The following is a 115,343-nucleotide window of genomic DNA, read 5'->3' on the forward strand; positions in this document are numbered from 1 at the left end:
GCCTGTCACCAACGTCATGACCGAGTACAGCTAGCTGCCGTTCTCTCGCAGCAGCGCCTCGACCTTGCAGTCCATGAAGACGGTGACGGCCTGCTGGCCGTAGCCGAACAGGAACGCGAGCAGGATGAGTGACGCGATCGATGTGTACGTTCCGACCACCACACCGCTGCCGACGGCGATGACGCCGATCACCGCGGTCCACAGGCCACTCGCGATCTTCATGACCGTCAGGGACGGGCGCGGGTCGAACCAGAACGTGTTGGTGAACGTCTTGTTCGTGACGTAGAGGGAGATGAGGGCGCTGAAGCTTCCGCCGAGCATGCCGAACAGCATGACGAGGCACAGGACGGCCCATCCGGCCGCGGCCGTCGGCTGCGCCGGCTGCGGGATGAGCCGCTCATCAGGAAAGGCCAGTGCCTGGATGAGCACGGTCGCGATTCCAGCGAGGACGAGACCCGCGGCGATCTCGAGGATGCCGCGCTCCTGCTGGCGCTCCCCTTCATGCTTGGCCTCCGCGACGGCGTGAGCCGTCCGGATCGTCCTCAGCCCGACCTTCTTCCGCGCCTCCGCGTCAGGGTCCTTCTGGAGATCGATGAGGAACTGCTTCCACTCGTCCGTGCCGAACTCCGCCTTGGCATGCCTCTTGGCGTCGTCCACGACCTCCTTCGGCTGCTTGAGGCCCTCGAGCGCAAGCTCGAGGCGGTGCAGGTCGTCCCACGTCAGGTTTATCTCGGCGCCTCCCAGCCGCTCCGACATGCGCCGGCCCACGGGGAGTCGCTCATCCAGGTGATGCTGCTCTCGGAGCTTCGCGGCCTGCGTCTTCAGCTCGGGCGGAATGGCGACACCAGCGTGCTCGAGCGTCGCCATGTCGTCCTCCAGCAGTGCGGCGCGGTTGCGCGCCAGTACCTTCCATCCGGCCATCACGGACACCCCTTTTCGCCGACATGTTCACGATGTCGCCGTCGTGGTGGCCGAACCAAGGGCGAAGGGCCCCCTTCTTCCGCGCGAGAGACGTCCGCGGCGGGGCTCAGGCCTCGAGGGCCTCTTCACTGTCCGGGGCCTGTTCTAGCTCGGCGATGAGGGACTCGAGCTCCTCGCGGGTCTGCTCGATCGTGCCGCGGGTGTTGCTGATGATGAAGTGCCGACGCCGGTTGTTGGCGACCGAGAGCCCGACACCGAGCCGCGAACGGGCGTGCTTGCGGTTCCACAGCCGCTCGAGCTGGGGGCCGCCCTCCCAGTCGACAGGGGCGCTCAGCCAGCCCATGATGTCGACGATCGGCCCCTCGGGGCTCGACCGGCGGTTCTTCGGCTCCTCGAAACCATCCACGGTGATGCGCTCGTCCATACCTCTGACGGTACGACCGCCGGAGGTCTCCCGGAAGCCTTTTCGCCCCCGTGCGAGGATGTTCGGCGTGTCCGACTCGACCCGCACCGCCGTAGCCACCGCCGCACTCGTCTCCGTCCCGGTCACCACGATGTGGATCGCGCCCGACAGTCCGCGCACGGTCGACGCGCCCATCACGGCAGACTCGCCCGACGCGGAGCGATGGCTCGCCGGGCTCGACGCGCGTCCCGAGGACGACGAGTCCGGTGACGGGCGGCTCGGCCTCCACGGACGTATCGAGTCGCAGCTCGTCGCGGGTGAGCCCGTCCGCGTCGTCGGCGCCGACGAGTCCGGGCGCTGGTCGCGTGTGGTGGCGCCGTGGCAGCTCTCGCCGAAGGACGACGCCGGCTACCCCGGCTGGGTCCCCACCGCCCACCTCTCCCCAGTCGCCGCGGGCGAGTCGCCGGCGACCGAGTCGGTCGCGGGTGCCCCCGTCGCGACGGTCGATGCGGCGACCCTCGACGCCGAGCACCCGGCGCTCGCCCTCGCCCGCGAGCACCTCGGCCTGCTCTACCTGTGGGGCGGGCTCACCCCGCTCGGCCTCGACTGCTCCGGGCTCGTCCACCACACCTGGCGCCGGTTCGGGATCGTCGTTCCTCGGGACGCCTACGCCCAGGCGGAGTTCGCCGAACCCGTCGCACTGGACGCTGTCGCCCCGGGTGACCTCTACTTCTTCGCACGCCCCGGCCGTCGGATCCATCACGTCGGCATCGTCGTCCGGCCCGGGCGGATGGTCCACGCCTCGGAGACGGGGGGCGTCCTCGTCGAGGAGGACCTCACCGCCGACCGCATCGACACGCTCGTGGTCGCCGGACGTCTCCCCCGGCCGTGAGGGTCGACCGTCGCACCGCGCCCCTTCTCGTCCTCGGCGGAGTCGTCTCGGTCCAGTTCGGCGGCGCGCTCGCGGCAACCCTCGTCCCGAAGATCGGCGCCGCCGGCTCGGTCACGCTGCGCCTGCTCTTCGCGACCCTGGTGCTGTATGCCGTCGCCCGCCCGTCGTGGCGCGGCCGCTCCCGCTCGGCCTGGGTCACCGTCCTCCTCTTCGGCTTGGCGCTCGCGGCGATGAACACGGCGTTCTACGCCTCGCTCGCACACCTGCCCATCGGCGTCGCCGTCACCATCGAGTTCCTCGGGCCGCTCACCCTCGCCGCCGTCCTCAGCCGCCGCCCGACGGACTTCGCCGCGGTCGCCGCGGCCGCCCTCGGGGTCGCGCTCGTCTCGGGGGCGTTCGACGCGTCGTGGGACCGGTACGACCCGATCGGGATCGTCTTCGCCGCGATCGCCGGGGCGATGTGGGCCGCCTACATCGTCCTCAGCCAGCGCACCGGTCGGGCCTTTGCGGGCCTCGACGGACTCGCCCTCGCCCTCATCGTCTCGACCGTCGCCGTGGCCCCCTTCGGGCTGGCCACGGTCTCGGAGTGGACGCCGGCCATCATCGGGCTCGGCCTCGGCATCGCCATGCTCTCGTCGGTGCTGCCCTACTCCCTCGAGCTCATGGCACTGCGGCACCTCAGTCCGCGGGTCTTCGGGGTCCTGCTCAGCCTCGAGCCGGCCGTGGCCGCGCTGGCGGGGTTTCTCGTGCTCGGCCAGGTGCTCGACCTCCCGCAGGTGGCCGGTATGGCGCTCGTGGTCGCGGCCAGCGCCATCGTCCTGGGCTCGCCCGGACGGCGGATCACGCCGCCGGACCCGACGGTCGCGCCGGGATGAGTGCCGAATGCGGCTTGACCTCAAGCACACATGAACTCCTACCGTCGCCGTATGACGACTTCCACGGCCCCCGCTGTGCAGCCTGAGACCGACCAGACCGGCGGCCTGCTCTCCACCGCCCACCGGGCCACGACGATCGGGATCTTCGCCCTCGTCTCGCTCCACGCGTTCGAGTCGCTCGCCCTGACCACGGTCATGCCGACGATCGCCAAGGACCTCGACGGTGCGTCGCTCTACGCGATGGCCTTCACGGCCACCCTCGCCGCGGGCATCGTCAGCGTCGTCTGGTCCGGCAACCTCGCCGACCGCCGCGGCCCCCGGCTCCCCCTCCTCATCGGGCTGCTCCTCTTCGCGCTCGGCCTCGTCGGCGCCGGGCTCGCACCGACGATGCCCGTCCTCGTGGCCACCCGCGTCGTGCAGGGCCTCGGGGCCGGCATGACGAGCACCGCGCTCTACGTGCTTGTGACCCGCGTCTACCCGGCCCGCCTGCACACGGCGGTCTTCGCCGGGTTCGCCGCTGCGTGGGTCGTCCCCTCCGTCGTCGGCCCGTTCGTTGCCGGGCTCATCACCCAGTCACTCGGGTGGCGCTGGGTGTTCGGCCTGTCCCTTCTCGTCCTCGTCGTGGCGGCCGGCCTGCTGGGACGGATCCTGCCCGCCCTGCGACAGCCTCTCGCCGCCGTGCCGTGGCGCCGCCGGGCCATCGTGGCCTCCGTGACACTCGCCGTCGCCGTCCTCGTCCTCAACGCCGCCGCCGGCGAGGCCGGTACCGGTGCCATCCTGTCCGCCGCCGCCGCGACCGTCGTGCTCGTGGCCTCCCTCCGTCCCCTGCTCCCGCGTGGGACGCTGACGGCTCGTCGCGGGCTGCCCACGGACGTCACGGTGCGCGGGCTCTCCTTCGCGGCCTTCGCCGGGGCGGAGATCTACCTGCCGAGGCTCCTCACCGAACGTGACGGGTTCCCGCCCGCCCTCGCCGGGCTATCTCTCACGGCAACGGGGGTCACCTGGTTCGTCGGATCGAGCATCCAGGGCCGCTGGAGCAGCCGGTTCGAGATCGGTCGGACCGTCCGGTTCGGCCTCGCGGTCGAGGCCGTGGCCCTCGCGGCGCTCGCCATCGGCGTCGCCCTCGACGCGCCGGCTTGGGTGCTCATCGCCCTCTTCCCGCTCGTCGGGTTCGGGATCGGCACCCTCGCGCCGCGCGTCACGACGCAGGCCCTGGGGCGCGCCGACGACGACAACCAGGGTTTCGTCAGCTCGGCACTGCAGATCGGCGACTCCGCCGGGGCGGCGACCGCCCTGTCCACGACGGCGATCCTCTTCGCCGTCGCCGGCTCGGTCGTCCCGGGGGCCTACGTCGTCGTGTTCGCCGCGGCGGCTGTGCCGGCCCTCCTCGGCTGGCTCATCGCCCTGCGGGTGCGTTGAGCCGGCTCTCGGACCTCAGCTCGCCGTCGGGTCGGTGGTCTCGGTGGCCTCGTTCACGCCGGTCCTTCCGGATGACTCCGCGGTTGCCGCCACCGAGGCGGCCTCGCGGCGCCCGTCACGCCGGGTCTTCCAGAGGCTGGCCACGGTCGTGACGCCGAGGATGAGGACGATCATCCCGAGGGAGACCAGGATCGGGATCTCGGGGATGTTGTCGAACGGCTGCCCGTTGTTGATGAACGGCAGGCTGTTCTCGTGGAGGGCGTGCAGGATCAGCTTGACGCCGATGAACCCGAGCAACACCGCCAGGCCGATGCTGAGGTAGACGAGCCGCTTGAGCAGGCCGCCGATGAGGAAGTAGAGCTGGCGCAGGCCCATCAGGGCGAAGATGTTCGCCGTGAGGACGAGGTACGGCTCCTTCGTCAGACCGTAGATCGCGGGGATCGAGTCGAGGGCGAAGAGCAGGTCCGTCGTGCCCAGCGCCAGGATGACGATGAGCATCGGGGTGACCACGCGCTTGCCTCGCTGCACGACCGTCAGGTGCGTCCCGTGCCACTCCTTCGTCGCCGGGAAGCGGCGCTCGATGAAGAGCAGGAAGCGGTTCTCGTGGTACTCGTCGTCGTCGGACTCGCCGCCGCGCGCCAGCTTGATCGCCGTGTAGATGAGGAAGGCGCCGAAGAGGTAGAACACCCACGAGTACGCGTTGATCACCACTGCGCCGAGCGCGATGAAGATACCGCGCAGGACGATCGCGATGATGATGCCGATCAGGAGGGCCGACTGCTGGAGCTTGGCCGGAACCCGGAAGCTGCTCATGATCAGGATGAAGACGAAGAGGTTGTCGACCGAGAGGGAGTACTCGGTCAGCCAGCCCGCGTAGAACTCGCCTGCGTACTGCCCGCCGTACTGCCACCACACGAAGAGGCCGAAGAGCACGGCGAGGCCGACGTAGAAGGCGAGGGCGCGGCCCGCCTCGGCCATCGAGGGGACGTGCGGGCGACGGGCGATGATGAAGACATCGATCGCGAGGGCGATGGCCATCAGGCCGATCGTGAGGTACCAGCCCCAAGCTGGAACGTTCATGCGGGGACAACCTTCCGGTCACGAGAGAAGTAACCGGAGGTCTCTCCCGCCCGGCATACCGCCGGACCGACGGGACCGGGAGTGATGGTGTCTGCTCCGTGATGACGAGCCCGTCGTTTCGGGGATACTCCCCTCCGTGAACGCCTGAGTCTTTCACCACCCGGGGCTGGTCTCAACTCCACCCCCCAAGAGCGCGAACCGGGCCGGTCCGGATGTCGGACCGCGCGACGCTCCGAGAGAGCTCGGCGTGATCAGCTCGGGCCCACCGGACGACGGCTGCGGGGCAGCCCGGACACGACGATCTCGTAGGAGGTCTCGAGCGCCTCCATGAGCTCGTCCTCCTCGATCGCGCCCGTGGTGCGCAGGCTGTTCCAGCCGTGTCGGCCGATGTAGGCCATCACCGAGGCGTCGTCGGGGAAACGGTGCAGCCACTCGTCGGCCTCGGTGCGGCTGCGGGCGCACTTGACCCCGAGCGACTCGGAACCGAGGAAGGCGAAGATCTTGTCCCCGACCTTGGCGACCGTGTCGCCCTCCCACGGCGAGTCCTCCCAAGCGCCGGGCAGCGCCAGCGCAGCCTCGCGGAGCCGACGGGCGAGGTCGGGCCGGGTCGAGCGCCGCGCCGTCATCGCGTGGCAGCGCTCATCTGCCGGAGCTCCTTCTTGAGCTCGCCCAGCTCGTCGCGAAGGCGCGCCGCGAGCTCGAAGTGCAGCTCGGCCGCCGCCTGGTGCATCTGCGTCGTCAGCTCCTGGATGAGGCCTGCGAGGTCGGCGGCAGCCATGTCGGCGGGGCGGCTCGTCACGCCACCGGCCGAGACACCGACGTCGGCCGCCATCGCGCCGCGCCCGGCGCCGCTCTTGCCGCGCGACTGCATCCGGCCGGAGCCGATGAGCTCCTGGGTGTCGGCGTCCTCGCGCTCGAGCAGGTCGGTGATGTCGGCGATCTTCTTGCGCAGCGGCTGCGGGTCGAGCCCGCGCTCCTTGTTGTAGGCGATCTGCTTCTCGCGGCGCCGGTTGGTCTCGTCGAGCGCCTCCTGCATCGAGGGCGTGACCTTGTCGGCGTACATGTGGACCTGGCCGGAGACGTTGCGGGCCGCGCGGCCGATGGTCTGGATGAGGCTGCGCGTCGAGCGGAGGAACCCCTCCTTGTCGGCGTCGAGGATCGACACGAGGGACACCTCGGGCAGGTCGAGACCCTCGCGGAGCAGGTTGATGCCGACGAGCACGTCGAAGACGCCCTGGCGCAGCTCGCGGAGCAGCTCGACCCGGCGCAGCGTGTCGATGTCGCTGTGGAGGTAGCGGACGCGGATGCCCTTGTCGAGGAGGTAGTCGGTGAGGTCCTCGGCCATCTTCTTCGTCAGGGTCGTGACGAGGACGCGCTCGTTGCGCTTGGTCCGTTCCTGGATTTCGTGCATGAGGTCGTCGATCTGGCCCTTGGTCGGCTTGAGGACGACCTCGGGGTCGACGAGCCCCGTCGGGCGGATGATCTGCTCGACCGGCGGACCGGACTTGGCCAGCTCGTACTCGCCGGGCGTCGCCGAGAGGTAGATCGTCTGGCCGATCCGCTCGAGGAACTCCTCCCACTTGAGGGGACGGTTGTCCATCGCGCTCGGCAGCCGGAAGCCGTGCTCGACGAGCATGCGCTTGCGGGACATGTCGCCTTCGTACATCGCCCCGATCTGAGGGACGGTCTGGTGCGACTCGTCGAGGACGAGCAGGAAGTCCTCGGGGAAGTAGTCGAGCAGGCAGTTGGGGGCCGACCCCGCAGTGCGGCCGTCGATGTGGCGGCTGTAGTTCTCGATGCCGTTGCAGAAGCCGACCTGGCGCATCATCTCGATGTCGTAGGTCGTGCGCATCCGCAGGCGCTGGGCCTCGAGGAGCTTGCCCTGCTTCTCGAACGCGGCGAGCTGGTCCTCGAGCTCGAGCTCGATGCCGCGGATGGCCCGCTCCATCCGCTCGGGGCCGGCGACGTAGTGGGAGGCCGGGAAGACATACATCTCCCGCTCCTCGTTGACGACCTCACCGGTGACGGGGTGGAGGGTGTAGATCCGCTCGATCTCGTCGCCGAAGAACTCGATCCGGATCGCGAGCTCCTCGTAGACCGGGATGATCTCGACGGTGTCGCCTCGCACCCGGAACGTCCCGCGGGTGAACGCGAGGTCGTTGCGGGTGTACTGCATCTCGACGAACCGGCGCAGCAGCGTGTCGCGCTCGATCTCCTGGCCGACCTTGAGCCGTGCCATGCGGTCGACGTACTCCTGCGGAGTGCCGAGGCCGTAGATGCATGAGACGGAGGCGACGACGATGACGTCACGGCGTGTCAGGAGGGAGTTGGTCGCGGAGTGCCGCAGCCGCTCGACCTCCTCGTTGACCGAGCTGTCCTTCTCGATGTAGGTGTCGGTCTGCGGGATGTACGCCTCGGGCTGGTAGTAGTCGTAGTACGAGACGAAGTACTCGACGGCGTTGTTGGGCAGCAGCTCGCGGAACTCGTTGGCGAGCTGCGCGGCGAGCGTCTTGTTGGGCGCCATGACGAGCGTGGGCCGCTGGACCTGCTCGATGAGCCAGGCGGTCGTCGCCGACTTGCCCGTGCCGGTGGCGCCGAGCAGGACCGTGTCGGTCTCGCCCGCCTTGACCCGGCGCGCGAGCTCGGCGATCGCGGTCGGCTGGTCACCGCTCGGGGTGTATTCCGAGATGACCTCGAAGGGGGCCACCGTGCGCTGCAGGTCGGTCGTGGGACGCATGGGTCAACCGTACGTCGCCGCACCGACAGTGCCGATCCCGTGTGCCGCCGATCAGGGGACCCGGTGGGTCCACTCCGGAGTCGCGAACTTCGTCTCGACGAGCCGCTGGGCGGCTTCCAGCTCGGCGGCCGAGTAGTCCGCCTCCCGCGTCCGGTAGCGCCGGGCGAACGACTCGGCGAACGAGGAGAGGATCGCCTCGCGCGGCAGCCCGGTCTGCGAACGCATCGGGTCGACGCGCTTGTTGGCGGACTTCGTGCCCTTGTCGGACATCTTCTCGCGGCCGATCCGCAGCACCTCGACCATCTTGTCGGCGTCGATGTCGTAGGACATCGTCACGTGGTGGAGGACGGCCCCGCCGGCGAAGCGCTTCTGCGCCGCGCCCCCGATCTTGCCCTTGTCGGAGGCGATGTCGTTGAGGGGCACGAAGTGCGCGTTGACGCCGACGTCGGCGAGCGCGCCGATGACCCACTCGTCGAGGAAGCTGTACGAGCGCTCGAAGCTGAGGCCCTCGACGAGCGAGCTCGGCACGACGAGCGAGTAGGTGATGCAGTTGCCCGGCTCCATGAACATCGCGCCACCTCCGGAGATCCGGCGCACGACGTCGATGCGGTGGCGCGCCGCGCCATCGGGGTCGACCTCGTTTCGCACGCTCTGGAACGAGCCGATGACCACCAGAGGACTGTCCCAGTCCCAGAAGCGGAGCGTCGGCGGCCGCACCCCTGCCGCCACCTCGCGCCCGATGACCTCGTCGAGGGCGACGTGCATCGCCGGGTGCATGACCTTCGCGGGGATCACGTCGAAGACGTGGTCGTGCCAGCCCGTCGCCTTCCCGAGCGCCCGCCGCACCGCGATCCCGACGGCCTCGGCGGAGAAGCCGATGAGCGAGACCGAGTCGTCGAGGGTCCGCGTCACCGCCGCGGCGAGCTCGTCGACCCCGGCGTCCTCGGGCATCCCGACGAGCGCCGCGTTGATGTCGTCGAGGGCCTCGTCGGGCTCGAGGAAGAAGTCGCCCGAGACGCTGACGCCGGACAGTCGGCCGTCGACGACGTCGAGATCCACGGCGACCAGCTTGCCGCCCACCACCTTGTACTCACCACGCATGACTGCCACAACACCGTCGTATGTCGCTCACTTCCCGCCGGGGGCGCACGCCGTCCCAGCGGGGTCCTTCGGGCGTCCTCAGCGCGGCGACCAGCCCGTCGCTGCGGCCCACGCCTGGGACCGCTCCACCGCGGCGTCGAACCACGGCTCCTTGGCGGCGACGTAGGCACTGGTCCTGTCGTCGAGCGCAAGCAGGCGCCGCTTCTCCTCGGCGTAGTCGTCGCGTGCAGCGTCGTCGGAGCGGAGCCAGTCGCGGAAGAGGAGCGCGAAACGCCAGCCCGCCGAGCCCTGCTCCCGGACGTGGATGTGGGCGATGTTGCCGGGATCCGTCGAGGCGTAGAACCGTTTGCGCCACCCATCCGGGTCGCCGTCGCTCGGGTGGGGCGAGTCCTGCGTGTTGCCCTCGACGAGGAGATAGCCGGCGTCGCGCATCGCCGCGACGAAGTCGGGCTCGTCGGCTCTCTCGAGACGCTCGACGGGAACCTGGACGTCGATGACGTCCTTGGCGATGAGGCCGGGGACCGCGGTCGACCCGATGTGCTCGGTACCGGACACCTCGAGGCCGGTCAGGCTCGCGTCGAGGTGGGCCACGATGCGTCTTCCCCGGGCGGCCCAGTCGTCCCGCGGGTCGACGACTGCGGCCCGGTCGGGCCGACGGGAGCGCTCACCTCGGACGAGGTTGTCGTTCCATGGGGCGATGCGGGTGTCCCACAGGTGGTCGACCGCCGCGACGAGGTCCTCTGGGCTGCCGTTGTTGTCGAGGACGACGTCGGCGGCGGCCCGCCGTTGCTCGTCGGATGCCTGGGCTGCGATGCGGTGGCGGGCGTCCGTCTCGTCGAGCCCGCGCTGCTCGACGAGACGACGGATGCGCGTCTCGACCTCGGCGTCGACGACCACGACGAGGTGCTCGCGCACCCAGAGGCCGCGCTCGACGAGGAGCGGCATGTCGAAGACCGTCACGGAAGCGCGCGGCGCTGAGGAGCGGAGGCCGGCCACCCGCTCGGCGATGGCCGGACCGGTGATCGCCTCCAGCACCCGGAGCTGTGCGGGGTCGGGGAAGACGAGCGCTGCGAGGCCGGGCCGGTCGAGGCTGCCGTCCTCGCGGATCACGGCGTCGCCGAAGTGCTCCCGGATCCGCGCGAGCGCCGGCTGGCCGGGCTCGACGACGTCCCGGGCGACCTGGTCCGCGTCGACGACGACGGCGCCGTGCTCGCGGAGCCGGTGCGAGACGGTTGACTTGCCCGAACCGATTCCGCCGGTCACTCCCACGCGCAGCACGACGGCCAGCCTACGCAGGGCCGGCCCCCCGTCGCCGCAGACGCCCGGCCCTCAGTCCGCCAGGCGTGCAGGGAAGCCGCCGGTCGCGACCGGGCCCCACCGCGTCGGGGTGATCCGCAGGAGGGACTTGCCCTGGTCGACCATGGCCCTTCGGTACTCGTCCCAGTCGGGGTGTTCACCGGAGATCGACCGGAAGTACTCGACGAGGGGCTCGACCGAGTCGGGCAGGTCGAGGACCTCGCAGTCACCGTCGACCTGGACCCACGCGCCGCCGAAGTCGTCGGACAGCACGAGCACGCTCACCTGAGGACGTCGACGGGCGTTGGCCGTCTTGGCCCGCTCGGGGTAGGTCGAGATGACGATCCGGCCCTCCCTGTCGACCCCTCCCGTGACCGGCGACGCCTGGGGGCGGCCATCGGATCGCGCGGTGATGAGGACCATCGCGTGTCGCGGCCGGACGAAGTCGAGCATCGCGTCACGGTCGACGACGGTGTTCGTGGCGATCTGTCGAGGCATCCGCCGATTCTGGCACGCAGGCGGCGCCTGATCGGGCTCGTCGCTCCTCACCGCTTCCGGCCAGACACCTCGCGCGCCGTCGCCGCGGCGAGCGCGTCGCCGAGCCATGCGGCATACGCCTCGTGTGTCCACCCGCAGCGACGGACGAGGCGGTCGTAGACCTCGGCAGCGGTGAGCGTCCAGATCTCGTCGACGAGCTCCTCGCGGTCACGTCCCGGGGCGAGGCCGTGCCTGCGCTCGAGGGTGTCGACGGCATGACCGTTGCCCGTGCGTCGCTCACGGTCGATCGTCGACACGAAGTCGCGCAGGCCCTGGTCTCCTCCAGCACCATCGGCGAGGAGCACACCGAGGAGCGATCCGACGCGCGCGTAGATGGACGCCGACCATGCGGCATACGCCCGGCCGAAGGCGGCCCGGTCGGGGGCCTCGCCCATCGCGAGGAACTCCGGACGCTCGCTCATCGGCGTCGGGTCCTCGTCGCCCGCGAGCATCACGTCGTAGACCGCCTTGACCACCTCCGCCTTGCCGCCGACCGAGTTGTAGACCGTCTGCGGGCTGAGCCCGGCCGTCCGAGCGAGCTGGGCGACCGACATCGCGTGGTACCCCTCCGAGACGAGCAGGTCCCGCGCGGTGGCGATGACGCGCCTGCGCGTCTCCGCTGCAGCCTCGACCCGGCCCGAGTTGTCGTACGAACGAGTCCTTGACATGGCGCCCTTTCAGTTGGAAGGTGATTCCACTGGAATCTGCATCCACTCAAAGGAGTATGCCATGACCAACCCCGCACGGCCTGCGGCGCTGCGTGTCTTCGAGGCCATCAACACCGGCGACCTGTCGTGCATGCCCGAGTGCGTCACCGACGACTTCGTCGACCACGGCTCCCCCTTCCCGCTGCCGCCCGGTCCTGAGGGCTACACCCAGATCCTCACCTTCGTCCACCACGTGCTCCGGATCCGCTACGAGGTGCTCGACGTCATCGAGGCAGAGGACCGCGTCGTCCTGCGTGCGCGCGCCAGCGGCATCGGTGTCGCCGGCTTCCACGGACCCGAAGCCGAGGGGAGGCCCTACACGATGACGACGATCCACATCTACCGGACCGAGGGAGACCGCCTCGCCGAGCACTGGGGTGTGCGGGACGAGCTCGGAGCCATGGTCCAGATGGGTGTCCTGCCGGCGCCGGCCCCGCCCGCTCCGGCGGCCCCGCCCGCTCCGGCGGCCGCGGCCGCAACCTCGGTGGACGCCAGCGCCTGACCAGCACGGACCGCGCCCGCAGCCGCAACCGGGTCAGGTCCGGCCGTGCCGGGTGAGGGCGAGGACCCGGTCCGGGTAGTCGGTCACGAGCCCGTCGGCCCCGGCGTCGACGACGCGCCGGACGTCGGCGGGCTCGTTGACGGTCCAGGGGAGCACGCCGAGCCCGAGCGTGTGCGCCCGGTCCACGAGGGCCGCGTCCACGGAGCGATGATCGGGCGAGACGACGTGCGCCCCGAGACGGGCGACAGCCCCGGCCAGGTCGCCGCCATGGTCCTCCCAGGGCACGCTGCCGAGCCAGGGGCTGCCCGCCGCAAACGTGTCCCCCACGTCGGCCAGCGCCGAGCGGAGGACGTCGGGGGCGAGCTCGTGGGACACCTCGAGAACCGCCCAGTCGAAGGAGTGCACGAAGCACCGCCGCTCGATGCCGGCCGCGTGGATGACGGCGAGCACCGAGTCGACGAAGGACCGCCGCCGGTCGACCTCTCGGGCGTCGAGCGGGTTGCTCTTGAGCTCGATGGTCCACCACACGTCGGCGTCGGCGCAGGCCTCGAGCAGCTCCGACAGGGTGACGATCCGCGCGCCGGGGACGGCCCGCTGGTCCGGCAGGTCCGGCCGGACGAGGCTTCCGATGTCGATCGTCCGCAGCTGCCGGACGGTCAGGTCGTCGACGCGCGCCCCGATGAGGTCCTCTTCGGTGGGGACGCACCGGCCGTCGAGGAGGACCGGGTCGTGCCAGACGACGACCGTCCCGTCACCGGACAGACGGACGTCGAGCTCGAGGCCGGAGACGCCGAGCCGGATGGCCGCCAGGAAGCCCTCGAGGGTGTTCTCCGGGACCAGGCCCATCGCACCACGGTGTCCCTCGATGTCGAGCCGACCGTCCGCCCACGGCCCGGCACGGGTACCGAAGCCCGTCACCGGACGCCTCCCTGAGCCATCCGGACAGGGCTGTCGGCGGTCGGTCGGTGCACCCGGCCAACCTATCGCGCGCCAACCTGTAGTCTCGCGCGCGTGTCAGCGCCCCCAGCCGAGTCGGCAGCCGAGCCGGAAGCCCAGACCGCCCTCGACCCCGCGCCCGTCAGGTCGATCTCACGGATCAGCGCCCTCGACGGGCTGCGCGGGCTCGCGGTGCTCCTCGTCGCCGTCGGCCATGCCGGCGACCAGCTGTGGCCACGCTCCCTCGTCAACGAGGTGCCGGTCCTCCGGGGCTTCTTCGGCGGCGGAGCCGTCGTCATCTTCTTCGTCGTGGGCGGGCTCATCGTCACCCGTGGTCTGCTTCGCGACCATGCCGAGGGGGCGCTCGACCCGGTGCGCTTCTACCTGCGGCGACTGGTGCGGGTCGGGGCCCAGCTCCTGCCCCTCGCGCTCGCGGTCCTCGTCGTCAGTCGCGTCGACGCGACCGACCGGACGCCACCCGCCGTGACGGCACAGTCACTCATGCACGTCCTCACCCAGACGTGGAACACCTACACCCAGGACAACCTCCTCGCGTCCCGGTCCGACCTCGGGCACCTCTGGTACCTCAGCGTCCAGCAGCAGTGCTACCTCCTCCTGCCGCTCCTCGTCGCGGTGCTCGCCGTGCATCGCCGAGTCTTCGCCGGTCTGCTCCTCGCCCTCGTCGTCGCGGTCACCGTGTGGCGCTACCACGTCCTCGACACCGACGGCTGGGTCATCGCCGCGACGGCGACGACCACCCGAGCGGATGGTCTCATCATGGGGGTCCTCCTCGCCGTCGCCCTGCCGTTCCTCACCCGCTTCCGGGACCGCGCCGCCATGGTCATGACCGTGAGCGGCGTGGCCATGGTCGTGCTCATCGGGGTGCTCCAGGAGCTCGCGCCCTTCCAGTTCCTGCGCGAGTGGGGCATCGTCTTCACCCTCGTGACCGCGGCGATGGTCGCCGCGATCTTCATCGCCCAGGGACCGAGTGCGGTGAGCCGTCTCCTGTCGAAACCCGCCCTGACGTACCTCGGCCGGGCGTCCCTGGCGATCTTCGTCTGGCACCTGCCCGTGTTCGCCTTCGTGGCCCGCCACACGACCACGTGGGACTGGATGCCCCGCACGATCCTCGGCGCGAGCCTGCTCGCTGCCGTCGTGTGGACCACGCATCGCTGGTTCGACGAGCCCGCCCGTCGCTGGCTCGCCGTCCATCTCCGACCCCGCCCAGCGGCATACGCCCCGGCGACCTCCCGACCCGAGACGGCGAGCTCCCCGGCATGACCACACCGTCCACCTCCGCCACCCCTGTCGATCACCTCGGCGCCGTCAGCGCGGCCGACTCCGTCAGCGCGACCGACCCCACCAGACCCGGCGGGGTCGTTGCCGAGCCCCGCGCGGCCCGCGTCGGCGTCCTCGACGGCCTGCGCGGCATCGCCATCGTCCTCGTCGTCCTGTCCCACCTCGGCAAGGTGTGGCCCGAGTCGATCCGCGCCGACCTGGGCCCGCTCCAGGGCCTCTTCGACGCCGGGAGCCCTGGAGTGACGATCTTCCTCGTCCTCGGTGGCTTCCTCGTCACGCGGAGCATGCTGTCCGCGCGCGAGCGGGAGGGGCTGCGCGGCCCGGTCGTCTCACTCGGACGCCGCCTCGTGCGGATCAGCCTGCAGGTCTACCTGCTCCTCGCCGTCGTCGCCGTCGTCGCGGAGATCGACGCCACCGACCCCAACACGCCGGCCGCGACCCAGAACTCCCTCATCGCCGTCGCGACGTACTGGTGGAACGAGTACGTCCGCCGCAACGCCCTCGAGGCCCGCTCCGACCTCGGCGCGCTCTACTACCTCAGCATCGAGCTGCAGTTCTACCTCGTCCTGCTCGTGCTCGTCGTGGTCCTCGGCCGGTCCCGGCGCGCGCTCGGGACGATCCTCGCGCTCGCCATTCCCGTGGTCACGGTGTGGCGCTGGCACGTCGTCGACACGCAGGGCTGGTTCGACGCCTCGCTCCTGACGTCGACCCGCACCGACGGCCTGCTCTGGGGCGCCCTGGCGGCGCTCCTCGTCAACCGCGCGCAGGGCCTGCGGTCCCAGGCGAGCGCCGTCGTCGGCGGCAGCCTCCTCGTGGTCGTCGGCGTCGTCGTCAGCTGCGGGTTCTACGACATCGACGCGTACTTCAAGACCCAGGGCATCATCCTGACCGTCGCGTGCGCGCTCTTCGTCCTCGCCTCGGCGTTCCCCCTCGACGAGGAGGCGTATGCCGTCCGCCTCCTCACGGCCGAGCGCCTGCGCTGGCTCGGGGCGGCGTCTCTGACGATCTTCCTCTGGCACCTGCCGGTCTTCGAGGCCGTCATGCGCCACACGCCGGACTGGCATCCGCTTCCCCGAACCCTGCTCGCCCTCGCGGTCCTCGCCGGGATCGTCGTCGTCATCGAACGCCACGTGAGCCGGCCGGTCACCGGCTGGGCGAGCAGGCTCGGTACGCGCTGACACCCGCGTCGGCGGCCGTCTTCCCGGCGGCCCGCTCCCCCGCGGCCCGGTGGGCAGCCGACAAAGGCTGACCGACGCCCGAAAGCGGAAGCACGAGAGCCCCGGACCTTCTCGGTCCGGGGCTCTCGTCGAGCGTTCACGCGTGAGCCGGGCTCACGGCATACGTCTCAGTGGGTCAGTTGCCCGTCAGCTTCTCGCGAAGCGCGGCGAGCGCCTCGTCGGAAGCCAGCGTGCCCTCGGCCGGGGCCGGGGCGTTGCGCTCGCTGACGTCACCGGCGTCACCGGTCGCCGACGAGTAGGACGTGGCGCTGCCCGCGTTGGCCGCAGCCTCGGCGTCCGCCTTGACGGCCGCGTCGACCTGCGCCTTGTGGGCCTCCCAGCGAGCGTGGGCCTCGGCGTACTGACGCTCCCACTTCTCGCGCTGGGCCTCGTAACCCTCGAGCCACTCGTTGGTCTCCGGGTCGAAGCCCTCGGGGTACTTGTAGTTGCCCTGCTCGTCGTACTCCGCGGCCATGCCGTAGAGCGTCGGGTCGAACTCCGAGACCGGGACGGACTCGTCGTTGGCCTGCTTGAGCGAGAGCGAGATGCGACGACGCTCGAGGTCGATGTCGATGACCTTGACGAAGATCTCGTCGCCGACGTTGACGACCTGCTCCGGCAGCTCCACGTGGCGCTCGGCCAGCTCGGAGATGTGGACGAGGCCCTCGATGCCGTCCTCGACGCGGACGAACGCGCCGAACGGGACGAGCTTGGTGACCTTGCCGGGGACGACCTGGCCGATGGCGTGGGTCCGGGCGAAGTGCTGCCACGGGTCCTCCTGCGTCGCCTTCAGCGACAGGGAGACACGCTCACGGTCCATGTCGACGTCGAGAACCTCGACGGTGACCTCGTTGCCGACCTCGACGACCTCGGACGGGTGGTCGATGTGCTTCCACGAGAGCTCGGAGACGTGGACGAGACCGTCGACGCCGCCGAGGTCCACGAACGCACCGAAGTTGACGATCGAGGACACGACGCCCTGGCGGACCTGGCCCTTCTGGAGCTCCTTGAGGAAGGTCGTGCGGACCTCGGACTGCGTCTGCTCGAGCCAGGCGCGGCGCGACAGGACCACGTTGTTGCGGTTCTTGTCGAGCTCGATGATCTTGGCCTCGATCTCCTTGCCGACGTACGGCTGGAGGTCGCGGACCCGGCGCATCTCGACGAGCGACGCGGGGAGGAAGCCGCGCAGGCCGATGTCGAGGATGAGACCACCCTTGACGACCTCGATGACGGTGCCGGTGACGACGCCATCCTCTTCCTTGACCTTCTCGATCGTGCCCCAGGCGCGCTCGTACTGAGCACGCTTCTTGGACAGGATCAGGCGACCTTCCTTGTCCTCCTTCTGGAGGACGAGGGCCTCGACCTCGTCGCCGACCTTGACGATCTCGCCCGGGTCGACGTCGTGCTTGATGGACAGCTCGCGCGAGGGGATGACACCCTCGGTCTTGTAGCCGATGTCGAGCAGGACCTCGTCCCGGTCGACCTTGACGATGCGACCCTCGACGATGTCGCCGTCATTGAAGTCCTTGATGGTCGCGTCGATCGCGGCAAGGATGTCTTCCTGAGAGCCGATGTCGTTGATGGCGACCTCAGGAGCGGTCTTCTCGACCGTGTTGGCAGTCATGTAGTAGGAACTCCGATTGTGGACAGTGAAGTTGGAGACACCGAGGCAGTGAGCGCATGGCTGAACGCCCCGACGTCGTGTGAACAGGTTCTACGGTGAATCAGCGCACACGAATGTGCTCGGCAATCCTATCCGTGCGGTCTGTACCGGGTCAAAGCAGCAGTCGCGCTCGTGCCTGTGCACCCCACCCGCGTCGACCGGGCCTTCACGAGCGGGGGCCGGTCACCGGCTCCCGTATGCCGTGAGCTCCCCTTCCGAGGCCACGCGGCGTCCCGCCGCGGCCAAGGAGACCGCGGCTGCGAACCGCACCTGGTGGGACGGCGAGGCGTCCGACTACTACGTCGAGCACGGCGCGTTCCTCGGGGACACCGACTTCGTCTGGGGCCCCGAGCGGCTCCGCGAGGAGGAGGCCGGCCTGCTGGGAGAGCCGCGCGGCCAGCGGGTCCTCGAGATCGGCGCGGGATCGGGCCAGTGCTCCCGGTGGCTCGCGGCGCGCGGGGCGACCGTCGTCGCGAGCGACCTGTCCTTCGGGATGCTGGCCACCGGCGTGCGGGTGAACGCAGGGCTCGACCCGGTGCTGCGCGTGCCCCTCGTCCAGTGCGACGGGCGCGTCCTGCCCTTCGCCGACAGCGCCTTCGACACGGTCTTCACCGCATACGGGGTCGTGCCGTTCGTCGCCGACTCCGACGTCGTCGTGGCCGAGGCTGCCAGGGTGCTGCGTCCGGGGGGTCGTTTCGTCTTCTCGACGACCCATCCCGTCCGGTGGGCCTTCCCGGACGACCCCGGGCCGGGCGGGCTGACGGCGAACGCGTCGTACTTCGACCGAACCCCCTACGTCGAGCAGGACGACCTTGGCCGGGCCACGTACGTCGAGCACCACCGCACGATCGGTGACCGGGTCCGGGAGATCGCCCGCGCCGGACTGGTGCTCGTCGACCTCGTCGAGCCCGAGTGGCCCGAGGGCCACGATGAGCCCTGGGGTGGGTGGTCTCCCCTCCGGGGACGCCTCATCCCCGGCACGGCGATCTTCGTGTGCCTGAAGCCCGCGTGACCCGAAGGCCACGCCGGCTTCCCGTGCGCGCGGCGGACTGCCCGGGGCGGGCCCCGGTCGTCGCAGCTCAGGCCTGGGCAGCTGCTTTCCGTGGAGCGGCGTCCGCACCTGCCTCGGCAGCGGACTCGGAGCCCTCACGCCGGTAGAGGACGAACCCCGCGAAGAGCGCGATGACACCACCGATCAGCCCGACGAGCGGCACCGTCGTCGTGAGCAGGCCGAGCTTGCTGGCGTTGGCCTTCGCGTCCTCGATGTTGGCAGCGACCGTCTCAGGGGTGAAGCCGAACGTCAGGTCGAGGACGGTCTGACCCGAGTCGGCCATCTTGCGGACCTGGTGCTCGTTCTGCTTGACGATCGATCCGGTCAGCGCGTCGACCCACATCGTCTTCTCGGTGGAGTACGTGCCGGGGTCGGTGCCGATCGTGATCGCACCGTCCTGGACGTTGACGACGAACTTGTACGTCGCCACGCCGTCGAGGTCCTCCTCACCCGCGAAGGTCGCCGGGACTGCCTTGTTCACGAGGCCGTCCCAGAACATGTAGTCGCGCTTCTCGACGTTGAACGGGAACTTGTTGACGAGGCCCTGATGGGGCTTGGCGTCCGCCGGGAGGTACGACGCGTCGTTGACGGCCTCGGCCGTTCGACGGTCCGTCGCGAAGGTGTCGGTGCTGGCGGAGACGAGGCGGTTCTGCGGGTCGTCGGCGGACACGCAGTCGGGAGCCTTGCCGTCGGGGTCCTTGACGAGGCAGGAGGAGTTCTGGAAGACGACGACGTCGCCGTCAGAACGCGCCGAGTCGGAATGGGTGACGCTCGAGGCCCGTACCGGCGTGCTGACGAGGGCCGTGCCGTCGTAGAGCTGCGCCTCCCCCGTCAGGCGCATCACCGAGCTGACGTCGAGGGGGGTCTTCATGACCTGGCCCGGCGCCCAGAACCTGGCCAGCAGCCCGCTGACCAGCAGGAACGCACCGAGGAAGAGCAGGACCATGCTCAGGACTCTGCGCAACAGACGACCCCTTCGTCGAACGGCCGGTGGAGCACGGGCTCGGGCACCATCCGGCGGTGAACCTGGCGCAGAGTACCAGTGAGTAGCCCCCGACGGGGGTCCCTTTCGTCGACGGTCGATGGCGAGGTCCTACGCCGTCCACCGACGGTGCGACAGTCACTACAGTTCGGCCCATGACTGGAGCAGCTCCCCTCGGTGGGCGACGTCGCCTCGCCGCCCTCGACGGCCTTCGCGGCGCCGCCATCGTGCTCGTCGTGCTCTCGCACGGCTGGGCGCTCTGGCCGACCAAGGGGATCGAGGCGAGCCCGGTCGTCGGCCTCTTCCGCGCCGGCAACCTCGCCGTGACGATCTTCTTCGTGGTCGGGGGTTTCCTCCTTACCCGGTCGCTGCTCGGACAGGTCGACCGCAGCGGCACGGTTGCCGCCCGGACCGCGGTCCTGCGCCGCTACGCCCGCATCAGCGCGCACGTCTACCCGCTCGTCGTCGCGATCCTCGTCGTCCACGCGCTCGACGACACCGACATCTACGACCGGTCGAGCCTTCGCCAGTCGGTCGTGCGCATCCTCACCTACACGTGGAACTGGTTCTTGCGCGACAGTCCGCTCCTCGCCCGCCCGGACGTCGGACACCTCTGGTACGTCTGCGTCTACCTCCAGGTCACGGTGCTCCTCGTCATCCTCGTCAAGCTGCTCGGACGGCACCGCGCGATCCTCGTCGCCCTGCTTGCCGTGGCGACGGTCGCCATCGCCCTGTGGCGCGGCTGGGTCGTCGGGCACGAGAGCCTCTACAGCGCCCTGCTCCGAACGACGACGCGCATGGACGGGATGGTGTGGGGCGCCCTCCTCGCAGCCGTCCTTCCCCGGTTCCGCGACCGGGTCGCCCGGGTGGCTCCCGGCCTGATTCCCCTCTCCCTCGTCGGACTCCTCGCCCTCGCCCTGACGACCGGCCACGACGAGTCGTACTTCGGCTGGGCCGGGGTGGCGATGAACGTCGCGGTGGTCTGCTTCGTCGCCGCAGCGGTCACGGCCACGCGGCCGACCGTCGTCCAGCGCGGCCTCGAGGTGCGACCGCTCGTCTGGCTCGGCAACGCCTCGATGGCGATCTTCGTGTGGCACTACCCGATCTTCTGGGCGGTCACCCGGCACACGGCCACCTGGTCGTGGTTCACCCGCACCATCGTGGCCCTTGCCCTGACGGCGGTGTTCGTCCTGCTCGCGCAGCGGTTCGTCGAGCGGCCGCTCCAGGCCTGGCTCGCCCACCCCCGCTGGGACAGCACTTCCCCGGCGGCCGACGACACGCAGGACGCCTCCACCAACCCGGCCCCTGCCGACTCCCGCACCGAGTCCCCTGCGGAGTTCCCTGCCGACTCCCGCACCGAGTCCCCGGCCCAGTCCCGTGCCGAGTCCCTGACAGGGTCTCCCGCCGCTGCGGGCGGGGCGCAGGACCAGGCCGAGCCGGCGGCGGCGGGTCCGCACGACTAGACGGGGCAGAGCCACGAGGGACGTCCCACGCGGGGACGTCCCTCTGGCGTCGGGCGAGACGGGCTCAGTCGCCGCGCCGACGGAGCCGGTCGACCCGGGCGAGCCATCGCTGGACGGTGTCGTCCGAGATGCCGAGGCGTCGCTTGGCGCGGTCGTAGAGGTCGACGGCGTTCTTGTCGGCCCAGATGGCGACCTTCTTGATGCCGTCGTCCGGGCGGGCCCGGTAGTCGGTCGAGCGCCGGACGGCTTCCGACTCCTCCGTGAAGTAGTAGAGCGCCATGGAGCGCCGGGCGACGTCCTCAGGGCAGGTCAGCGGGTCCGGGTGCCCGTGAAAGCTGTCCTGCGACGTCGTGAAGACGAGCATGCGGTTGCCCTTCGGCGTGACACCGCCGCGCACGGCCGTCATGTCCTTGTCCCACAGCTCGAGTCGCCCTCCCCAGTCCTCGCGCCACTCCTCGTTGAGGTAGAGCAGGATGTTGACCCGGCGGGCCCAGTTGTCGTGGGTGTGGTGCGTCGAGAAGTCGGCGTGGATGTTGAGGTGCCCACCGCGCAGGGTCTGGTGCAGACCGCCGCCGTCCATCGACCAGTCTGCGATGAGCCCCGCGATCCCGGTGAGCCTCTCGAGGTAGGCGACGAAGTCCGCGGAGACGAACTCCCTGGCCACGGCCGTGAGGGTCTGCCCCCACGTGTCCGGTTGGGTGTTGGCGTACTTCGTCTCGTTGACGTGCAGGTAGCCCTTCCAGAACGGGTCGCGGATCGCGGGGAACTCCGCTGCCGCCGCGGCGAACACGTCTTCGCGCAGGACGCCGTCGATGACGATGTGCGGGAAGGGATCTGCCGCTGCGTACTGCTCCGCCTTCGCGTCGAGATCGTCGTTGAGCGACGCGAAGTCGATGAGGGACTGCGTGATCATGCGCGGAACTATGACATACATTCCCCGCGGGTAACTTGTGTCGCTACACTCCGGCTCGGTTTTGTTCGTCGGCCGTCTCGACTCGGGGCGCCAAGGGAAGGTCAACGGTGCTCACCCCTTCAGATGCCCCCACCTCGGTCGCGCCCAAGCGCGTCGGTGTGCTCGTCGTCGCCTACAACGCCGCGACCACCCTGGCCCGGGTCCTCGACCGTCTCCCGACGTCGTTCGTGGAGGGTGTAGACCACATCCTCATCGGCGACGACGCGAGCGAGGACGACACCCACGCGGTCGCCACGGCCTACCAGAGCGGATCGAGCCTGCCCCTCACCGTCGTGCGCCACGAGGCGAACCTCGGGTACGGCGGCAACCAGAAGGCGGGCTACCGCTGGGCGATCTCGCACGGGCTCGACATCGTCGTGCTCCTCCACGGCGACGGGCAGTACGCGCCGGAGGTCATCGAGGACGTCATCGCGCCCCTGCTCGCCGGGGAGGCCGACGCCGTCTTCGGCTCGCGCATGATGACGAAGGGCTCGGCCCGCGCCGGCGGAATGCCCGCGTACAAGTACGTCGGCAACCGCATCCTGTCGACGATGCAGAACGCCCTCACCGGGCTCGAGCTGACCGAGTGGCACAGCGGCTACCGCGCCTACCGGGTCGACGCCCTCGGGGACATCGACTTCGGGTCCTACTCAGACGCCTTCGACTTCGACACCGAGATCATTCTCGGCCTCTATGCGGCCGGGAAGCGGATCGTCGAGGTGCCGATCCCCACGTACTACGGTGACGAGATCTGTTACGTCAACGGCATGAAGTACGCGAAGGACGTCACCAAGGACGTCCTTCGCTACCGCGCGTCCCGGATCGGCTTCGGCACGCGCGGTGCGAGCGTCGACACGGGCGTCGACTCGGCGGCATACGAGCTGAAGCCCTCGCCGCACAGCTCCCACGGCAGGCTCCTCGCGTGGCTCGCTGAGCGAGCACCGTCGCGCGTCCTCGACGTCGGCTGCTCCGACGGGCAGTTCGGCGCCCTCGCCCGCGAGCTGGGGCACACCGTCGTCGGTGTCGACCTCGTCAAGCACGACGGCGTCGGCGCCCGCCTCGACGGCTTCGTCGAGGCCGACCTCAACCAGGGACTGCCCGCAACCGGTGACGCACCATTCGACGTCGTCGTGGCCGGTGACGTGCTCGAGCACGTCATCGACCCGGCGCGGCTCCTGCGCGACATGACGGACCGGCTCGCCCCGGGCGGCACGATCCTCGTGTCGATCCCCAACTTCGGGCACTGGTACCCCCGCGGCCGGGTCGCTCTGGGTCGCTTCGACTACGACCAGCGCGGCCCCCTCGACCATGGACACGTCCGGTTCTTCACCCGAGCGAGCTTCGAGCGGCTCGTCGCCTCGTGCGGCCTTCGCGTCGCCGTCCGCGACACCGTGGGGTCGCCCGTCGACGTGCTCGCCCGCGGCCGCGAGGGGCGGGCCCTCGGGAAGGTGGCGAGCTCGGTCGGTGCGGCCGACCGTCTCGCCACACGGACCTGGCCGACGATGTTCGGCTACCAGTTCCTCTATCAGCTGGAGCGCGCTTGAGGTCTGAGGTGCGGCAGCGGCGCGTCCCGCTCGCGACCGCGGCCGGGCTGGTCGTCGGAGGCCTCGCGTACTTCCTGGCGCTCTTCGACTACCGGCTCGACCCGACGCGGACGGCGGTGCGCCTGGGCTATGCGTCGAACTTCTTCGACATCCAGGCCCAGTCGTTCCTCGAGGGACGCATCGACGTGCCGGCCGGCAGCCTCGGCATCGAGGGGTTCATCGTCGACGGGAAGACCTACATGTACTTCCCGCCCTTCCCGGCCCTGCTGCGGGTGCCCATCATGCTCGTCACACGGGCCTTCGACGGGCAGCTGACCCTCGCCTCGATGGCCCTCGCCTGGCTCGTCTTCGCGACGATGACCTCTCTGCTGCTCTGGCAGGTCCGGCGCTGCATCAGCTGGGACCTGCCTGTGTCGAGACTCGAGGCCGCCGCGGCTGCAGTCTTCATCGCCGCCGCGACCGGCGGCAGCGTCGTCACCTTCGACGCGTCCCTGCCGTGGGTCTACCACGAGGTCTACCTGTGGGCCGTCGGCCTCGTCATCGGGACGATCTACTGGCTCATCCGCACGATCCTCGAGCCGACCCGGACCAACGCGATCTGGCTCGGCGGGTTCGCCCTCGCGAGCGCCCTGACGCGCACGACAGGCGGCTGGGCCGTGTGCCTCGTCATCGTCGGCGTGGCCGGGTGGTTCCTGACCGGACGCGCGGGCGCCGAGCGCCGAGCCCGGTGGCGTCTGCTGCTCGTGGCGGGGGGCACGCCCCTGCTCACGGCCATCGTCTACAACGCGGTGAAGTTCAACCACCCGTTCCTCTTCCCGCTCCAGAACCAGGTGTGGACGCAGGTCAACGCGCACCGCCGCGAGGCCCTCGGCGCCAACGGCGGCAGCATCACGGGGCCGCAGTTCCTGCTCACGTCGCTCGTCAACTACTTCCGTCCGGACGGGATCCGCTTCGTCGGCTACTTCCCGTGGATCACGCTCCCGGCCGAGCCGGCACGGGCCTACGGCGGAGCCTTCCTCGACCAGTACTACCGGACCGGCAGCATCACGGCGTTCATGCCGCTCCTCTTCCTCCTGTCGGTCGCGGCCGTGCCGGTGCTGCTCCGTCGCACCTCCCGTGTCGAGCGGCAGGCCCTGCGCCCGGCCGTGCTCGCCGGCGTCCTCGTGAGCGGCGGTGTCATGGCCTACGGCTACGTCGCCTACCGCTACACGAGCGAGTTCGTGCCCGCTCTCGTCGTGGCCGGGTCCGTCGGGCTCTGGGCATCGTGTGCCGTCGTCGAGCGGTGGCGTCGACCGGCCAGGGACCTCGTCCTCGGCCTGGGCGCGGCCCTCGCCCTCTTCGGCGTCGCGGCCAACCTGCTGACGGCCCACGCGATGGCCGCGACGACGTGGCGCGGCGACCAGCTGCGTGAGTTCGTCGCGCTGCAGGAGCGGACGAGCGGCGGGAAGGGGTCGGCCTTCAGCCGAACCGTCAAGCAGTCCGCGACCCTTCCTGCCGACGGCGAGACCGATGAGCTTCACGTCGTCGGCAACTGCGACGCCCTCTACCTCAACACCGGCGACGCCTACGAGCCGTGGGTCCTCGTCGAGCGGCGTCCGGATGTCATCGAGGTCCGCGTCACCGGTCGCCTTCGGGCCGGCAAGACGCTCCTGCTCACCGCCCACGGCTCGACGAAGCGCAGCGCGTGGCTCGAGACGACGAACAACCACTTCGCGCGGGTCCTCATCACGAGCAGCACCGGCACGTATGCCGGCCCGTGGTTCGGGGTGTACGCGAAGAGCACGTTCCGCATCGGCGTCAGCGTCCGGTCGGACCTCGGTTTCGCCGAGGTGACGAGCACCCCGGGCGGGTTCGTCGGGTACCTGCCCTTCATCGAGTGGGACAAGGACTGGAACGCCCGCCCGGGACGCATCGACGTCGCGTTCTCGAGGACCACGGCGGTGCCGCGCCAGGGCATCACGCTGACACGGGCCGCAGGGGTGCCTCCGACCCTCTGTCAGCGACTCCTCGCCGACGCACGCTGAGCCGCCCTCACCATGCGCATCACCTTCCTGACGTGGCGGGACACCGGGCATCCCGACGGTGGCGGCTCCGAGGTGTATGTCGAGGAGGTCGCGGCTCGCCTCGTGGCGCGCGGCCACGACGTGACGATCCGCACGGCGTCGTATACCGGGGCGCCGGCCCACGAGGTCATCCGTGGTGTCGTCCACCGGCGTTCGGGTGGGCGCCTCAGCGTCTATGTCCGGGGGCTCGCGTACCTCGCGACCCCGGCGGGCCGCCGCGAGGACGTCGTGGTCGACGTCATCAACGGACTTCCGTTCGCTGCGCCGCTCGTGCGCCGTCGGGGGGTCGCCGCGCTGGTCCACCACCTCCACCGTGAGCAGTGGTCGATCATCTACCCGAACTGGAAGGGCCGGCTGGGGTGGTTCGTCGAGTCCCGCGTCACGCCGCGGCTGTACCGGCGGGTGCCGCACGTGACCGTCTCAGAGCACAGCGCGCGCGACCTCGAGCGCATCGGCGTGCCTGGCGTCAACATCAGTGTCGTGCGCAACGGCCTCCGGCACGACAGCGAGCGGCTTGACCCAGGCCCGCGGTCGGCGACGCCACGCCTGTGCGTCCTCTCGAGGCTCGTGCCGCACAAGCGGATCGAGCACGCGCTGCAGACGGTGGCCGCGCTCCGCGACGAGCTCCCCGGCCTGCACCTCGACATCGTCGGGGACGGGTGGTGGCGCGACGCCCTCGTGGCCGAGGCTGCCCGGCTACGGGTGACGGAGGCCGTGACCTTCCACGGTCACGTGCCAGACCGTGAGCGCGACCGGATCCTCGCCCGCTCGTGGGTCATGCTGCTCCCCTCGGTGAAAGAGGGGTGGGGCATCGCGGTCACCGAGGCGGCGCAGCAAGGCACGCCGACGATCGGCTACCGCGCCAGCGGGGGGCTCTGCGAGTCGGTCGTCGACGGCGTCACAGGCGTCCTCGTGGACACGCGGGAGGAGCTGGTGGCGGCGACCCGTCGGCTGCTTGCCGACGAGCCCGCGCGTCGCGCGATGTCGAGGGCGGCTGCCCGGGTTGCCGAAACCCTCGACTGGGACGACAGTGCCGAGCGCTTCGAGGGAGCGCTCGGCACGGCCCTGACGGTCAACCCCCGAAGGGTCACCGGTCGCCGTAGGTGAGGATCTCCTTGCTGGCGGGGTTCGTCGCGGGGGCGGCCGTCTGGGACGCCACGAGTCCGAACAGTCCAACACAGGCCAACACGGCACCGGCCACGACGGGGCCGATCACCTTCGCGAGCATCTTCCACTCCCTCTCTGGGTCGCGGGGAGCATAGCAGCGGCACGTCGGCCGTGGCGGCCGGATCGGCGGCGGGTCGCGACGAGCACCGAGGCGCCCCCGAGGAGCATGACGAGCAGGCCGACGAGGACGTCGACCGAGACGACGAGAGCGGTCACCGCGGGGCCCGCCGAGCCGTCCGGGACCGTCACCGGGCCGGGGATCTCGTAGAGCGTCAGGTGGGCGCCGGCATACCGCTGGACGGCACCCTTCGGTGTCTCGACAGGGATGGCAGCCGCCCCGGGAGGGGCGTCGGCCTGGACGAGCACCCAACGGACCCCGAGTCGCCCCAGGTCCGCGGCGCGGGCCGGCGAGCCGCCCTCCACGACCGCCCCGACCTCCTGAGCACGGTCGCTCTCTCCGGTGAGCAGGGTCGTGCCGACGCGGAGGCGGTCGGACATCACGACGTCGACGTCGAACCAGCGGGACGCGGGGTCGTACACCGCGAGCGGGCTCCCCCACGGGTAGACGCGATAGGCCTGCCACGGAAGCGTGACGAGGGTGCCGCTGCTTCCGTCGACGATCGCGGCCACGCGTTCGAAATCGGTGGGGTAACGGACCGGCCGCACGGTCGGCCATGTGACCGTCGTCGCGTCAGGCAGCGCGACGATCGGAAGCCCCACGGCCACGACCGCGGCCGTGACGAGGAGCGCTGGCGCGTGGCGGCCCACTCCGCGGAGCGCCCGGTCGGCTGCCGCCCCGAGGGCGAGTACGGCGAGCAGGGCGAGGGGAAGCAGCCACTTGTGGCTGTCGCGCAGGAGGCCCGCTCCCGGTATGCCCTCGACGACCGCTCGCACGAGGGTCGCTCCTCCGGGCAGTGAGGAGGCGACGGCCGCGATGAGGCCGAGTCCGGCGACGGCGGCGAGACGGCGCGCGGTGACCGGCCCGACGAGCCGGGTCAGGCGCACCCAGCCCGCGACGAGAGCGACGAGGACGAGCACGGTGCCGGCGTGCCCGAAGGCGCCGGACCGGCTCGCCGGGACCGACCCCGCATCCCAGATCCCGCCGAGGCCGAGCAGGCTCCACACCGCGCCACCGGGTCGCTCGGCGCGCGCCGCGAACGCCGCCACGCCGCCGGGATCGCTCGCCAGCCCGGCCGGCCCGAGGAGCGAGGGCAGCAGCCACGGGAGCTGGACGGCCATGGCGAGCGCAAGCAGGGCCGCCGCCGTGCGCCGGGACCAGCCCACGACGACGGCGAGGAAGGCCCCCACGAGCGCCCCGGTCGGCGTGATCGCCGACAGGGCCATGCCGACGAGCAGCGGGCCGTATGCCGCTGGGCCGGGTCGGGCGACCGCGCTCTCGGTCCGCGTCGCGACCTCGCGGGGGGACGTGCCGAGGTCGCGGAGGCGAGAGGCCGACGCCACGATGACGAACCCGGCGGCATACGCAGCGAGGAGCGCCCACTGCCCGAGGGCCAGGCGCTCGACGACGAACGGGTTCCACACGGCGAAGGCGCCCGCCACGGCGCGCGCGGCCGGATGGGCGCCGCGCAGGAGGCGGTGGGCGGCGCAGCCCGCCAGCACGAGGATGCCGAGGATCGCGATCCGCGCGAGGACCGCCCCGCCGACGACCGCGTCGGCGATCGAGACGAGAGCGTCGAGGGGCACGGCCCGGGCCGGCGTGTCGCCGAGGCCCAGCCAGGCGAGCCGGAAGGGCTGGCTCGGCGTGAAGACGAGGTCCCGCGCCAGCGGCAGGCCCGGGGAACGCAGCAGCGGCCAGACGAGCAGGCACGCGAGTCCCAGGACCAACCCGTCGAGGGCGAGGCCACGACGCCACCGGGCCGAGGAGGGATGCAGCACCGGGCTCCTCTCTGCCTGGCCCGGCTCGTCGATCCCGCGCGCCCGGCCAGGGGCGGTGCGTGACTGACACGGGTCTGACACGGCGGTTGGTACCGGCTGCGTCGATCGCAGCCGGCCGCCCTACGCTGATGGGCCGACCCACCCTATGGCACATCGAGGAGAGCCGTGAGCGAGCCGACGCACCCCGAGGGGACCCCTTCCCGCGGCGCCGCTCCCTCGTCCGCGGGCGGCTTCTCCTCTGGAGATGGGCTGACGTTCGAGCAGGCCTGGCAGGCGGCCGGAACGGTCCCGGGCTGGCTCACAGAGGCACAGGCCCGGGTGCTGTGGCACGAGACGCGGCGCGCCGGTCGGCGCGCACACGTGGTCGAGATCGGCTCCCACCGCGGCCGGAGCACGGTGGTCATCGCCTCCGCGCTGACGCAGGGCCACCTCACGGCCATCGACGCCTTCGTCGCCGGCGAGCGCTACGGCGGTCCCGCGACCCGTGCCGTCCTCGAGGACAACCTCGTGCAGGCCGGCGTCCGCGACCGGGTCGAGATCATCGCCGACCGGAGCGGGCACGTCCGGCGCCGCTGGGGCGAGGCGATCGACCTGCTCTGGGTGGACGGCAAGCACGACTACTGGACCTGCAGCGACGACCTGCGCTGGGCCACGTTCCTGCCGAGCGGTGGCCGGGTCCTCGTCCACGACGCCTTCTCGAGCCTCGGGGTGACGCTCGCCCTGCTCGTCCACGTGCTGCCGTCTTCGCAGCTGCGCTACCTCGGACGGACCGGCTCGCTCGCCGTCCTCGAGGTGGGGACGCCGACTCGGCAGGATCGCGCTCGGTTTGCCCGCCAGCTCCCGTGGTGGGTCCGGAATGTCGGGATCAAGGTGCTCCTCCGCCTGCGCCTGCGCGGCCTCGCACGACGGTTCGGTCACACCGACCGCTGCGATCCCTACTGACGGGTCACCTCCGTCTATCCTTGCGGCCGTGACCCACCCCGTGCGACGCAGCCGCGCCCTCCGCGGGGGGATCGTCATCGCCCTCGCCACCGGGGTCATGAACCTCGCGACCTACGCCTTCACCCTCATCAGCGCCCGCAGGCTCGGCCCGGCCGACTACGGTGCCTTCGCCGCGATGCTGGGGCTCGTCATCGTCGTCAATGTCGTGTCGCTCGGACTGCAGGCGACGGGCGCGCGGCGGGTCGCCGAGGAGCCGGGAGACCGGCAGGTCATCGAGGAGCGCGTCATGACCGCTTCCCGGCAGGTCGGCGCCGTCCTCACCATCGCCTGCCTGGCCGCGACGCCGGTCGTCGCCTCGGTGCTCGGGCTCGACTCGCTGCTGACGGCCGGGCTCCTCGCCGTGCCGGCGTGGTGCTTCGCCGTCATGGGCGGCCAGGCGGGCATCCTCCAGGGGGAGGGCCGGTGGGTCCCGCTCGCGCTCGTCTTCGCCTCGCTCGGCCTGGCCCGTGTCGTGCTCGGGACCGTCGCCATCGCTGCATCGCCGACGTCTCTCGCAGCGATGGCGGGCGGCGTGGCCGCGGCCGCCGTGGTGCCCGTGGTCGTCGGTGCCGTGGCCCTGCGGCACACGCGGCGCCGTCCGTCACCGGGGGCGACGAGGGTCGCGAGCGGTCGCACGCACGACGGGGTGCTCCGCGAGGCGCTCGCCAGCTCCCACGCGCTGCTCGCGTTCTTCGTCCTGGCCACGGTCGACATCGTCGTGGCCCGTATCGTCCTCGACGAGCACGATGCCGGCCTGTATGCCGCGGGGCTCATCGTCGTCAAAGCGGTGCAGTTCCTGCCGCAGTTCGTCGTCGTGGTGGCGTTCCCGGCGATGGCGAGACGGCGCGGTGACCGGCGGCTCCACCTCTGGGGTCTCGCGATCATCCTTGCCCTCGGCAGCGTGGTGACCCTCGCGACCGCCGCAGTCTCCGACCGAGTGCTCGCCCTCGTCGGGGGTCCGCAGTACGCCGACGTGCAGGCCCTCCTGTGGGTCTTCGCGGTCGTCGGGACGCTCCTCGCAGCCGTCCAGCTGCTCGTCTACAGCGCCCTCGCTCAGCGACAGCGTGGGGCCGTCACCGCGGTCTGGGCCGCCGTGGGCGTCGTCGTCCTCGGATCACGGGCCGTGGGGACGGGCGCCCAGCTGCTCGAGCTCGTCGTCGCCGCCGACGCCCTCCTGCTCTGCGCGCTCCTCATCCTCACCCGACGCGAGGTCGTCGCCGACGGAGCGGGAGGACCGGACCAGCCCGCCGTCCCCGGGTCGACCTCTCCGGCCACCGCGCCCGCCTGAGGCCATTCCCCGACGGGGCACCCGCGGGCCCTCCGAGCCGGGACGTCCACCCTTCGACGCGTCAGCCCGCGCCCGGGCGCCCCGGCCCTCCCGAGGGTCAGTGGGCGGCGTCGTGCCAGGAGCGGCCCACCCCGACGTTGACGTCGAGCGGGACATCCATGGCAACCGCGCCGCCCATCTGCTCGCGGACGATGCGCTCGACGTCGGCGCGCTCGCCAGGAGCCACCTCGAGGACGAGCTCGTCGTGGACCTGGAGCAGGATCCGGGACTTCGCATCCGCCTCGGTGAGGGCACGGTCGACACCGATCATGGCGACCTTCATGATGTCGGCGGCCGAGCCCTGGATCGGGGCGTTGAGCGCCATCCGCTCGGCCATCTCGCGGCGCTGGCGGTTGTCGGACGTGAGGTCGGGCAGATAGCGGCGGCGGCCGAACATCGTCGCCGTGTAACCGGTGCCGCGGGCCTGGGCCACGACGTCGCGAAGGTAGTCACGGACACCGCCGAAGCGCTCGAAGTAGCCGTCCATGAGGCCGCGCGCCTCCTCGGTGCTGATCGTCAGCTGCTTGGACAGGCCGAACGCCGAGAGGCCGTAGGCGAGGCCGTATGACATCGCCTTCACCTTGGAGCGCATCGCAGCGGTGACGTGGTCGGGCTCGACGCCGAAGACCTTTGAGCCGACGTAGTTGTGCAGGTCCTCCCCACTGCGGAAGGCCTCGATGAGGCCCTCGTCACCCGAGAGGTGGGCCATGACGCGCATCTCGATCTGCGAGTAGTCGGCCGACATGAGCGACTCGTAGCCGTCGCCGACGACGAACAGCTCGCGGATGCGCCGACCCTCCTCGGTCCGGATCGGGACGTTCTGGAGGTTGGGCTCGGTCGAGGACAGCCGACCCGTCGCCGCGATGGTCTGAAGGTAGGTCGTGTGGATCCGGCCGTCGTCGGCGACCGACTTCTGGAGTCCTTCGACCGTGACGCGCAGCCGGGCCGCGTCGCGGTGGCGCAGCAGTGCCTCGAGAAAGGGGTGCTCGGTCTTGGTGTAGAGGTCGGCAAGGGCGTCGGCGTCGGTCGTCCAGCCGGTCTTCGTCTTCTTCGTCTTCGGCATGCCCAGCGTCTCGAAGAGGACGACCTGGAGCTGCTTCGGCGAACCGAGGTTGATGTGCTCTCCGCCGATGGCGTCCCAGGCGTCCTCCTGCGCTTGCGCCACCTTCGCGGCGAAGTCGCCCTCGAGGCGGTCGAGACCCGGCACGTCGACGGCGATGCCGGTGCGCTCCATGCGGGCGAGGACGTCGACGAGGGGCAGCTCGACGTCGGCAAGCAGCTCTGTGCCGCCGGTCGCGGCCACCTGCTCGTCCAGCGCCTCCGCGAGGTCACGGATCGCCGTCGCCCGCAGCATCTCCTTGGCCGCGGCCTTCTCGTCGGCGTCGCCGCCGAAGTCGAGCATGCCCTGACCGGAGTCGTCCTTGCCGGTCGACAGCTCGCGCTTGAGAGTGCGCAGCACGAGGTCGTCGAGGTGGTAGCTGCGCTGGTCGGGCTTGACGAGGTAGGCCGCGAGCGAGGTGTCGCTCGTCAGCCCGCAGACCGTCAGGCCCCGGGCGAAGAGCGCCTCGACGGGCCCCTTGGCGTCGTGCATGGCCTTGGGCCGCTCCACGTCTCCGAGCCAGTCGGCGACCGCCGACTCCCCCTCGGGGGTGAGCGTCGTCAGGTCGATCCAGGCCGCGGCGCCGTCGGCGGCTGCGACCGCGACCGCCGTCGCGTCACCCGTCCCCCGCGCCCAGGTGCCGCTCACGGACAGGCCGGCGCGCCCTTCGCGGGTGAGGTGCTCGGAGACCCAGCCCGCGACGGCGCCCGGCTCGAGGACCGTCCCGTCGACGTCGAAGCCCTCCTCTGCCTCGGGCGCGGCGGCCTCGACGGTCGCGAAAAGCCGGTCGCGCAGGACCCGGAACTCGAGGCCGTCGAACACCTGGTGGACCTCGTCGCGGTTCCACTGGGCCCGGGCGAGGTCGGCCACGGTCAGACCGACCGGGCTGTCGGTGACGAGCTGGTTGAGCCGGCGGTTGCGCAGCACCTGGTCGAGGTGCTCGCGGAGCGCGTCGCCCGCCTTGCCCTTGATCTGGTCGACACCGGCCACGATGCCTTCGAGACCGCCGAACTGGGCGATCCACTTCGCGGCCGTCTTGGGGCCGACCCCGGGCACGCCGGGCAGGTTGTCGGACGACTCCCCCACCATGGCCGCGAGGTCGCTGTAGCGCTGCGGCGTCACGCCGTACTTGGCCTCGACCGCGGCGGGCGTCATGCGGGCGAGCTCGGACACCCCGCGGACGGGATAGAGCACCGTGACCTTGTCGGAGACGAGCTGGAAGGTGTCGCGGTCGCCGGAGCAGATGAGGACCTCGAGCCCCTCCGCCTCGGCCTGGGTCGTGAGCGTCGCGATGATGTCGTCGGCCTCGTATCCCTCGAGCTCGACGTGGACGATGCGCAGCGCGTCGAGGACCTCGTGCAGGAGCGAGACCTGGCCCTTGAACTCGTCGGGCGTCTTGGACCGGCCGGCCTTGTACTCGGAGTACTCCTCGGTCCGGAACGTCTGGCGCGAGAGGTCGAACGCGACGGCGACATGCGTCGGCTCCTCGTCGCGCAGGACGTTGATCAGCATCGAGGTGAAGCCGTAGACGGCATTGGTGTGCTGGCCGGTCGTCGTCGAGAAGTTCTCGACGGGGAGGGCGAAGAACGCGCGGTAGGCCAGCGAGTGTCCGTCGAGGAGGAGAAGTCGGCTCACACGGCAACCCTAGTGTCCGCCACCGACGGCCGAGCCAGCCGGTGACCGCTCGCCGGGCTCGGCGGCATACGATCCCCTCCATGAGTGAACAGCCTCAGGGTCAGGTCCCCGACGTCGTGCGGGCGATGGAGTCGATGATGTCCGGGACGCTCGTCGAGCGCATGGGAATCGAGCTCGTGGACGTGACTCCCGAGCGGCTCGTGGCGACGATGCCGGTCGCCGGCAACACCCAGCCCTACGGCCTGCTCCACGGTGGCGCGAGCGTCGTCCTCGCGGAGACGCTCGGCTCGATCGGGGCGCAGCTGCACGCCGGGCACGGACGCGCGGCCGTCGGCCTCGACATCAACGCGACCCACCACCGGGCGGCCCGCGCCGGCATCGTGACGGGGACGGCCACGCTGCTCAGCGCGGGGCGCACCCTCGTCAGCTACGACGTCGTCGTGACCGACGAGGACGGCAGACGCCTCTGCACCTCGCGGATCACGTGCCTGCTGCGCGACGCGGCCCCGGGCGCCTGAGCACGACGCTGGCCGGCACTATCCGGCGATCTGCGGGGGCTCAGCGCGGGTGAGCCTCGACGGCGCGGCCCGGACGTCACGGCGCCGCTGGAGCAGTGCCTCGAGGTTTCGGCGCTGGCTCGGGCACTCGCCGCCGAGCCGCCGCTTCAGAGCGGCCACCGGGGTCACGCGGCGCACGGTCTCGGCAGCAAACCCGATCCGGGCGAAGAACCGGTTGGCCTCCCGGTCCTGGGCCGGCACGGTGCTCGCGATGTGCTCCGCGCCGCGGCGTTCGGCATAGCGCGCGGCGGCCGCCAACAGCGCCCGCCCGACCCCGTGCCGCCGCACGTCCGCCACCACGTAGAGCATGTCGACCGACACGCACGGCGAGACGACGAGGAGGCTGCGCGTCGAGTCGGCGATGACGATGTAACCGACTGGGCGCTGGTCCATGAAGGCGATGAAGGCGGCAATGTCATTGCGCTGCAGGGCAGTTCGCAGGGTGCCGTCAAGAGCCAGCCGTCGTGCGGCCTCAGGGGTGGTGCCGCCCTCGATCCGGTGCGTGATCCACAGCTCGATGAACTGCGCGTGCAGACCGGGCTCCACAGGGTGCACCGTGACCACTGCTCGACCCATCGTCCCTCCTGTATCCAGCCCCGAGGTCACTCGCCCGACATTACGGCCAATCGCGGGGCGGCGGAAGGGTAATCCCCAGGAGATTCCGCGACACGCCGACAGGAGCCCACACCTCGGCGCGAGGACACGAGAAGGGGCGCCACGGCTGGGTGCCGCGGTGCCCCTTCTCGTTGGTTCGTATGCCGCTCAGCCGGCCCCGCTCAGACGTCGCCTCCGAGGTAGGCCGCCTTCACGGCCGGGTCGGCGGCGAGATCCTTGCCGGTCCCCTCGCGGACGATCTCGCCCGTCTCGAGGATGTAGGCACGGTGCGAGCGCTTGAGCGCCTGGGCGGCGTTCTGCTCGACGAGGAGCACGGTCGTGCCCTGGCTGTTGATCTCGGTGACGATGTCGAAGATCTGCTGGATCAGCTTGGGCGCGAGGCCCATCGACGGTTCGTCGAGGAGGAGCAGCTTTGGCTTGGCCATGAGCGCGCGGCCCATCGCGAGCATCTGCTGCTCGCCGCCCGACATCGAGCCCGCCGCCTGGTTGCTGCGCTCCTTGAGCCGGGGGAAGAGCTCGAAGACGCGCTCGAGGTCCTTCTTGACCGCGGGCGACTTGCGATCGGGACGGGCATAGGTGCCCATCTCGAGGTTCTCCATCACCGTCATGCCGACGAAGCAGCCACGACCCTCCGGCGACTGCGAGATCCCGAGCACCGGCCGCTCGTGCGACGGCATGTGGGTGATGTCCTTGCCGTCGAACATGACCGACCCGGCGCGCACGGGGCGCAGACCGGAGATCGTCTTCATCGTCGTCGTCTTGCCGGCGCCGTTGGCCCCGATGAGGGTGACGATCTCACCCTCCTCGACCGAGAAGGTGATGTCGCGGATCGCCTCGATGCGCCCGTAGTTGACGCACAGTCCGTTGACCTCAAGAAGCATCTTCTTCATCAACTCCCAGGTAGGCGGCGATGACCGCCGGGTTGTCGCGGACCTCCGCGGGCGAGCCCTCGGCGATCTTGCGGCCGAACTCGAGCACGACGATCCGGTCGGTGACGCCCATGACGAGCTTCATGTCGTGCTCGATGAGCAGGACGGTGTAGCCCTGGTCGCGGATCGTGCGGATGAGCTCCATGAGCTTGGCCTTCTCCGCCGGGTTGAAGCCCGCGGCAGGCTCGTCGAGGCAGAGCAGCTGCGGGCTCGTCGCGAGGGCCCGGGCGATCTCGAGACGCCGCTGGTCACCGTAGGGCAGGTTGCGAGCGAGCTCGTTGGCCTTGCCCCGCAGACCCATGAACTCGAGCAGCTCCATGGCGCGGGCCAGGCCCTCGGCCTCCTCCCTCCGGTGCTTCGGCAGCCGGAACATCGCCGAGCCCACCCCGGTCGAGTGATGGGCGTCGACCCCGACCATGACGTTCTCGAGGGCCGTCATGTTGGCGAAGAGGCGGATGTTCTGGAACGTGCGCGCGATGCCCAGCTTGGTGATCTGGAACTTCTTGCGCTTGCCGAGGGGCTTGCCGAGGTAGCGCACCCCGCCGGACGTCGGCTGGTACACGCCGGTCATGACGTTGAAGCACGTCGTCTTGCCGGCGCCGTTGGGGCCGATGAGTCCGAGGATCTCACCCTTGTTGATGTGGAAGCTCACCTCGTTGAGCGCGACGACACCACCGAAGCGGAGCGTGACGTTGTCAACCTCGAGGAGCTTCTCGCCCTCGGCGACGATCGGGCCGCCCACGGGCTCCGGGGCGATGTCGACGTCAGGGTTGATCTCCATGACGGGTTCGTCCTTGAAGGCCTCAGACACGGACCTCTCCTTCCTCGAGGGCTTCGAGCTTCTCATCGGCCTCGATCGCGCGGACGGCGCGCCGTGGCGGCAGGATGCCCTGCGGCCTGAAGATCGCGAGGAGCATCAGCGCGAGACCGAAGACGAGCACGCGGAAGTCGGCGAAGTCGCGGAAGCGCTCGGGGAAGTAGCCGACCACGATCGCGCCGAGGATGACACCCCACCGGTTGCCCGCGCCGCCGACGACGACGGCGGCGATGAAGAGGATCGACAGCAGCAGCACGAAGCTGTCGGGCGAGATGAAGCCTGCCTTCCCTGCGAAGAGCGCGCCGGAGAGGCCGCCGATGCAGGCGCCGAGGGCGAAGGCGAGCAGCTTGAACCTGAAGGTCGGCACGCCCATGAGCTCGGCGGCGTCCTCGTCCTCACGCGTGGCCTCCCACGCGCGACCGACTCGACTGTCCTTGACGAGCTTGTCGAAGAGCAGGACGAGCAGGATCACGGACAAGGCGAGCCAGTAGTAGGGGATCTGGTCGGTGATGCCGAACTTGAGGAACGTCGTCGTGTTGCTGAGGTCGACGACCGGGGCACCGCTGCTCCAGTCGAGACTCGGCACCTCGAACAGCTCGGCGCCCGGGGGTCTCGGGATGTTGGAGATGCCCTGGGCGCCATTGAGCCACTGGCTGTTGACCAGGGTCAGCCGGACGATCTCACCGAAGCCGAGCGTGACGATGGCGAGGTAGTCGCCGCGGACGCGCAGGGTGGGCGCGCCGAGCAGGATGCCGGAGATGAGCGCCGCCCCGATGGCGACCGGGACCGTCCACAGCCACGGCCACGAGCCGTGGAGGGAGCTGAGCACCCCGACGGTGTAGGCGCCGATGGCGTAGAACCCGACGTACCCGAGGTCGAGCAGGCCCGCGTAGCCGACGACGATGTTGAGGCCGAGGGCGACGAGGACATACGTCGAGACGGTGAACAGCACGCCGCCGAAGTCGGAGTCGGGGGTGGTGATGAAGGGAATGTTGAGCAGGGGCAGGGCGAAGAGGAAGACGAGGAAGAGCACCCAGAGGACGATCTTCGCCGGCTTCGGCAGGGCCCGGACCCAGTCCATGCCTCGCTGTGCATAGCTCATGCGCGCGCCTTCCCGAGGGACTCACCGAGCAGGCCGGTGGGTCGGAACAGCAGGATCACGACGAGGAGGAGGAACGCGACGACGTCCTTCCACTCAGTGCCGACGATCGCGGACCCGTAGTTCTCGGCGAGGCCGAGGACGAAACCACCGAGGAGGGCGCCGCGGAGGTTGCCGATGCCGCCGAGGACGGCCGCCGTGAAGGCCTTGACGCCGAGGATGAAGCCGGCGTCGTAGCGGGTGATCCCGATCTTGAGCATGTAGAACGCGGCGGCCGCGCCGGCCATCACGCCGCCGACGAGGAAGGTCACCTGGATGACCCGGTCGCGGTTGACGCCCATGAGAGCCGCCGACTCCGGGTCCTGGGCGACGGCACGAATGCCGCGCCCGAGCCGGGAGCGCTTCACGAACTGGTCGAGCATGATCATGATGGCGATCGCGCCGACGATGACGAAGATGTCGACGTTGGTGACTGCGTAGTCCCCCAGCGTGAAGACCGGCTGGGGGGTGATGATCTCAGGCATGCCCGCGTTGTTGCGCGAGTTGCGGACGTAGGTGGCGAGCGGGGTGTCGAGGCCGAACCACCCGGTGATCTTCTCGCGCAGGCCCATGATCTCGGCGAGCACGAAGGAGGCACCGATCGCCGAGATGAGGGCGATGAGAGGTGGTGCGTTGCGCTTGCGCAACGGTCGGTACGCGAAGCGTTCGAGCAGGACGGCGATGAGGCCGGACATGGCCATGGCCGCGACGAACATCATGGCGATCCAGAAGATCACCTGAGCGATCGAGCCGGTCGCGTTGCCACCGAGGAACGTCACGACCCACAGGGCCGCGAAGGTGCCGTACATGAAGACTTCGGAGTGCGCGAAGTTGATGAGGCGAAGAACGCCGTAGACGAGGGTGTATCCGAGGGCGACGAGGGCGTAGACGGCACCGAGGGTGAGCCCCGTGATCGTCAACGCCCAGAAGTTGTCGAACAGGTATTGCATCCAAGACCTCCTGGGCCGGGTGCGGAGGGCTGATCAGGTGAGAAAGTCCGGTCAACCGACGAGGGGCGGTCGGAGCGAATGCCCCGACCGCCCCTGTCAGAGCGTCGGACGAACTTACTTGATCTCGCCGACGGAGACGATCTTGCCGTTCTCGACCTTGTAGGCATAGACCTTGATGTCAGCGGACTCGCCCTTGGCGTCGAACTTCAGCTGCTTCGTCACGCCCTTCTTGTCGTACGACTTGACGAAGTCGACCATCGTCGCGCGCGTCTTGCCGGCCGCGATGCCGTCGAGGAGGATCGTCGCCGAGTCGTAGCCCTCACCGGAGTAGGTGTTGGGGTCCTGGCCGAACTTCGCCTTGTAGGCGGCCGCGAACTCCGGCGCCACGTCGGCCGGGACGCACGGGCACGTGATGATCGTGCCCTCGGCGGCCGTCTTGGCGTTGTCGATGAACGACTGGTCCTTCACGCCGTCGGCGACGACGAACGTGCCCTTCCAGCCGGCGTCGCGCAGCTGCTTGATGAGCGGCGCGGCCTCCGGGGAGTAGCCACCGTAGAAGAGCGCGTCGGCGCCGGAAGCCTTGACCTTCGTCACCGAGGCGCTGAAGTCGGTCTGCTTCTGCTGGATGGTGTCGTTGCCGACGACGGCCGAGCCGAGGTCCTGACGGACGATGTCGGCGAGGCCCTTGCCGTACTCGGAGGCGTCGTCCATGACGAACGGCTTCGTCGCCTTGAGGGTGTCCTTGATGTACTTCGCGGCCGCGGGACCCTGGGTCGCGTCGTTGCCGAGGGCACGGAAGAAGGTCTTCCAGCCGTTGTCGGCGAGCTTGGGGTTGGTCGCCGACGGGGTGATCGTCACGAGGCCGGCCTCGTTGAAGAGCGGGTCGGCGGCCTTGGACTCACCCGAGAACGCGGGGCCGACGATGCCGACGACCTTCTTGTCGTCGATGGCCTTCTTCGCGAGGCCAGGAGCCTGCGTCGGGTCACCCTGCGAGTCGTAGTTCTCGAGCTTGACCTGGCAGTTGGGGTGCTTCTTGTTGTAGTCGTCCAGAGCCAGGTTGACACCGTTCTGGATGTAGATGCCAAGGTTGGCGTTGGGGCCGGTCAGGGCGCCGAACATGCCGATCTTGAGGTCGCAGGCAGCCTGGGAGCCCCCCGAGGCGCCGGCGGAGCTGGTGTCGCCACCCTTGGTGCCACAGGCGCCGAGGGCGAGTGCTGCGGCCACGATCGGCACAGCGAACTTGAGGGTAGAGCGCACGGGTTGTCCTCCTGATGTGACGGCCCTCGGTCGAGGGTTGTCACGGAGACTAGAGGCTCATCCCTGCGTGGTCACTAACAAGCTCGCATCGGTGATCGTGTCGTGACCTCTCGTCCGCGCCTCAAGACGTGGGGAAACCGTTGATCACGGCCTCCGCGACCTCCTTCATCCCGAGACGGCGGTCCATCGCGGTCTTCTGGATCCAGCGGAACGCGTCGGCCTCGCTGAGCTTGAGCTGGGTCATCAGGACACCCTTGGCACGGTCGACGAGCTTGCGGGTCTCGAGCCGCTCGCCGAGGTCGGCGATCTCGGACTCGAGGGCCTTGAGCTCGGTCCAGCGCGAGCGGGCGATGTCGATGGCCGGGCGCAGGTCGTCGGCCGTGAACGGCTTGACGATGTAGGCCATGACGCCGGCGTCGCGGGCCCGCTCGACGAGCTCGGTCTGCGAGAAGGCCGTGAGCATGATGACGGGGCAGAGCTTGGCCTCGTGGAGCTGCTCGGCGGCGGACAGCCCGTCGAGGACCGGCATCTTGACGTCCATGATGACGAGGTCGGGCAGGAGCTCCCTGGCCAGCTCGACCGCCTGCTCACCGTTGCTGGCCTGGCCGATGACGTCGTAGCCCTGCTCGCCGAGCATCTCGACGAGGTCGAGACGGATCAGGGTCTCGTCCTCGGCGACGAGGATCCGCGTCGCGCCCGCTGCAGGGGCGCTCACGGGGGCTTCGGGGGCGACAGGCTTGGGCGTGGGGCTCTCGTCGGTGCTCACGGCCCAAAGCCTAGCCGGGACGACACGGACGCGACGTCAGGGCACGAGTCGTGGGACGAGGGTGGCACGAACCCATGGCGCCGAGCTCGCGGGGGAATGGTGCCGGGAGCGGGACTCGAACCCGCACGACCTCTCGGTCAGAGCATTTTGAGTGCCCCGTGTCTGCCGTTCCACCACCCCGGCGGGAGTGCGGCGCCAGCATACCCGCGACCCTGCCCGACCGGCGCCGACGTCCCCGAGCGGGAGGCCTCGAGCGGGGACCTCGAGCGGGAGGCCCCTGGACGCACGTATGCCGCTGAGCGCGCTCAGCGGCATACGTGTCCGTCCGGAGGTGGCCGGGGATCGGTGAGCCGGTCGGCTCAGCCGGTGACCTCCTCCGGCCGGTAGGCGGGCGCGGCCCGGTTGATCGCGTCGCCGATGCGGTGGACGCGCAGCGCGTTGGTCGAGCCGGGGATGCCCGGGGGGGAGCCGGCGACGATCACGACGCGCTCACCCTCGGCAACCCGGCCCTCCGGCAGGAGGTTGAGGTCGACCTGCATCGCGAACTGGTCGGTGTGCTGCATCCGGGGGACGAGATAGGTCTCGACGCCCCAGACCAGGGCGAGCTGGGAGCGGGTCTTGGCCTCCGACGTGAACGCGAGCATGGGCAGCCGCGGCCGGAGCCGGGACATCCGCTTCGCCGAGCCACCGGTCTCGGTGAAGGTGATGAGGAACTTGGCGCCGACGATGTCACCGATCTCGGAGGCCGCCTTGGTGACGGCGCCGCCGACGGTCTGGGGCGTCGAGCCGAGGCGGGCGATCTTGTCGTGCCCGCGCTCCTCGGTGTTCTCGATGATGCGCGCCATCGTGCGGACGGCTTCGACCGGCCAGGCGCCCACCGAGGTCTCGCCGGAGAGCATGAGGGCGTCGGCGCCGTCGAGGACGGCGTTGGCCGCGTCGGACGCCTCGGCGCGCGTCGGCCGGGGGTTCTCGATCATCGACTCGAGCACTTGCGTCGCGACGATGACGGGCTTCGCCTCGCGGCGGGCCAGCTCGATCGCGGTCTTCTGGACGAGCGGCACCTCCTCGAGGGGCAGCTCGACGCCGAGGTCGCCGCGGGCCACCATGATCCCGTCGAAGGCGCGGACGATCTCCTTGAGGTTGTCGACCGCCTGCGGCTTCTCGATCTTGGCGATGACCGGGATCCGGTGGCCGAACTCGTCCATGATCTCGTGGACGTCGACGATGTCGTCGGCCGAGCGGACGAACGACAGGGCGATCATGTCGACCCCGAGGCGCATCGCGAAGCGGAGGTCCTCGCGGTCCTTCTCGGACAGGGCGGGGACGCTGACCGCGACGCCGGGCAGGTTGATGCCCTTGTTGTTGGACACGACGCCGCCGATGACGGTCTCGGTGATGACGTCGGTCTCGGTCACCTCCACGGCCCGGAGCATGACCTTGCCGTCGTCGATGAGCAGCAGGTCGCCGGGGCGCACGTCGCCGGGCAGGCCGGCATACGTCGTCCCGACTTCCATGTCGTCGCCCGCCACGTCGCGGGTCGTGATGGTGAAGCGCTGGCCGGGGTCGAGGCTGACGGGGCCGGACGCGAAGCGGCCGGTGCGGATCTTGGGGCCCTGGAGGTCGACGAGGATGCCGACCGCCCGGCCGGAGCCGTCGCTCGCGGCGCGGACGTCGCGGTAGACCTGCTCGTGGATGGAGTGCTCACCGTGGGAGAGGTTGAGCCTCGCTACGTCCATGCCCGCGTCGACGAGGGCTCGGAGCTGTTGGGGGGACGATGTCTTGGGTCCGATGGTGCAGACGATCTTGGCGCGACGCATGGATCAACCTTATGGGTGCTGTGACGTGCGTCACCACGCGGGTTCGCCCAGTGGGACGAACCCGCGCACGCCGGACGTCGTGGGTGTGCGGGTCGTGGTCAGGCCGTCAGCGGTCGGTCCGTCGGGGCGATCGGACGAGGCAGCCGGGTGGAGCCGCTGAGCCACGCGTCGACCCCGGCCGCGGCGGCCCGGCCCTCGGCGATGGCCCAGACGATGAGCGACTGGCCGCGCCCCGCATCGCCGGCGACGAAGACGCCCGGAACCGACGACATGAAGCTCTTGTCGCGGCGGACGTTGGAGCGCTCGTCGAGCTCGACGCCGAGCTGCTCGACGACGCCCGGCCCCTGGGGGCCGAGGAAGCCCATGGCGAAGAGGACGAGCTGCGCGGGGATGACCCGCTCGGTCCCCTCCTTGGGCGTGGGCCGCCCGTCGACGAACTCGACCTCGGTGAGACGAAGCCCCGCCACGTTGCCCTCGTCGTCGCCGACGAACTCCGTCGTACTGACGGAGTAGATCCGCTCGCCGCCCTCCTCGTGCGCGCTGGCGATGCGGTAGAGCATCGGGTAGGTCGGCCACGGCTGGCTCGCGGGCCGCTCCTCCCCCGGCTGGGGCATGATCTCGAGGCTCGTCACCGACCGGGCCCCCTGGCGGTGCGCGGTGCCGATGCAGTCGGCGCCTGTGTCGCCGCCGCCGATGACGACGACGTCCTTGCCGGTCGCCAGGATCTGGTCCTCCACGGTCTCACCGAGCGCCGCGCGGTTGCCCTGCGGGAGGTACTCCATCGCCTGGTGGATCCCCCCGAGCTCGCGTCCGGGCACGGAGAGGTCGCGGGGCACCGTGGCGCCGAGGGCGAGGACGACCGCGTCGTACCGGTCGCGCAGCTGGCGCCCGGTGAGGTCGACACCGACGTTGACGCCGTTGCGGAACCGGGTCCCCTCGGCCCTCATCTGCTCGAGGCGCCGGTCGAGGACGGACTTCTCCATCTTGAACTCGGGGATCCCGTAGCGCAGCAGGCCCCCGGCCCGGTCGGCACGCTCGAAGACCGCGACGGTGTGGCCGGCGCGCGTCAGCTGCTGGGCGGCCGCGAGCCCGGCCGGGCCCGAGCCGACGACGGCGACGGTCTTGCCCGAGAGTCGCTCCGGCGGCAGGGGCCGGACGAGACCCTCGTCGAAGGCGCGCTCGATCGTCGTGACCTCGACCTGCTTGATCGTCACCGCGGGCTGGTTGATGCCGAGGACGCACGCGGTCTCGCACGGCGCCGGGCAGAGCCGACCGGTGAACTCCGGGAAGTTGTTCGTCGCGTGGAGCCGCTCGATGGCATCGCTCCAGTCGCCCCGCCAGGCGAGGGTGTTCCACTCGGGGATGAGGTTGCCGAGGGGGCAGCCTGAGTGGCAGAACGGGATGCCGCAGTCCATGCAGCGGCCCGCCTGGCGCTGGAGCTGGCCGAGCTCCTGCTCCTCGTAGACCTCCTTCCAGTCCCGGATGCGGACCGGCACGGGCCTACGGGTCGGCAGCTCGCGCTCACGCGTCGTGAGAAAGCCTTGCGGGTCAGCCACGGGATGCCTCCATGATCCGGTTCCACACCTCGGCGCCGTCGACGTCGAGGCCCTGCTCCAGCGCTTCGGCGCGGACGTCGAGGACACGCTGGTAGTCGCGCGGCAGCACGAGCGTGAACCGCCCGCGCGCCCGCTCCCAGTCGCCGAGCAGCCGCGCCGCGACGGGCGACTCGGTCCACTCGAGGTGCGCCGTGAGCAGCTCTCGGACGGTCGTCTCGTCGTCGGGCCGCAGCGGGAGCAGGTCGACGAGCTCGGGGTTGACGAGCTCGGGTCGAAGGTCGAGGACGTAGGCCACGCCCCCCGACATGCCGGCCGCGAAGTTGCGGCCGGTCGCTCCGAGGATGACGACGCTCCCGCCGGTCATGTACTCGCAGCCGTGGTCGCCGACACCCTCGACGACGGCCCGCGCGCCGGAGTTGCGGACGCAGAAGCGCTCGCCGACGGTGCCGCGCAGGAAGAGCTCACCCGTCGTCGCGCCGTAGGCGATGACGTTGCCGGCGATGACGTTGTCCTCGGCGACGAGCCCCGACTCGCGGTGCGGACGCACGACGATCCGGCCTCCGGAGAGCCCCTTGCCGACGTAGTCGTTGGCGTCGCCGAAGAGCCTCATCGTCACGCCGGCGGGCAGGAACGCCCCGAACGACTGTCCGCCCGAGCCGTTCATCGTCACCTCGATCGTGTTGTCGGCGAGGCCGTCGGGGTGGGCCTTGGTGACGTGGTGGCCGAGCATCGTGCCGACCGTCCGGTTGACGTTGCGCACGGCGATCTCGGTGCGCACGAGGTCGCCGCCCTCGATGGCCGGCAGCGCGCGCGTGAGCAGCTCGTTGTCGAGCGCCTTGTCGAGGCCGTGGTCCTGCTCGGTCGACTGGTGGAGCGTGCCACCGGTCGGGTTGTCGGCGACGGCGAGGATGGGCGCGAGGTCGAGCCCCGACGCCTTCCAGTGCGCGATCGCCTTGTCGAGGTCGAGGCTCGACACCTGGCCGACTGCCTCCTCGATCGAGCGGAAGCCGAGGGCCGCGAGGTGCTCGCGGACCTCCTCGGCGATGTACTCGAAGAAGGTCTCGACGAACTCGGGCCTGCCGGAGAAGCGGGCCCGCAGCTCGGGGTTCTGGGTCGCGATGCCGACCGGGCAGGTGTCGAGGTGGCAGACCCGCATCATGATGCAGCCGGACACGACGAGCGGGGCGGTTGCGAACCCGAACTCCTCGGCGCCGAGGAGCGCCGCGACGACCACGTCGCGGCCGGTCTTCAGCTGGCCGTCGACCTGGACGACGATGCGGTCGCGCAGGCCGTTGAGCACGAGGGTCTGCTGGGCCTCGGCGAGGCCGAGCTCCCACGGGGCGCCGGCGTGCTTGAGCGAGGTGAGCGGCGAGGCTCCCGTGCCGCCGTCGTGGCCGGAGATGAGCACGACGTCGGCGTGGGCCTTCGAGACGCCCGCCGCGACCGTGCCGACCCCGATCTCGGAGACGAGCTTGACGTGGACCCGCGCCGCCGGGTTGGCGTTCTTGAGGTCGTGGATCAGCTGGGCCAGGTCCTCGATCGAGTAGATGTCGTGGTGCGGAGGCGGCGAGATGAGCCCGACGCCGGGCGTCGAGTGCCGGGTGCGGGCGACCCAGGGGTAGACCTTGTGCCCAGGCAGCTGGCCACCCTCGCCGGGCTTGGCGCCCTGGGCCATCTTGATCTGGAGGTCGTCGGCGTGGGTGAGGTAGAGGCTCGTGACGCCGAACCGTCCCGATGCGACCTGCTTGACGGCGGAGCGTCGCTCCGGGTCGAGGAGCCGGTCGCGGTCCTCACCACCCTCACCGGTGTTGGACCGGCCGCCGAGGCGGTTCATCGCGACGGCCAGCGTCTCGTGCGCCTCCTGCGAGATCGAGCCGTAGCTCATCGCGCCGGTGTTGAAGCGCTTGACGATCTCGCTGACCGGCTCGACCTCGTCGAGCGGGACGGGGAGCCGCCCGGTGACGCCGGCCTGCTTGAACCCCATGAGCCCACGGAGGGTCATCAGGCGCGAGGTCTGGTCGTCGATCCGCGAGGTGTACTGCTTGAAGACGTCGTAGCGCCGCTGGCGGGTCGAGTGCTGGAGCCGGAAGACGGTCTCCGGGTCGAAGAGGTGCGGCTCGCCCTCGCGGCGCCACTGGTACTCGCCCCCGACCTCGAGCGTGCGGTGGGCCTGCTGGACGCCGTCCGGCGGGTAGGCGCGTGCGTGCCGCTCGGCGGCCTCGCGGGCGATGACGTCGAGGCCGACGCCGCCGAGCTGGGAGACCGTGCCGGCGAAGTAGCGGTCGACGAGGTCCTGGGAGAGGCCGATGGCCTCGAAGACCTGCGCGCCGCGGTAGGAGGCCACGGTCGAGATGCCCATCTTGGACATGACCTTGAGGACACCCTTGCCGAGCGCCTTGATGAGGTTCTTGACGGCCTGCTCCGGAGAGACGCCCTCGATCTCGCCCGAGCGGACGAGGTCCTCGACCGTCTCCATCGCGAGGTAGGGGTTGACCGCGGCGGCGCCGTAGCCGATGAGGAGGGCGACGTGGTGGACCTCGCGGACGTCGCCCGCCTCGACGAGGAGGCCGACCTGGGTGCGGGTCTTCTCGCGGATGAGGTGATGGTGGACGGCCGCGGTGAGCAGGAGCGACGGGATCGGGGCGAGATCGCGACCCGAGTCGCGGTCGGACAGGACGACGAAGCGCGCCCCTCGGACGATCGCCTGCGAGACCTCGGCGAAGATATCCTCGAGCCGGTCGCGCATGGCCGCCGCACCACCGGTCACGTCGTAGAGCCCGCGCACGACATGGGTGGCGTAGCCGGGCAGGTCGCCGTCGGCGTTGACGTGGACGATCTTGGCCAGCTCGTCGTTGTCGAGGACCGGGAACTTGAGGACGATCTGGCGGGCGTGCGCCGGGGAGGCCGACAGGGCGTTGCCCTCGGGCCCCATGAAGGTGCCGAGCGAGGTGACGAGCTCCTCGCGGATCGCGTCGAGGGGCGGGTTGGTCACCTGGGCGAAGAGCTGTGTGAAGTAGTCGAAGAGCAGGCGGGGGCGCGACGACAGGACCGCGATCGGGGTGTCGGTGCCCATCGAGCCGAGCGCCTCCGCGCCCGTGCGCGCCATCGGCGTGAGGAGGATGCGCAGCTCCTCGTTGGTGTAGCCGAAGGTCTGCTGGCGGCGCGCGACGGACGACGCGGTGTGGACGATGTGCTCGCGCTCGGGCAGGTCCTCGAGGCGGATGAGGCCGGCGTGCAGCCACTCGCCGTAGGGACGCGCCGAGGCCAGCTGGCTCTTGATCTCCTCGTCGCTGACGATCCGGCCGTGCTCGGTGTCGACGAGGAACATCTTCCCGGGCTGGAGCCGGCCACGCTGGACGATCGTCGCCGGGTCGAGGTCGAGCACGCCCGACTCCGAGGCGAGCACGACGAGCCCGTCGTCGGTCACGGTGTAGCGGCCCGGGCGCAGGCCGTTGCGGTCGAGGACCGCGCCGACGAGCGTCCCGTCGGTGAAGCACACGTTGGCCGGCCCGTCCCACGGCTCCATGAACGTCGAGTGGAACTCGTAGAAGGCACGCCGCGCCGGGTCCATGCTCGCGTGGTTCTCCCAGGCCTCCGGGATCATCATGAGCACGGCATGGGGCAGCGACCGGCCCCCGAGGTGGAGCAGCTCGAGCACCTCGTCGAAGCTCGCCGAGTCGGAGGCGTCGGGGGTACAGATCGGGAAGAGCCGCTCGAGGTCACCGGGGATGATGTCGGACGTGAGCAGGCTCTCGCGCGCCCGCATCCAGTTGCGGTTGCCCTTGACGGTGTTGATCTCGCCGTTGTGGGCGATGAGCCGGTAGGGGTGCGCGAGCGGCCACGACGGGAAGGTGTTGGTGGAGAACCGCGAGTGGACGAGCGCGAGCTCGGTCGCGAAGCGCGGGTCGGACAGGTCCGGGAAGAAGGGCTCGAGCTGACCGGTGGTCAGCATGCCCTTGTAGACGAGGGTGCGCGACGAGAGCGACGCGAAGTAGACGCCCGCCTCGTGCTCGGCCCGCTTGCGCAGGCAGAACGCCAGCCGGTCGAGGCCGATCGAGACCTGCCGGCCGATGGCGCTGCTGACGAAGAGCTGCTCGAAGTGCGGCATGCACGCGCGGGCCGCCTCGCCGACGAGGTCGGCGTCGACCGGCACCTCGCGCCAGCCGTGGACCTTGAGGTTCTCGGCGACGGCGATCGCCTCGACCTGGGCCTTGGCCTGCGCCCGCTCCCCCGGTTCGGTCGGCAGGAAGGCCAGCCCGACGGCATACGCCCCGCTGTTGGGCAGCCGGAACGGCACGACCGCGCGGAAGAACTCGTCGGGAACCTGGGAGAGGATGCCGGCCCCGTCGCCGACGAGCGGGTCGGCACCGGTGGCGCCGCGGTGGTCGAGGTTGCGCAGCGCGGTGAGCGCGTGCTCGACGATGTCGTGCCCCGCTGTCCCCCTCATCGTCGCGATGAGCGCGACGCCGCAGGCGTCGTGCTCGAACTCGCGGCGGTAGAGCCCGGAGTTCTCCGGGTGAGTGCTGAAGCGGGTGTGCGGCGACATCTTCACCGTCCTTCTTGCTTGGACCCCTGACATGACGAAGGGCGTGTGGACGGCATTGGCCACAGGCGTTGGGACGACGATATCGGGTGGGGACAGCGTCCTACCTGCTGATACGGCGGATTTCGCATGGTGAGACACCGTGCCTGTGGCGGACGCAGCACAGCCCCCGGAAGTGGCTTCCGGGGGCTGTGCGAAAGGTTCATCAGCGGTCCGACCGCCTGCGCGAGGATCCGGTGTCAGCCGGTGCGTCGGCGGGCAGATCTTCGGCGGGGCCCTCGGGTCCGAGCTCCGCTGCCTCGGTCGGGGCGGACGCGGCCGCGCCGTCGTCACCGACCGGGGGCGGCGGCGGATCCATCCGCCCGAAGCGGAACCACAGCCACACGCCGAGGAGGAAGACGAGGAGGGAGACCCAGGTGTTGACCCGCTGCCCGAGGATGTGGTTGGCCGAGTCGGTGCGCATGTTCTCGATGACGATGCGACCGATCGGGTAGCCCATCACGTAGGCGGCGAAGGTCTGGCCCGACCGGAGCTCGAAGCGCCGCCCCAGCCAGAGGAGGAAGGCCGCGAGGACGAGGCACCAGAGCGCCTCGTAGAGGAACGTCGGGTGGAAGTAGCCCTTGACGACGGGATTCCCGGCCGCATCGACCACGGCACGGCCCGCGCTCGTGTCCCACTCGTAGATCTTGAGCCGCCACGGCAGGTCGGTCGGCGCCCCGTAGATCTCGTTGTTGAACCAGTTGCCGAAGCGACCCATCGCCTGCGCGATGGCGAGGCCCGGAGCCGCGGCGTCCACGAAGTCGCGGAAGGAGACGCCGTTCTTGCGGCAGCCGATGAGGGCGCCGACGGCCCCGAGCGCCACCGCACCCCAGATGCCGAGCCCGCCCTCGTAGATCTTGAAGGCGTTCCACGGGTTGCCGCCCTCGCCGAAGTACGGCTGGGGCGTCGTGATCAGGTGGTAGAGACGCCCACCGATGATGCCGAAGGGGACCGCCCAGGCGGAGATGTCGATGGCGACGCCGTGGCGGTAGCCGCGCGCCGAGAGGCGCCGCTGGGTGAGCCACACGGCGACGATGATCCCCGCGAGGATGCACATCGCGTAGCCGCGGATGGGGATCGGGCCGAGGTGCCACACGCCGACCGTCGGCGAGGGGATCTCGGCCGGGAGCCCGCTCTGCAGCTGGGTCGTCACGAGCGACGGTATGCCGCTCAGCCGGCTCATGCGCGTGCCCGACGGACGCCGTCGGCGAGCTCGGCGGCAAGCTCGCCGAGCGCCTTGAGCCCGGCCTCGGGAGTGGGTGCCTCGGTGAGGCAGCGCACGAGGGCCGACCCGACGATGACGCCATCGGCGAACCGCCCGACCTCGGCGGCCTGGTCGCCGGTGGAGACGCCGAGACCCACGCAGACGGGCAGGTCGGTCACCGCACGCGTGCGGGAGACGAGCTCGTCGGCCGCCTCACCGACGCTCGCGCGGGCGCCGGTGACCCCCATGACGGCGGTGGCGTAGACGAACCCGCGGCACTGCGCCGTCACTAGGGCGAGCCGCTCGGGGGTCGAGCTCGGCGCGACGAGGAAGACCTTGTCGAGATCGTGCACGTCGGCGGCAGCGATCCACTCGGCGGCCTCGTCGGGGATGAGGTCGGGCGTGATGAGGCCCGCACCACCCGCATCGGCGAGGTCGGCGGCGAACCGCTCGACGCCGTAGTGGAGCACGGGGTTCCAGTACGTCATGACGAGGGCACCGGCTCCATTGCCCGACACCGCACGGGCTGCGGTGAAGATGTCGGAGAGGCGGACCCCGCCGGCGAGCGCGCGGACCGCGGCGTCCTGGATGACGGGGCCGTCCATGACCGGGTCGCTGTAGGGGACGCCGATCTCGACGATGTCGACGCCGTTGTCGACGAGGACCTCCATCGCCTCGACGGAGCCCGCAACCGTCGGGAAGCCGACGGGGAGGTAACCGATGAGCGCGGGCCGGCCGTCGGCCCGGCAGCGCTCGATGATCGGACCGACGCTCACTGGTGCTCCCCCATACCCTTGGCCCCGCTCGTGATGTCGGTCGAGCTGTCGTGGAGGCCGCTCGGACGCGGGCCGGGGCGGTCGTCGCCCTGTGCCGGAGCCCCTGTGCTGTCGATGAGGCCGAACCACTCGGCCGCCGTGTGGACGTCCTTGTCGCCGCGTCCGGAGAGGTTGACGAGCAGGACCGCCTCGGGCCCGAGCTCGCGTCCGACCTGCATGGCCCCGGCGAGCGCGTGCGCGCTCTCGATGGCGGGCAGGATGCCCTCGGTCCGGCAGAGCAGGCGGAAGGCCTCCATCGCCTCGACGTCGGTCACGGGCCGGTACTCGGCCCGGCCGCTCTCGAGGAGGTAGGCGTGCTCCGGCCCCACGCTCGGGTAGTCGAGCCCGGCCGACACGCTGTGCGAGTCGATCGTCTGGCCGTCGTCGTCCTGCATGAGGTAGGTGAAGGCGCCGTGGAGGACACCGGGGACTCCGGTGGAGAACCGCGAGGCGTGCTCGCCCGAGGCGATCCCGGAGCCGCCGCCCTCCAGCCCGATGAGGCGGACCGACGTGTCGTCGAGGAAGCGGTGGAAGATGCCCATCGCGTTGGACCCGCCCCCGACGCAGGCGAGGACGGCGTCGGGCAGGCGCCCGACGAGGTCGAGCATCTGGGCGCGCGCCTCGACCCCGATGACCCGGTGGAAGTCACGCACCATCTCGGGGAAGGGGTGCGGGCCGGTCACCGTGCCGAGGACGTAGTGGGTCGTCGCGACGTTGGCGACCCAGTCCCGGAAGGCCTCGTTGACGGCGTCCTTGAGCGTCTGGCTGCCGTGCTCGACGGCGACGACCTCTGCGCCGAGCAGGCGCATCCGGGCGACGTTGAGCGCCTGGCGTTCGGTGTCCTTCTTGCCCATGTAGACGACGCACTCGAGGCCGAGCAGGGCTGCCGCCGTGGCCGTGGCGACGCCGTGCTGACCCGCCCCGGTCTCGGCGATGACGCGGGTCTTGCCCATGCGCTTGGTCAGCAGGGCCTGGCCGAGGACGTTGTTGATCTTGTGGGAGCCGGTGTGGTTGAGGTCCTCGCGCTTGAGGATGACCCGGGCCCCGCCGCAGTGTTCGGCAAAGCGGGGCACCTCGGTGAGGATGCTCGGGCGCCCGGTGTAGGTCCGGTGGAGCCGCTCGAGCTCGCCGACGAAGGCGGGGTCGATCATGGCCTTCTGCCTGACCTCGTCGAGCTGCTCGAGGGCGGGGATCAGGGCCTCGGGGACGTAGCGTCCGCCGAAGGCGCCGAAGCGCCCGGGTGACTGCGTGCTGGCCGGGACGGTCATGCTCACTCCTGCCCGGTGGTTGATCGGATGTCGGCGGCGGCCGCGATGAACGACCGGACCGCCTCGGTGGGGGCGCCGCCGGTCACGAGGGCCTCGCCGACGAGGACGGCGCCGGCACCCGCCCGGACGTAGTCGACGACGTCGGCGGGACCCGTGACACCGGACTCCGCGACGGCGACGACGCCGGCCGGGACCCTCGGAAGGAGGTCGGTGACGGTGCGCGGATCGACCTCGAGGGTCTTGAGGTTGCGGGCGTTGATGCCCACGAGCGCCGGGTCGAGCGCGAGCGCCCGGTCGAGCTCGTCTGCGTCGTGGACCTCGATGAGGGCGGTCATCCCCAGGTCGCGGGCCTGGTCGTTAAGGTCGCGCATCAGCGCGTCGTCGAGACCGGCGACGATGAGCAGCACGAGGTCGGCCCCGTGGGCCCGCGCCTCGGTGACCTGGTAGGCGTCGACCATGAAGTCCTTGCGCAGGACCGGGATGTCGACCGCTGCACGCACCGCATCGAGGTCGGCGAGGCTCCCGCCGAAACGCCGCTCCTCGGTGAGGACGCTGACGGCGCTCGCCCCACCCGCGGCATACGCCCGCGCAAGACCCGCCGGGTCGGGGATGTCCGCGAGCGCGCCCTTGCTCGGGCTCGACCGCTTGACCTCCGCGATGACCGCGACGCCCGTGGCGGCGCGGAACGCGGGCATGGGGTCGAGGGCGGGCGCGATGGACACGGCCCGGGCCTCGAGCTCACGCACCGGCGTCACGGCGCGCCGACGCGCGAGATCCTCGCGTACGCCGCTGATGATCCCGTCGAGAACGGTCGTCACCGGGCTCAGCTCTTGCCGAAGGTCTGGGTGCCCATCTCGTCGGGGGCGTCGACGACCGGGCCGGTCTGGGTGTGGCCGGGCTTGTTGCCGTAGCCGGCCATGGACAGGACCTTGCCGGCGACGGCGCCGAGGACGATGACGACCGCACCGACGATGCCGAGGGCCATGCTGGGCAGGAGCACGGCGACGGATGCGATGGCCGAGCCGAGCAGGATGATCCCCACCGCCGTCCACGCTGCGACGCTGTGTCCGTGGTCCTCGTGCTGCTCTTCCATGGGGTCCTCTCTCGTCTGCTCGGCCCCGAGTCCTGGGGAGCCGTCTGCCGTCATTCTGTCAGGTCTCGTCGGGAGCGTCGCGCAGGGTCGGGTCGCTTCCCTCGCTCAGCTCGTCCCATGCTGTGCGGACCTCGCCGCGGGGGCCGCTCTCGGGTCGGGTCCCGCGTTCGTAGCGGCCCGACAGCCCTGCCCACGAGCGGCTCGACACGGCCGCGGCCACCGCCCCCACGCAGAGCAGGACCGCATCGACGACCGCAAGCCACGCCCAGACGGTCGTGCTCCCGGTTGCGGCCGGAGCGGTCGTGCGGGCCAGCTCGCGGGCCACTGCGTCGGCGACGGTCTGGACCGGCCGGAGCGCAGGCAGCAGGGTCAGCACCAGCGCCCCGAACGCCGCGATGACGAGGACGGTGCCCGAGACCGCACGGATGACCCGGCCCCCGGTCATGAGGCCGAGGAGCGCGACGATCGTCACCACGGTGAGGCCGACGACTCCGGGTGCGGCCGCGCCGCCGCTCACCTGCGTGGCGCCCATGCTGAGCACGTCCTTGGCCTCGCCGACGGCCCACGGGCGGGTCGACAGCCCGAGGAGGAGCAGGGCCGGGACGAGGACGGCGAGAGCCGCGCGGCGCTTGTCGAGCCTCATCGGACCACCGGCCGCAGGCCCGCCGCCGCCGCGACCGCGCGCAGGGCTGCCGCCGCCTTGTTGACCGTCTCCTCGAACTCGAGGTGCGGGACGGAGTCGGCGACGATGCCGGCGCCGGCCTGGACGTGCGCCAGGCCGTCCTTGACCAGGGCGGTGCGGATCGCGATGGCCATGTCGAGGTCGCCGGCGAAGTCGAGGTAGCCGACGACGCCGCCGTAGAGCCCGCGGCGGAGCCCCTCGTAGTGGTCGATGAGGGCCATGGCCCGCGGCTTCGGCGCGCCGGACAGCGTCCCGGCGGGGAAGGTCGCGACGAGGGCGTCGTAGGCGCTGCGGTCGGGCCGCAGCTCACCGACCACCGTCGACTCGATGTGCATGATGTGGCTGTAGCGGCGGATCGACATGAAGTCGACCGTGTCGACCGTGCCGGCCCGGCAGATCCGCTGGAGGTCGTTGCGGGCGAGGTCGACGAGCATGAGGTGCTCGGCCCGCTCCTTCGTGTCGGCCAGGAGCTCCTCTGCGAGGTGCGCGTCGTGGTCGGGCGTCTTTCCCCGCGGCCGGGAGCCGGCGATCGGATGGGTGATCGCCTGCCGCCCGGTCACCTTGATCAACGCCTCGGGGCTCGACCCGACGATGTCGTAGGACGACCCGTCGGGGTGCGGCAGCCGGAGCAGGTACATGTAGGGGCTCGGGTTGCTCACCCGGAGCGCCCGGTACACGTCGAGCGAGTCGGCCGGGCACGGGACCGTGAAGCGCTGCGAGACGACGATCTGGAATGCCTCGCCCGCCCGGATGGCCTCCTTGGCGTCCTCGACCATCGACTCGAACTGCTCCTGGGTGTGGCTGCTCACGGGCTCGCTCACGGCGGGCTCGATCGTGGCCACCGTGCTCGGTGCGGGCGCCGCGAGCTCCTCGGTCATCCGGTCGAGCCGGGCCACGGCGTCGGCCCACGCGTCCTCGATGCGCTCGTCGGTGGCGTCGTGGTTGACCGCGTTCGCGACGAGCAGGAGGGAGCCGTCGCTGTGGTCGAAGACCGCGAGGTCGGTGGCGAGCATCATGGCGACCTCGGGCACGCCGAGCTCGTCGCGGCCCTCGTCGGGGACCGCCTCCCAACGGCGCACGGCGTCGTAGGTGATGGCGCCGACGAGGCCGCCCGTCAGCGGCGGCAGTCCCGCGATGCGCGGCGTCGCGAGCGCGGCGACCGTGTCGCGGATGGCGGCCGTCGGGTCGCCGGCGAGCGGGAGCCCGACGGGCGGTTCGCCGATCCAGTGGACCTGCCCGTCGCACTCGGTCAGCGTTGCCGCGGAGCGGGCGCCGACGATGGAGTAGCGCGACCAGACCCCACCGTGCTCGGCCGACTCGAGCAGGAACGTCCCCGGCGCGTCCTTGGCGAGCTTGCGGTAGACCCCCACCGGGGTCTCGGCGTCGGCCAGGACGCGACGAACGACCGGGATGACCCGCCGGTGCTCGAGGGCGAGCTCGGTGAAGACCTCGAGGCTCGGCCAGGTCCGCCCCCACGCGAGGTCGGCGTGCGGTGCGAGGCTGGCATCGGGTGAGAGTGTCGGGTCGGGCACGGGGACATTGTCGCCCACGTGCCGGCGGCCCGGACCGGCGGCTCGGGTGGCGGGACGGCCCACGAGGGCGACTCCCGGAGGCCACTCACGTGACGTCTCGTGTGATGGCTCACGTGGTGGCTCACGGGAAGACCCCTGCCGGACCGCGGCGCCGCAGCGGCGGGGACCCCAGGGGCGCTCAGCCCGAGGCGCGTTCGGGCTCCCCTACCGCGGCAGGCAGGACGCGCGCGTCGAAGCACGTCCGGTCGCCGGTGTGGCACGCGGCACCGACCTGGTCGACCGTGACGAGGAGCGCATCACCGTCGCAGTCGAGGCGCACGCCCTTGACCCACTGGACGTGACCGCTCGTGTCCCCCTTGCGCCAGTACTCCTCACGGCTGCGCGACCAGAAGGTCACCCGCCCCTCGGTGAGGGTCCGCCGCAGGGCCTCGTCGTCCATCCACCCGACCATGAGCACCTCACCGGTGTCGTGCTGCTGCACGACGGCGGCCACGAGGCCGCGCGCGTCACGCTTCAGCAGGTCGGAGATCGCCGGGTCCAGCTCGGGGGTCGCTTCGCTCACCCGCACCATTGTGCCGCCCCCACCCCCGCGGTCCGGACGGGCCGTATGCCGTCGAGCCGGCTCAGCCGCAGGCCGCACGGCCGCGGGGGCGCCCGCCAGCGTGTCCCGGGGACGGGCCCCCCGGCATACGGGACGAGAGGTGCGGCGGTCAGACGGCCTGCTGCTGCGCCACCCACGAGTCGTGAAGCTTCGAGTAGACCCCGCCGAGCCGGACGAGCTCGCTGTGGGGGCCACGCTCGACGATGCGCCCGGCGTCGACGACGATCACCTCGTCGGCGGCCTGGGCCGTCGAGAGGCGGTGCGCGATGGCGATCGAGGTGCGCCCGCGGGTCAGCGAGTCGAGCGCGCGCTGGAGCCGCACCTCGGTGCTCGGGTCGACGGCCGAGGTCGCCTCGTCGAGGACGAGGAGGTCGGGGTCCGCGAGGTAGGCCCGGGCGAGGGCGACGAGCTGGCGCTCCCCCGCCGAGAGCGACTCGCCGCGCTGCCCGACCTCGGTCATCAGCCCCAGCGGCATCGTCGCGACCCACGGCGCGAGCCCCAGATCGGCCAGGGTGCGCTCGACATCCTCGGTGCTCGCCTCGGGACGACCGAAGCGCACGTTGTCGAGCAGCGTGCCCTCGAAGAGGAAGCCCTCCTGCGGCACGAGCACGACCCGCTGGCGCAGCGACGAGAAGCGGATCGTGTCGAGGTCGGTGCCGTCGAGGAGGACACGGCCCGAGGTGGGGTCCATGAGCCGCGTCAGCAGCTTGGCGAGCGTCGACTTGCCCGAGCCGGTCTCACCGACGATCGCGACCCGGCTGCGCGGGGCGATCGTGAGGTCGATGTCGTGCAGCACCTGCTCGCCGCCCGGGTAGGAGAAGCCCACGCCGCTGAACTGCACGGTGATCGGACCTCGCGGCAGCTCGACACCGTCGTCGGCTGGGTCGGAGACGTCGGCCGGGGTGTCGATGATGCCGATGACGCGGCGCCAGCCGGCGACGGCGTTCTGCATCTCGTTGAGGATCTCGGTGGCCTGCTGGACCGGCATGGTGAAGAGGTTGACGAGGAAGAGGAAGGCGAGCAGCTCGCCCAGCGTGAGCCGGCCGTTCACCGCCAGCACGGTGCCGACGACGAGCACCACGGCGGTCGTGAGACCCGAGACGAGCTGCCCCGACGTGAAGGCGACGACGGAGCGCGCCTGGGCGCCGATGGCGGCCTTGCGGTGCGCCTCGACGGAGGCGTCGATGCGCGCCGCCGTGCGGTCCTCGACACCGTAGGCGCGGATCGCCTGGGCGCCGACGACCGCCTCGGAGATCGCGCCGAGCATGTCGCCGACCCGCTCGCGCACCTTCGTGTAGGCCTGCCCGACGATGCCCTGGAACCTGCGGATGATGATGAAGAGCGGCACGAAGCACAGCCACACGACGAGGGCGAGCGGTGGGCTGTAGACGACCATGAGCACCGTCGCGAGCGTGATCTGCGCGACGTTGATCATCAGCATCAGGCCGCCGAACTGGACGAACATCGAGATCGTGTCGACGTCGGACGTCACGCGCGAGACGAGCGAGCCGCGGCGCTCGGTGTTCTGAGTCAGCATCGCGAGGTCGTGGATGTGGCGGAACGCCTTGAGCCGCAAGGTCGACAGGCCGTTCTCGGACGCGCGGAAGAGTCGCACGTTGACGAAGTTGGCCGAGACCGCGGTGACGGCGACGCCGACGAGCGCGACCCCGATGTAGACCGCCACCACTCCCGCGTCGGGGCCACCTGCGGCGAGGATGCCCTCATCGGTGATCCGCTGGACGACGAAGGGCACGAGCACCCGTCCGAGGGTCGAGAGCACCGCGAGGCACACGGTGACCCAGATGCCCCTGCTCAGCTCGGGAGACAGCTGCAGCCCACGCTTGAGGGTGTCGCCGGTCGACATCTCCTTGCCCGTCGCGACCCCGTGGTGCTCGACGAGGGCCTGGGACCGCATGCTCATCGCGACACCTCCTCGACCCGGTCACGCCGCGTCTCTCCCTCGGTGTAGTCGTCGTCGAAGTCGGCGCCGATGTCGTCGTCCTCGCTCGCGAGCGCTGCCCGCTCGGCCGCCTCGCGGGCGTATGCCGTCACGAGCCGTTCGTAGCCGGCGCACCGTTCGAGCAGCTCGGCGTGCGTGCCGTGGTCGAGGACGCGGCCGCCCTCGAGGTAGACCACCTCGTCGGCGAGCAGGATCGTCGCCATCCGGTAGGCGACGACGACAACCGTCGTGCCGGAGCTCGCCTCTCGCAGGCGGGAGAGGATGGCCTGCTCGACGCTCGGGTCGACCGCCGACGTGGCGTCGTCGAGGATGAGCAGCTGCGGCTCGCGGATGATGGCCCGGGCGAGGGCGATGCGCTGGCGCTGGCCGCCGGAGAGGCTCGCGCCGCGCTCGCCGACGTGGGTGTCGAGGGCTTCGGGCAGTCGGTCGACGAAGCCGGCGCCCTGTGCGACGTTGAGGGCGCGCCACACGGCCTCGTCGTCGTGCGGGGCACCGAGTGTCACGTTGCCGCGCACGCTGTCGTCGAACATGAACGTCTGCTGGGCCACGAGGGCGGCGACCTCGCTGACGCCGCCCCGGCGCACCTCGCGCAGGTCGATGCCGTCGACGAGCACCGCACCGGTGTCGGGGTCGACGAGGCGCATCATGAGGTTGGCCAGCGTGGACTTGCCGCTGCCGGTGGGCCCGACGACGGCGACCGTGGCGCCGGGGGCCACGTCGAGCGTCACGTCGACGAGGGCCGGGTTGTGGTCGATCTCGCCCGACTCGCTCTCGATCTCGTAGGCGTAGGCGAGCTGCTCGGCCTGCAACCGGCTCGAGCGGCCGTGCGGCAGCGAGCGGTCGCCGTAGGTCATGCTGCCTTCGGCCTCGAGCACCGCCGACACGCGCTTCCAGCCGACGACGGCGCGGGGCAGCTCGGCCAGCACCCACCCGAGTGCGCGCACCGGGAAGGCGAGGATGGAGAAGAGGTAGGCGACCTGGACGACCTGGCCGGCCGTGAGGTAGCCGCTGCTGACTCGAAGGGTGCCGACGAAGAGGACCGCGAGGGTGCCGATGGTCGGGATCGCCTCGATGGCCGGGTCGAAGCGACCGCGGGTGCGGCCGACCTCGATGTTGGCGTCGCGAAGCGCGTGGGTCACCTCGCGGAAGCGCTCGGCCTCGTGGTCCTCGCGCCCGAGCGACTTGACGATGAGCGCGGCCTCGAAGCTCTCGTGGGCCACCTCCGAGACGTCCGCCCGCAGCTGCTGGGCCAGGGTCACCTTCGGCGACATGGCGCGCTGGAAGGCGACGTTGGCGAGGAAGAGCATGGGGAAGACCGTGAGCCCGACGACGGCCAGCCACGGGTCGATGAACATCATCTGCACGATGCCGAACGCGAGCATGACGACGACGCCGAGCGCCATCGGCAGCGGCGCGAAGACGTTCCACGTCGCCTCGACGTCGGCGTTCGCATTGGAGAGGAGCTGGCCCGACGGGTGTCGGTGGTGCCACGACAGCGGCAGCCGGAGGTACTGGCGCGTCACCTTCTGGCGGTACATCGCGCCGAGGTTGAACATCGCAACGCCGCCGGCCAGCCGTCGCCCGATGACGCCGATGACGGTCACGAGGACGACGATGGCCATCACGCCGCCGATGGTCCAGAGCTGCTGGGGCGTGACGGTGCCCGCCGCGATCGCCGGCGAGATCTCGTGCTCGACGACCCACCCGATGGTCCAGGCCGTCATGCCGGTCATGACGCCGTAGATGACGCTGCCGAGGACGGCGAGCGAGAACCACCGCGGCTGGCCCTTGATGCCACGGGCGATGACGGACAGGCCTTCTCGAAGCGTTGAGGTGGCAGGGCTGGTCACGTGTCTGGCTCCCGGGGGTCGACGTGGTGCGCACGGTCTTGTGAACGACCATCAAGACTCTCACGGACCACCGACACCGATCCGACCGGGCGCATCCGACGGTCGCTCAGGCCTCGAAGGCCGAGCCGCCCCCGTGCCCCTGGCGACCGGGGCTCGAGGACGTGCTGACCCAGTAGCGCCGGAACCCGCCGTTGACGTCCTCGAGGACACCACCGGCCCCTTCGATCGTCCGCGCCGAGGCGACGTTGTCCTCCTCGCACGTGACGAGGACGGCCTCGATGCCCCGCCGGGCGGCGAGCGCCAGGGCCAGCCCGAGCGCCGCGCGGGCGACACCCCTGCGTCGGGAACCCGGCTCGACGGCATACCCGATGTGACCACCCGTCGCGCGGAGGAACGCGTTGAGCTCGTGGCGCACGGCGATGGTGCCGACGACCTTCCCGTCCTCGACGATCCAGCGGTTCGAGCTCGGCACCCGACCCTCGGGCAGGTGCGCCCCGGGCCGCTCCAGGTGCCCGAGCCAGTCGACCCAGAGCCCGAAGGCGTCAGCGTCGCGCAGGACCTCGCGGTCGGAGGGTCGGTAGCTCGACCCGTGGATCGTCTCGTCGCCGAAGGCGTCCACCATCGCCCACCACGAGTCGGCGAGATCGACGGTCGGCCGGACGAGCTCGATCATGGTTCGACCCTATGCGTGCCCGGGGCGGCCCTCCACCCCGGACGATCCGCAGCCCTCCTGAGAGGATGCGGTCATGACACGCCACGCGAAGTCCGAACGACTCCTGCTCTGCGACGAGCTCGACCGCATCGGTCCCGACGCGCCGACGCTCTGCGAGGGCTGGGACACCGCCGACCTCGCGGCCCACCTCTACATCCGCGAGCACCGGCCCGACCTCGAGGCCGGCCGGATCGTCCCCTTCCTCAGCGACCGGCGCGATCGCGAGCAGCACCGGATCGCCGACGCCGACTTCCCGGGGCTCGTCGCGCGCGTGCGCGCCGGTGCCCCCGCGTGGAACCCGATGTCCCGCCCCCGCATCGACGAGCTCGCCAACCTCATCGAGTTCTTCGTCCACCACGAGGACGTCCGACGCGCCCAGCCGGGCTGGACAGCCCGCCGGCTTCCCGCCGACCTCGAGCGGGCGCTCTGGACGGCCATGCGTCGCAGCGCCCGGCTCATGTACCGCAAGGCGCCCACGGGGATCGTCCTCATCGCCCCGGGGCTCGGTCGGTATGCCGCGAAGCTGCCCGACGCCCACGGCACCGTCATCGTGCGCGGCGAACCGGGCGAGCTCATCCTCTTCAGCTACGGCAGGACCGACGTGGCGAAGGTGTCGCTCGAAGGCGAGCCTGACGACGTCGCCGCGCTCCGCGGCTCGAAGCTCGGGATCGGCTGACCGACCGGCCAACGCAGCGCGAAGGACCCGGCCGCGCCCTCAGCGGACCGTGACGCCGGCGGCGCGCAGGGCCTCCTTGACCTCGCCGACAGTCAGCTCGCGGAAGTGGAACACGCTCGCGGCCAGGACGGCGTCGGCCCCGGCCTCGACGGCGGGCGCGAAGTGCTCGACCCTGCCCGCCCCGCCGCTCGCGATGATGGGGACGGACACGGCGGCCCGCACCCGGCGGATGAGCTCGAGGTCGTAGCCGTCCTTGGTGCCGTCGGCGTCCATCGAGTTGAGCAGGATCTCGCCGGCCCCGAGCTCGGCGGCCCGGGCGCACCACTCGATCGCGTCGAGGTCGACCGGGGTGCGGCCGCCGTGGGTCGTCATGACGAAGTCGCCGGTCGGTCGGCCGTCGTCGCCCAGGCGTCGGCGGACGTCGGCGGACAGGACGAGGACCTGCGCACCGAACCGCCCCGCGATCTCCGAGATCAGCTCGGGCCGCGCGATGGCCGCGGTGTTGACGCCGACCTTGTCGGCACCCGCGCGCAGGAGCCGGTCGACGTCGTCGACGGAGCGCACTCCCCCGCCGACGGTGAGCGGGATGAAGACCTGCTCGGCGGTGCGGCGCACGACGTCATAGGTCGTCTCCCGGTCGCCGCTGCTCGCCGTGACGTCGAGGAAGGTCAGCTCGTCGACGCCCTGCTCGTCGTAGAGCGTGGCGAGCTCGACCGGGTCACCGGCATCGCGGAGGTTCTCGAAGTTGACGCCCTTGACGACCCGTCCGTTGTCGACGTCGAGGCAGGCGATCACTCTCGTGGCAACGGTCATGGGGTCAATGTATGCCGCGAGTAGGGTCGCGCTCATGTGGGACCAGATCGCGAGCCCCGCCGACCCACGGCACGTGGCCGCCGTCGTCGAGCTGGCCCGCCGGGCCGAGCCCGGTTGCGGTGACACCGTCGTCGTCGCGATAGACGGTCGCAGCGGCGCCGGCAAGACGACGCTCGCCGCGGGGGTGGCGCAGGCCCTCGCCGCGCTCGGCACCGTGGAGGTCGTCCACATGGACCACCTCTACCCGGGCTGGGAAGGTCTCTCGGCGGCACCCGGCCTGCTCGCCACGACGGTCCTCGAGCCGATCGCCCACGGCGACCCTGCGGCATACCCCGTCTGGAGCTGGGTTCGGGGCGACTGGGCGGGCACGCGGACCGTGCGACCGTCGCGCTACCTCGTCGTCGAAGGGTGCGGTTCGAGCGTCGGTCCGGCCGGTCCGTATGCCGCCGTGCGCGTCTGGATGGAGGCCGACCGACCGCTCCGGTTCCGTCGCGGCATCGACCGCGACGGCGAGACCTACGAGCCCATGTGGGAGCTCTGGGCCGCGCAGGAGGAGGCCCTCTTCGAGGACGACCGGACGAAGGCGCGTGCAGACCTCGTCCTCGACACATCTACCCTCTGAGGAATGGATCCCGCAGACGCCGGCCCCCGGGACGCGCTCGACACCTCGGACGGCAGACCATCTCGTGACGCCCGCCCCGCGCTGCGCCCCCTGCCTCCGGTCTGGCTCATGGCCCTCGCCCTCGTGGCGGTCGCGGCGAACCTCCGCGTCGCCATCACGAGCGTGCCGCCCCTCCTCGACACCATCTCGGCCGACCTCGGCCTCAGCCACGCGGCGGCCGGCGCGCTGACGACGCTGCCGGTCCTCTGCATGGGCCTCTTCGCGCCGGTCGCGAGCCGGATCGCGCACCGGTTGGGGGCGGTCGCCGCCGTGCTCGCCGCGGCCGCGGCGATCCTCGCCGGGACAGCGAGCCGGTTCGCCGGGGGCAACGTGGTCGTGCTCTATGCCGGCACCTTCCTCGCGGGCGTCGGCATCGCCCTCGCCGGCACCCTCCTCCCCCGCCTCGTCAAGACCTTCTTCCCGCCGGCACGGGCGGGCCTCGTCACGGGTCTCTACATGTTCGCGATGATGTTCGGGGCGGCGCTCAGCTCGGCCGTGTCGGTGCCGCTGGCCGACCGACTCGGCTCGTGGCAGGCCTCGTTGGGGTCGTGGTCGGTCCTCGCGCTCGTCGGGGTCCTCGCCTGGGCTCCCTTCACGCACCGGGCCAACCCGCACCACACGCGCGGCGAGGAGGGGCCCGGCCGCCTGCCGTGGGGACACCCCACCGCGTGGCTCGTCGCGGGCTATCTCGCCCTCCAGTCGTGGTCGTTCTACTCGGCCGTCACCTGGCTCGCGCCGACGTATGTCGAGCTCGGCTGGACCCGGACGTCGGCCGGGTACCTCGCCGCGGTCTTCAGCGGCTCGCAGATCGTCTCCGGGCTCATGGGTCCCGTTCTCAGCGACCGGGTCGCCGACATGCGCCGGCTGCTCCTGCCGGCGGCCCTGCTCGGCATCGTCGGCACCCTCGGCATCCATCTCGCGCCGCTCGCCTCGCCCTGGCTCTGGGCCCTCGTCACCGGGCTCGGCCAGGGTGCAGCCTTCTCCCTCGCCCTCGTGCTTCTTGTCCGGTATGCACGGACCCCGGAGGCGAGCGGGCGCCTCACGGGGATGGCCTTTCTCGTCTCCTACAGCATCGCGTCGGTCGGGCCCCTCGCGATGGGTCTCGTCCGCGACGTCACCGGCGGCCTCTCCCCGGTCTGGCTCATCCTCGCCGTCATCGGCGCCGTGCAGGCGCTCGTCGTCCTCCGGCTGCGGCCCGACCTCGACCGCGTCGACTGACCCCACCGGACCTGACGAGCAGCCGGCACGCCGCCGGCTCAGCGCGATCGCGTCGAGGCTCAGCCGAGCTTGGCGACGGTCAGGAGCACCGCCGAGTCCTCGATCGCCTCGAGCGCGTGCCGAACCGTGGGGACGACGAGCAGGTCGCCCGGCGACCCCTCCCAGGCGTCGTCGCCGGCGACGAGACGGACCCGTCCGACGAGGACGTGGACCGTCGACTCGCCCGGGCTCTCGTGCTCGTCGAGCGTGTGCCCGGCGGCCAGGGCGATCACCGTCTGGCGGAGCACACGCTCGTGCCCACCGAAGATCGTGTCCGCGCTGCGGCCGCTCGGGGCCTGCTTCGCGAGCTTGAGCTGTTCACGGGCGAGGGCGGTGAGCGATGACTTCTCCATGGGACCACGATCGCACCGGGGACGCGCGAGAGCGCGCCGATCTCAGCCCCAGTAGTCGTCGGGCGGCTCGGGTCCCTCGTCGCGCGCACTGCTGGTGCGACGCTCCGTCACGCTGAAACGCCCCCGGTAGAAGAGCATCGGACGGCCCGGCTCGCCGTCCTCGAGCTCGTTCACCCGGCCGATCACGACGTCGTGGTCGCCGGCCACGTGCACCTGCTCGACCGCGCAGTGGACCCGCATGAGCACCCCCGGCAGGTTGGGGCCACCCCGCGCCGACGGCTCCCAGTCGAGTCCCTGGAACCGGGCACCTGACGACGACCCGAACCGGTCGATGAGGTCACGCTGCGCATGCCCGAGCATGTTGACCGTGAAGCGGCCCTGGTCACGCATCCGCGGCCACGAACGCCCCCGGTGATCGGCGCAGAAGAGGACGAGCGGCGGGTCGAGGGACACCGACGCGAAGGACTGGCAGGCGAAACCCACCGGCTCGCCGGCCGACCCGTATCCCGTCACGATGGTGACCCCAGTCGCGAAGTGGCCGAGGGCGTGGCGCATCTGCGCCGGCGTGGGGGCCGTGGTCACGGAGCGTCCTCACTGCCGGAGTCGCCGCGACGGCCGTTGCCCCGGCCGCCGCCGTCGGGGACCTCGCCGAACACCTGCACGAGCGCCGCGAGCCGGGAGGCCTCGTGGTCGGCCGTCTCGCCGTCGGCCTTCTGGATCGCCATGACCGCCACGGTGTCGCCGTCCGCGAGGTCGAGGGTGACCCAGGGGGCGCCGCCGCCGAACTGGACGCCGACGACCTCGGGCCACTCGAGCACCCGGGTCAGGACGAGGTTGCGCACGACGAGCCCGGCGCGGCTCGGCACCGCCATGATCGTCGCGTAGCGCCAGGCGAGGAGGGCGATCACCACCCCGAGCCCGAAGAACATGAGACGGTCACCGAGACCCCATCGGCCGTCGACCTGGGTCGGGATGATGACGGCGATGCCGCCGAAGACGACGAGGGAGGCGACGACGACGCCGAGCGCCACCACCCTCCCCCGCCGCGGGCGGAAGGGGGCGAAGGCGTCCGGCGTCGGGCTCGGCTCGGTCATGGGTCAGAGCCGGCAGGCCGCGATGTCGGTCACGAGGATCGCGCGGGCGCCGAGGTCGTAGAGCTCGTCCATGAGGCGGTTGCGCCCGACGCGGGGCACCATGGCGCGGACCGCCACCCACGCCTCGTCCTGCAGCGGCGAGACGGTCGGCGACTCGAGCCCTGGGGTCAGCTCGCACGCCTTCTCGACGAGCTCGCGCGGGCAGTCGTAGTCGAGCATGACGTAGGTGCGAGCGGTGATGACGCCGGCGAGCCGGCGCTGGAGGACCTCGACGGCCACGGCCTCCCCTGGGCGGTCGCCGCGGATGAGGACCGCCTCGGAGCGCAGGATCGGCTCGCCGAACACCTCGAGCCCCTGGTTGCGCAGGGTCGTCCCCGTCTCGACGACATCAGCGATGCAGTCGGCCACCCCGAGGGTGATCGCCGTCTCGACCGCCCCGTCGAGGCGGACCACCGCGGCCGAGACCCCCCGGCGCTCGAGGTCGGCGCGGACGAGACCGGCATACGAGGTGGCCACCCGCTTGCCGGCGATGTCCTCGACCGTGGCCACGTGACCCGGCCGCCCGGCATACCGGAAGGTCGACCGGCCGAAGCCGAGCGACATGACCTCGACGGCGTTCGAGCCCGAGTCGAGGAGGAGGTCGCGACCGGTCACACCGGCGTCGACCGTCCCGGACCCGACGTAGACGGCGATGTCGCGCGGGCGCAGGTAGAAGAACTCGACGTCGTTGTCGGCGTCGGTGACGACAAGCTCCTTGGCCTCGCGGCGCGTGCGGTAGCCCGCCTCGCGGAGCATGTCGACGGTGGCATCGGACAGGGAGCCCTTGTTGGGTACGGCAATTCGGAGCATGGGAGTTCCTCGGTCCTCAGAGGTGGGCGTAGACGTCGTCGAGCGTGATGCCCTTGGCGAGCATGAGGACCTGCAGATGGTAGAGCAGCTGGCTGATCTCCTCGGCCGTCTCCGTCGTCGACTGGTACTCGGCGGCCATCCACACCTCGGCCGCCTCCTCGACGATCTTCTTGCCGATGGCGTGGACGCCCGCGTCGAGCTGCGCCACGGTGCCTGACCCCTCGGGGCGGGACTCGGCCTTGTCGGCGAGCTCTGCATACAGCTGCTCAAAACTCTTCACGGGCCCCAAGCCTACGGGCCGCACCGGGTCGCCCTTGCCGGCGTTCACGGGGTGGCGACCGCCCGCAGCGCGACGACGGTCGCGACCGCGGCGGAGGCAGCCTCGTGGCCCTTGTCCTCAGCGGATCCGGGCAACCCGGCCCGGTCGAGCGCCTGGGCCTCGTCGTCGCACGTGAGCACCCCGAACCCGATCGGGGTCGCGGCGCGGACCGACACATCGGTGATGCCCGAGGTCGCGGCCTGGCAGACGTACTCGAAGTGCGGGGTGCCGCCACGGATGACGACGCCCAGCGCGACGAGAGCGTCGTACCGCTCCACGAGCGCCGCGCAGGCGACCGGGAGCTCGAACGTGCCGGGCACCCGGACCACGTCGACGTCGGTGACGCCGGCATCGGCGAGCCCGCGCCGCGCGCCGTCGAGCAGGCCGTCCATGACCCGCTCGTGCCACGAGGCCGCGATGACAGCGACCCTCAGGCCGCGGCCGTCGGTGGTGATGGCGGGGGCGCCTTCCTTCATGCCGTCTCCTGGCTGTGCGATGTGGGGTGGGGGTGGGCGATGGGGCGGGAGAGGGCCCGGGTGCGCCCAAGGGCGGCACCGGAGACCGGGATGTCGTGGCCCAGTCGCTCCCGCTTGGTGGTGAGGTAGCTCTCGTTCTCGGCGACCATCGGCCCGTGGATCCGCTCAACGGCGACGACGTCGATGCCGAAGTGGCGCAGCGCCTTGACCTTCTCGGGGTTGTTCGTGAGCAGGACGACCTGGGACACGCCGAGGTCGTGCAGGATCGCCGCCCCGGCGGCATACTCCCGCGCGTCGACGGGCAGGCCCAGTGCGGTCTGGGCATCGACGGTGTCGGCGCCCTGGTCCTGCTCGGCATAGGCACGCAGCTTGTCGACGAGTCCCACGCCACGGCCCTCGTGGCCCCCGAGGTAGACGACGACCCCGCCCTCGCGCCCGACCCGGAGCATCGAGCCCTGCAGCTGCGGGCCGCAGTCGCAGCGCAGCGACCCGAACGCGTCACCGGTCAGGCACTCGCTGTGCAGGCGCGTCAGCACCGCTCCACGGCCGAGCCCCCGCTCGCTGACGAGGGCGACGTGCTCGTCGCCGGTGAGCGTGTCCCGGTAGGCGTGCGCGGTGAAGGTTCCGTGAGCCGTCGGGATGCGCGTCGTCGCGAGCCGTTCGACCCGGTCGAGTCGCTGGCGCCACGCGATGAGCTGCTCGATCGTGATGACCGGCAGGCCGTACTCACGTCCCAGGGCGACGACGGCGTCGTAGCGCATCATCCGGCCGTCGTCGTGGACGAGCTCTCCGATGACCCCGACGGGCGAGAGCCCGGCGAGGCGGGTCAGGTCGACGGCCGCCTCCGTGTGGCCGGGCCGGGTCAGCACACCGCCGGGCTTGGCGCGGAGCGGCAGGACGTGGCCCGGTCGGATGAGGTCACCGGGGCCCGACGCCGGGTCGGCCAGGACCTGGACGGTCCGCAGCCGGTCCGCCGCGCTGATGCCCGTCGTCACGCCCGTGGCGGCGTCGACCGAGACCGTGTAGGCGGTCCGCAGCGGGTCCCGGTTGTCGGCGACCATGAGCGGCAGCTCGAGGCGGTCGGCGACGTCACCCGGCATCGGCGCGCAGAGGTAGCCGGACGAGTGGCGGATCGTCCAGGCCATCCAGTCCTCCGTCGCGGTCTGCGCTGCGAGGACGAGGTCGCCCTCGTTCTCGCGGTCCTCGGAGTCGAGGACGAGGACGGGCCTCCCGGCCTGGAGCGCCTCGAGGGCTTCCTCGATCGTCGCGAGCCCGCTCATGACGCCACCCCCTTCGCCTCCGCGCGGGGGTCGGTGGCGGTGGCCGCGCCGCGCGCGAGGAGACGCTCGACGTACTTGGCGAGGACGTCGACCTCGAGGTTGACCGTGTCTCCGACGCGCCGGCGGCCGAGCGTGGTCAGGTCGAGCGTCGTCGGGATGAGCGAGACGGTGAACATGGTCTCGCCCACCGAGGCCACGGTGAGCGAGACACCGTCGACGGTGATCGACCCCTTCTCCACGACGTACGGGGCGAGCGACGCGGGAAGCGTGAGCTCGACGGTCTCCCAACGGTCTCCCGGCGTCCGGCGCGTCACCGTCGCCGTGCCGTCGACGTGGCCCTGGACGATGTGGCCGCCGAAGCGCCCGTCGGCCGGCATGGCCCGCTCGAGGTTGACCCGGTCGCCCGGCTGGAGCGTGCCGAGCGAGCTGCGCCTCAGGGTCTCGGCCATGACGTCGACGGAGAAGCCCTCGGCGTCATGGTCGGTGACGGTCAGGCACACGCCGTTGACCGCGATCGAGGCGCCGTGCACGGCGTCCGAGACCACGACCGGGCCGGTGATGCGCAGCACGGCGGAGTCGTCGCCGTGGTCGATGCCTGCGACGGTGCCGAGCTCCTCGACGATGCCCGTGAACATGTTCCTTCTCCTCAGTCGTTCGTGCCGGGTGCGGCCCGGCGTGAGCCGCCCCGTGTCGTGCTGTCGTCGGACGGGACGGCGCGGATCCGCACATCGGTCCCGATGACGGTCACGTCCTGCAGGACGAGCCGTCTGATGTCAGTGATGGTCGAGATGCCGAGGTCGGCCACCGCGGTGCGCCCGGCGCCGAGGAGCGCCGGTGCGACGTAGGCGACCACCTCGTCGACGAGTCCAGCCTCGAGGAAGGCCGCGGCGAGCGTCGGGCCACCCTCGAGCCAGAGGTCGCGGACTCCCCTCTCCCACAGGCAGACCAGTGCGACTCGCGGGTCGCGGGTCGTCAGGTGCAGGACCTCCCCGGGGCCTTCGTGGACCCGCGCGTCGACCGGCACCTCGCGCAGCCCCATCACGACCCGAAGCGGCTGGTCGGGGGCCGGTCCGCCCTGCGGCTGGCGGACGGTGAGCCTCGGGTCGTCGGCGAGCAGGGTGCCGGTGCCGACGAGGACCGCGTCGCGGGTCGCCCGGAGCGCGTGGACGTCCGCGCGGGCCGCCTCACCCGTGATCCACTGGCTCGTGCCGTCGGCAGCGGCGCTCCGCCCGTCGAGGGTCGCGGCGAACTTCCACGTCACGAGGGGCCGCCCGAGCGCGATCGTGCGGGTCCACCGCGCGTTGAGGGCCTCGGCGTCGTCGGCGAGGAGCCCGCCTGTCACGTGGACACCCGCGGCGCGGAGCACCTCGGCCCCGCCGGCGGCGGACTGGTTGGGGTCGGGCTGCGCGAAGACGACCTCGACCACCCCCGCGTCGACGAGCGCCTGCGCGCACGGACCCGTCCGTCCCGTGTGGGAGCAGGGCTCGAGCGAGACGTATGCCGTCGTCCCCCGCGCGCGGTCACCCGCGGCCGCGAGCGCTGCCGCCTCTGCGTGCGGCGTCCCCGCGCCCCGGTGCCAGCCCTCGGCGACGAGCGAGCCGTCGGGGCCGACGAGGACGCACCCGACCCGCGGGTTGGGGTCCGGCCACGGCCCGGAGGCGGCGAGCTCGAGCGCCCGCCGCATCCAGGTCGTCGCCCTGTCGTCCACGGCTCAGCCCGCCACCGCTCCGGCGAGGTTGGGCTCGACGTCGGGCTTCTCGGAGCGCGACGCCTTGACCCACTGGGTGAAGCCGTAGATCACGAAGAGGCCGTAGAAGATGTACATGACCGCGGTCGGGACATAGCCGGTGGCGAACCCGAGCGGCACACCGACGAGGTCGACACCGATCCACGCGAGCCAGAACTCGTTCCAGCCGCGGGCCATGGCGTACGTCGCGACGATCGAGCCGACGAAGATCCAGGCGTCGCACCAGAAGAACCACCACTGCGGGGTCCAGAACGGGTTCGGGGACAGGCTCCAGAGCCACGTGAAGGCCTGGTGGACGAGCACGGTCCCGAGGAGCCAGAAGGCGATGACGGCGGTACGTTCGCGCGCTGTCGCCCAGCGTGGGGTGATCGCGGGCGCCGAGGCGTCGCCGGCGTGGTTGAGCCGGCGCACCTGGCTCCAGCGCCACCAGCCGTAGATGCTCGTCACGATGAAGAAGACCTGGCGGCTCGCCTGGCCGAAGAGCGGCACCCGCTGGTCGGCGCCGAACGTCGCACCGATGTAGACGAAGAAGAGCATGACGTTGGCGACGATGCCGACCGGCCACGCCCAGACGAGCCGGCGCATGCCGAGCCAGGCCGACGCGATGCCGATGAGGACGCCGATGAGCTCGAGCCAGTGGAGCTGGTACTGGCCGATGGGGATGGCGGCGTCGATGACCTGTTGGAAGACGTTCTTCGACTCGGCCGCGGTGATGAGATTCACCATGATGATGTTCGTCCTTGAGTTCGTGTCTTACAGGGACGAACTCCGGGGATCCCACAGGTCGCGCCGTCGGGTTCGACGACGTCCGAGGACGCCGAGCACCGGCCGCGCTGGCCTGCTTCGTGCTGCCTCCCATCCGGACTTTCACCGTCGGTCCTGGAGTTTCACCAGGTCAACCGGCCGCTGGATGCGGTCGGGTCGCGGACTGTAACCGCCGGTTCGGAATTACACCGACCCCGGAGCACGTAGAGCCAGTATGCCACCAGCCCGGCGCAACGCCGATCAGTGCGCGTGCGAGGTCACCAGCGCGCGGAGCTCGTCGACCGCGGCGGCGGCGTCCTCAGCCCCGTAGACGGCCGACCCCGCGACGAAGACGTCGGCACCGGCCTCCGCGCACTGCTCGATCGTGCTCGCGCTCACGCCGCCGTCGACCTGGACCCAGATCTCGCCCCCGTGCCGCCGGACGGCCTCGCGCACCTGCTTCACCTTCGGCATCTGGTCGGCCATGAAGGACTGGCCACCGAAACCCGGCTCGACGGTCATGACGAGCACCATGTCGAGCTCGGGGAGAAGGTCCTCGTAGGGCCCGAAGTCGGTCGCCGGCTTGATCGCCATCGCGGCCCGCGCACCCGCGGCGCGAAGGGTCCGAGCAAGCCCCCGCGGATCGCGGGCCGCCTCGACGTGGAACGTCACGGACTGGCAGCCCGCCTCGGCGTAGAGCGGCGCCCAGCGGTCGGGGTCCTCGATCATGAGGTGGGCGTCGATCGGGATCGGGCTGACGCGCAGCAGCGCCTCGACGACCGGCAGGCCCAGGGTCAGGTTGGGCACGAAGTGGGCGTCCATGACATCGACGTGAGCCCAGTCGGCGTTGGCGATCCGCTTCAGCTCGGCCTCGAGGTTGGCGAAGTCGGCGGAGAGGATGCTCGGAGAGATCTGCACGCGCCCAGCGTAGTTGGGCAGCGCCCGGGCCTCTGCTGGGGCACGATGACCCCATGAGCGACCTGACGGACTGGGCCCGTGGCAGCCACACAGCAGGTTCGACGACCCACGACACGTACCGCCGGGGCGTCGGCCCGGGCGTCATCGTCGTCCACGAGATCCCCGGGATCTCGCCCGAGGTCATCGCGTTCGCCGACGAGGTGGTCGACCGGGGCTTCACGGTGGTGATGCCCCACCTCTTCGGCCGCCCGGGGGCACCGGCCACGACCGGCGAGGTGCTCCGGACGATCGGGGGGCTCTGCATCAACCGCGAATTCACCATGCTGAAGGCGGGAGTCACGGCGCCCGTCGCTGACTGGCTGCGCTCGCTCGCCCGGACGCTCCACGCCGAGCTGGGGGGACCCGGGGTCGGCGCGCTGGGCATGTGCTTCACCGGCGGGTTCGCCCTCGCGATGATGGTCGACGACTCGGTCGCCGCGCCGGTCGTCGCCCAGCCGTCGCTCCCGGCTGCCGTCGGTCGCCGCCGGGCCGCCGACCTCGGGCTGAGCCCCGCCGACCGCGAGACCGTGCGCGACCGCGCCGCGCACGGGTGCGCGGTACTCGGGGTGCGCTACCGCGACGACCCCGCGACCGGCACCCGGTTCGACACGCTGACCTCCGAGCTCGGCGACCGGTTCATCCGCGTCGAGCTCGAGGGCAAGGGTCACGCGACCCTCACGGCACACCGGCAGCAGGTCGCCGTCGACCGCGTCCTCGACTTCTTCGACGAGCGGCTCCGGCGCGCCTGACCCATGCCTGACCCGGGCCTGACCCCGCCCGACCCGGGGCGGACGGCGCGTCAGCGCTTGCGGAGCAGGGCGAAGAACATCGCGTCTGTGCCGTGCACGTGTGGCCACAGCTGGACGTAGGGTCCGTCGCCGAGCCCGCCCAGCGGCATACCGCTCGCGTCGCGGAAGAGCTCGCGCGCGTCGACGACCTCGACGTCGTCGCGCTTCTTGAGGACGTCCTGGACGACGAAACGGGTCTCGTTGAGGTGAGGGCTGCACGTCGCGTAGCCGACAACGCCTCCCGGGGCCGCCGCGTCGATCCCCGAGACGAGGAGCTCACGCTGGAGGCCGGCCAGCGCTGCGACGTCGGACGCAGTGCGCCGCCACCGCGCTTCCGGCCGCCGGCGCAGGGCGCCGAGCCCCGTGCAGGGGGCGTCGATGAGGACGCGGCTGTATGCCGCCGGGTCGGCTTCCCCGATCAGGCGTCCGTCGCCGTGGCGCACCTCGATCGTCGACCCGGCGTCGGCTGCCGCAGCGCGTGCTGCGCTCAGCGTCTGGCGCACGAGGTCGGCACGATGCTCGCTGATCTCGTTGGCCACGAAGGGAATGCGTCGTTCGATGGCGAGCGCCGCGAGGAGCCCGGCCTTGCCACCTGGGCCGGCGCAGAGGTCGAGCCAGCGCTCGTCCGCCGACGCGTCGCTGCTGAGGGGCGCCGCGGCGAGCGCGAGGGCGAGCAGCTGGGAGCCCTCGTCCTGCACGGCCGCACGTCCCTCGCGGACGGCACGGATGGCTCCCGGATCACCCTCGGGGAGGACGGCGCCGACCGGGCTCGTGGAGGAGGGGACGGCTCCGGCCGCGACGAGCTCGTCGAGGGTCGAGAGCCCTGGCCGCGCGACGAGCGAGACCTTCGCCGGGGCGTTGTCGGCCTCGAGGAGAGCGGTCAGGGCACCCTCGACGTCGGCGGCCGTCGCTGCCCCGTGCCCGATGAGCGCGGCGCGGAGCGCCTTCGCGACCCACGCCGGGTGGGACGTGCGCAGGGCCAGTGCCTCGACGGGGTCGGTGATCCCCGACGTGACGATCTCGACCCACTCCGCGAGCTCGCGCTCACTGATCCGGCGCATGACGGCGTTGACGAACCCCGAGGCACCGGCGCCGTTGACCTGCCGGGCGAGGGCGACGGTCTCGTCGACGGCCGCGTGGGTCGGCACGCGCATGCCGAGGAGCTGGTGGGCGCCGAGGCGGATCGTGTCGAGGACCCTCGGGTCGATGCTGCTGACCGGGCGGTCCGCCGCCCGGGCGGCGATCGCGTCGTAGAGACCGGACAGCCGGGTCGCGCCGTAGACGAGCTCGGTCGCGAAGCCCGCGTCACGGCCGGTGATCCGCTTCTCTCGAAGCAGCTTGGGCAGGGCGAGGTTGGCGTAGGCGCCCTGGGAGATCTCTCTCATGACCGTGTAGGCCGTCAGGCGTGCCGGGTCCGTTCGCCGGGCCCGCTCCGACGGACGCTGGCTCGACCGGTGCTGCGCCGAGCGCTCGCGGGCCGCCGGCCGCTGCCGCTCGCCGCGCCGGCCACCGCGACCGTCGCCTCCCTGTCCGTGGCCCCCGCGTCCACCCTGGCCGGCTGCTCCGGTCTCACTCATCGCCGACCGCCTCTCCGGCCTCGATCCGCGTGCCCCGTGCCCAGTCGGCGGCGGGCATCGGCTTCTTGCCGTGGGCCTGGACCGTGCCGAGCCGCACCGGGACGGTCGCCGTCCCGACGAAGACCGCCTTCTTGGTCACCCCCAGGACGCCCGGGGCGAGAGCGGCCGGTGTGGACGGGTCGCTCAGGTCGGCGAGGTCGACCGGCCCGACCTTGAGACGCTCGCCGCGGAAGGTGGTCCAGGCGCCCGGGGCCGGGGTGCAGCCGCGGACGAGGCGGTCGATGGCGAGCGCGGGCCTGGTCCACGAGATGCGGGCATCGTTGACCTCGATCTTCGGGGCGAGCGAGACGCCGTCAGCCGGCTGGGGCTTGGCGACGAGCTCGCCCGTCTCGATGCCGTCGAGGGTGGCGACGAGCAGTCCGGCGCCGGCCGTTGCGAGCCGGCCCAGCAGGTCACCAGCCGTGTCGCGCGGGCGGATCGTCTCGGTCATGAACCCGAACACCGGACCGGTGTCGAGGCCGCGCTCGAGCAGGAACGTCGAGGCGCCGGTCACCTCGTCGCCGGCCATGATGGCGTGCTGGACCGGAGCCGCGCCGCGCCACGCCGGAAGGAGGGAGAAGTGGAGGTTGACCCAGCCGTGGACGGGGATCTCGAGGGCGGGCGGCGGCACGAGGTTGCCGTAGGCGACGACCGGGCAGGAGTCGGGCGCGAGGTCGCGCAGGGCCGTGAGGAAGGCCGGGTCCTTGGCCGAGGCCGGGGTGAGCACCGGGACCCCGAGCTCCTCGGCGCGGAGCCGCACCGGCGACGCCTCGAGGCGCCGCCCCCGGCCGGAGGGTGCGTCGGGTCGGGTGATGACAGCGACGAGCTCGTGCCGGGAGGCCGCGACGGCATCGAGGCTCGGTACGGCGACATCCGGGGTTCCGGCGAAGACGACCCTCACGTCACATCCCCAGGCCGAAGGTCGAGTGCGGGCTGATCCGGACCTCCGGCGGGTTGTCGGCGAACCACTCGGCCTCGCGGATGGCGCGCATCGCCGCCTTGCGGGCATCCGGGTCGAGCCGGTCGACGAAGAGGATGCCGTCGAGGTGGTCGGTCTCGTGCTGGACGCACCGTGCGAGCAGCTCGGTCCCCTCGAGGACGACGGGCTCCCCCCACATGTTCTGGCCCTTCGCGACGACGGAGAGCGCGCGTCTCGTGTCGACCGTCACCCCGGGGATGCTGAGGCAGCCCTCGGGACCGTCCTGCTCGTCGTCGGACAGGTCGAGCAGGGGGTTGACGAGATGACCGAGGACACCGTCGACCCAGTAGGTGAAGACCCGCAGCCCCACGCCGATCTGCGGCGCCGCGAGGCCGGCCCCCGGCGCGTCGAGCATCGTGTCCTCGAGGTCCTTGACGAGCTGGCGCAGCTCCTTGTCGAAGTCGACCACCTCCGCGGCCGGGGTGCGCAGCACGGGATCACCGAAGAGGCGGATGTCCTTGATCGACACGAAGGGCTTCCTTGGGGTCAGCGAGACGGGCAGGACCATCCTAGGTGTGCCGTGGGGCCCGTCGCCTCCGCCGGTGGGCGGGGGGCGACGGGCCCGCGAAGGGTCAGGCCCGGGCGTCGACACCTGCGTCGACGCCTGAGTCGACCCCTGCGTGGCCACCGTCGTCGACACGGGCCGTGCCCTCGCCCGGCGGCACGTCCCCCGGACGGGAGTCGACAGGCTCCTCGGCGCTGCGGCCCAGGTGGCGGACCGACCCCGAGAGCAGCGCCGAGAGCGAGACGGCGACGAAGAGCAGCGCGCTCACGAGGAGGAGCGCCTCCGTGTCGACGAGCGTGGCGAGCCAGCCGTAGAGGAAGGTGCCGACCGGGATCGCGACGAACGAGCCGAGGGCGTCATAGCTCGACACCCGCGAGAGCACGGCGACAGGGACGTGCTCGTGCAGGGCCGTGCTCCACCCGACCCCGAACACCTCGATCGCCGCCCCGGCGAGGAAGAACCCGAGGGCCAGGGGCCACACCGCGGGCGCAAGGCCGAGCAGGACCATCGGCACGGCGAGCACGCTCGTGGCGATCATGCCCGCCCGGAGCGGATGGGCGAGCCGGAGGCGGAGCATCACGAGGGTCATGAGGACGGTGCCGACCGCCTCTGCGCTGAGGATGAGGCCCCAGCCCGCCTCGCCGATCGCCGGCGTCTGCCTGGCGATGAGCGGGCCCAGCACGCCGACGACCCCTGCGTGGATCGCGTTGGTCACCCCGAAGACGAGCACGATGACCCAGAGCCACTCGCGCGCGGTGAACTCGGACCAGCCCTCACGCAGCTCGCGAACCATCGACGGTCGAGCGGACCGGGCCTCCTCCCCGCGGCTCGGCAGGCGCACCCGCGTCAGGCACAGGATCGCGACGACGTAGGTCAGGGCGTCCACGGCGAGGGCCCAGCCCGGACCGACACCGACGACGAGCAGGCCGGCGACCGCCGGGCCGATGATCCCGAGGCCGCTCCGGCTGAAGGAGAGCAGCGCGTTGGCCTGCTGGAGCCGGGTTCGGTCGACGACGAGCGGGACGATCCCCATCATCGCCGGCATCGTGAAGGCCGAGACCGCCCCGTTGACCCCCTCGATGACGGTGAGCTGGGTCAGGGTCGCGTGCCCCGAGATGATGAGCCAGGCGGCGCTCGCCTGCGTGAGGCAGGTGAGGACGTGGGACACCTGAAGCACGACGATCCGCGAGAAGCGGTCGGCCACGACTCCGCCGACGAGCAGGAAGAGGACCATCACCAGGGTGCGCACGCCGAGGACCTGGGCGAGGGCGCCCGCCGACTGGTCCACATCGAGCACGGCGAAGGCGAGCGCGACCGGCACCATGACCGACCCCGCGGTGGAGACGGTGCGGGCGGTGAAGTACCACGCGAAGCGCGGGTCGCCGAGCGCACCGAGTGAGTCCTTGAGCTTCACGACGGGTCCTCCTGCTCGGTGACGATCGGGAAGGCGGCGATGGAGAGGTTGGCGCGGATCGTGCCCGGGGTCCGCGGCGGCCGTGCGCCGGCGTGGATGAGGCGACTCGCCTGCATGGCCAGGTCTCGGACCTGCTCCCACGTCTCCGGACTGACCCAGAGGTCGGCGTCGGTGAAGTGCGCCGGGCCCCCGGGTTGCTGCCGCTCGGCGAACCGACGCGGGATCGCGTCGGCGAGCACCTGGACGTAGGCCCGCTTGTCGGCGTCGCTCGCGCGAGCCACCTGGTTGGGCCGCTGCCGGTCCCAGGGGTGCCGGTACTTCTTGGCCCGCCCCCCGCGCACCTGCTCCTCCCCCGCGATCACGAGCAGCCCTGCGTCGAGCAGGAAGCGCAGGTGGTAGGACGCGTTGGCCTGGGTGATGCCGAGCTCGCGCGCCACCTCGGCGGCGCTCAGCTCGGCCCCGGTGAGCAGCGAGAGCATCTGGAGGCGAAGCGGGTGCGCCGTGGCCCTGAGCTCGGTGATGCGACTCACTTCCAAAGACATGTTTGGGAGTATGCCGTTGAGCCGGGCCAACCGTCAAGCATGTCTTTGGGGGTCGTCGGCTCTCAGGCTCGCTCGACGGGCTCCACGTCGAACGTGAAGGCCCGGGCCCGGAGCCGCTCGACGAGGACGTCGCCCATGGCGGTCGCGGGCGTCAGCACGCCGGCCCTGGCGGGCAGCCGCTCACCGTCGAAGGCGAGGCAGAGCGCCGACTGACCGAGCATGATGGCGGACCCGTCGTAGCCGGGGTCGTAGTCGGCCCCGACAGTGGTGCGGTATCGGGCGCCGGTCGTGGTCGTCGACCGGATCTCCATGCGGAAGCGGCCCGCAGCTCGCTGTGCCGCCGACGGCCCCTCCCCCGGCTTGGGCAGGAACCGGTCGAGGATCGTCCGCGTCGGCGTGTAGGCCAGCCCGGCCCGACCGGCCCCCAGACCGATCGCCATACCGCCGGCCAGCAGCGGCGAGACCGGGCTCGAGCCGAAATCGACGACCTCGCGATAGCGCAGCGTCCGACCGTAGGACCAGTCGGTCAGGGTGTTGGACAGGCGCACGATGCGAGTGTTGAACGACGCCATGACGAAGGGGCCGCTCCAGCGCCCCGAGGCGGGGTCGCGCTCGACCGGCACGAGCCGGCGCAGGGTCGCCACCGGCCCGGACGGCCGGTCGCGTCCGGTCGACGGCTCCTCCGAACGGCGCGGGCTCAGGCCATAGGGGTCGCTCATGGCCCGGCGGGCGGCGGCATCGGCGCGCGAGGTGATGGCCTCCTGACGACCCGAGTCGATGGTGCCGCCCGAGAGGCCGCCCTTCATCGACCGGACGACCAGCGTGGTGTCGGCGAGGGTTCCCGCCCCGTCGGCGGCCGCCCGCTCGGCGGTGACGAGGACGCCGAGGTCGGAGGGGATGGAGTCGAACCCGCACGCGTGCACGATGCGAGCCCCCGTCTCCCGGGCCCGCTCGGCAACCTCGTCGAGCGACCAGCGGACGAAGAGGAGCTCGCCCGTCAGGTCGGCATAGTGCGTCCCCTGCTCGGCGCAGGCCCGGACGACCTCCTTCCCGTGGACGGCATACGGTCCGACGGTCGAGGCGAGAACCGTCGTCCGGCGCGCGAGGGCCCGAAGGCCCGAGGCGTCGCGGGCGTCGACCTCGACGAGCTCCCACGCCCGGGCCGGAGCGCCCAGCTCGGTCCGCAGCGCCTCGAGCTTGGACCGCGAGCGGCCCGCGAGCGCGATGCGAACCCCCGCGCCTACCTGCTCGGCGAGGTGGGCCGCTGTGAGGGCCCCGACGAATCCGGTGGCGCCGAAGAGGACGATGTCGAGGTCGCGGGAGGCCATGGGCGACACTCTGCCACCCCGGTCCCGCTCGCGTGCCGCAGACGTCGTCGGGATCGGCGACCGGCGTCAGAAGGCGTCGAGCGGGTCGACCCGGACACCGACGACCTCGGGCTCCTTGCGGGCGGAACGGAACGCCCTGAGGGCCATGAGGGCCCGGGTCAGCTCGCCGGTGCGGTCCGGAGCGATGCGCACGAGGGCGTGCCGGTCGACACGCGACTCGGCAGGGCCGTCCCCGGTGCGGCGGGGCGCCGGGAGCGGCATGGGACCGAGCAGCTGGGCGCCGTCGGGGAGGTCGAGCTGGGCCAGGGCGTCCTGGAGCCCGCGGCGTGTGCCCGTGAGCTGCGCCATCCGCACGGCCGGAGGCAGTCCGAGCTCGGTCCGGTCGGCCAGCTCGCGAGCCGCGAGCCACGCGGGGTCCCACCGGACGAGGGCCTCGATCGCCGGGAGGGTCACCGCCTCGGGCGCTCCGCAGAGGACGACGGCCCGCCCGGACCGGGCGAGGGCGGCCGCGGCCGCCCAGCGACGGAGGGACTCGAGCGGCGCGTCGAGCACCGGCAGGTCGAGGCTCGCCCAGGCATCGAGGAGCAGGACGGCCGCATAGCCCCCCTCGGCCACCGGTTCGGCCCCGGGGGTGGCGACGACGAGCGAGGGCTCCGAGCCGACCTGGGCGAGCACCTCCCCCGAGCCCGACGTGTGCACCGGGTAGCCGGGGAAGGCGCGCCCGATCTCCTCCGCCGTCCGCCGCGCACCCGTGACCGACGAACGGAGGCGCCGCGCCCCGCAGTGGCGGCACTCGAAGCTGTCCGGGCCGAGGGTCGTCGCGCACCAGCGGCACGCGGGGACGCGGCCTGAGGCGCCCACGGCGACGGGGCCCTGGCAGCGGGAGCAGCGCACGGGCGTGCGGCACTCGGCACAGCTGAGCGCCGGTTGGTACCCGCGGCGGGGCACCTGCAGCAGCACCGGGCCGTCGTGGAGCGCGTCCTTGGCGACACGCCACGCACGGGAGGGGATGTGGGCGCGGGAGGCGGCACCGTCGCGCTCCTCGTCGAGTCCCTCACCCGCGACGCTGACCCGGGGGGCCGCCGCCCGGACCACCGCGGCGTCAGCCTCCACGGGGACGAGGCGCCCCGCCTCGACCTCCACCTGAATGGCGAGGCTCCGGACGAATCCCCCGGAGAGGACCGCCGCCCCCGTCGCCTCCGCCCGGAGCCCCAGCACTACGCCGGTGTGATGGTACGGAGCCCGGGGCTCGGCGAGCAGGTCGTCCCCGTCGTCCCACCACGCGACGAGCCCGAGGTCGTGCACCGGCGCGAAGGCCGCGGCGCGGGTGCCGATGACGATCCGGACATGGCCGCGGAGCACCTTGAGCCAGGCGGTGTAGCGCGCCTGCGGCCCCTGGTCGGCGGTCAGCCGGACGTGCTGCCCCGGCCCGAGCAGCCTCGTCAGAGCCGTCTCGAGCCGCGCGACGTCACGGTGGTCGGGGACGACGATGACCGAGCCGCGGCCGCCGGCCAGGGCGGTCGCCGCCGCGACGGCAAGGGCGTCCGGCCAGTCGTCGCCGGGGACCTGCCCCGGGAGCGCGGTCCAGGCGGCGGCCGGCGCCTCTCCGGACGCCACCCGGCGCAGCCACGCGGGACCCGCCGGGTAGGCCGCCCACGGCCCAGGTTCAGGAGCCGGGACCTCCGCGCGGGGCGAGGGCTCGAGCGGGAGGTTGCGCTCGGCGGTGGCGTGGCGCCGCGGGACGGCCAGGCGCAGGACGTCACTCAACGTGCCGGCATACCGATCGGCGACCGACCTGCAGAGCCCGAGGACCTCTGGGGTGAGGACCGGCTCCGGGCTGACGACCCGGCGCAAGGGCTGGAGGCGGCCGTCGTGCTCGGCGCGCTCGCGACGCTCGACGACGAACCCGTCGAGCTCGCGTCCGGCGAACCGGACCCGGACGCGGGCACCTGGCACCGCGTCGGCAGCGAGCTCGTCGGGGACGTCGTACTCGAAGACCCGGTCGAGATGGGCGAGAGGCGTCTCGACGACGACGGCAGCGACCGGCCCGGTCACCTGGTCGTGCTCGGGTCGCCGTGCCGTCGTCGTCTCGCCCACGTGGGCGAACCTAGCCTCAGCCGGCGACGGCGGCTCGAAGGGCCTCGACCCGGTCGAGCCGCTCCCAGGTGAAGGCGTTCTCGACACCGAGCGCGTGGGTCCGGCCGAAGTGGCCGTAGGCGGCGGTCGGCTTGTAGATCGGGCGGAGCAGGTCGAGGGCGTCGACGATCGCGGCCGGTCGGAGGTCGAACACCATGCCTATCGCGTCCTGGATCTGGTCGACGGGGACCGTCTCGGTCCCGAACGTCTCGATGTAGAGGCCGACCGGCTGTGCCTTGCCGATGGCGTAGGCGACCTGCACCTCGCAGCGGCGGGCGAGGCCCGCGGCGACGACGTTCTTGGCCACCCAGCGCATCGCGTAGGCCCCCGAACGGTCGACCTTGCTCGGGTCCTTGCCGGAGAAGGCGCCCCCGCCGTGACGGGCCATGCCGCCGTAGGTGTCGACGATGATCTTGCGGCCGGTCAGGCCGGCGTCGCCCATCGGGCCGCCGATCTCGAAGCGGCCGGTCGGGTTGATGAGCGCGCGGTACTGGGAGACGTCGAGGTCGCTGCCGCCCTCGCGCAGCTCCTCGAGGACCGGGTCGATGACGAGCGCCTTGATGTCCGGCTCGAGCATGCCCTCGAGGGAGACGTCGGGGGCGTGCTGCGTCGAGAGCACGACCGTGTCGAGCTTGACGGCCTTGCTGCCGTCGTAGGCGATGGTCACCTGGGTCTTGCCGTCGGGGCGCAGATAGGCGAGCTCCTCGCTCTTGCGCACGAAGGTGAGCCGCTCCGAGAGCCGGTGCGCGAGGAAGATCGGCAGCGGCATGAGCTCGGGCGTGTCGTCACAGGCGTAGCCGAACATGAGGCCCTGGTCACCGGCGCCCTGCTTGTCGAGCGGGTCGACGCCGCCGTGGCGGTTCTCGTGCGCCGTGTCGACGCCCTGCGCGATGTCGGGCGACTGGGCGCCGATCGAGATGGAGACTCCGCAGGTGCGCCCGTCGAACCCCTTCTGCGAGCCGTCGTAGCCGACCTCGAGGATCGTGTCGCGCACGATCTTGGGGATCTCGACGTATCCGGTCGTCGAGACCTCGCCCGCGACGTGGACGAGCCCGGTCGTGACCAGCGTCTCGACGGCGACGCGCGCCTGCGGGTCCTCGCGCAGGATTGCGTCGAGGATCGAGTCGCTGATCTGGTCACAGATCTTGTCCGGGTGCCCCTCGGTGACGGACTCGGACGTGAACAGACGTGCAGGCACTGGTTCTCCCTACCTTGGGTCTCGGCTGCGCGGGTTGGCCGTCTCGGGCGAGAGTGTATCCGTCAGTCGAGCAGCCGCAGGACGGCGTCCAGCACGGCTTCGGCGACGGCGTCCTTCGAGGCGGGGCCCACGGAGACGACCTCGTCGGAGCCGCGCACCATGAGGTGGACGGTGTTGTCGTCGCGACCGAAGGTCTTGTCGGTGCCCACCTCGTTGACGACCTGGAGGTCCGACCCCTTCCGGGCGAACTTCGCGCGGGCGTGCTCGAGGACGGTGCCGTCGGCGTCACCGGTCTCGGCGGCGAAGCTCACGATGACCGGCCGCGCGGAGGACCGGGCGCGACGGTCGGCGACGAGCCCCTTGACGATGTCGGGGTTCTCGACGAGCTCGAGGCGCAGGCCAGGAGTCTCGGACGACTTCTTGATCTTGCTGTCGCTCACCGTCGCCGGCCGGAAGTCGGCCGGCGCGGCGGCCATGACGACCACGTCCGCGTCACGGGCGGCGTCGCGGACGGCCTCCTCGAGCTGGAGCGTGGTCTCGACGGGGACGACCTCGACGCCGTCGGGCGCGGGCAGGGAGACGTTGGCGGCGACGAGGGTCACCGCGGCACCTCGGGCCGCCGCGACCCGTGCGATGGAGTACCCCTGCTTGCCCGACGACCGGTTGCCGAGGAAGCGCACCGGGTCGAGCGGCTCGCGGGTGCCTCCCGCCGACACGACGACCGTGCGGCCCTCCAGCGAGCCGGTCGAGGCGTATGCCGCCGGGCCGGGTTCGAAGGAGGGCGTCGGCGCCGCGTCGGCGGGCGCAGCGGCAGCCGGCGCGTCGACGATGGCCAGGCACGCGGCATACAGCACGTCGGGCTCCGGCAGGCGTCCCGGGCCGGTGTCCTTGCCGGTCAGGCGGCCCTCCGCGGGGTCGATCACGTGAGCCCCGCGAGAGCGCAGCGTGGCCACGTTGGCGCGCGTCGCCGCGTGCTCCCACATCTCCGTGTGCATCGCCGGGGCGAAGACGACAGGACAGCGAGCGGTGAGGAGCGTGTTGGTGAGCAGGTCGTCGGCGATGCCGTGAGCGGCCTTGGCGAGCACGTCAGCGGTCGCGGGGGCCACGACGACGAGGTCGGCGCCCTGGCCGATTCTGACGTGGGGCACCTCGTGGACCGAGGTCCACACATCGGTGCTCACGGGTTTGCCCGAGAGCGCGGCCCACGTCGGCGCCCCGACGAACTGGAGCGCCGCCGCGGTCGGCACGACCGTCACGTCGTGTCCCGCCTCGGTGAAGAGCCGCAGGAGGGAGCACGCCTTGTACGCGGCGATCCCGCCGCTCACGCCGAGGACGACGCGCAGTCGAGTCATCGGGGCGGGTCAGGCCTCGGTGGGGGTGGAGGTGAGCAGTCCCTCGTTGATCTCACGCAGCGCGATCGACAGCGGCTTCTCGTGGACCTCCGTCTCGACGAGCGGGCCGACGTAGTCGAGCAGGCCCTCCTGCAGCTGGGAGTAGTAGGCGTTGATCTGGCGGGCGCGCTTGGCGGAGTAGATGACGAGCGCGTACTTGGAGTCGGCGGCGGTCAGGAGGTCGTCGATCGGCGGCTTGGTGATGCCGATGGGAGCAGCCTGGGTACCGGACACAGTGTTCTCGTTTCGTTCGTGGACGTGGTCTGGGAGTGCGGCCGGCGGCGGCGACGGTCGCACGCGCCAACAAAGGGACTCACCGGCTGGCGCGTCCCGATCTCATCAATGATACGAGTTGTTCGCTGGCGCGACGAACATCGTCGTTGACGATGACCTCGTCGAACTCCGACTTGGCCGCCAGCTCGGCCCGCGCCGTGTCGAGGCGGCGCTCGCGCTCGGCCTCCTCCTCCGTACCCCGTCCGACGAGGCGCCGGACCAGCTCGTCCCAGCTCGGCGGCTCGAGGAAGACGAAGAGCGCGTCGGGCCACGTCTCGCGGACCTGCCGGGCGCCCTGAAGGTCGATCTCGAGGAGGGCGTCCCTGCCCTCGCGGATCGCCCGCTCGACCGGCCCCCGCGGCGTGCCGTACTTGGCCGCTCCGTGGACGACGGCGTACTCGAGGAACTCCCCCGCCGCGACGAGCCGGTCGAACTCGTGGTCGTCAACGAAGTGGTAGTGCACCCCGTCGACCTCGCCGGGACGCGGCTTGCGGGTCGTCATCGACACGGAGAACCAGACGCCGGGGAAGTGCGTGCGCACATAGGCCGCGATCGTGCCCTTTCCGACCGCCGTCGGGCCGGCGAGCACGGTGAGGCGTCCCGGCGCGGGGCGGGTGTCCGTGGCGGAGCCCCCGGTCGTTGACGTCATGAGCGCTCGAAACGGCGGAGCAGGGCCGCCGTCTGGTTGGCGCCGAGGCCCCGGACGCGCCGGGACTCGGCGATGCCCACCTCGGCCATGATCGCCTTGGCCCGCACGCGGCCCACGCCGGGCATCGACTCGAGCAGCTCGGTCACCTTCATCTTCCCGATGACGGGATCGACCTTGCCGTCCTGGATGACCTCGGCGAGGGAGCCGCTGGAGTACTTGAGGCGGTTCTTGACCGCCGCCCGCTCCCGGCGTGCCGCAGCGGCCTTCTCGAGTGCTGCCGCGCGTTGCTCGGGGGTGAGCGGTGGAAGCGCCACGATGACGGTTCTCCTTGGTGCCTGTGGGCGCGCGATGGCGCGCGGGTGGACGCGGTGGTGTTCTCGCCGAACCTAGCGACCCCGACGACCGCGTCGCAACGCGGCCACCGGGTCGCCCGATGCCGGGTGTCAGGAGCCGAGGTCGATGCCGCACGCCGTCCTGGCGTGGCTCTCGATCTTCGTGCCCGCCGACTCCATCCTGGGCATCGCAGCGGTCAGCGCCTTCGCGCCGCCCGACGCCGTCGTCTCGATGGAGCCGATGAAGTCGCCCCAGGCCGGCTTCACCTCGGCGGGAGCCGCCGTCTCGATCCGGTTGAGCAGGGTTAGTGCCTTCGGGAGCCCCTCGCGGTCGCCGATGTTGCCGGTCAGGGTCTGGAGCTCGGCCCACGACGTCTTCAGGGTGGCGCAGTAGGCCGCGAGGTCGCCGGCTGCGGGGGCCGTCGTGGTCGACATGGTCGACGTGGTCGTCGTGGTCGTCGTGGTCGGCGTGGTCGTGCTCGTCACCGCCGAGGCGACCGGTGTGCTGGTGGCAGTCGGCGTGCTACCACCGCTGCAGGCGGCGGCGAGCGGCAGGACCGCGAGGAGGGCGGTGCCGCGGGCGAGGCGGCGGATGGACAGGGTGGTGTGAGTCATGTGGCCCAACCGTAGTGGTCGTCCCGGCACCGCTCGGGCTCACCCCAGGAGCGAGTCCGCGACGCGGCGAGCCTGTGCAGCAAGGACATTCACGTCAGGACCTGCGCCGAGGATCTCCCTGCTCGACGACGCGAGGACCTGTGGGCGAGCCGCGCCGAAGACACGGTCGAGCTCGGCGACCGTCCCGCCCTGAGCGCCGAAACCCGGCGCGAGGATCGGCGTGGCGGCGGCCGCGAGGTCGAGACCGAGGTCGGAGACCGCAGAGCCGACCGTTGCGCCGATGACGAGCCCCACGCCTCCGAGCTCGCCCCTCTCGCGGGCCGGCGCGTTGTCGCGCGTCGCCCCGTCGACGATCGTCCCGGCCACGCTCCGACCCTGCCGCACCGCGTGCTGGACGCCCGCCCCCTCCGGGTTGGACGTGAGGGCGAGGACGAAGACACCCCTGCCGTGCTGCTCGGCGAGGTCGATCGCGGGCCTCAGCGACTCGTAGCCGAGGAAGGGGCTCACGGTGATCGCGTCGGCCGGCGCGACGGCATCGGCGCCGAGGAAGGCTTCGGCGTAGGCGGCCATCGTCGAGCCGATGTCGCCCCGCTTCGCGTCGAGGATGGTCAGGGTGCCGGCCTCGCGCAGCTCGGTGAGGACCCGTTCGAGCACGGCGACCCCGCGGCTCCCGAAGACCTCGAAGAACGCCGACTGGGGCTTGACGACGGCGACCCGGCCGGCGAACGCCTCGACGCACGTGAGCGCGAACCGCTCGAGCCCGGACACGTCATACGCCAGTCCCCACGACTCGACGAGCGCGCGGTGCGGGTCGATGCCGGCGCAGAGCGCGCCATGCGCGTCCATGGCCGCCCGGAGGCGCACGCCGAACCTCGTCATGGTCTCTCCTACCTGTGTCTGTGGGGTCATCGCGGGGGTCGTCGGCGTCATCGCTGGTGCGCCACGCCGACCGCGTCGCCGAAGGAGGCGAAGCCCTTGGACTCGAGCAGGCCCGTGAGCTCGTCGAGCACGCGAACGGGCGCGGCCGGGTCGTTGAACGTCGCCGTGCCGACCTGGATCGCGCTCGCGCCGGCGGCCACGAGCTCGAGCGCGTCGCGACCGGTGCGCACCCCGCCGACCCCGATGATCGGGACGGTCGGCATGACGCCCTCGAGCATGGCCCGGCGAACCTGCCAGACGGCCCGGACCGCGACCGGCCGGATGCCCGGCCCGGACAGCCCGCCCGTGACACCCCCGAGCTGCGGACGCATCCGGTCGGTGTCGATGACCATCCCGAGGAGCGTGTTGATCATCGTCAGGCCGTCGGCGCCGGCGTCGAGGCACGCCGCGGCGATGGCCGTGATGTCGGTGACGTCGGGGCTGAGCTTGGCGAAGACCGGCACCCGCGGGGGCAGCGTCTCGCGCACGAGCGAGATGACCGTCGACGACGCGACAGGGTCGCAGGCGAAGACGAGGCCGCGGTTGGCGACGTTGGGGCACGAGATGTTCACCTCGACACCGACGGCCGCGCCGAAGGCCTCGCTCGCCGCGAGGACCGATGCGACCTCGGCATACTCCTCGCTCGAGCTCCCGGCGATCGAGGGGAGGACCCTAGCGCCGACCGAGGCGAGCCAGGGAAGGTCCTCCTCGACGAAGGCCTTGATACCGGGACCCTGCAGCCCGATGGAGTTGAGCATCCCGGAGGGAGTCTCCGCCATGCGCGGGGTGCCGCGGCCGGACCGCGGCTCGGCCATCACCGACTTCGTCACGAAGGCGCCGAGCTCGGCCACGTCGAAGAAGCGGTGGAGCTCCTTGCCGTTCGCGGCGCAGCCGGAGGCGGTCATGAGCGGGTTGCGGAGGCGTTGCCCGGCGAGGGTGACGGACATGTCGACCATCAGTGACCCCCCACCCTGGGCGCGCCGACGGCGTCATCGGGGACCCGGCAGTGGCCGCCCTCGAAGGCGTCCCAGCGCACCGCGTCACCACGGAACACCGGGCCCTCGACGCAGGAGCGCACCATCCGGGTGCGCCCGTCCGAGCCGACGACGGGCATGACGCATGTCATGCAGACGCCGACACCGCACGCCATCGACTCCTCGACGGCGACCTGCGCGACGGCGCCGTGCGCCGCGGCGATGTCGGTGATCGACCTCAGCATCCCCATCGGTCCGCAGCCGTAGACCATGCCGGCACTCGTCCGCTCGATGATCCCGGGCAGGACGTCGCTGACCCATCCGCGGTGCCCGGCCGAGCCGTCGTCGGTCGTGATGGTGACGCCGTCGCCGCTCCGACGGGCCTCGTCGACGCCGAAGAGCCGGTCCTCGCTCGCGGCGCCCAGGACGAGCTCGACGTGGCAGCCACGCTCACGCAGCGCCTCGGCGAGCCAGAAGAGCGGAGCGCTCCCATAGCCCCCACCGACGAGGACGCATGACGTCGGGTCCGTCGGGAGCGGGAAGGCCTGGCCGAGCGGTCCGATGACATCGACCGTGTCGCCCGGCTGGCGGGAGGTGATCCAGCGGGTGCCGGGCCCCACCGCCGAGACGACGATCTCGACGGTCCCGAGGCCCGTGGCGCTCGTGCCGTCGCCGCCGGTCGGGGTGACCCGGTGGATCGAGAACGACCGGCGCAAGAGGGTCGCGGACGACTCGTCCCCGACGGCGAGGGCGACGAACTGGCCCGGCCGTGCCAGGTCCGCGGCGCCGGGGGCGACGAGCGTCAGGTGCTGGTAGGCGCCGACCCGGCGCGTCCCGACGACCTCGGCGACCTCGTGGGCGACGGCGCCGCGCCGGCCCCCCGCAGTCGTGGAGAGGGCGCCCGTCATGCGACCACCACCGCCGCCGCCTTGCGGCCGTAGAGGTCGAGGTCGCGGGCGTGGTCCTGGAGCGACTTGACCCGCACCTCCTCGGTCAGCTGTGCCTCGATGCCGAGGACGGCGGCCGCGAGGGTCGCGATCGTCGTGATGATCGGCTTGTCGGCGCTCGTCGTGGCGGCCCGGATCGCGTAGCCGTCGGCCCGGGCGTCCTGGCCCGACGGGGTGTTGACGACCATCTGGACCTCGCCGGAGTGGATGAGGTCGACGATCGAGCGCTCCCCCGGCTCCCCGGCGCCGTCCCGCTCGGTGATCTTGCGGACGACGGTCGCCTCGATGCCGTTGCGCTTGAGGACGGCCGCCGTGCCCTTCGTCGCGAGGATCGTGAAGCCGAGGTCGACGAGGCGCTTGACCGGGAAGAGCATCGCGCGCTTGTCGCGGTTGGCGACGGACACGAAGATCGCCCCCGAGCGCGGCAGGCCCGAGCCGCTGCCCTGCTGGGCCTTGGAGAAGGCCGAGCCGAAGTCCTTGTCGATGCCCATGACCTCACCCGTGGAGCGCATCTCGGGCCCGAGGAGCGAGTCGACCGCGACGCCCTCCCTCGTCCGGAAGCGCTTGAACGGAAGGACGGCCTCCTTGCAGGACATGGGGGCGTGGTCGGGCAGCGTGCCGCCGTCGCCGGTCGGCGGCAGGAGGCCCTCGTCGCGCAGCTCCTCGATCGTGGAGCCGAGCATGACGCGGGCCGCGGCGCTCGCGAGCGGGACCCCGGTGGCCTTCGCGACGAACGGCACCGTGCGCGACGCGCGCGGGTTGGCCTCGATGACGTAGAGGATGTCCTGGGCGAGGGCGAACTGGACGTTCATGAGCCCGCGGACCCCGATGCCCTCGGCGAGCTTGCGCGTGGCGACGCGGACCCGCTCGAGCTCGCCGTCGCCGAGCGTGGCGGGCGGCAGCGTGCAGGAGCTGTCGCCGGAGTGGATGCCGGCCTCCTCCACGTGCTCCATGATCCCGCCGAGGTACATGTCCTCGCCGTCGAAGAGCGCGTCGACGTCGATCTCGATCGCGTCGTCGAGGAAGCGGTCGATGAGGATCGGGTGATCCGGCGAGGCCTCGGTCGCCTTCTCGACGTAGGTGACGAGCGAGTCGTCGTCGTAGACGATGACCATGCCGCGGCCGCCGAGGACGTAGGACGGGCGGACGAGGACCGGGTAGCCGATCTCGCGGGCGACGGCGAGGGCCTCCTCGGCACTGAAGGCCGTCCCGTGCTTCGGGGCGATGAGGCCGGCCCTGGCGAGGACCTGGCCGAAGGCGCCCCGGTCCTCGGCGAGGTGGATCGCCGCGGGCGACGTGCCGACGATCGGCACCCCCTCGTCGGCGAGCGCCTGGGCGAGGCCGAGGGGTGTCTGGCCGCCGAACTGGACGATGACGCCGGCGAGGGGCCCCGCCTGCGCCTCCGCGTGGATGACCTCGAGGACGTCCTCGAGCGTGAGCGGCTCGAAGTAGAGGCGGCTGCTCGTGTCGTAGTCGGTCGAGACCGTCTCGGGGTTGCAGTTGACCATGACCGTGTCGAACCCCTTGTCGCGCAGCGCGAAGGAGGCGTGGACGCAGGAGTAGTCGAACTCGACGCCCTGGCCGATCCGGTTGGGGCCCGAGCCGAGGATGATGACCGCGGGCCGCTCGCGGGGCGCCACCTCGGTCTCCTCGTCGTAGGACGAGTAGTGGTAGGGCGTCTCGGCCGCGAACTCGGCCGCGCACGTGTCGACGGTCTTGAAGACGGGGCGCACCCCGAGGGCGTGGCGAACCCCGCGGACGACGGCCTCCGGCATACGGCGGATCGAGGCGATCTGCGCGTCGCTGAACCCGTGGCGCTTGACGAGCCGCAGGAGCTCGGGCGTCAGCTCGTCGGCGTCGGCGAGCATGGCCGCGACCTCGTTGATGAGCTGGATCTGGTCGAGGAACCAGGGGTCGATGCCCGTTGCCTCGTGGACGGTCTCGACGGAGAGGCCACCCCGGAGCGCCTGCTGGACGAGCACAATGCGGCCGTCGGTCGGGACCTTGGCCTCCTCGAGCGCGCGCTCGGCGTGGAGCGTGGTGATCTCGCCCTCCCAGTGGAAGGACGAGCCCTTCTTCTCGAGCGAGCGCAGCGCCTTCTGGAGCGCCTCGGTGAAGCTGCGGCCGATCGACATGGCCTCGCCGACCGACTTCATGGTCGTCGTCAGCGTCGGGTCGGCTGCCGGGAACTTCTCGAAGGCGAAGCGCGGGACCTTGACGACGACGTAGTCGAGCGTCGGCTCGAAGCTCGCCGGCGTCTCGCGGGTGATGTCGTTGGGCACCTCGTCCAGGGTGTACCCGATGGCCATCTTCGCGGCGATCTTGGCGATCGGGAAGCCGGTGGCCTTCGACGCGAGGGCCGACGAGCGCGAGACGCGCGGGTTCATCTCGATGACGATGATGCGCCCGTCGAGCGGGTTCACGGCGAACTGGATGTTGCACCCGCCCGTGTCGACGCCGACCTCGCGGATGACCGCGATGCCGATGTCGCGCAGGCGCTGGTACTCGCGGTCGGTGAGCGTCAGGGCCGGGGCGACGGTGATCGAGTCGCCGGTGTGGACGCCCATGGGGTCGAGGTTCTCGATGGAGCAGACGACCACGACATTATCGGCGTGGTCGCGCATGACCTCGAGCTCGTACTCCTTCCAGCCGAGGATCGACTCCTCGAGGAGCACCTCGGTCGTCGGGGAGTACTGCAGGCCCTGGCCGGCGATGCGGCGCAGGTCGGCCTCGTCGTAGGCGAAGCCGGAGCCGAGCCCGCCCATGGTGAAGCTGGGACGCACGACGACCGGGTAGCTGAGCTCCTCCGCCGCGGCGAGGCACTCCTCCATCGTGTGGCAGATGACCGAGCGCGCCGACTCCGCGCCGCAGCGCTCGACGACGCCCTTGAACTTCTCGCGGTCCTCGCCGAGCTGGATCGCCTCGACGTTGGCGCCGATGAGCGGGCAGCCGTACTTCTCGAGGACGCCGTTCTCGTGCAGGGCGATGGCGCAGTTGAGGGCGGTCTGGCCGCCGAGCGTCGCGAGGACCGCGTCGGGGCGCTCCTTGGCGATGATCGCCTCGACGACCTCCGGCGTGATCGGCTCGACGTACGTCGCGTCGGCGAACTCCGGGTCGGTCATGATGGTCGCGGGGTTGCTGTTGACGAGGACGACGCGGATGCCCTCCTCGCGGAGCACCCTGCAGGCCTGCGTTCCGGAGTAGTCGAACTCGCACGCCTGGCCGATGACGATCGGCCCGGAGCCGATGACGAGGACGCTCTTGATGTCGTCGCGCTTGGGCATGTCAATTGCTCCCTTCGGTCGCGGGTCCGGCGCTTCGTGTCGTCGCGCCTTCCCTCCTCGACTCGCTCGCTTCGCTCGCATCGCTCGTCGGTCCAGGCGCGACGAGCGCCGGACGCTGTTCCATCAGGTCGAGGAAGCGGTCGAAGAGGTAGGCCGCGTCGTGCGGTCCGGCGGCGGCCTCCGGGTGGTACTGCACCGAGTAGGCAGGCAGGTCAAGGCATTCCAGACCCTCGACGACGTCGTCGTTGAGGCACACGTGCGAGACGCGGACGCGGCCGTATGCCGTGTCGCTCTCCCGGTCGATCGGCGCGTCCACGGCGAAGCCGTGGTTGTGGGCCGTCACCTCGACCTTGCCGGTCGTCCGGTCCATGACCGGCTGGTTGATGCCACGGTGGCCGTACTTCAGCTTGTAGGTGCCGAAGCCGAGGGCCCGGCCGAGGAGCTGGTTGCCGAAGCAGATCCCGAAGAAGGGGATCCGCGCGTCGAGGACCTGACGCAGCAGGCCCACCTCGCGGTCGGCCGTGGCGGGGTCGCCCGGCCCGTTGGAGAAGAAGACGCCGTCGGGGCCGTGCTCGCCGATGGCGAGGACGTCGTCGAGCGTCGCCGTGGCCGGCAGCACGTGGACCTCGATCCCGCGCAGAGACATGAGGTGCGGAGTCATGGCCTTGATGCCGAGGTCGAGCGCCGCGACGATGAAGCGCTTCTCGCCGACCGCGGGAATGATGTACGGCTCGGTCGTCGAGACCTCGGCGGCGAGCGCCGAGCCGGCCATCTGGGGGCTCGTCCGGACGACGTCGAGCAGCTCGGGCTCGGGACGAGCGGCGGCGGCGCCGCTGAAGACCCCGACCCGCATCGAGCCGCGCTCGCGCAGGTGCCGGGTCAGGGCGCGGGTGTCGATGCTGCAGATCCCGACGACGCCCTGCTCGCGCAGCTCGTCCTCGAGGTCGCGCGTCGCACGCCAGCTGGAGGAGCGAAGGGCGGGGTCGCGCACGACGTAGCCGGCTGCCCAGATCCGCGCCGACTCGTCGTCCTCGCGGTTGACGCCGGTGTTGCCGACGTGCGGGGCCGTCATGACGATCACCTGGCGGTGGTAGCTGGGGTCCGTCAGGGTCTCCTGGTAGCCGGTCATGCCGGTGGAGAAGACGGCCTCGCCGACGGTCTCGCCGAGGGCGCCGTAGGACGATCCGCGAAAGGTCCGGCCGTCCTCGAGGACGAGGATGGCCGGCTCGCGGTGCTGGCTGGGGACGTTGAGGGTCACAGGGCGTTCTCCGTCGCGGTCGAGGGGGTGAGCTGGTGGTCGGTGCCGTGGGTGACGCGCCCGCGGTGCACCGTCGTCACGACCGCGCCGGTGAAGGTGCGGCCGTGCCACGGGTTGTTGCGGGAGCGGCTCCGGCTGGTGGCGGCGTCGACGGTGACGGCGCGGTCGGGGTCGATGAGGGTGAGGTTGGCCGGGCTCCCGGCTGCGAGGGGGCGGCCCTGGCCGGCGAGCTGCCCGATCCGGGCCGGGTTGACCGACATGACGCGGGCGACGCCGGCCCAGTCGAGCAGGCCGGGGCGCACGAGGAGCTCGCTGACGACGGGTAGCGCCGTCTCGAGGCCGAGCATCCCGAAGGCTGCGTCGACGAAGGCGTGCTCCTTGTCGTGGCGGGCGTGCGGGGCGTGGTCGGTGGCGACGGCGTCGATCGTGCCGTCGACGAGCGCCTGACGCAGCGCCTCGACGTCCTCCGCCGGCCGGAGCGGCGGGTTGACCTTGTAGACGGGGTCATATCCTGTGAGCAGGTCCGTCGTCAGGGCGAGGTGGTGCGGCGTGACCTCGGCTGTCACCTCGATGCCCTGCGCCTTGGCCCAGCGGATCACCTCGACGGATGCCGCTGTCGACACGTGCGCGATGTGGACCCTCGACCCGGTGTGGCGGGCGAGCATGACGTCGCGGGCGACGATGGACTCCTCGGCGATACCGGGCCACCCGGGCAGACCGAGCCGGCCTGAGACCTCGCCCTCGTGGCAGCACGCCGAGGCGTCGGCGAGGCGGGGGTCCTGGGCGTGCTGGGAGATGACGCCGCCGAAGGGCTTGATGTACTCCAGGGCGCGCCGCATGATCCGCGCGTCGTGGACGCACTTGCCGTCGTCGGAGAAGACCCGGACGCGGGCCCTCGACCGGGCCATGAGGCCGAGCTCGGCGAGCTCGACGCCCTCGAGGCCCTTCGTCACGGCGCCGACGGGAACGACCTGGGTGAGGCCGCAGGCGGCACCCAGGTCGAGGACGCGCTCGGCGGCCTCCGCCGTGTCGGTGACGGGGCTCGTGTTGGCCATCGCGAAGACGGCGGTGAAGCCGCCCGCCGCGGCCGCTGCGGAGCCCGTGGCGATCGTCTCGGCGTCCTCGCGGCCCGGCTCGCGCAGGTGGACGTGGAGGTCGACGAGCCCCGGCAGGGCGACGAGGCCGTCGGCGTCCACGGTCGTGTCGACACCGGTCGCGTCGACCCGGCCGACCTCGCGGATGAGGCCGTCCTCGACGAGCAGGTCGGCGCCCTCGGCCCCGAGGAGGCGGGCGCCCTTGATCAGCAGGCGGCTCATCGGAGCGCACCCCCTTCCATGGTCGTGAGGGCACTGGCGAGCGCGCCTGAAGCGGGCAGGGCTCCCGTCGCGGCCGATCCCGTCAGGGGACCGCTCGCTGCGTCGTCGCCGGCGAGGAGGTGGTAGAGCACCGCCATCCGCACCGCGACACCCGCCGAGACCTGGTCGAGGACGACGGACTGCGGGGCGTCCGCGGCGTCGGCGGCGATCTCGAGGCCGCGGTTCATCGGGCCCGGGTGCAGGACGAGGACGCCGGGGTTGCGGCGCACGAGCGCCTCGAGGCGTTCACGCGTCAGGCCGTAGCCGACGGTGTACTCGCGGGCGGTCGGGAAGTAGCCGCCGCTCATCCGCTCCTTCTGGACGCGGAGCATCATGATGGCGTCGACGGGCTCGTCGGCGGTGAGGACGGCGTCGAGGTCCCAGCTCGTGGCGAACCCGTCGGTCTCGCTCCACGTCCCGATCCCGCTCGGCATGAGCGTCGGCGGCGCGACGACCGTGACCCGGGCGCCGAGCTTCTTGAGGGTGATGACGTTGCTCCGGAAGACGCGCGAGTGCGTCAGGTCGCCGACGATGACGACGTGCTTGCCCTCGAGGTCATCGAGGCGGGTGCGCAGTGTGTAGGCGTCGAGGAGCGCCTGGGTCGGGTGCTCGTGCGTGCCGTCGCCCGCGTTGATGACGCTGGCCCTGACCCACTGGGCGACCTGGTGGCACGCGCCGGACGCGTTGTGCCGGATCACGAGGGCGTCGACCGCCATGGCGTCGATCGTCATGGCGGTGTCGCGCAGGCTCTCGCCCTTGCTCGTCGAGGAGCCCTTGGCCGACAGGTTGATGGTGTCGGCGGACATCCACTTGCCGGCGATCTCGAACGAGGAGCGGGTGCGGGTCGAGTCCTCGAAGAAGAAGTTGATGACGGTGCGCCCGCGCAGGGTCGGCACCTTCTTGACCTCGCGCCGCTGGAGGTCGTGCATCGAGGCGGCCGTCGCGAGGATGTCCTCGATGTCCTGCCTGCTGAGGTCGGCCGACGAGATGAGGTGCCGGGTCATCGGGCCTCGCCCCCGCTGATGCGCACGACGTCGAGCCCGTCGAGCTCGGCGAGCCTGACGTGGATGCGCTCGTCGCGCGAGGTCGGGAGGTTCTTGCCCACGTGGTCGGCCCGGATCGGCAGCTCGCGGTGGCCGCGGTCGACGAGGACGGCGAGACGCACGGCGCGCGGGCGGCCGAGCTCGGAGAGGGCGTCGAGGGCCGCCCGGATCGTCCGCCCCGAGTAGAGGACGTCGTCGACGAGGACGACGACGCGGTCGTCGATGCCGGTCTCGGGGATCCGCGAGCGGTGTGCGGCACGCACGGGGTGGCGGCGGAGGTCGTCGCGGTGGAGGGTGATGTCGAGCTCTCCGACCGGGATCTGCGTGCCCTCGACCTCGGAGATCGCCGCGGCGAGGCGGCGCGCGAGCGGGACGCCGCGAGAGGGGATCCCGAGGAGGACGAGCCCCTCGGCGCCCTTGTTGCGTTCGAGGATCTCGTGGCCGATGCGCCGCAGCGCCCTGGCGATGTCGTCGGCACTCATGACGTCACGGGCGTCAGCCGGGGTGCTCGAGGTGGGATTGGGCGCACTCAGGTCAGGGCAGGTCACAGCCGCTGGACCTCCTTCCCCGCCTCACAGGACGGTGGTTAAAGGATGTCGATTCGGGCTGAGTCTACCTGCTGCGCGAGGCGCTCTCGACGCGCCTCGTGCCGTGGCAGCCCGACGCCCCCGAACCCGCGAGGTGGGGCGGGCCCAGCGGCATACGACCGCGTCGTCCGTGGACGACGAAGGGCCGGCCCCGAGCGGGAGCCGGCCCTTCGTGAGGAACGGGGTCAGACGATCGTCGCCTTGACCTCGGCGAGGCGGCCGAGGAGGCCGTTGACGAAGCTCGGGGACTCGTCGGTGGAGAGCTCGGTCGCGAGCGCCACGGCCTCGGAGATCGCGACGGCGTCGGGGATCTCGTCGTTCCAGAGGACCTCCCACGCGCCGAGGCGCAGGATGGCCCGGTCGACCGCAGGCATCCGCTCGAGCGTCCACCCCTGGCTGTAGTCGGTCAGCGCGGCGTTGATGTCGCCCCACTTGGCGACGACCCCACGCACGAGCTCGGCGGTGTAGGGGTTGTTGCCCGCGCGCGACTCGGGATCGCCGAGCCGCTCGTCGAGGAGCGTCACGGCGTTGAGGCCGCGCTGGTCGGCCTCGAAGAGGATGTCGAGGGCCCGGGCTCGGGCCTTGGTGCGTGCGGCCACCGGGACGTCAGTCGTTGACGCGGCCGAGGTACGACCCGTCGCGGGTGTCGACCTTGACCTTCGTGCCGGTCTCGAGGAAGAGCGGCACCTGGATCTGGGCGCCGGTCTCGAGCGTCGCCGGCTTGGTGCCGCCGGTCGAGCGGTCGCCCTGCAGGCCCGGCTCGGTGTGCGTGATCTCGAGGACGACGGAGGCCGGGAGCTCGACGTAGAGCGGGGCGCCCTCGTTGGTCGCGACGATGGCGTTCTGGTTCTCGAGCAGGTAGTTGGCGGTGTCGCCGACGACGGTCTCCGACACGTGGAGCTGGTCGTAGGTGTCGGTGTCCATGAAGACGAAGTCGGTGCCGTCCTTGTAGAGGTACTGCATGGTGCGCTTGTCGACGTTGCTCGTCTCGACCTTGACACCCGCGTTGAACGTCTTGTCGACGACCTTGCCGGAGAGCACGTTCTTGAGCTTGGTGCGCACGAAGGCGGGGCCCTTGCCCGGCTTGACGTGCTGGAACTCCACGACGGACCAGAGCTGTCCCTCGATGTTGAGCACCATGCCGTTCTTGAGGTCGTTGGTCGAAGCCATCGTCACAAACCACTTTCGTATGCCGGCCGGCTCGGCGCGCGCCGCTGGGCACGCCGCAGCCCCGGACGTTCTTTGACTTGGGGAGTTGCCGCACGAGTCTAGCCGGGCGGCCACCCGAACGCGGAATCGTCGTCGCCGGTCGGGGCCTTCGCCGGTGTAGGCTGCCCCTCCCCCTGCATCCCCGGTCCTGAAAGGCTGCTTCGTGATGCCCTCGCCCGCGAGCGCCGACCGCACGGACCACCTCGTCGATGGGCTCGCGGACGAGCTCGCCGAGGAGCAGGCCTACCTCGACGAGGCGAGGGAGCAGCTCGGCCGGATGCGGCGCCTCGCCGAGTCGCTCGACGCCGCCAAGGCGAGCGACGCAATCTCGGGAGAGGTGCTCGGCCGCGTGCTCGCGCGCCGGATCGCCTCGCTGCAGGACGACCCGCACACGACGCTCTTCTTCGGACGCATCGACGTCGAGCCGGCAGGCGGCACGCCCGAGCAGTTCCACATCGGCCGCCGCCACGTCTCCGACGAGGCCGGCGACCCCGTCGTGGTCGACTGGCGGGCGCCGATCTCGACCGCGTTCTACCGCGCCTCACCGCTCGAGCCGATGGATGTCGTGCTGCGGCGCCGGTTCGGGGTCGACCGCGGGCGCCTCACCGCGATCGAGGACGAGCATCTGCGCGAGCCCGCGCGCTCGGCCGGCGCGAGCGCAGGCTCGCTGCTTTCCGCAGAGATCGAGCGGCCTCGCACCGGCCCGATGCGCGACATCGTCTCGACGATCCAGCCCGAGCAGGACGAGATCGTGCGGAGCGACGTGGGCGTCACCGTCTGCGTCCAGGGGGCGCCGGGCACCGGGAAGACCGCGGTCGGCCTGCACCGCGCCGCGTGGCTCCTCTACTCCTTCCGCGAGCGCCTCGACCGCTCGGGCGTGCTGGTCGTGGGACCGAACCGGGCGTTCCTCGACCACATCGGTGCGGTGCTGCCCTCGCTCGGCGAGGTACGCGTCGGACACGCGACGATCGAGTCCCTGCTCGACCACGGGCGGGTCCGGGCGGTGGAGCCGGCCGGCCTCGCGACGCTCAAGGGCGATCCCCGGCTCGCCGAGGTGCTGCGCCGCGCGGTGTGGTCGCACGTCGGTCGCCCGGACGAGGCGGTCGTGGTGCCGCGCGGGGTGCGCAAGTGGCGCGTTCCGGCATACGAGGTGCAGGAGATCCTCGACGAGCTTGCGACGCGCGGCGTTCGCTACGCCGCGGCGCGCGACCTGCTCCCCCAACGGCTCGCCCACCACGTGCTGCTCGAGATGGAGCGCGCCGGCGAGGCACCCGACGACCGCGTCCAGGACGCCGTCGCGAGGTCGGTCCCCGTCCGGAAGTACGTCGCCTCGGTGTGGCCGGCGCTCGACCCACAGGCGGTGCTGCACCGGCTGTGGTCCGACGCCGACGCGCTGCGAGCCGCTGCGGACGGCGTCCTCGACGACGATGAACAGCGGGCGCTATTGTGGGACAAGCCGGTTCGCACCAAGGGGGCGGCGCGATGGACGTTCGCCGACATGGCGCTCCTCGACGAGGTCGCCGACCTGCTCCACCGGACCCCGAGTCTCGGGCACGTCGTCCTCGACGAGGCCCAGGACCTCTCCCCCATGCAGCTGCGTGCCGTCGGCCGTCGGTGCTCGACCGGGTCTGCGACCGTCCTCGGTGACATCGCCCAGGGCACGACGCCGTGGGCGACGTCCTCGTGGGACGAGGCGATGGGCCACCTCGGCAAGGCCCGGCACGACCTCGTGGTCCTCGACCGCGGCTTCCGGGTCCCGGGCCTGGTCATCGAGTATGCCGCGCGTCTGCTGCCCTTCATGGCGCCCGGCCTCGGCGCTCCGGTGTCGGTGCGCGACAACCCCGGTCGCCTCGCGATCCGGGCCGTGCTGCTCGGCGCACTCGAGGCCGAAGTCGTTCGCGCCGTCGAGGCGGCGGCCGCCTCGCCCGGCTCGGTCGGCGTCATCGTCGCCGACGCCGCCGTCGCAGCGCTGTCGGCGGCCCTCACCGCTGCGGGGGTCCCCCACGGGCGGGTCGACCGCGACCACGGGGACGACGAGGACCACCCGGTCGAGGTCGTGCCGGCGAGCGTCGCCAAGGGTCTCGAGTTCGACCGGACGGTCGTCGTCGAGCCGGCAGCGATCGCCGCCGCCGAGCCCGACGAGCGCACGGGGCTGCGCCGGCTCTACGTCGTGCTGACGCGGGCCGTGTCGGAGCTGACGATCGTCCACGCCGACCCCCTGCCCGAGGCCCTGCACCACCCCCCGGTCGATGTATGACCGCGCCGTCCGGGCCGCGGTCATACATCGACGCGGGGGTCATCTGGGGGTCATCTGGGGGTCAGACGAGGGCGCGTAGGGCGAGCAGGTAGGACTGCAGCCCGAAGCCGGCGATCGTGCCCGTCGCGACGCCGGCGACCACGGACGTGTGCCGGAACTCCTCGCGGGTCGCGGGGTTGCTCAGGTGCACCTCGACGAGGCTGCGCCCGCTCGTCGTCACGATCGCGCAGGCGTCGCGGACGGCATACGAGTAGTGCGTCAGGGCGCCCGGGTTGAGCACGACGTCGGCGCCGACGTCGACGGCCTCGTGGAGCCAGTCGACGAGCTCGCCCTCGTGGTTGGTCTGGCGGCAGTCGGCGACGAGCCCGAGGGCCCTCGCCTCGGTGACGACGGCCCGGTGGATGTCGTCGAGGGTGTCCGAGCCGTAGATCTCCGGCTCACGCGTGCCGAGGCGGTTGAGGTTCGGTCCCGACAGGACGTAGACCAGGGGTGCCGTCATGGGCGGAGTCTAGTTCGCGGCCGCGGTCGCGGGCGTGCCGACGAGGCCGTATGCCGCTCGGAGCGTCTCGTCGCTCGGGCCGGCGAGGCGGGTGGGCCGGGCCAGCCCGTCGAGGACGACGAACCTCAGGGTCGACCCGCGGGACTTCTTGTCACGGCGCATCGCCGTCAGCAGGTCCTCCCACCGGTCGTCGCGGTAGGTCGTCGGCAGGCCCACCGACGCGAGGACCGAACGGTGCCGCGCGACGAGGGCCTCGCCCTCGGGACCCGCGAGATGACCCGTGAGCCGCGCCAGCTCGGCGACGTAGACCATGCCGACGCTGATGGCCTCGCCGTGCCGCCAGGTGTAGCCCTCGACCTGCTCGATCGCGTGGCCGAACGTGTGGCCGTAGTTGAGGATCTCGCGCAGGGAGCTCTCGCGGAGGTCGGCCGCGACGACCTCCGCCTTGACCCTGACCGCGCGCTCGATGAGCTCGCGGAGGCGGGGGTTGTCGGTGCGGCGGGCAGCCTCGGGATCGGCCTCGACGAGGTCGAGGATGGCGGGATCGGCGATGAAGCCGCACTTGATGACCTCGGCGAGCCCGGCGACGAGATCCGCCTCCGGGAGCGTGGCGAGGACATCGACATCGCAGAGCACCCCGGCCGGCGGGTGGAAGGCGCCGACGAGGTTCTTGCCCTCGGCGGTGTTGACGCCGGTCTTGCCGCCGACGGCTGCATCGACCATGCCGAGAAGGGTCGTCGGGACCTGGACGACGCGCACGCCCCGCAGCCAGCCGGCGGCGACGAACCCGGCGAGGTCGGTGACGGTGCCGCCCCCGACTCCCACGACCGCGTCGGTGCGGGTGAACCCGGCCCGGCCGAGCAGCGCCCAGAGGTCCGCAGCGACGCCGATCGTCTTGGCGGCCTCGGCGTCGGGCACCTCGGCCCGGTGGACGGCATACCCCTGCTCCGTGAGGGCGACCTCGACGCGTCCGGCGAGCACGGAGAGTGTCGGCGGGTGCACGACGAGCACGCGCTCGACGTCACCACCGAGCAGGGTCCCGACGCGGGCGAGCACTCCGGAGCCGATGAGGACGTCGTAGTCGTCGCCCACCGCGATCGTCGTCACGTCGCTCATGCGTCCGGGCCGCCGGTCGCCTCGAGCCGCGCGACGATCTCGTCGACGACGTCCTCGGGCGTGCGCCCCGCCGTGTCGACCCGCAGCGTCGCGACCCGCTCGTAGGTCGCGCGCCGGGCGTTCATCATCGCCACCCACGACGCCCGCGGGTTGACGGACAGGAGCGGACGTGACCGGTCGAAGCCGATGCGCTTGCTCGCGTCGGCGATGGCGACGTCGAGGAAGACGACGGTGTGCCCGTCGAGCGCGGCCTCGGTAGCCGGGTCCATGACGGCCCCGCCACCGACGGCGACGACGCCGGTGTGCTCGGCGAGGGCCCGAGCGACCTCGGCGCGTTCGAGAGCACGGAAGACCGGCTCGCCGTCGTCGACGAAGATGTCGCTGATCGACCGGCCCTGGGCGGCCTCGATCGCCGCGTCGGTGTCGTGCAGCTCCGCGCCGAGACGCGTGGCGAGGGCGGCACCGACAGTCGACTTGCCCGCGCCCGGAGGTCCGACGAGCACGACGCGCGGACCGTCGGTCGAGCGGGGATGCGGGGCCGACGCCCGACGGGTGGTCACCACGTCCGCAGCCCCTCTCGGATCCCGGCGAGGTATGCCGCATGGTTGCGCGACGTCTCCGCGACCGAGTCGCCGCCGAACTTCTCCAGGCAGGCCTGCGCGAGGACGAGGGCGACCATCGCCTCCGCCACGACCCCGGCGGCCGGGACCGCGCAGACGTCGGAGCGCTGGTGGATCGCCGTGGCCGCCTCCCCGGTGACGACGTCGACCGTCGCGAGGGCGCGCGGGACGGTGCTGATGGGCTTCATCGCGGCGCGGACGCGGAGGACCTGACCGGTCGACATGCCGCCTTCGGTGCCCCCGGCCCGACCCGTCCGACGGACGATCACGCCGTCGACGAGGTCCATCTCGTCGTGCGCCTCCGAGCCGCGACGGCGGGCCGTCTCGAAGCCGTCGCCGACCTCGACCCCCTTGATCGCCTGGATGCTCATCAGGGCAGCGGCAAGCTGGGCATCGAGCTTGCGGTCCCAGTGGACGTGGGACCCGAGGCCCGGCGGCAGGCCGTAGGCCAGCACCTCGACGACCCCGCCGAGCGTGTCGCCGTCCTTCCTGGCGGCGTCGACCTCGGCGACCATGGCGTTCGAGCCCTCCGGGTCGAAGGCGCGCACGGGGTCGGCGTCGAGTCGCTCGACGTCGTCGGGCGTCGGCAGCGCGGCACCGGGGCGGACCGCAGCCGTCCCGATGGAGATGGTGTGGGAGACGAGGCGTATGCCGTACGCCTGGTCGAGGAACCGGGCCGCGACCTCCCCGAGCGCGACCCGTGCTGCCGTCTCGCGCGCCGAGGCCCGCTCGAGGACCGGACGGGCATCCTCGTAGCCGTACTTCTGCATGCCGACGAGGTCGGCATGCCCCGGGCGGGGCCGGGTGAGCGGCCGGTTGCGGGCGATCTCCTTCTCGGCGTTGACGTCGTCGGCGGCGGCATACGCCTCGGCCGAGACGGGCTCCGGGCTCATGACGGTCTGCCACTTCGGCCACTCGGAGTTGCCGACGCGGATCGCGAGGGGCGAGCCGAGCGTGACGCCGTGGCGCAGGCCGCCGAGGAACTCCACCTCGTCCTGCTCGAACTTCATCCGGGCACCGCGGCCGTGGCCGAGCCGTCGGCGCGCGAGCGCCGCCTGAACGTCCTTCGCCTGCACCTCGACACCGGCGGGCAGTCCCTCGAGCATCGCGACGAGGGCGGGCCCGTGTGACTCACCGGCGGTCAACCAACGCAACATGCCCCGATCCTCCCACGCACTCCGCGACCGCCCGCCGCGGCGTCCAGCTGGCGACCTCTCCCGCGAGACGCTCAGTCAGATCGGGGCCAGCTCGATGAAGAGGGCGAGGAGGGCGCCGACGAGCATCCACGGGCCGAAGGCGATGTCGTCCTTGTGGCTCCCCCGCCGGAGCACGATGCGCCCGATCCCGTACACCCCCGACAGGAGGAAGGCCGCGCACGTCGCCACGAGCGGGGCGAGCGGGGAGACGTAGCCCGTCGCGAGCCCGACCAGGCCGGACAGCGTCACGTCTCCGAGCCCGAAGCCGCTGCGCAGCAGCGCGGCGAGGATCGCGAGACCGAGGTAGACCACCCAGAGGACGGCCCCGGCGATGACGGCCCGTCGCAGGGCGGCCCAGTCGCCGGACGCGAGCGAGGCCAGTGCCAGCTGGCCGAGGAGCATCGGGTAGGCGGGATGGGTCAGGCCGCGCGGGAGGCGATGGACGTCGGCGTCCACCCAGGCCAGGGCGATGGCGACGACGGCGAAGCCGAGGTAGGCCGGCGCGAGCGCCCACTCCGACTCGGGTCCGAACCGCCACGCGAGCACTCCCCACAGCGCGGCCAGCGAGAGGGGGACGAGAGCGATCGGCGCCCGTGGTCCCGGCCCGGTCTCGTCATCGAGCCGGTAGCCACGTTCGGCGAGGGGTCGGACGAGGGCGAACCCGACGCCGGCGCCCGCCACGACGGAGACGATGACGTACCACCACGGCGTCCCCGGTCCCTGGATCCAGGTCATCCGGCACGGCCTCCGGCCCGCTCGGCGAGCGCTCTCTCGAGGGCGTCTCTCATGGCCGGGAGGGGTGCCGGCCTGCCCGTCATCAGCTCGACCTGCTCGGTGGCCTGGTGGAGGAGCATGTCGACCCCCCTCGCGATCGTCCAGCCGCGGGCCCGGGCCGCCGCCTGCAGCGGGGTCTCCCCCTGCCCGTAGACGACGTCGAGGACGGTTCGCCGACGCGCCGCACGATCGTGCGCCATCGGGAAGGAGTCGAGGGCCGGCACCGCGCTCGGGGGCACGGTGCTGACGACCACGTCGACCACGTCGACCACGTCGCCGAAGGCCCAGTCGCCCATCCGGGCGACCTCGACGTGCAGCCCCGAGGCGCGCGCCTGGGCCACGGTCTCGGGGCGAGCACGACCCCGGACCATGAACGTCACGGCACGCGTCCCCGACCGGGCGAGCGCGGCCACGGCCGAACGCGCCGTCGCGCCCGAGCCGATGACGAGGGCACTGCTCGTGTCGCGGCACCCCGCCTCGCGCAGCGCCTGCACGATGCCGTGCACGTCGGTGTTGTGTCCGCGCCACCCGTCGGGGTGGCGCACGAGGGTGTTGACGGCGCCGGTCTCCCTCGCGGTGGTGCTCACGGACACCGCCTCGCCGAGAGCGACCTCCTTGAGCGGCATCGTGAGCGACAACCCCCGCCATGACGCATCAAGGCCCCGCAACGCCGCGGCGAAGCCCGCCGCGGCGACCTCGCGCCGCTCGTAGACCCAGTCGTCGAGTCCGAGGGCGGCGTAGGCCGCCCGGTGGAGGACCGGCGAGAGGGAGTGGTCGATCGGCGAGCCCCAGACACCACAGTGGGTGACCCCACCCGGGCCGGGACCCGGGCTCAGCACTTGCCCTTGTTCGCCGCGCACCAGGCCTGGAACTGCGCGACGTTCTTCTGGTGCTCGGCGTAGGTCGCGGCGAACTTCGTCTCACCCGTCGTGGGGTTCACGGTGACGAAGTAGAGCCACGGACCGTCCGCCGGCTGCGCTGCCGCCCGGATGGCGCTCTCGCCGGGGTTGCCGATCGGACCCGGCGGGAGCCCGACGACCTTGTACGTGTTGTACGGGCTCGCGCTCGCTCGGGCCTCGTTCGTCGTCGTGATGCCGTGCTTGCCCTCGGCGTAGTTGACCGTCGAGTCGAACTGGAGCGGCATCTTGGCGGCGAGGCGGTTGTCGACGACCCGGGCGACCTTGGGCCGGTCGGCCTCGAACTTCGCCTCCGCCTCGACGAGGCTGGCGATCGTCATGACCCGCTCCATGTCGTTCTCCGGCACACCGAGCGCCTCGAGGCGCTTCGTCGACTCGGCGACCATCTTCGCGAGCTGGTCCTTCGCGCTCGTCCCGGGGTCGAAGGTGTAGCTCGCCGGGAAGAGGTATCCCTCGACGTTGCCCTTGGCCGCGGCGGGGAGCCCGAGCGCCGCCGGGTCCTTGGCCGCGGCGACGTACTCGGCCACGGGGATCCCGGTCGCGTCGGAGAGCTTGGCGTAGATCTCCTTGGCCCAGAGGCCCTCGGGGATCGTCACCGCCGTGGTGATGCGGTTCTTGGGGTCGATGAGGATCGCGAGGGCGTCGCGCGCCCGCATCTGCTTTCGCAGCTCGTAGACGCCGGGCTGGATGCCGGCGCTCCTCGGCTCGTCGCGGGCCGCCTCGATGAAGGCCTTGCTCGACTTGACCACGTCGTCCGCAGCCAGCAATCGGGCGATGGCGGAGCCGCCGGCGCCCTCCTCGATCCTGACCTGGACCTCACCCGTGCCGGGACCCGGGTAGTCGTTGGGCTCGAGCATGTCGGCCACGACCGGCCAGAGGTAGGTGTAGGCGACGGCGACCCCGCCACCGACGACGATGAGAGCGAGGAGGATGACGGCGATCCGGCGCAGGACCGACGGCCGTCCCTTGACGGCCGCTCCCGCGGGCGCCTTGTCCTTCGTCCTGCCCCGGCGCTTGGCGTTGCGCTTGGCCGCCTCCTCCGCCTCACGCACCTCCCGTCGGGTTCGGGGCACGGCGGCCGGCGCCTCGGCCTCGGCCTCGGCCGGCGGGTACTCCTGCACGTCGAGCTGGTCGTCGTGGTCCCCGAAGATGGACGACTCCAGGTGATCCTTCATCGGCGACGTTCCTTCTTCCGGGGCTTTCGGTGCGGTGACACCGTCTCCCCCGGCGCCCGGCCCGACGTGGCCTCGGCGTCGAGGGCGGACTGCAGGATGATGACGGCCGCAGCCTGGTCCACGACGGCCCGCTGCCCCCGGCCGGGCACGCCGCTGTCGCGTAGTCTGCGGTGCGCGGCGACGGTGGTCAAGCGCTCGTCGACGAGCCGAACCGTGACCGCGGGGATCCGCTGGGCCAGCCGAGCGGCATACGCCCTGGCGCTCCGGGCTGCCTCGCCCTCCTCGCCGGAGAGGTGCCGAGGCAGCCCCACGACCACCTCGATCGCCTCGCGCTCGGCGACGAGGGCGACGATCCGCTCGAGGTCGGACTCGCGCTCGACATCACGCGCCAGCGTCGCCACGGGGTGGGCAAGGACCCCCGAGGGGTCGGAGGCGGCGACGCCGACGCGGGCGTTGCCCACGTCGACGCCGATCCGCGTCCCGAGCCTGGCCTCGCGGGTGGGGCGCTCGCCGTCCGCGGTCATGCGCCCCGGGCTCTGAGGGCCTGCTCGACGGCCCCGAGCGCGTCCGAGACCTTCGACGCGTCGGTGCCGCCGCCCTGGGCGAGGTCGTCCTTGCCGCCCCCGCCCCCGCCGAGGACCTGGGCCGCGACGCGGACGTAGGCACCGGCCTTGATCCCCGCGTGCCTGGCCGCCTCGTTGGTGGCGACGATCACGAAGGGTCGCCCACCGGCCGCCGCCGCCATCGAGACGACAACGGGACGGTCCGCGCCGAGGCGCGTCCGCACGTCGAGCACGAGCGCCCTGAGGTCCTCCGCACGCACGTCCGTGCCGGCGTCGTGGCTGACGAAGGTCACGCCCGCGATGTCGCGCGCCGAGCCGACGAGGCCCGGGGCGGCCCCGAGGACCTGGCCCTGCTTGACCGCCGCGATCTCGCGCTCCGCGTCCTTGAGCTTGGACAGCAGGCTCGCGATCCGGTCGGGCAGCTCGTCCGCGCGCACGTTGAGCGAGCCGGTCAGCTGGCTGACGATCGCGGCCTCGCGAGCGAGGTGGCCGTAGGCGTCGGCGCCGACGAGCGCCTCGACGCGCCGGACCCCCGAGCCGATCGACGCCTCGCCGAGCAGCTTGACGACCCCGATCTGGCCGACACGGGGCGTGTGCGTGCCGACGCAGAGCTCACGCGACCACTCGCCGATCGAGACGACACGAACGCGCTCGCCGTACTTCTCCCCGAAGAGCGCCATCGCGCCCATCTTCCTCGCATCGTCGAGCGCCATGATGTCGGCCGTCACGGGCAGGTCGTCGAGGAGCACGCCGTTGATCCGGGCCTCGATGTCGGCCATCGCCTCGTCCGGGACGGCCTGCATCGCCTTGAAGTCGAAGCGCAGGCGTCCGGGCGAGTTCTCGGAGCCGGCCTGCGTCGCCGTCTCGCCGAGCTCGTCACGCAGCGCCTGGTGGACCATGTGCGTCGCCGTGTGCGCGCGCGAGATCGACCGACGGCGGGCCACGTCGACCTCGGCCTCGGCCGCCTCGCCGGTCGCGACCTCGCCGTCGAGGACCCGGGCGCGATGCACGACCAGACCGGAGATCGGCCGCTGCACGTCGGTCACCTCGATGAGGCCGCCGTTGGAGAGGCGGATGAGGCCGTGGTCGGCCTGCTGGCCGCCGGACTCGGCGTAGAGCGGCGTGCGGTCGAGGACGATCTCGATCTCGTCACCCGCACCGACCCGCTCGACGACCTCGCCACCTCGGATGAGCCCGCGAACCGTCGCGTCGGTGACGGTCTGGTCGTAGCCGGTGAACTCGACCTCGCGCCCGACCGCGTCCGCCACCTGGCGGTACACCTGGGTGTCGCCATGGGCGCTCTTCTTCGCCTTGGCGTCGGCCTTCGCCCGGTCGCGCTGCTCGCCCATGAGACGTCGGAAGCCGGCCTCGTCGACCTGCAGGCCCTGCTCGGCCGCCATCTCGAGGGTGAGGTCGATGGGGAAGCCGTAGGTGTCGTGGAGGGCGAAGGCCTCGTCTCCGCCGAGGGAGGACCGGCCCGCCGACTTCGCCTTCGCGACCGCCGTGTCGAGGATCGTCGTCCCGGCACTCAGGGTGCGACGGAACGCGTCCTCCTCGGCGTACGCGATCTGGCTGATCCGGCCGAACCCGGCCTCGAGCTCGGGGTAGGACGCCTTCATCCGGTCCTTGCTGACCGGCAGGAGCTCCGCGAGCGTCGGCGCGTCGACGCCGAGCAGGCGCATCGAGCGGACCGCGCGGCGGATGAGGCGGCGCAGGACGTACCCGCGGCCCTCGTTGCCCGGCGTGACGCCGTCGCCGATGAGCATGAGCGCGGAGCGCACGTGGTCGGCGACGACGCGGAAGCGCACGTCGTCCTCGTGGTTGGCGCCGTAGCGACGGCCGGAGAGGTCCTCGGCGACCGAGATCACCGGGAAGACCTCGTCGATCTCATAGATGTTGTCGACGCCCTGGAGCAGGTAGGCGACCCGCTCGAGGCCCATGCCGGTGTCGATGTTCTTCTTGGGCAGGCCGCCCGCGATGTCGAAGTCCTCCTTCGAGCGGACCGCGGACAGGTCGTCCTGCATGAAGACGAGGTTCCAGAACTCGAGGTAGCGGTCGCCCGCCTCCCAGTCGCGCTCGGCGCCGAACTCGGGGCCGCGGTCGATGAGGATCTCGGAGCAGGGACCACCCGGGCCGGGCACGCCCATGTTCCAGTAGTTGTCCTTCTTGCCGAGGCGCACGATCCGGTCGTCGGGCAGGCCCGCGACCTTCTTCCAGATCGCGATGGCCTCCTCGTCCTCGTGGTAGACGGAGGCGTAGAGGTCCTTCTCGTCGAAGCCGTAGCCGCCCTCGCTCTGGCTGCGCGTCACGAGCTCCCAGGCGAGCGCGATCGCGCCTTCCTTGAAGTAGTCGCCGAAGGAGAAGTTGCCGTTCATCTGGAAGAACGTCCCGTGGCGGGTCGTCTTGCCGACCTCCTCGATGTCGAGGGTGCGCACGCACTTCTGCACGCTCGTGGCGCGCGTGAACTGCGGCGTCTCCTGGCCGAGGAAGTACGGCTTGAAGGGGACCATGCCGGCGTTGACGAACAGCAGGTTGGGGTCCTCGTGGACGAGCGGAGCGCTCGGCACGACGGTGTGGCCGCGCTCTTCGAAGAACGAGAGCCAGCGGCGCCTGATCTCAGCGGTTTCCATGGTGTGCAGATCCTTGGGTCGAAGTTCGGGTGTCGATGGGGTCGGGGCGGGGCCAGTCGGCGCGCGTCAGGCGGGCGCGGCTGACCCCCGGGGAGCTCGGCTCACCGGGTGCACGACGCCTCTCGTCGGCATCTCGAACACGTGCATGTCGTCCTCCGGATCATCGGCGCGGTCGTTCGCGCCGATGATCCGGCCTAGACCACGGGGCCGTGGGCGACCCAGCGCGCCAGGCACCGACACGGCGGACGGGACCCAGCGGCATACCACCGTCGGAGCCGCCGGCGCCGTCGGCGCCCCCCCGGTTCCCCGGGTGCCCCTGACCGGAGACCGCCGGGTATGCCGCTGGGCCGCCGGATCGTGTCCGGCGGCCCAGCGGGGTGGTGCGTCGATCAGGCCGACTCGACCTCGGCCACGAGGTCGGTCTTGACCTCGGGGAAGTGGCAGGCCTGCAGGTGGAGGCCACCCTCGCGCTTGCCACGGAGCGACTCGTCCGCCTGCGCCGAGAGCAGCGGCGGCTCCTGCTGGGCGCAGATGTCCTGCGCCTTCCAGCAGCGGGTGCGGAAGCGGCAGCCGCTCGGCGGGTCGATCGGGCTCGGCACGTCGCCGACGAGACGGATCCGCTCCTTCGGGGCGATGCCGCGGGCGACGTTGATGTCGGGGGCCGCGGACAGCAGCGCCTGGGTGTACGGGTGCTCGGGCGCCTCGTAGATCTTCTTCTTGTCGCCGTACTCGACGATCTTGCCGAGGTACATGACCGCGACCTGGTCGCAGAAGTGGCGCACGACGCCGAGGTCGTGGGCGACGAAGATGAAGGCGAGGTCGAGCTCGTCGCGCAGCTTGGCGAGCAGGTTCATGACCTGGGCCTGGATCGAGACGTCGAGGGCCGAGACCGGCTCGTCGGCGATGATCAGCTTGGGCTCGACCGCGAGGGCGCGCGCGATGCCGATGCGCTGGCGCTGTCCGCCGGAGAACTCCGACGGGTAGCGGTTGATGTGCTCGGGGTTGAGGCCGACGAGCTCGAGCAGCTCCTGGACGCGGGCCTTCTCCTTGCCCTGGTGCAGGCCGTGGACCTTGAGCGGCGTGCTGAGGATCGTCCCGACCGTGTGCCGCGGGTTGAGCGAGGAGTAGGGGTCCTGGAAGATCATCTGGACGTCACGCCGGATCTCGCGGAGCTCGCTCTCCTTGAGGTGGGTGATGTCGCGACCCTGGAACTCGATCGTGCCCGCGGTCGGGGTGTCGAGACGCGTGATGAGGCGCGAGGTCGTCGACTTGCCACAGCCGGACTCGCCGACGAGGCCGAGCGTCTGGCCCTGGCGGACGGTGAAGCTGATCCCGTCGACGGCCTTGACCGTCGCGCGCACCATCTTCAGGCCCTGGACCTCACGGAACGGGAAGTATCGCTGGAGGTCGGTGACCTTGAGAAGCGGCTGGCCCGTCTCCTGACCCGACTTCCGGCTCGTCTCCGGCGCGGTCTGGGGCACGGCGGCGGCGCCGGTCCGGTCGGTGCCCTCGTCACCGGTCTGCTGGTCGATCTGCTGCTGGGTCATCGGACGCCCTCGTCGTTCTGGAGAGTCGCCACCGGGTCGGCGAGGTGGCAGCGGAGCTGGCGGTTGGCGAGGCCGGGCGTCGGCCGCCACTCGGGCAGCGTGGTCCAGCAGGCCTCGCCGACCTCGTCCTTGAAGGCGCAGCGGGGGTGGAAGGAGCAGCCGGACGGCAGGTTGAGCAGGCTGGGGGGCGCGCCCTTGATCGCCTTGAGCTCCTCGAGGTCCTCGGAGTGCGAGGGGAGCGACTGGAGCAGGCCATAGGTGTAGGGGTGCGACGGCTGGGCCAGCACCTCCTTGGCGTAGCCCTTCTCGACGCCGCGGCCCGCGTACATGACGAGGATGTCGTCGGCGGTCTCGGCGACCACCGCGAGGTCGTGCGTGATGAGGATGACCGCGGAGCCGAACTCCTTCTGGAGGTCGTTGACGAGGTCGAGGATCTGGGCCTGGACCGTCACGTCGAGGGCCGTCGTCGGCTCGTCGGCGATGAGCAGCTTCGGGTTGTTGACGAGGCCGAGCGCGATCATGGCCCGCTGGCGCATGCCGCCCGAGAACTCGTGGGGGTACTGCTGGGCCCGGCGCTGCGGGTTGGGGATGCCGACGAGGTCGAGCATCTCGACCGCGCGCTTCTGGGCGATGCTCCGGCTCACCTTGTGGTGGGCCTGGTACGCCTCGGCGATCTGGGTGCCCACCTTGTGGAACGGGTGGAGCGAGCTCTGCGGGTCCTGGAAGACCATCGCGGCCTTGGTGCTGCGGATCTTCTGGAACGTCGACTGAGGGGCCCCGACGAGCTCGGTGCCGTCGAGCGTGATGCTGCCGGTGATCTGGGTCTTCTTGGGGTTGTGCAGCCCGAGCACGGCCATGCTCGAGACGGACTTGCCGGAGCCGGACTCGCCGACGATGGCGAGCGTCCGGCCGAGGCGGGCCTCGTAGCTGAGGTCGGAGACGGCCTTGACGAGCCCCTCGTCCGTCGGGAAGCGCACGGAGAGGTCGGTCACCCGCAGAACGACGTCACCGGGATTCCTGGCCTCGGCGCCGACCGTGGCGATCGGGTCTGTCGTGGCGATCCGGTCGGTCGTGGCGGTCACGAGAGCCTCACTCGGGGGTCGATGTACGAGTACGCGATGTCGACGACGAGGTTCATCACCACGACCGCGGTGGCTGCGATGAGGACCGTGCCCATGATGACGGGCAGGTCGTCGTTGCGCAGCGCGTCGATGGCCTGCTTGCCGATGCCGTCGACGTTGAAGATCTTCTCCGTGATGAGGGTACCGGCGAGCAGGGCGGCGATGTCGAGGCCGAGGATCGTGACGATCGGGCTCATGGCCGCGCGCAGGCCGTGGCGGACGAGGACGGTCCGCTCCGAGATGCCCTTGGACCGCGCGGTACGGATGTAGTCCATCGAGAGCGTGTCGATCATCGAGTTGCGCGTGTAGCGCGTGTACGACGTCGACGTCACGAGGCCGAGGATGATCGCGGGCGCTATGAGCCCGCCGAGGTAGGGCAACAGCCCCTTGTCCATCGACTGGAACTGCGGCAGGACGCCCCAGAGCGTGACGAGGTAGAGCGAGAAGAGCAGGGCGACGATGTAGTACGGGATCGAGCCGAAGACCTGCGAGAAGCCGATGAGGCTGCGGTCGACGCTCGTCCCGCGGCGGGTGGCCGCGAGGATGCCGATCGAGACGCCCACCGTGACGAAGATGATCACGGCCATGAACGTCAGCACGAGGGTGTTGGGGAACCGCGTGAAGATCATCTCCCCGACCGGACGACCGGTGTGGAAGGAGAAACCGAGGCAGGGCGCACTGCAGTGGACGGTGTCACCGGCGTACTGGAAGTCGCGCCCGACGAACAGCCCGCTGAAGTACTCGGTGAACTGCTGGAACAGCGGCTTGTCCAGGCCGAGGCTGGTGCGGATGCTGGCCAGACGCTCGGGGGTGCACTTGAGCTCCGGGCACATCGCCTGAGCGGGGTCGGCCGGCCCGGCGAAGAAGAGCAGGAACGTCGAGACGAGCGTGGCCATGATGACGCTGAGCGCCAGGGCCACCCGCCTGAGGATGTACGTGAGCACGGTTACCTTCCAAAGAGGGCGCCGACGGTGGGGGCCCGGGTTCTCCGGACCCCCACCGGGGCACATCGGGTCAGGTCACGTCCCGTGGTGGACGGGACGAGCCGACCGTCTTACTGGTTGATCCAGATCTGGGTGATCTCGGGCATGCCCTTGTTCGGGTTGTTGTGGACGTTCATGACCTTCGTGCCGAAGACCGAGTTGCCCTTGTCGTTGTAGTCCGGGATGGCCAGGAGGTAGTTCTCCGTCAGCCACTTGTCCATCTTGCCCCACTCCGGACCCTGGTCCGTGATCGAGAGCTGCTGGATGCGCTTGATCTCGGCGTCGATCTTGGCGTCGGAGAAGTTACCGAACGTCGTACCACCCTGCGAGAGGGCGATGGAACCGATGGTCGGCGGGATGATCGAGTCGGCCGACGGCCAGTCGAAGCACCAGCCGCGCGGCGACTGGAGCATGTTGTACTTGCCGTTGGGCTTGCCGACGATCTTGCGACGCTCCTTTCCGGGGACACCGATGTCGGTGACCTTGAAGCCGGCGTCCTGGAGCTTCTGCTTGCGGACCTGGTTGACCTTCTGGGCGATGTCGTCGTCGTTCGTGTAGTAGTACGTCAGCTCGAACGGCTTGTCGGGGCCGTAGCCGGCGTCGGCCAGCATCTTCTTGGCGGCCGCGGCGTCGCCGTCGCCCTTGCCGTTCATGCCGTCGACGACGTAGTCCAGGTGACCCGGGATCTGCGGCGGGATGATCGTGCTGGCGGGGCTGTACGAGTGCGAGGTCTCGCCGCCGGCCTTGTGGATCGAGTCGAACGGCCACGCCTTGGCGATCGCCTTGCGCACCGGCATGGGGATCTTGGTCGCGTCCATGTTGACCATGATCACGCAGGAGGACGGGCCCTCCTCGAACTGGGCCTTCTTCTCGCCCTCGATCTGCGGGACGAGCGAGGAGTCGATCGAGTCCCAGTTGAGGGTCGTCGCGTCGTCGCCGTTGCTCGCGAGGATGGCCGTCTGCGTCTTGAGGACGTCCTGGCCGAACTTGAAGTGGAAGGCGTCCGGGTAGTCGTTGCGAGCCGGGTCGGTCGCCGGGTCCCAGTTGGGGTTGCGCTTGAGGGTGAGCTCGGTGCCCGGGGTGTACTTGTCGAACATGTACGGGCCGGTGGCGAGCGGGTGGAGCTGGTAGTCGGCCTTCTTGTCCTTCGCCTCGGGGATCGGCGTGAACTGGTTGAAGGAGACGAAGTAGGGCAGCGTCTCGAAGCGCTTCTCGAGGTGGAAGACGACGGTCTTGTCGTCCTTGGCCTCGACGCCGTTCCAGTTCTTGTCACCCTTGTAGGGACCCTGGTAGTCGGCGCCGCCCTTGAAGAACTCGCGCTGGTAGGTCGGACCGTTGGCAGCGAGGTCGGGGTCGAAGGAGCGCTTCGCCGCGAAGACGATGTCCTGGGCCTTGACCGGGGTGCCGTCCTCGTACTTGATGCCGTCCTTGAGCGTGAACGTCCACGTCAGGCCGTCCTCGGAGGACTTGCCGAGGTCGGTGGCGAGGTCCGGGACGAGGACCATCTTGCCGTTCCGCATCGTGAACGTCGTGAGGGCGCGGTGCGTCAGCGAGAAGATGACGGCCGTGTCCTGGTAGAACTGGTCGCTCGGGTCGAAGTTGGCCGGGACGGTGGAGTACGACACCGTGAGGGTGCCGCCCTTCTTCGCTCCGGGGACCTCGGGGGCGGGGCCCTTGGCGTTCGGGTCGAGCGCCGCTGCGGCGCCCTCCACCTTGTCGTTGCCGCCGCTCGCGCCATTGTTGCCGGTGTTGGCAGCAGGCGCGCCGCAGGCTGCGACAAAGCCGAGGGAAGCCGCGGCTCCCACGGTCAGGACTTTGGTCCAGCGCATTGTGTTGCTCCCTTTTGTGCTTGTCCCGGCGCTTTGCCGGGGACATCTTGGAAAGACCGCGGGCCCGTCGGCCCAGCGGCATGGACTGAGCGGGTCAGCGACGGCTCGTGGGGTCGAACGCGTCGCGGATCGAGTCGCCGAGGAGGCTCAGGGCGAGAACGAGAGCCGACAGTGCGATGACCGACGGCCACAGCCAGAGCGGGTAGATCGCGAACGAGTTCTGGGCGTCGGAGATCGTGCGTCCCCACGAGGCGGTGGGCTCGACGAGGCCGGCGCCGAGGTAGCTGAGGGTCGCCTCGAAGGTGATGTAGGCGGGGACGGCGATCGACGCGGAGACGATGATCGGGCCGACGAGGTTGGGCAGGACCTCCTTGAAGAGGACCTGGTGGGTCGGCACGCCGATGGCCCGCGCGGCCTGGACGAACTCGCGCTCACGCAGGCTCTTGACCTCGCCGCGCACGAGACGGGCCAGCCCCATCCAGCCGAAGGCCACGAGGACGGCGATGATCACCCAGAAGCGGATGGTCGAGAGCTCTTCGGCGGTCAGGTCGTTGCCGCCGGCGATGCGCAGCTGGACGATCGGGACGATCGCGAGCACGAGGAGGAGGAGCGGAAGGCTGAGGAAGAAGTCGACGACCCAGGAGATGACGCGGTCGACGGCGCCACCGACGTAGCCGCCGAGGAGACCCAGCGTCACGCCGATGATCGTCGAGGCCGCCGCGGCGACGAAGCCGATGATGAGCGACGGACGGGCACCGTAGGCCCAGCGCGCGAAGAGGTCGCGGCCGAGACGGGGCTCGACGCCCAGCCAGTGGTGCGGGCTCATCCCGACGAGCGGGTTGCCGTCGATGTCGACAAGGTCGGTGTTGGTCCGGTCGGGGCTGGCCGGGAGTCCGGTGGTCGGGTCGGTGCCCTGGAGCGCGGTCAGCAGAGGCGCGAAGATCGCGACGAGGATGAAGAAGAGGATGATCACGGCGCAGACGATCGCGACCTTGTCCTTCTTGAGCCGGTCCCAGGCGACCTGCCCAGGTGAGCGACCGGTGCGAACGTCCTTGTGCTCCGGCGCCACGACGGCCGGCGGCGGGGTGGCCTCGGCCTCGATC

General features: G+C 71.4%; 105 protein-coding genes, 1 tRNA gene and 1 riboswitch (1 of these 107 running past the window's edge). Of the genes, 19 read left to right on the forward strand and 87 right to left on the reverse strand.

The genetic code is table 11. The annotated features are described in order from the left end of the window. Window positions 1-30 precede the first annotated feature (30 nt). Together N865_RS03655 and N865_RS03660 are read right to left on the reverse strand one after the other, a co-directional pair. Window positions 31-921 carry a hypothetical protein gene (locus tag N865_RS03655; protein ID WP_157557548.1) on the reverse strand — a complete coding sequence of 297 codons (891 nt, stop codon included), beginning with the start codon at window positions 919-921 and terminating at the stop codon, window positions 31-33. A gap of 106 nt (window positions 922-1,027) precedes the next feature. After that, on the reverse strand, window positions 1,028-1,345 hold the full coding sequence (locus N865_RS03660) for a hypothetical protein (protein WP_034801726.1): 318 nt from the start codon (window positions 1,343-1,345) through the stop codon (window positions 1,028-1,030). Window positions 1,346-1,412: 67 nt separating this feature from the next. Between N865_RS03660 and N865_RS03665 the strand changes: the two genes are divergently transcribed. From N865_RS03665 to N865_RS03675, 3 genes are read left to right on the forward strand one after another with little or no spacing between them, the layout of a single operon-like run. Beyond that, entirely contained in the window at window positions 1,413-2,216 is an 804-nt protein-coding gene (locus tag N865_RS03665) for a C40 family peptidase (RefSeq protein ID WP_211244846.1), read from the forward strand. Continuing rightward, on the forward strand, window positions 2,213-3,091 hold the full coding sequence (locus N865_RS03670) for an EamA family transporter (RefSeq protein ID WP_034801728.1): 879 nt from the start codon (window positions 2,213-2,215) through the stop codon (window positions 3,089-3,091). Before N865_RS03665 ends, N865_RS03670 begins: the two co-directional genes overlap by 4 nt. Before the next feature lie 51 nt (window positions 3,092-3,142). Beyond that, the gene (locus tag N865_RS03675; protein WP_034801730.1) at window positions 3,143-4,510 is read left to right on the forward strand and encodes an MFS transporter; all 1,368 of its coding nucleotides are present in this window, start codon (window positions 3,143-3,145) and stop codon (window positions 4,508-4,510) included. 15 nt (window positions 4,511-4,525) lie between these two features. Here N865_RS03675 and N865_RS03680 read toward each other — a convergent pair whose 3' ends face one another. The 7 genes from N865_RS03680 to N865_RS03710 form a co-directional block, all read right to left on the reverse strand. Continuing rightward, window positions 4,526-5,590 (reverse strand): TerC family protein, encoded by a 1,065-nt coding sequence (locus N865_RS03680; protein ID WP_051510073.1) that lies wholly within the window; start codon window positions 5,588-5,590, stop codon window positions 4,526-4,528. A 251-nt stretch (window positions 5,591-5,841) separates the two neighbouring features. Then, window positions 5,842-6,216: an MmcQ/YjbR family DNA-binding protein gene (locus N865_RS03685; RefSeq protein WP_051510076.1), complete on the reverse strand. Its 375-nt coding sequence runs from the start codon at window positions 6,214-6,216 to the stop codon at window positions 5,842-5,844. Beyond that, complete coding sequence (uvrB, locus tag N865_RS03690) at window positions 6,213-8,327, reverse strand: excinuclease ABC subunit UvrB (protein WP_034801732.1); 2,115 nt, start codon at window positions 8,325-8,327, stop codon at window positions 6,213-6,215. Before uvrB ends, N865_RS03685 begins: the two co-directional genes overlap by 4 nt. A gap of 51 nt (window positions 8,328-8,378) precedes the next feature. Beyond that, window positions 8,379-9,428, reverse strand: a complete 1,050-nt coding sequence (locus N865_RS03695; RefSeq protein ID WP_034801879.1) for a lipoate--protein ligase family protein — start codon at window positions 9,426-9,428, stop codon at window positions 8,379-8,381. A gap of 78 nt (window positions 9,429-9,506) precedes the next feature. Next, complete coding sequence (gene coaE / locus N865_RS03700) at window positions 9,507-10,706, reverse strand: dephospho-CoA kinase (RefSeq protein WP_034801734.1); 1,200 nt, start codon at window positions 10,704-10,706, stop codon at window positions 9,507-9,509. Window positions 10,707-10,757: 51 nt separating this feature from the next. Next, window positions 10,758-11,222, reverse strand: a complete 465-nt coding sequence (locus N865_RS03705; protein WP_034801736.1) for a PPOX class F420-dependent oxidoreductase — start codon at window positions 11,220-11,222, stop codon at window positions 10,758-10,760. 47 nt (window positions 11,223-11,269) lie between these two features. Beyond that, window positions 11,270-11,929, reverse strand: a complete 660-nt coding sequence (locus tag N865_RS03710; protein WP_034801738.1) for a TetR/AcrR family transcriptional regulator — start codon at window positions 11,927-11,929, stop codon at window positions 11,270-11,272. 61 nt (window positions 11,930-11,990) lie between these two features. Between N865_RS03710 and N865_RS03715 the strand changes: the two genes are divergently transcribed. Further along, window positions 11,991-12,470 (forward strand): ester cyclase, encoded by a 480-nt coding sequence (locus tag N865_RS03715; RefSeq protein WP_051510078.1) that lies wholly within the window; start codon window positions 11,991-11,993, stop codon window positions 12,468-12,470. 33 nt (window positions 12,471-12,503) lie between these two features. On the opposite strand, the gene N865_RS03720 is transcribed toward N865_RS03715, so the two are convergent. After that, a complete protein-coding gene (locus N865_RS03720) occupies window positions 12,504-13,316 on the reverse strand; it encodes a glycerophosphodiester phosphodiesterase family protein (RefSeq protein WP_084327929.1) in 813 nt (270 codons plus the stop codon). A gap of 165 nt (window positions 13,317-13,481) precedes the next feature. Between N865_RS03720 and N865_RS03725 the strand changes: the two genes are divergently transcribed. Both N865_RS03725 and N865_RS03730 read left to right on the forward strand, forming a co-directional pair. Continuing rightward, entirely contained in the window at window positions 13,482-14,687 is a 1,206-nt protein-coding gene (locus N865_RS03725) for an acyltransferase family protein (RefSeq protein ID WP_034801742.1), read from the forward strand. Then, window positions 14,684-15,883 (forward strand): acyltransferase family protein, encoded by a 1,200-nt coding sequence (locus N865_RS03730; RefSeq protein WP_034801744.1) that lies wholly within the window; start codon window positions 14,684-14,686, stop codon window positions 15,881-15,883. Before N865_RS03725 ends, N865_RS03730 begins: the two co-directional genes overlap by 4 nt. A gap of 175 nt (window positions 15,884-16,058) precedes the next feature. On the opposite strand, the gene rpsA is transcribed toward N865_RS03730, so the two are convergent. Next, a complete protein-coding gene (gene rpsA / locus N865_RS03735) occupies window positions 16,059-17,546 on the reverse strand; it encodes a 30S ribosomal protein S1 (protein ID WP_034801746.1) in 1,488 nt (495 codons plus the stop codon). Window positions 17,547-17,787: 241 nt separating this feature from the next. On the opposite strand from rpsA, the gene N865_RS03740 reads away from it, so the two are divergent. Further along, the gene (locus N865_RS03740; RefSeq protein ID WP_034801748.1) at window positions 17,788-18,597 is read left to right on the forward strand and encodes a class I SAM-dependent methyltransferase; all 810 of its coding nucleotides are present in this window, start codon (window positions 17,788-17,790) and stop codon (window positions 18,595-18,597) included. Between the two features lie 67 nt (window positions 18,598-18,664). Here the strand turns inward: N865_RS03740 and N865_RS03745 are convergent, their stop codons facing one another. After that, the gene (locus N865_RS03745; protein WP_034801750.1) at window positions 18,665-19,582 is read right to left on the reverse strand and encodes a DUF3068 domain-containing protein; all 918 of its coding nucleotides are present in this window, start codon (window positions 19,580-19,582) and stop codon (window positions 18,665-18,667) included. A gap of 191 nt (window positions 19,583-19,773) precedes the next feature. Between N865_RS03745 and N865_RS03750 the strand changes: the two genes are divergently transcribed. Then, complete coding sequence (locus N865_RS03750; protein ID WP_034801752.1) at window positions 19,774-21,081, forward strand: acyltransferase family protein; 1,308 nt, start codon at window positions 19,774-19,776, stop codon at window positions 21,079-21,081. A 64-nt stretch (window positions 21,082-21,145) separates the two neighbouring features. On the opposite strand, the gene N865_RS03755 is transcribed toward N865_RS03750, so the two are convergent. Then, window positions 21,146-21,994, reverse strand: a complete 849-nt coding sequence (locus N865_RS03755; protein ID WP_051510079.1) for a 2OG-Fe(II) oxygenase — start codon at window positions 21,992-21,994, stop codon at window positions 21,146-21,148. Window positions 21,995-22,101: 107 nt separating this feature from the next. Between N865_RS03755 and N865_RS03760 the strand changes: the two genes are divergently transcribed. Genes N865_RS03760 through N865_RS03770 form a run of 3 tightly spaced genes read left to right on the forward strand, consistent with a single transcriptional unit; the run spans window position 22,102 to window position 26,747 of the window. Then, window positions 22,102-23,577, forward strand: coding sequence for a bifunctional glycosyltransferase/class I SAM-dependent methyltransferase (locus tag N865_RS03760; protein WP_034801754.1), 1,476 nt, complete (start codon window positions 22,102-22,104; stop codon window positions 23,575-23,577). Then, entirely contained in the window at window positions 23,574-25,601 is a 2,028-nt protein-coding gene (locus N865_RS03765) for a hypothetical protein (protein WP_157557549.1), read from the forward strand. The genes N865_RS03760 and N865_RS03765 overlap by 4 nt, the downstream gene beginning before the upstream one ends. Window positions 25,602-25,613: 12 nt before the next feature. Further along, window positions 25,614-26,747, forward strand: coding sequence for a glycosyltransferase family 4 protein (locus N865_RS03770; RefSeq protein WP_034801758.1), 1,134 nt, complete (start codon window positions 25,614-25,616; stop codon window positions 26,745-26,747). Here the strand turns inward: N865_RS03770 and N865_RS22585 are convergent. Then, window positions 26,728-26,868, reverse strand: a complete 141-nt coding sequence (locus N865_RS22585; RefSeq protein ID WP_157557550.1) for a DUF2613 family protein — start codon at window positions 26,866-26,868, stop codon at window positions 26,728-26,730. The two genes, N865_RS03770 and N865_RS22585, sit on opposite strands and share 20 nt — an antisense overlap. Beyond that, entirely contained in the window at window positions 26,853-28,703 is a 1,851-nt protein-coding gene (locus tag N865_RS03775; RefSeq protein WP_034801760.1) for a hypothetical protein, read from the reverse strand. Before N865_RS03775 ends, N865_RS22585 begins: the two co-directional genes overlap by 16 nt. A 165-nt stretch (window positions 28,704-28,868) precedes the next feature. Here N865_RS03775 and N865_RS03780 point away from each other — a divergent pair, with 165 nt between their 5' ends. Both N865_RS03780 and N865_RS03785 read left to right on the forward strand, forming a co-directional pair. Beyond that, a complete protein-coding gene (locus tag N865_RS03780; protein ID WP_084327916.1) occupies window positions 28,869-29,645 on the forward strand; it encodes a class I SAM-dependent methyltransferase in 777 nt (258 codons plus the stop codon). A gap of 28 nt (window positions 29,646-29,673) precedes the next feature. After that, a complete protein-coding gene (locus tag N865_RS03785; RefSeq protein WP_034801762.1) occupies window positions 29,674-30,972 on the forward strand; it encodes a lipopolysaccharide biosynthesis protein in 1,299 nt (432 codons plus the stop codon). Between the two features lie 97 nt (window positions 30,973-31,069). Here N865_RS03785 and polA read toward each other — a convergent pair whose 3' ends face one another. Beyond that, window positions 31,070-33,745: a DNA polymerase I gene (polA, locus tag N865_RS03790; protein WP_034801764.1), complete on the reverse strand. Its 2,676-nt coding sequence runs from the start codon at window positions 33,743-33,745 to the stop codon at window positions 31,070-31,072. Window positions 33,746-33,825: 80 nt separating this feature from the next. On the opposite strand from polA, the gene N865_RS03795 reads away from it, so the two are divergent. Further along, window positions 33,826-34,263 carry a PaaI family thioesterase gene (locus N865_RS03795; protein WP_034801766.1) on the forward strand — a complete coding sequence of 146 codons (438 nt, stop codon included), beginning with the start codon at window positions 33,826-33,828 and terminating at the stop codon, window positions 34,261-34,263. A gap of 18 nt (window positions 34,264-34,281) precedes the next feature. On the opposite strand, the gene N865_RS03800 is transcribed toward N865_RS03795, so the two are convergent. The 22 genes from N865_RS03800 to N865_RS03905 all read right to left on the reverse strand — a co-directional run bounded on the left by N865_RS03800 (window position 34,282) and on the right by N865_RS03905 (window position 60,407). Then, a complete protein-coding gene (locus N865_RS03800; protein ID WP_034801769.1) occupies window positions 34,282-34,878 on the reverse strand; it encodes a GNAT family N-acetyltransferase in 597 nt (198 codons plus the stop codon). A gap of 200 nt (window positions 34,879-35,078) precedes the next feature. Beyond that, entirely contained in the window at window positions 35,079-35,798 is a 720-nt protein-coding gene (locus N865_RS03805) for an ABC transporter ATP-binding protein (RefSeq protein ID WP_034801771.1), read from the reverse strand. Further along, window positions 35,788-36,693, reverse strand: coding sequence for an ABC transporter ATP-binding protein (locus tag N865_RS03810; RefSeq protein WP_034801773.1), 906 nt, complete (start codon window positions 36,691-36,693; stop codon window positions 35,788-35,790). Before N865_RS03810 ends, N865_RS03805 begins: the two co-directional genes overlap by 11 nt. Then, window positions 36,650-37,765: a branched-chain amino acid ABC transporter permease gene (locus tag N865_RS03815; RefSeq protein ID WP_034801775.1), complete on the reverse strand. Its 1,116-nt coding sequence runs from the start codon at window positions 37,763-37,765 to the stop codon at window positions 36,650-36,652. The genes N865_RS03810 and N865_RS03815 overlap by 44 nt, the downstream gene beginning before the upstream one ends. After that, window positions 37,762-38,751: a branched-chain amino acid ABC transporter permease gene (locus N865_RS03820; protein ID WP_034801777.1), complete on the reverse strand. Its 990-nt coding sequence runs from the start codon at window positions 38,749-38,751 to the stop codon at window positions 37,762-37,764. The genes N865_RS03815 and N865_RS03820 overlap by 4 nt, the downstream gene beginning before the upstream one ends. A gap of 114 nt (window positions 38,752-38,865) precedes the next feature. Beyond that, on the reverse strand, window positions 38,866-40,008 hold the full coding sequence (locus tag N865_RS03825; protein WP_245603651.1) for a branched-chain amino acid ABC transporter substrate-binding protein: 1,143 nt from the start codon (window positions 40,006-40,008) through the stop codon (window positions 38,866-38,868). A 121-nt stretch (window positions 40,009-40,129) separates the two neighbouring features. After that, a complete protein-coding gene (locus N865_RS03830; protein WP_084327918.1) occupies window positions 40,130-40,774 on the reverse strand; it encodes an ANTAR domain-containing response regulator in 645 nt (214 codons plus the stop codon). 97 nt (window positions 40,775-40,871) lie between these two features. Beyond that, window positions 40,872-40,957: transfer RNA gene (locus tag N865_RS03835), tRNA-Leu, on the reverse strand. 176 nt (window positions 40,958-41,133) lie between these two features. Next, the gene (pyk, locus tag N865_RS03840) at window positions 41,134-42,591 is read right to left on the reverse strand and encodes a pyruvate kinase (RefSeq protein WP_034801780.1); all 1,458 of its coding nucleotides are present in this window, start codon (window positions 42,589-42,591) and stop codon (window positions 41,134-41,136) included. 98 nt (window positions 42,592-42,689) lie between these two features. Continuing rightward, window positions 42,690-44,147, reverse strand: a complete 1,458-nt coding sequence (locus tag N865_RS03845; RefSeq protein WP_034801781.1) for a glutamate synthase subunit beta — start codon at window positions 44,145-44,147, stop codon at window positions 42,690-42,692. After that, on the reverse strand, window positions 44,140-48,693 hold the full coding sequence (gltB, locus tag N865_RS03850; RefSeq protein ID WP_034801782.1) for a glutamate synthase large subunit: 4,554 nt from the start codon (window positions 48,691-48,693) through the stop codon (window positions 44,140-44,142). Before gltB ends, N865_RS03845 begins: the two co-directional genes overlap by 8 nt. 202 nt (window positions 48,694-48,895) lie before the next feature. Further along, window positions 48,896-49,912, reverse strand: a complete 1,017-nt coding sequence (lgt, locus tag N865_RS03855) for a prolipoprotein diacylglyceryl transferase (RefSeq protein ID WP_084327919.1) — start codon at window positions 49,910-49,912, stop codon at window positions 48,896-48,898. Next, window positions 49,909-50,709, reverse strand: coding sequence for a tryptophan synthase subunit alpha (trpA, locus tag N865_RS03860; protein ID WP_034801783.1), 801 nt, complete (start codon window positions 50,707-50,709; stop codon window positions 49,909-49,911). The genes lgt and trpA overlap by 4 nt, the downstream gene beginning before the upstream one ends. Further along, window positions 50,706-52,016 (reverse strand): tryptophan synthase subunit beta, encoded by a 1,311-nt coding sequence (gene trpB, locus N865_RS03865; RefSeq protein ID WP_084327920.1) that lies wholly within the window; start codon window positions 52,014-52,016, stop codon window positions 50,706-50,708. Before trpB ends, trpA begins: the two co-directional genes overlap by 4 nt. Before the next feature lie 2 nt (window positions 52,017-52,018). Next, window positions 52,019-52,834, reverse strand: a complete 816-nt coding sequence (trpC, locus tag N865_RS03870; protein WP_034801784.1) for an indole-3-glycerol phosphate synthase TrpC — start codon at window positions 52,832-52,834, stop codon at window positions 52,019-52,021. Between the two features lie 5 nt (window positions 52,835-52,839). After that, entirely contained in the window at window positions 52,840-53,109 is a 270-nt protein-coding gene (locus tag N865_RS03875; RefSeq protein ID WP_034801785.1) for an HGxxPAAW family protein, read from the reverse strand. A gap of 58 nt (window positions 53,110-53,167) precedes the next feature. After that, the gene (locus N865_RS03880) at window positions 53,168-53,752 is read right to left on the reverse strand and encodes a Trp biosynthesis-associated membrane protein (protein WP_034801786.1); all 585 of its coding nucleotides are present in this window, start codon (window positions 53,750-53,752) and stop codon (window positions 53,168-53,170) included. Beyond that, on the reverse strand, window positions 53,749-55,323 hold the full coding sequence (locus N865_RS03885; RefSeq protein WP_034801893.1) for an anthranilate synthase component I: 1,575 nt from the start codon (window positions 55,321-55,323) through the stop codon (window positions 53,749-53,751). The genes N865_RS03880 and N865_RS03885 overlap by 4 nt, the downstream gene beginning before the upstream one ends. A gap of 178 nt (window positions 55,324-55,501) precedes the next feature. Continuing rightward, window positions 55,502-55,894, reverse strand: coding sequence for a phosphoribosyl-AMP cyclohydrolase (gene hisI, locus N865_RS03890; protein WP_034801787.1), 393 nt, complete (start codon window positions 55,892-55,894; stop codon window positions 55,502-55,504). Between the two features lie 139 nt (window positions 55,895-56,033). After that, on the reverse strand, window positions 56,034-57,845 hold the full coding sequence (locus tag N865_RS03895; protein WP_034801788.1) for an ABC transporter ATP-binding protein: 1,812 nt from the start codon (window positions 57,843-57,845) through the stop codon (window positions 56,034-56,036). Beyond that, a complete protein-coding gene (locus tag N865_RS03900) occupies window positions 57,842-59,734 on the reverse strand; it encodes an ABC transporter ATP-binding protein (protein WP_034801789.1) in 1,893 nt (630 codons plus the stop codon). Before N865_RS03900 ends, N865_RS03895 begins: the two co-directional genes overlap by 4 nt. 106 nt (window positions 59,735-59,840) lie before the next feature. Further along, complete coding sequence (locus tag N865_RS03905) at window positions 59,841-60,407, reverse strand: GNAT family N-acetyltransferase (RefSeq protein WP_051510081.1); 567 nt, start codon at window positions 60,405-60,407, stop codon at window positions 59,841-59,843. Window positions 60,408-60,480: 73 nt separating this feature from the next. On the opposite strand from N865_RS03905, the gene N865_RS03910 reads away from it, so the two are divergent. After that, window positions 60,481-61,122: a TIGR03085 family metal-binding protein gene (locus N865_RS03910; protein WP_034801790.1), complete on the forward strand. Its 642-nt coding sequence runs from the start codon at window positions 60,481-60,483 to the stop codon at window positions 61,120-61,122. 39 nt (window positions 61,123-61,161) lie between these two features. Here the strand turns inward: N865_RS03910 and hisF are convergent, their stop codons facing one another. Beyond that, window positions 61,162-61,935 (reverse strand): imidazole glycerol phosphate synthase subunit HisF, encoded by a 774-nt coding sequence (gene hisF / locus N865_RS03915; protein ID WP_034801791.1) that lies wholly within the window; start codon window positions 61,933-61,935, stop codon window positions 61,162-61,164. Window positions 61,936-61,969: 34 nt separating this feature from the next. Here hisF and N865_RS03920 point away from each other — a divergent pair, with 34 nt between their 5' ends. Continuing rightward, entirely contained in the window at window positions 61,970-62,557 is a 588-nt protein-coding gene (locus tag N865_RS03920; protein ID WP_034801793.1) for a nucleoside/nucleotide kinase family protein, read from the forward strand. A gap of 3 nt (window positions 62,558-62,560) precedes the next feature. Next, window positions 62,561-63,814, forward strand: coding sequence for an MFS transporter (locus N865_RS03925; RefSeq protein WP_245603652.1), 1,254 nt, complete (start codon window positions 62,561-62,563; stop codon window positions 63,812-63,814). Window positions 63,815-63,873: 59 nt separating this feature from the next. On the opposite strand, the gene N865_RS03930 is transcribed toward N865_RS03925, so the two are convergent. From N865_RS03930 to rpe, 11 genes are all read right to left on the reverse strand, one after another. Further along, entirely contained in the window at window positions 63,874-64,206 is a 333-nt protein-coding gene (locus N865_RS03930; RefSeq protein ID WP_034801797.1) for a cupin domain-containing protein, read from the reverse strand. 42 nt (window positions 64,207-64,248) lie between these two features. Continuing rightward, window positions 64,249-64,788 carry a flavin reductase family protein gene (locus N865_RS03935; RefSeq protein ID WP_034801799.1) on the reverse strand — a complete coding sequence of 180 codons (540 nt, stop codon included), beginning with the start codon at window positions 64,786-64,788 and terminating at the stop codon, window positions 64,249-64,251. Next, window positions 64,785-65,300 carry a PH domain-containing protein gene (locus tag N865_RS03940; RefSeq protein ID WP_034801801.1) on the reverse strand — a complete coding sequence of 172 codons (516 nt, stop codon included), beginning with the start codon at window positions 65,298-65,300 and terminating at the stop codon, window positions 64,785-64,787. The genes N865_RS03935 and N865_RS03940 overlap by 4 nt, the downstream gene beginning before the upstream one ends. Window positions 65,301-65,303: 3 nt before the next feature. Continuing rightward, window positions 65,304-66,149 (reverse strand): ATP phosphoribosyltransferase, encoded by an 846-nt coding sequence (hisG, locus tag N865_RS03945; protein ID WP_034801803.1) that lies wholly within the window; start codon window positions 66,147-66,149, stop codon window positions 65,304-65,306. A 16-nt stretch (window positions 66,150-66,165) separates the two neighbouring features. Then, entirely contained in the window at window positions 66,166-66,429 is a 264-nt protein-coding gene (locus N865_RS03950; protein WP_034801804.1) for a phosphoribosyl-ATP diphosphatase, read from the reverse strand. A gap of 44 nt (window positions 66,430-66,473) precedes the next feature. Beyond that, a complete protein-coding gene (gene ribH / locus N865_RS03955; protein ID WP_034801806.1) occupies window positions 66,474-66,944 on the reverse strand; it encodes a 6,7-dimethyl-8-ribityllumazine synthase in 471 nt (156 codons plus the stop codon). After that, window positions 66,941-68,224 carry a 3,4-dihydroxy-2-butanone-4-phosphate synthase gene (gene ribB / locus N865_RS03960; protein ID WP_084327921.1) on the reverse strand — a complete coding sequence of 428 codons (1,284 nt, stop codon included), beginning with the start codon at window positions 68,222-68,224 and terminating at the stop codon, window positions 66,941-66,943. The genes ribH and ribB overlap by 4 nt, the downstream gene beginning before the upstream one ends. Further along, window positions 68,221-68,859 carry a riboflavin synthase gene (locus N865_RS03965; RefSeq protein ID WP_034801809.1) on the reverse strand — a complete coding sequence of 213 codons (639 nt, stop codon included), beginning with the start codon at window positions 68,857-68,859 and terminating at the stop codon, window positions 68,221-68,223. Before N865_RS03965 ends, ribB begins: the two co-directional genes overlap by 4 nt. A gap of 11 nt (window positions 68,860-68,870) precedes the next feature. Further along, window positions 68,871-69,908 (reverse strand): bifunctional diaminohydroxyphosphoribosylaminopyrimidine deaminase/5-amino-6-(5-phosphoribosylamino)uracil reductase RibD, encoded by a 1,038-nt coding sequence (gene ribD / locus N865_RS03970; RefSeq protein WP_051510105.1) that lies wholly within the window; start codon window positions 69,906-69,908, stop codon window positions 68,871-68,873. A gap of 27 nt (window positions 69,909-69,935) precedes the next feature. Then, complete coding sequence (gene pnuC / locus N865_RS03975; protein WP_034801811.1) at window positions 69,936-70,697, reverse strand: nicotinamide riboside transporter PnuC; 762 nt, start codon at window positions 70,695-70,697, stop codon at window positions 69,936-69,938. Window positions 70,698-70,813: 116 nt separating this feature from the next. Continuing rightward, a riboswitch (FMN riboswitch) is annotated at window positions 70,814-70,942 on the reverse strand. 34 nt (window positions 70,943-70,976) lie between these two features. After that, a complete protein-coding gene (gene rpe / locus N865_RS03980; protein WP_034801813.1) occupies window positions 70,977-71,633 on the reverse strand; it encodes a ribulose-phosphate 3-epimerase in 657 nt (218 codons plus the stop codon). 53 nt (window positions 71,634-71,686) lie between these two features. Here rpe and N865_RS03985 point away from each other — a divergent pair, with 53 nt between their 5' ends. Continuing rightward, a complete protein-coding gene (locus N865_RS03985) occupies window positions 71,687-72,421 on the forward strand; it encodes a dienelactone hydrolase family protein (RefSeq protein WP_034801815.1) in 735 nt (244 codons plus the stop codon). A 50-nt stretch (window positions 72,422-72,471) separates the two neighbouring features. Here N865_RS03985 and N865_RS03990 read toward each other — a convergent pair whose 3' ends face one another. From N865_RS03990 to efp, 23 genes are all read right to left on the reverse strand, one after another. Then, window positions 72,472-74,037: an RsmB/NOP family class I SAM-dependent RNA methyltransferase gene (locus N865_RS03990; RefSeq protein ID WP_034801817.1), complete on the reverse strand. Its 1,566-nt coding sequence runs from the start codon at window positions 74,035-74,037 to the stop codon at window positions 72,472-72,474. Continuing rightward, window positions 74,030-74,977 carry a methionyl-tRNA formyltransferase gene (fmt, locus tag N865_RS03995; RefSeq protein WP_034801819.1) on the reverse strand — a complete coding sequence of 316 codons (948 nt, stop codon included), beginning with the start codon at window positions 74,975-74,977 and terminating at the stop codon, window positions 74,030-74,032. Before fmt ends, N865_RS03990 begins: the two co-directional genes overlap by 8 nt. 1 nt (window position 74,978) lies before the next feature. Continuing rightward, the gene (gene def, locus N865_RS04000; protein WP_034801821.1) at window positions 74,979-75,524 is read right to left on the reverse strand and encodes a peptide deformylase; all 546 of its coding nucleotides are present in this window, start codon (window positions 75,522-75,524) and stop codon (window positions 74,979-74,981) included. A 103-nt stretch (window positions 75,525-75,627) separates the two neighbouring features. Continuing rightward, a complete protein-coding gene (locus N865_RS04005; RefSeq protein ID WP_084327922.1) occupies window positions 75,628-76,974 on the reverse strand; it encodes an MFS transporter in 1,347 nt (448 codons plus the stop codon). Beyond that, window positions 76,971-77,516 (reverse strand): ArsR/SmtB family transcription factor, encoded by a 546-nt coding sequence (locus N865_RS04010; protein ID WP_051510084.1) that lies wholly within the window; start codon window positions 77,514-77,516, stop codon window positions 76,971-76,973. The genes N865_RS04005 and N865_RS04010 overlap by 4 nt, the downstream gene beginning before the upstream one ends. A 62-nt stretch (window positions 77,517-77,578) precedes the next feature. Beyond that, on the reverse strand, window positions 77,579-78,844 hold the full coding sequence (locus N865_RS04015) for a saccharopine dehydrogenase family protein (protein ID WP_034801825.1): 1,266 nt from the start codon (window positions 78,842-78,844) through the stop codon (window positions 77,579-77,581). A gap of 66 nt (window positions 78,845-78,910) precedes the next feature. Further along, window positions 78,911-80,941 carry a primosomal protein N' gene (locus N865_RS04020; protein WP_034801827.1) on the reverse strand — a complete coding sequence of 677 codons (2,031 nt, stop codon included), beginning with the start codon at window positions 80,939-80,941 and terminating at the stop codon, window positions 78,911-78,913. 16 nt (window positions 80,942-80,957) lie between these two features. Then, a complete protein-coding gene (gene metK / locus N865_RS04025; protein ID WP_034801829.1) occupies window positions 80,958-82,178 on the reverse strand; it encodes a methionine adenosyltransferase in 1,221 nt (406 codons plus the stop codon). A 62-nt stretch (window positions 82,179-82,240) separates the two neighbouring features. Next, window positions 82,241-83,521: a bifunctional phosphopantothenoylcysteine decarboxylase/phosphopantothenate synthase gene (locus N865_RS04030; protein WP_211244850.1), complete on the reverse strand. Its 1,281-nt coding sequence runs from the start codon at window positions 83,519-83,521 to the stop codon at window positions 82,241-82,243. A gap of 18 nt (window positions 83,522-83,539) precedes the next feature. Next, on the reverse strand, window positions 83,540-83,803 hold the full coding sequence (rpoZ, locus tag N865_RS04035; protein WP_034801833.1) for a DNA-directed RNA polymerase subunit omega: 264 nt from the start codon (window positions 83,801-83,803) through the stop codon (window positions 83,540-83,542). A 79-nt stretch (window positions 83,804-83,882) separates the two neighbouring features. Beyond that, entirely contained in the window at window positions 83,883-84,491 is a 609-nt protein-coding gene (gene gmk / locus N865_RS04040) for a guanylate kinase (RefSeq protein WP_051510086.1), read from the reverse strand. Continuing rightward, a complete protein-coding gene (gene mihF, locus N865_RS04045) occupies window positions 84,488-84,805 on the reverse strand; it encodes an integration host factor, actinobacterial type (protein ID WP_034801835.1) in 318 nt (105 codons plus the stop codon). The genes gmk and mihF overlap by 4 nt, the downstream gene beginning before the upstream one ends. Before the next feature lie 129 nt (window positions 84,806-84,934). Next, on the reverse strand, window positions 84,935-85,438 hold the full coding sequence (locus tag N865_RS04050; protein ID WP_034801837.1) for a hypothetical protein: 504 nt from the start codon (window positions 85,436-85,438) through the stop codon (window positions 84,935-84,937). Window positions 85,439-85,477: 39 nt separating this feature from the next. After that, window positions 85,478-86,317, reverse strand: coding sequence for an orotidine-5'-phosphate decarboxylase (gene pyrF, locus N865_RS04055; protein ID WP_034801839.1), 840 nt, complete (start codon window positions 86,315-86,317; stop codon window positions 85,478-85,480). Between the two features lie 47 nt (window positions 86,318-86,364). Continuing rightward, window positions 86,365-87,312, reverse strand: coding sequence for a dihydroorotate dehydrogenase (locus tag N865_RS04060; RefSeq protein ID WP_034801841.1), 948 nt, complete (start codon window positions 87,310-87,312; stop codon window positions 86,365-86,367). Then, on the reverse strand, window positions 87,312-88,238 hold the full coding sequence (locus tag N865_RS04065; RefSeq protein ID WP_034801843.1) for a dihydroorotate dehydrogenase electron transfer subunit: 927 nt from the start codon (window positions 88,236-88,238) through the stop codon (window positions 87,312-87,314). Before N865_RS04065 ends, N865_RS04060 begins: the two co-directional genes overlap by 1 nt. Further along, window positions 88,235-91,561: a carbamoyl-phosphate synthase large subunit gene (carB, locus tag N865_RS04070; RefSeq protein ID WP_034801845.1), complete on the reverse strand. Its 3,327-nt coding sequence runs from the start codon at window positions 91,559-91,561 to the stop codon at window positions 88,235-88,237. The genes N865_RS04065 and carB overlap by 4 nt, the downstream gene beginning before the upstream one ends. 1 nt (window position 91,562) lies before the next feature. Then, window positions 91,563-92,819, reverse strand: a complete 1,257-nt coding sequence (gene carA, locus N865_RS04075; protein ID WP_084327923.1) for a glutamine-hydrolyzing carbamoyl-phosphate synthase small subunit — start codon at window positions 92,817-92,819, stop codon at window positions 91,563-91,565. Next, a complete protein-coding gene (locus N865_RS04080; RefSeq protein ID WP_034801847.1) occupies window positions 92,816-94,135 on the reverse strand; it encodes a dihydroorotase in 1,320 nt (439 codons plus the stop codon). The genes carA and N865_RS04080 overlap by 4 nt, the downstream gene beginning before the upstream one ends. After that, window positions 94,132-95,178 carry an aspartate carbamoyltransferase catalytic subunit gene (locus N865_RS04085; protein ID WP_051510088.1) on the reverse strand — a complete coding sequence of 349 codons (1,047 nt, stop codon included), beginning with the start codon at window positions 95,176-95,178 and terminating at the stop codon, window positions 94,132-94,134. The genes N865_RS04080 and N865_RS04085 overlap by 4 nt, the downstream gene beginning before the upstream one ends. After that, window positions 95,175-95,750 carry a bifunctional pyr operon transcriptional regulator/uracil phosphoribosyltransferase PyrR gene (gene pyrR / locus N865_RS04090; RefSeq protein ID WP_281173478.1) on the reverse strand — a complete coding sequence of 192 codons (576 nt, stop codon included), beginning with the start codon at window positions 95,748-95,750 and terminating at the stop codon, window positions 95,175-95,177. Before pyrR ends, N865_RS04085 begins: the two co-directional genes overlap by 4 nt. A 239-nt stretch (window positions 95,751-95,989) precedes the next feature. Continuing rightward, entirely contained in the window at window positions 95,990-96,403 is a 414-nt protein-coding gene (nusB, locus tag N865_RS04095) for a transcription antitermination factor NusB (RefSeq protein ID WP_034801851.1), read from the reverse strand. Between the two features lie 7 nt (window positions 96,404-96,410). Beyond that, window positions 96,411-96,974 carry an elongation factor P gene (gene efp / locus N865_RS04100; protein ID WP_034801909.1) on the reverse strand — a complete coding sequence of 188 codons (564 nt, stop codon included), beginning with the start codon at window positions 96,972-96,974 and terminating at the stop codon, window positions 96,411-96,413. A 205-nt stretch (window positions 96,975-97,179) separates the two neighbouring features. Between efp and N865_RS04105 the strand changes: the two genes are divergently transcribed. Then, window positions 97,180-99,270 (forward strand): HelD family protein, encoded by a 2,091-nt coding sequence (locus N865_RS04105; protein ID WP_034801853.1) that lies wholly within the window; start codon window positions 97,180-97,182, stop codon window positions 99,268-99,270. Window positions 99,271-99,331: 61 nt separating this feature from the next. On the opposite strand, the gene aroQ is transcribed toward N865_RS04105, so the two are convergent. The 14 genes from aroQ to N865_RS04175 form a co-directional block, all read right to left on the reverse strand. Continuing rightward, window positions 99,332-99,769, reverse strand: a complete 438-nt coding sequence (gene aroQ, locus N865_RS04110) for a type II 3-dehydroquinate dehydratase (RefSeq protein WP_034801854.1) — start codon at window positions 99,767-99,769, stop codon at window positions 99,332-99,334. 9 nt (window positions 99,770-99,778) lie between these two features. Beyond that, window positions 99,779-100,885 carry a 3-dehydroquinate synthase gene (aroB, locus tag N865_RS04115; protein ID WP_034801855.1) on the reverse strand — a complete coding sequence of 369 codons (1,107 nt, stop codon included), beginning with the start codon at window positions 100,883-100,885 and terminating at the stop codon, window positions 99,779-99,781. Then, window positions 100,882-101,448 (reverse strand): shikimate kinase, encoded by a 567-nt coding sequence (locus N865_RS04120; protein ID WP_281173477.1) that lies wholly within the window; start codon window positions 101,446-101,448, stop codon window positions 100,882-100,884. Before N865_RS04120 ends, aroB begins: the two co-directional genes overlap by 4 nt. Then, a complete protein-coding gene (gene aroC / locus N865_RS04125) occupies window positions 101,442-102,662 on the reverse strand; it encodes a chorismate synthase (RefSeq protein WP_034801856.1) in 1,221 nt (406 codons plus the stop codon). Before aroC ends, N865_RS04120 begins: the two co-directional genes overlap by 7 nt. Before the next feature lie 75 nt (window positions 102,663-102,737). After that, window positions 102,738-103,436 carry an A24 family peptidase gene (locus tag N865_RS04130; RefSeq protein WP_034801857.1) on the reverse strand — a complete coding sequence of 233 codons (699 nt, stop codon included), beginning with the start codon at window positions 103,434-103,436 and terminating at the stop codon, window positions 102,738-102,740. Continuing rightward, window positions 103,433-104,314, reverse strand: a complete 882-nt coding sequence (locus N865_RS04135) for a shikimate dehydrogenase (RefSeq protein ID WP_051510090.1) — start codon at window positions 104,312-104,314, stop codon at window positions 103,433-103,435. The genes N865_RS04130 and N865_RS04135 overlap by 4 nt, the downstream gene beginning before the upstream one ends. Beyond that, a complete protein-coding gene (gene mltG, locus N865_RS04140; protein ID WP_034801858.1) occupies window positions 104,308-105,567 on the reverse strand; it encodes an endolytic transglycosylase MltG in 1,260 nt (419 codons plus the stop codon). Before mltG ends, N865_RS04135 begins: the two co-directional genes overlap by 7 nt. Continuing rightward, window positions 105,564-106,091, reverse strand: coding sequence for a Holliday junction resolvase RuvX (ruvX, locus tag N865_RS04145; protein ID WP_051510092.1), 528 nt, complete (start codon window positions 106,089-106,091; stop codon window positions 105,564-105,566). Before ruvX ends, mltG begins: the two co-directional genes overlap by 4 nt. Further along, entirely contained in the window at window positions 106,088-108,760 is a 2,673-nt protein-coding gene (alaS, locus tag N865_RS04150) for an alanine--tRNA ligase (RefSeq protein ID WP_034801859.1), read from the reverse strand. Before alaS ends, ruvX begins: the two co-directional genes overlap by 4 nt. A 389-nt stretch (window positions 108,761-109,149) precedes the next feature. Continuing rightward, a complete protein-coding gene (locus tag N865_RS04155) occupies window positions 109,150-110,307 on the reverse strand; it encodes an ABC transporter ATP-binding protein (protein ID WP_245603653.1) in 1,158 nt (385 codons plus the stop codon). Beyond that, on the reverse strand, window positions 110,304-111,389 hold the full coding sequence (locus N865_RS04160; protein WP_245603654.1) for an ABC transporter ATP-binding protein: 1,086 nt from the start codon (window positions 111,387-111,389) through the stop codon (window positions 110,304-110,306). Before N865_RS04160 ends, N865_RS04155 begins: the two co-directional genes overlap by 4 nt. After that, window positions 111,386-112,372 carry an ABC transporter permease gene (locus N865_RS04165; protein WP_034801860.1) on the reverse strand — a complete coding sequence of 329 codons (987 nt, stop codon included), beginning with the start codon at window positions 112,370-112,372 and terminating at the stop codon, window positions 111,386-111,388. Before N865_RS04165 ends, N865_RS04160 begins: the two co-directional genes overlap by 4 nt. Before the next feature lie 110 nt (window positions 112,373-112,482). Beyond that, window positions 112,483-114,240: an ABC transporter substrate-binding protein gene (locus tag N865_RS04170; RefSeq protein WP_034801862.1), complete on the reverse strand. Its 1,758-nt coding sequence runs from the start codon at window positions 114,238-114,240 to the stop codon at window positions 112,483-112,485. A gap of 94 nt (window positions 114,241-114,334) precedes the next feature. Further along, window positions 114,335-115,343, reverse strand: the 3' portion of a protein-coding gene (locus N865_RS04175) for an ABC transporter permease (RefSeq protein ID WP_157557554.1). It continues 20 nt past the right edge of the window; only the last 1,009 of its 1,029 coding nucleotides appear in the window; its start codon lies beyond the right edge, outside the window — the gene reads right to left on this strand; it ends in the stop codon at window positions 114,335-114,337.

Origin of the sequence: Intrasporangium oryzae NRRL B-24470, from assembly GCF_000576595.1 — a bacterium.
GTDB lineage: Bacteria > Actinomycetota > Actinomycetes > Actinomycetales > Dermatophilaceae > Intrasporangium_C > Intrasporangium_C oryzae.

Coding starts and splice junctions, on each gene's coding strand:
- N865_RS03655 (WP_157557548.1), bottom strand. CDS start 921: ATGGCCGGATGGAAGGTACTGGCGCGCAACCGCGCCGCACTGCTGGAG.
- N865_RS03660 (WP_034801726.1), bottom strand. CDS start 1,345: ATGGACGAGCGCATCACCGTGGATGGTTTCGAGGAGCCGAAGAACCGC.
- N865_RS03675 (WP_034801730.1), top strand. CDS start 3,143: ATGACGACTTCCACGGCCCCCGCTGTGCAGCCTGAGACCGACCAGACC.
- N865_RS03680 (WP_051510073.1), bottom strand. CDS start 5,590: ATGAACGTTCCAGCTTGGGGCTGGTACCTCACGATCGGCCTGATGGCC.
- N865_RS03685 (WP_051510076.1), bottom strand. CDS start 6,216: ATGACGGCGCGGCGCTCGACCCGGCCCGACCTCGCCCGTCGGCTCCGC.
- uvrB (WP_034801732.1), bottom strand. CDS start 8,327: ATGCGTCCCACGACCGACCTGCAGCGCACGGTGGCCCCCTTCGAGGTC.
- N865_RS03695 (WP_034801879.1), bottom strand. CDS start 9,428: ATGCGTGGTGAGTACAAGGTGGTGGGCGGCAAGCTGGTCGCCGTGGAT.
- N865_RS03705 (WP_034801736.1), bottom strand. CDS start 11,222: ATGCCTCGACAGATCGCCACGAACACCGTCGTCGACCGTGACGCGATG.
- N865_RS03710 (WP_034801738.1), bottom strand. CDS start 11,929: ATGTCAAGGACTCGTTCGTACGACAACTCGGGCCGGGTCGAGGCTGCA.
- N865_RS03715 (WP_051510078.1), top strand. CDS start 11,991: ATGACCAACCCCGCACGGCCTGCGGCGCTGCGTGTCTTCGAGGCCATC.
- N865_RS03720 (WP_084327929.1), bottom strand. CDS start 13,316: ATGGGCCTGGTCCCGGAGAACACCCTCGAGGGCTTCCTGGCGGCCATC.
- N865_RS03730 (WP_034801744.1), top strand. CDS start 14,684: ATGACCACACCGTCCACCTCCGCCACCCCTGTCGATCACCTCGGCGCC.
- rpsA (WP_034801746.1), bottom strand. CDS start 17,546: ATGACTGCCAACACGGTCGAGAAGACCGCTCCTGAGGTCGCCATCAAC.
- N865_RS03745 (WP_034801750.1), bottom strand. CDS start 19,582: ATGGTCCTGCTCTTCCTCGGTGCGTTCCTGCTGGTCAGCGGGCTGCTG.
- N865_RS03750 (WP_034801752.1), top strand. CDS start 19,774: ATGACTGGAGCAGCTCCCCTCGGTGGGCGACGTCGCCTCGCCGCCCTC.
- N865_RS03755 (WP_051510079.1), bottom strand. CDS start 21,994: ATGATCACGCAGTCCCTCATCGACTTCGCGTCGCTCAACGACGATCTC.
- N865_RS03770 (WP_034801758.1), top strand. CDS start 25,614: ATGCGCATCACCTTCCTGACGTGGCGGGACACCGGGCATCCCGACGGT.
- N865_RS22585 (WP_157557550.1), bottom strand. CDS start 26,868: ATGCTCGCGAAGGTGATCGGCCCCGTCGTGGCCGGTGCCGTGTTGGCC.
- N865_RS03795 (WP_034801766.1), top strand. CDS start 33,826: ATGAGTGAACAGCCTCAGGGTCAGGTCCCCGACGTCGTGCGGGCGATG.
- N865_RS03800 (WP_034801769.1), bottom strand. CDS start 34,878: ATGGGTCGAGCAGTGGTCACGGTGCACCCTGTGGAGCCCGGTCTGCAC.
- N865_RS03805 (WP_034801771.1), bottom strand. CDS start 35,798: ATGCTTCTTGAGGTCAACGGACTGTGCGTCAACTACGGGCGCATCGAG.
- N865_RS03810 (WP_034801773.1), bottom strand. CDS start 36,693: ATGAGAAGCTCGAAGCCCTCGAGGAAGGAGAGGTCCGTGTCTGAGGCC.
- N865_RS03815 (WP_034801775.1), bottom strand. CDS start 37,765: ATGAGCTATGCACAGCGAGGCATGGACTGGGTCCGGGCCCTGCCGAAG.
- N865_RS03820 (WP_034801777.1), bottom strand. CDS start 38,751: ATGCAATACCTGTTCGACAACTTCTGGGCGTTGACGATCACGGGGCTC.
- pyk (WP_034801780.1), bottom strand. CDS start 42,591: ATGCGTCGCGCCAAGATCGTCTGCACCATCGGACCCAAGACATCGTCC.
- gltB (WP_034801782.1), bottom strand. CDS start 48,693: ATGTCGCCGCACACCCGCTTCAGCACTCACCCGGAGAACTCCGGGCTC.
- lgt (WP_084327919.1), bottom strand. CDS start 49,912: ATGAGCCGGCTGAGCGGCATACCGTCGCTCGTGACGACCCAGCTGCAG.
- trpB (WP_084327920.1), bottom strand. CDS start 52,016: ATGACCGTCCCGGCCAGCACGCAGTCACCCGGGCGCTTCGGCGCCTTC.
- N865_RS03875 (WP_034801785.1), bottom strand. CDS start 53,109: ATGGAAGAGCAGCACGAGGACCACGGACACAGCGTCGCAGCGTGGACG.
- N865_RS03880 (WP_034801786.1), bottom strand. CDS start 53,752: ATGAGGCTCGACAAGCGCCGCGCGGCTCTCGCCGTCCTCGTCCCGGCC.
- hisI (WP_034801787.1), bottom strand. CDS start 55,894: ATGGTGCGGGTGAGCGAAGCGACCCCCGAGCTGGACCCGGCGATCTCC.
- N865_RS03895 (WP_034801788.1), bottom strand. CDS start 57,845: ATGAGCATGCGGTCCCAGGCCCTCGTCGAGCACCACGGGGTCGCGACG.
- N865_RS03905 (WP_051510081.1), bottom strand. CDS start 60,407: ATGATCGAGCTCGTCCGGCCGACCGTCGATCTCGCCGACTCGTGGTGG.
- N865_RS03910 (WP_034801790.1), top strand. CDS start 60,481: ATGACACGCCACGCGAAGTCCGAACGACTCCTGCTCTGCGACGAGCTC.
- hisF (WP_034801791.1), bottom strand. CDS start 61,935: ATGACCGTTGCCACGAGAGTGATCGCCTGCCTCGACGTCGACAACGGA.
- N865_RS03920 (WP_034801793.1), top strand. CDS start 61,970: ATGTGGGACCAGATCGCGAGCCCCGCCGACCCACGGCACGTGGCCGCC.
- N865_RS03925 (WP_245603652.1), top strand. CDS start 62,561: ATGGATCCCGCAGACGCCGGCCCCCGGGACGCGCTCGACACCTCGGAC.
- N865_RS03930 (WP_034801797.1), bottom strand. CDS start 64,206: ATGGAGAAGTCATCGCTCACCGCCCTCGCCCGTGAACAGCTCAAGCTC.
- N865_RS03940 (WP_034801801.1), bottom strand. CDS start 65,300: ATGACCGAGCCGAGCCCGACGCCGGACGCCTTCGCCCCCTTCCGCCCG.
- hisG (WP_034801803.1), bottom strand. CDS start 66,149: ATGCTCCGAATTGCCGTACCCAACAAGGGCTCCCTGTCCGATGCCACC.
- ribH (WP_034801806.1), bottom strand. CDS start 66,944: ATGAAGGAAGGCGCCCCCGCCATCACCACCGACGGCCGCGGCCTGAGG.
- ribB (WP_084327921.1), bottom strand. CDS start 68,224: ATGAGCGGGCTCGCGACGATCGAGGAAGCCCTCGAGGCGCTCCAGGCC.
- N865_RS03965 (WP_034801809.1), bottom strand. CDS start 68,859: ATGTTCACGGGCATCGTCGAGGAGCTCGGCACCGTCGCAGGCATCGAC.
- ribD (WP_051510105.1), bottom strand. CDS start 69,908: ATGCGGCGGGCGCTCGAGCTCGCCGCCTCCGGGCCGTGGCCGGACCCC.
- pnuC (WP_034801811.1), bottom strand. CDS start 70,697: ATGGTGAATCTCATCACCGCGGCCGAGTCGAAGAACGTCTTCCAACAG.
- N865_RS03985 (WP_034801815.1), top strand. CDS start 71,687: ATGAGCGACCTGACGGACTGGGCCCGTGGCAGCCACACAGCAGGTTCG.
- N865_RS03990 (WP_034801817.1), bottom strand. CDS start 74,037: ATGAGTGAGACCGGAGCAGCCGGCCAGGGTGGACGCGGGGGCCACGGA.
- N865_RS04010 (WP_051510084.1), bottom strand. CDS start 77,516: ATGTCTTTGGAAGTGAGTCGCATCACCGAGCTCAGGGCCACGGCGCAC.
- N865_RS04015 (WP_034801825.1), bottom strand. CDS start 78,844: ATGGCCTCCCGCGACCTCGACATCGTCCTCTTCGGCGCCACCGGATTC.
- gmk (WP_051510086.1), bottom strand. CDS start 84,491: ATGACGTCAACGACCGGGGGCTCCGCCACGGACACCCGCCCCGCGCCG.
- N865_RS04050 (WP_034801837.1), bottom strand. CDS start 85,438: ATGACTCACACCACCCTGTCCATCCGCCGCCTCGCCCGCGGCACCGCC.
- pyrF (WP_034801839.1), bottom strand. CDS start 86,317: ATGACGAGGTTCGGCGTGCGCCTCCGGGCGGCCATGGACGCGCATGGC.
- N865_RS04060 (WP_034801841.1), bottom strand. CDS start 87,312: ATGGTCGACATGTCCGTCACCCTCGCCGGGCAACGCCTCCGCAACCCG.
- N865_RS04065 (WP_034801843.1), bottom strand. CDS start 88,238: ATGACGGGCGCCCTCTCCACGACTGCGGGGGGCCGGCGCGGCGCCGTC.
- carB (WP_034801845.1), bottom strand. CDS start 91,561: ATGCCCAAGCGCGACGACATCAAGAGCGTCCTCGTCATCGGCTCCGGG.
- N865_RS04080 (WP_034801847.1), bottom strand. CDS start 94,135: ATGAGCCGCCTGCTGATCAAGGGCGCCCGCCTCCTCGGGGCCGAGGGC.
- N865_RS04085 (WP_051510088.1), bottom strand. CDS start 95,178: ATGACCCGGCACCTCATCTCGTCGGCCGACCTCAGCAGGCAGGACATC.
- efp (WP_034801909.1), bottom strand. CDS start 96,974: ATGGCTTCGACCAACGACCTCAAGAACGGCATGGTGCTCAACATCGAG.
- N865_RS04105 (WP_034801853.1), top strand. CDS start 97,180: ATGCCCTCGCCCGCGAGCGCCGACCGCACGGACCACCTCGTCGATGGG.
- aroQ (WP_034801854.1), bottom strand. CDS start 99,769: ATGACGGCACCCCTGGTCTACGTCCTGTCGGGACCGAACCTCAACCGC.
- aroB (WP_034801855.1), bottom strand. CDS start 100,885: ATGAGCGACGTGACGACGATCGCGGTGGGCGACGACTACGACGTCCTC.
- aroC (WP_034801856.1), bottom strand. CDS start 102,662: ATGTTGCGTTGGTTGACCGCCGGTGAGTCACACGGGCCCGCCCTCGTC.
- N865_RS04130 (WP_034801857.1), bottom strand. CDS start 103,436: ATGACCTGGATCCAGGGACCGGGGACGCCGTGGTGGTACGTCATCGTC.
- mltG (WP_034801858.1), bottom strand. CDS start 105,567: ATGAAGGATCACCTGGAGTCGTCCATCTTCGGGGACCACGACGACCAG.
- ruvX (WP_051510092.1), bottom strand. CDS start 106,091: ATGACCGCGGACGGCGAGCGCCCCACCCGCGAGGCCAGGCTCGGGACG.
- alaS (WP_034801859.1), bottom strand. CDS start 108,760: ATGGAAACCGCTGAGATCAGGCGCCGCTGGCTCTCGTTCTTCGAAGAG.
- N865_RS04155 (WP_245603653.1), bottom strand. CDS start 110,307: ATGACCCAGCAGCAGATCGACCAGCAGACCGGTGACGAGGGCACCGAC.
- N865_RS04170 (WP_034801862.1), bottom strand. CDS start 114,240: ATGCGCTGGACCAAAGTCCTGACCGTGGGAGCCGCGGCTTCCCTCGGC.